This is a genomic window from Amycolatopsis sp. cmx-11-32, from assembly GCF_047608695.1.
GTDB lineage: Bacteria > Actinomycetota > Actinomycetes > Mycobacteriales > Pseudonocardiaceae > Amycolatopsis.
In genome coordinates, this window is the sequence record NZ_JADNQN010000004.1 from 1 (window position 1) to 115343 (window position 115343).

Annotated in this window: 102 protein-coding genes, 1 tRNA gene and 3 pseudogenes (1 of these 106 running past the window's edge); 64 read left to right on the top strand and 42 right to left on the bottom strand. The window is 67.6% G+C overall.

Annotation, left to right across the window (positions count from 1 at the left end; all coding sequences use genetic code 11):
* The first annotated feature begins 295 nt into the window (after nt 1-295).
* The 4 genes from ACM6LR_RS12450 (at nt 296) to ACM6LR_RS12465 (ending at nt 5067) form a co-directional block, all read left to right on the top strand.
* Complete coding sequence (locus tag ACM6LR_RS12450; protein WP_414943806.1) at nt 296-724, top strand: hypothetical protein; 429 nt, start codon at nt 296-298, stop codon at nt 722-724.
* Nucleotides 721-2712: a hypothetical protein gene (locus tag ACM6LR_RS12455; RefSeq protein ID WP_414943807.1), complete on the top strand. Its 1992-nt coding sequence runs from the start codon at nt 721-723 to the stop codon at nt 2710-2712. The genes ACM6LR_RS12450 and ACM6LR_RS12455 overlap by 4 nt, the downstream gene beginning before the upstream one ends.
* A gap of 89 nt (nt 2713-2801) precedes the next feature.
* The gene (locus tag ACM6LR_RS12460; RefSeq protein ID WP_414943808.1) at nt 2802-3386 is read left to right on the top strand and encodes a hypothetical protein; all 585 of its coding nucleotides are present in this window, start codon (nt 2802-2804) and stop codon (nt 3384-3386) included.
* A 1549-nt stretch (nt 3387-4935) separates the two neighbouring features.
* Complete coding sequence (locus ACM6LR_RS12465; protein ID WP_414943809.1) at nt 4936-5067, top strand: hypothetical protein; 132 nt, start codon at nt 4936-4938, stop codon at nt 5065-5067.
* Nucleotides 5068-5145: 78 nt separating this feature from the next.
* Here the strand turns inward: ACM6LR_RS12465 and ACM6LR_RS12470 are convergent, their stop codons facing one another.
* The 14 genes from ACM6LR_RS12470 to ACM6LR_RS12535 form a co-directional block, all read right to left on the bottom strand.
* Nucleotides 5146-5622 carry a GNAT family N-acetyltransferase gene (locus ACM6LR_RS12470; RefSeq protein ID WP_414943810.1) on the bottom strand — a complete coding sequence of 159 codons (477 nt, stop codon included), beginning with the start codon at nt 5620-5622 and terminating at the stop codon, nt 5146-5148.
* A gap of 8 nt (nt 5623-5630) precedes the next feature.
* Entirely contained in the window at nt 5631-6086 is a 456-nt protein-coding gene (locus tag ACM6LR_RS12475) for an orotidine 5'-phosphate decarboxylase / HUMPS family protein (RefSeq protein ID WP_414943811.1), read from the bottom strand.
* A 300-nt stretch (nt 6087-6386) separates the two neighbouring features.
* A complete protein-coding gene (locus tag ACM6LR_RS12480; RefSeq protein ID WP_414943812.1) occupies nt 6387-8507 on the bottom strand; it encodes a hypothetical protein in 2121 nt (706 codons plus the stop codon).
* 36 nt (nt 8508-8543) lie between these two features.
* On the bottom strand, nt 8544-10700 hold the full coding sequence (locus tag ACM6LR_RS12485) for an ATP-binding protein (protein WP_414943813.1): 2157 nt from the start codon (nt 10698-10700) through the stop codon (nt 8544-8546).
* Nucleotides 10697-11305, bottom strand: coding sequence for a hypothetical protein (locus tag ACM6LR_RS12490; protein WP_414943814.1), 609 nt, complete (start codon nt 11303-11305; stop codon nt 10697-10699). Before ACM6LR_RS12490 ends, ACM6LR_RS12485 begins: the two co-directional genes overlap by 4 nt.
* Before the next feature lie 438 nt (nt 11306-11743).
* Nucleotides 11744-12592: a hypothetical protein gene (locus ACM6LR_RS12495; protein ID WP_414943815.1), complete on the bottom strand. Its 849-nt coding sequence runs from the start codon at nt 12590-12592 to the stop codon at nt 11744-11746.
* Nucleotides 12589-13461, bottom strand: a complete 873-nt coding sequence (locus tag ACM6LR_RS12500) for a GNAT family N-acetyltransferase (RefSeq protein WP_414943816.1) — start codon at nt 13459-13461, stop codon at nt 12589-12591. Before ACM6LR_RS12500 ends, ACM6LR_RS12495 begins: the two co-directional genes overlap by 4 nt.
* Before the next feature lie 81 nt (nt 13462-13542).
* On the bottom strand, nt 13543-13680 hold the full coding sequence (locus ACM6LR_RS12505; protein WP_414943817.1) for a hypothetical protein: 138 nt from the start codon (nt 13678-13680) through the stop codon (nt 13543-13545).
* Between the two features lie 31 nt (nt 13681-13711).
* Complete coding sequence (locus tag ACM6LR_RS12510; RefSeq protein ID WP_414943818.1) at nt 13712-14827, bottom strand: radical SAM protein; 1116 nt, start codon at nt 14825-14827, stop codon at nt 13712-13714.
* A 424-nt stretch (nt 14828-15251) separates the two neighbouring features.
* On the bottom strand, nt 15252-16175 hold the full coding sequence (locus ACM6LR_RS12515; protein ID WP_414943819.1) for a helix-turn-helix domain-containing protein: 924 nt from the start codon (nt 16173-16175) through the stop codon (nt 15252-15254).
* 31 nt (nt 16176-16206) lie between these two features.
* The gene (locus ACM6LR_RS12520; RefSeq protein ID WP_414943820.1) at nt 16207-17169 is read right to left on the bottom strand and encodes a helix-turn-helix domain-containing protein; all 963 of its coding nucleotides are present in this window, start codon (nt 17167-17169) and stop codon (nt 16207-16209) included.
* Nucleotides 17114-17296: a hypothetical protein gene (locus tag ACM6LR_RS12525; RefSeq protein WP_414944042.1), complete on the bottom strand. Its 183-nt coding sequence runs from the start codon at nt 17294-17296 to the stop codon at nt 17114-17116. The genes ACM6LR_RS12520 and ACM6LR_RS12525 overlap by 56 nt, the downstream gene beginning before the upstream one ends.
* Before the next feature lie 46 nt (nt 17297-17342).
* Nucleotides 17343-18341 carry an SAM-dependent methyltransferase gene (locus ACM6LR_RS12530; RefSeq protein ID WP_414943821.1) on the bottom strand — a complete coding sequence of 333 codons (999 nt, stop codon included), beginning with the start codon at nt 18339-18341 and terminating at the stop codon, nt 17343-17345.
* A 270-nt stretch (nt 18342-18611) separates the two neighbouring features.
* The gene (locus ACM6LR_RS12535) at nt 18612-19301 is read right to left on the bottom strand and encodes an HAD hydrolase-like protein (RefSeq protein ID WP_414943822.1); all 690 of its coding nucleotides are present in this window, start codon (nt 19299-19301) and stop codon (nt 18612-18614) included.
* A gap of 84 nt (nt 19302-19385) precedes the next feature.
* On the opposite strand from ACM6LR_RS12535, the gene ACM6LR_RS12540 reads away from it, so the two are divergent.
* The 4 genes from ACM6LR_RS12540 to ACM6LR_RS12555 all read left to right on the top strand — a co-directional run bounded on the left by ACM6LR_RS12540 (nt 19386) and on the right by ACM6LR_RS12555 (nt 23450).
* On the top strand, nt 19386-20591 hold the full coding sequence (locus tag ACM6LR_RS12540; protein ID WP_414943823.1) for a helix-turn-helix domain-containing protein: 1206 nt from the start codon (nt 19386-19388) through the stop codon (nt 20589-20591).
* A gap of 184 nt (nt 20592-20775) precedes the next feature.
* Nucleotides 20776-21294, top strand: coding sequence for an MFS transporter (locus ACM6LR_RS12545; RefSeq protein WP_414943824.1), 519 nt, complete (start codon nt 20776-20778; stop codon nt 21292-21294).
* The gene (locus tag ACM6LR_RS12550) at nt 21264-21455 is read left to right on the top strand and encodes a hypothetical protein (RefSeq protein ID WP_414943825.1); all 192 of its coding nucleotides are present in this window, start codon (nt 21264-21266) and stop codon (nt 21453-21455) included. The genes ACM6LR_RS12545 and ACM6LR_RS12550 overlap by 31 nt, the downstream gene beginning before the upstream one ends.
* An 18-nt stretch (nt 21456-21473) precedes the next feature.
* Entirely contained in the window at nt 21474-23450 is a 1977-nt protein-coding gene (locus tag ACM6LR_RS12555) for an MFS transporter (protein WP_414943826.1), read from the top strand.
* 17 nt (nt 23451-23467) lie between these two features.
* Here ACM6LR_RS12555 and ACM6LR_RS12560 read toward each other — a convergent pair whose 3' ends face one another.
* Nucleotides 23468-23857, bottom strand: coding sequence for a winged helix-turn-helix transcriptional regulator (locus tag ACM6LR_RS12560; RefSeq protein WP_414943827.1), 390 nt, complete (start codon nt 23855-23857; stop codon nt 23468-23470).
* Nucleotides 23858-24089: 232 nt separating this feature from the next.
* On the opposite strand from ACM6LR_RS12560, the gene ACM6LR_RS12565 reads away from it, so the two are divergent.
* The 18 genes from ACM6LR_RS12565 to ACM6LR_RS12650 all read left to right on the top strand — a co-directional run bounded on the left by ACM6LR_RS12565 (nt 24090) and on the right by ACM6LR_RS12650 (nt 39482).
* Nucleotides 24090-24338, top strand: coding sequence for a hypothetical protein (locus ACM6LR_RS12565; protein WP_414943828.1), 249 nt, complete (start codon nt 24090-24092; stop codon nt 24336-24338).
* Entirely contained in the window at nt 24335-24895 is a 561-nt protein-coding gene (locus tag ACM6LR_RS12570; RefSeq protein WP_414943829.1) for an SAF domain-containing protein, read from the top strand. The genes ACM6LR_RS12565 and ACM6LR_RS12570 overlap by 4 nt, the downstream gene beginning before the upstream one ends.
* A 107-nt stretch (nt 24896-25002) precedes the next feature.
* The gene (locus ACM6LR_RS12575; RefSeq protein ID WP_414943830.1) at nt 25003-25644 is read left to right on the top strand and encodes a prepilin peptidase; all 642 of its coding nucleotides are present in this window, start codon (nt 25003-25005) and stop codon (nt 25642-25644) included.
* A 17-nt stretch (nt 25645-25661) separates the two neighbouring features.
* Entirely contained in the window at nt 25662-26219 is a 558-nt protein-coding gene (locus ACM6LR_RS12580) for a hypothetical protein (protein ID WP_414943831.1), read from the top strand.
* On the top strand, nt 26219-27139 hold the full coding sequence (locus tag ACM6LR_RS12585; RefSeq protein ID WP_414943832.1) for a hypothetical protein: 921 nt from the start codon (nt 26219-26221) through the stop codon (nt 27137-27139). The genes ACM6LR_RS12580 and ACM6LR_RS12585 overlap by 1 nt, the downstream gene beginning before the upstream one ends.
* A gap of 58 nt (nt 27140-27197) precedes the next feature.
* Nucleotides 27198-27857: a hypothetical protein gene (locus tag ACM6LR_RS12590; RefSeq protein ID WP_414943833.1), complete on the top strand. Its 660-nt coding sequence runs from the start codon at nt 27198-27200 to the stop codon at nt 27855-27857.
* A 21-nt stretch (nt 27858-27878) separates the two neighbouring features.
* Nucleotides 27879-28703: a hypothetical protein gene (locus ACM6LR_RS12595; protein ID WP_414943834.1), complete on the top strand. Its 825-nt coding sequence runs from the start codon at nt 27879-27881 to the stop codon at nt 28701-28703.
* A complete protein-coding gene (locus tag ACM6LR_RS12600) occupies nt 28700-30133 on the top strand; it encodes a CpaF family protein (protein ID WP_414943835.1) in 1434 nt (477 codons plus the stop codon). Before ACM6LR_RS12595 ends, ACM6LR_RS12600 begins: the two co-directional genes overlap by 4 nt.
* The gene (locus tag ACM6LR_RS12605) at nt 30130-30990 is read left to right on the top strand and encodes a type II secretion system F family protein (RefSeq protein WP_414943836.1); all 861 of its coding nucleotides are present in this window, start codon (nt 30130-30132) and stop codon (nt 30988-30990) included. Before ACM6LR_RS12600 ends, ACM6LR_RS12605 begins: the two co-directional genes overlap by 4 nt.
* Nucleotides 30987-31865, top strand: a complete 879-nt coding sequence (locus tag ACM6LR_RS12610; protein WP_414943837.1) for a type II secretion system F family protein — start codon at nt 30987-30989, stop codon at nt 31863-31865. Before ACM6LR_RS12605 ends, ACM6LR_RS12610 begins: the two co-directional genes overlap by 4 nt.
* Nucleotides 31866-31899: 34 nt before the next feature.
* The gene (locus ACM6LR_RS12615) at nt 31900-32142 is read left to right on the top strand and encodes a hypothetical protein (RefSeq protein ID WP_414943838.1); all 243 of its coding nucleotides are present in this window, start codon (nt 31900-31902) and stop codon (nt 32140-32142) included.
* A 16-nt stretch (nt 32143-32158) separates the two neighbouring features.
* Nucleotides 32159-32509: a hypothetical protein gene (locus tag ACM6LR_RS12620; RefSeq protein WP_414943839.1), complete on the top strand. Its 351-nt coding sequence runs from the start codon at nt 32159-32161 to the stop codon at nt 32507-32509.
* Nucleotides 32510-32559: 50 nt separating this feature from the next.
* The gene (locus tag ACM6LR_RS12625) at nt 32560-32946 is read left to right on the top strand and encodes a TadE/TadG family type IV pilus assembly protein (RefSeq protein ID WP_414943840.1); all 387 of its coding nucleotides are present in this window, start codon (nt 32560-32562) and stop codon (nt 32944-32946) included.
* A complete protein-coding gene (locus tag ACM6LR_RS12630; RefSeq protein WP_414943841.1) occupies nt 32943-33377 on the top strand; it encodes a TadE/TadG family type IV pilus assembly protein in 435 nt (144 codons plus the stop codon). Before ACM6LR_RS12625 ends, ACM6LR_RS12630 begins: the two co-directional genes overlap by 4 nt.
* Nucleotides 33374-33787, top strand: a complete 414-nt coding sequence (locus ACM6LR_RS12635; RefSeq protein ID WP_414943842.1) for a hypothetical protein — start codon at nt 33374-33376, stop codon at nt 33785-33787. The genes ACM6LR_RS12630 and ACM6LR_RS12635 overlap by 4 nt, the downstream gene beginning before the upstream one ends.
* Entirely contained in the window at nt 33784-36444 is a 2661-nt protein-coding gene (locus ACM6LR_RS12640) for a LysM peptidoglycan-binding domain-containing protein (protein WP_414943843.1), read from the top strand. Before ACM6LR_RS12635 ends, ACM6LR_RS12640 begins: the two co-directional genes overlap by 4 nt.
* A 1003-nt stretch (nt 36445-37447) precedes the next feature.
* Nucleotides 37448-38326, top strand: a complete 879-nt coding sequence (locus ACM6LR_RS12645) for a hypothetical protein (RefSeq protein ID WP_414943844.1) — start codon at nt 37448-37450, stop codon at nt 38324-38326.
* Nucleotides 38327-38642: 316 nt separating this feature from the next.
* Complete coding sequence (locus tag ACM6LR_RS12650) at nt 38643-39482, top strand: hypothetical protein (protein WP_414943845.1); 840 nt, start codon at nt 38643-38645, stop codon at nt 39480-39482.
* A 221-nt stretch (nt 39483-39703) separates the two neighbouring features.
* Here ACM6LR_RS12650 and ACM6LR_RS12655 read toward each other — a convergent pair whose 3' ends face one another.
* Both ACM6LR_RS12655 and ACM6LR_RS12660 read right to left on the bottom strand, forming a co-directional pair.
* Complete coding sequence (locus ACM6LR_RS12655) at nt 39704-40678, bottom strand: hypothetical protein (RefSeq protein WP_414943846.1); 975 nt, start codon at nt 40676-40678, stop codon at nt 39704-39706.
* A 7-nt stretch (nt 40679-40685) separates the two neighbouring features.
* Nucleotides 40686-41717, bottom strand: coding sequence for a replication-relaxation family protein (locus ACM6LR_RS12660; RefSeq protein ID WP_414943847.1), 1032 nt, complete (start codon nt 41715-41717; stop codon nt 40686-40688).
* A 154-nt stretch (nt 41718-41871) separates the two neighbouring features.
* Here ACM6LR_RS12660 and ACM6LR_RS12665 point away from each other — a divergent pair, with 154 nt between their 5' ends.
* The gene (locus tag ACM6LR_RS12665; RefSeq protein ID WP_414943848.1) at nt 41872-43599 is read left to right on the top strand and encodes a hypothetical protein; all 1728 of its coding nucleotides are present in this window, start codon (nt 41872-41874) and stop codon (nt 43597-43599) included.
* Between the two features lie 103 nt (nt 43600-43702).
* On the opposite strand, the gene ACM6LR_RS12670 is transcribed toward ACM6LR_RS12665, so the two are convergent.
* Nucleotides 43703-46204, bottom strand: a complete 2502-nt coding sequence (locus tag ACM6LR_RS12670) for a type IV secretory system conjugative DNA transfer family protein (RefSeq protein ID WP_414943849.1) — start codon at nt 46202-46204, stop codon at nt 43703-43705.
* A gap of 503 nt (nt 46205-46707) precedes the next feature.
* On the opposite strand from ACM6LR_RS12670, the gene ACM6LR_RS12675 reads away from it, so the two are divergent.
* Nucleotides 46708-47307, top strand: a complete 600-nt coding sequence (locus tag ACM6LR_RS12675) for a hypothetical protein (RefSeq protein WP_414943850.1) — start codon at nt 46708-46710, stop codon at nt 47305-47307.
* A 47-nt stretch (nt 47308-47354) separates the two neighbouring features.
* A complete protein-coding gene (locus tag ACM6LR_RS12680) occupies nt 47355-48077 on the top strand; it encodes a DUF3644 domain-containing protein (protein WP_414943851.1) in 723 nt (240 codons plus the stop codon).
* A 439-nt stretch (nt 48078-48516) separates the two neighbouring features.
* Here the strand turns inward: ACM6LR_RS12680 and ACM6LR_RS12685 are convergent, their stop codons facing one another.
* The 5 genes from ACM6LR_RS12685 to ACM6LR_RS12705 form a co-directional block, all read right to left on the bottom strand.
* The gene (locus ACM6LR_RS12685) at nt 48517-50349 is read right to left on the bottom strand and encodes a VirB4 family type IV secretion system protein (protein WP_414943852.1); all 1833 of its coding nucleotides are present in this window, start codon (nt 50347-50349) and stop codon (nt 48517-48519) included.
* Nucleotides 50346-51509 carry a PrgI family protein gene (locus ACM6LR_RS12690; RefSeq protein ID WP_414943853.1) on the bottom strand — a complete coding sequence of 388 codons (1164 nt, stop codon included), beginning with the start codon at nt 51507-51509 and terminating at the stop codon, nt 50346-50348. The genes ACM6LR_RS12685 and ACM6LR_RS12690 overlap by 4 nt, the downstream gene beginning before the upstream one ends.
* Nucleotides 51506-53509, bottom strand: a complete 2004-nt coding sequence (locus ACM6LR_RS12695) for a hypothetical protein (RefSeq protein ID WP_414943854.1) — start codon at nt 53507-53509, stop codon at nt 51506-51508. The genes ACM6LR_RS12690 and ACM6LR_RS12695 overlap by 4 nt, the downstream gene beginning before the upstream one ends.
* Nucleotides 53510-53657: 148 nt before the next feature.
* A complete protein-coding gene (locus ACM6LR_RS12700; RefSeq protein ID WP_414943855.1) occupies nt 53658-54170 on the bottom strand; it encodes a pilin in 513 nt (170 codons plus the stop codon).
* Nucleotides 54161-55183, bottom strand: coding sequence for a hypothetical protein (locus tag ACM6LR_RS12705; protein WP_414943856.1), 1023 nt, complete (start codon nt 55181-55183; stop codon nt 54161-54163). Before ACM6LR_RS12705 ends, ACM6LR_RS12700 begins: the two co-directional genes overlap by 10 nt.
* 532 nt (nt 55184-55715) lie before the next feature.
* Here ACM6LR_RS12705 and ACM6LR_RS12710 point away from each other — a divergent pair.
* From ACM6LR_RS12710 to ACM6LR_RS12725, 4 genes are all read left to right on the top strand, one after another.
* Nucleotides 55716-56708, top strand: a complete 993-nt coding sequence (locus tag ACM6LR_RS12710; protein WP_414943857.1) for a hypothetical protein — start codon at nt 55716-55718, stop codon at nt 56706-56708.
* Nucleotides 56709-56796: 88 nt separating this feature from the next.
* Entirely contained in the window at nt 56797-58485 is a 1689-nt protein-coding gene (locus ACM6LR_RS12715) for a recombinase family protein (protein WP_414943858.1), read from the top strand.
* Nucleotides 58482-60050 (top strand): DNA cytosine methyltransferase, encoded by a 1569-nt coding sequence (locus ACM6LR_RS12720; RefSeq protein ID WP_414943859.1) that lies wholly within the window; start codon nt 58482-58484, stop codon nt 60048-60050. Before ACM6LR_RS12715 ends, ACM6LR_RS12720 begins: the two co-directional genes overlap by 4 nt.
* Nucleotides 60051-60325: 275 nt before the next feature.
* On the top strand, nt 60326-62098 hold the full coding sequence (locus tag ACM6LR_RS12725; RefSeq protein WP_414943860.1) for a recombinase family protein: 1773 nt from the start codon (nt 60326-60328) through the stop codon (nt 62096-62098).
* Between the two features lie 147 nt (nt 62099-62245).
* On the opposite strand, the gene ACM6LR_RS12730 is transcribed toward ACM6LR_RS12725, so the two are convergent.
* Nucleotides 62246-62318: transfer RNA gene (locus ACM6LR_RS12730), tRNA-Arg, on the bottom strand.
* Between the two features lie 370 nt (nt 62319-62688).
* On the opposite strand from ACM6LR_RS12730, the gene ACM6LR_RS12735 reads away from it, so the two are divergent.
* From ACM6LR_RS12735 to lspA, 5 genes are all read left to right on the top strand, one after another.
* On the top strand, nt 62689-63342 hold the full coding sequence (locus ACM6LR_RS12735) for a response regulator (RefSeq protein ID WP_005155565.1): 654 nt from the start codon (nt 62689-62691) through the stop codon (nt 63340-63342).
* Complete coding sequence (locus tag ACM6LR_RS12740) at nt 63342-63956, top strand: trimeric intracellular cation channel family protein (protein ID WP_414939597.1); 615 nt, start codon at nt 63342-63344, stop codon at nt 63954-63956. Before ACM6LR_RS12735 ends, ACM6LR_RS12740 begins: the two co-directional genes overlap by 1 nt.
* Before the next feature lie 85 nt (nt 63957-64041).
* On the top strand, nt 64042-64734 hold the full coding sequence (locus ACM6LR_RS12745) for a response regulator transcription factor (protein ID WP_414939598.1): 693 nt from the start codon (nt 64042-64044) through the stop codon (nt 64732-64734).
* Nucleotides 64731-66155: an ATP-binding protein gene (locus tag ACM6LR_RS12750; protein WP_414939599.1), complete on the top strand. Its 1425-nt coding sequence runs from the start codon at nt 64731-64733 to the stop codon at nt 66153-66155. The genes ACM6LR_RS12745 and ACM6LR_RS12750 overlap by 4 nt, the downstream gene beginning before the upstream one ends.
* Before the next feature lie 22 nt (nt 66156-66177).
* Nucleotides 66178-66696: a signal peptidase II gene (lspA, locus tag ACM6LR_RS12755; protein WP_414943861.1), complete on the top strand. Its 519-nt coding sequence runs from the start codon at nt 66178-66180 to the stop codon at nt 66694-66696.
* Between the two features lie 21 nt (nt 66697-66717).
* Here lspA and ACM6LR_RS12760 read toward each other — a convergent pair.
* Nucleotides 66718-67161: pseudogene (locus ACM6LR_RS12760) on the bottom strand (VOC family protein); the annotation flags it as partial.
* Here ACM6LR_RS12760 and ACM6LR_RS12765 point away from each other — a divergent pair.
* The 7 genes and pseudogenes from ACM6LR_RS12765 (at nt 67061) to ACM6LR_RS12795 (ending at nt 74204) form a co-directional block, all read left to right on the top strand.
* The gene (locus ACM6LR_RS12765; RefSeq protein WP_414939899.1) at nt 67061-67861 is read left to right on the top strand and encodes a DeoR/GlpR family DNA-binding transcription regulator; all 801 of its coding nucleotides are present in this window, start codon (nt 67061-67063) and stop codon (nt 67859-67861) included. The pseudogene ACM6LR_RS12760 and the gene ACM6LR_RS12765 overlap by 101 nt on opposite strands.
* A complete protein-coding gene (gene galT / locus ACM6LR_RS12770; protein WP_414943862.1) occupies nt 67858-68940 on the top strand; it encodes a galactose-1-phosphate uridylyltransferase in 1083 nt (360 codons plus the stop codon). The genes ACM6LR_RS12765 and galT overlap by 4 nt, the downstream gene beginning before the upstream one ends.
* 72 nt (nt 68941-69012) lie before the next feature.
* Nucleotides 69013-70449: a S1C family serine protease gene (locus tag ACM6LR_RS12775; protein WP_414939602.1), complete on the top strand. Its 1437-nt coding sequence runs from the start codon at nt 69013-69015 to the stop codon at nt 70447-70449.
* 354 nt (nt 70450-70803) lie between these two features.
* Nucleotides 70804-71207 (top strand): annotated as a pseudogene (locus tag ACM6LR_RS12780) (hypothetical protein); the annotation flags it as partial.
* Nucleotides 71208-71217: 10 nt separating this feature from the next.
* A complete protein-coding gene (locus ACM6LR_RS12785; protein WP_414939603.1) occupies nt 71218-71916 on the top strand; it encodes a response regulator transcription factor in 699 nt (232 codons plus the stop codon).
* Entirely contained in the window at nt 71913-72962 is a 1050-nt protein-coding gene (locus ACM6LR_RS12790; RefSeq protein WP_414939604.1) for a sensor histidine kinase, read from the top strand. Before ACM6LR_RS12785 ends, ACM6LR_RS12790 begins: the two co-directional genes overlap by 4 nt.
* A 54-nt stretch (nt 72963-73016) precedes the next feature.
* Complete coding sequence (locus ACM6LR_RS12795; protein WP_414939605.1) at nt 73017-74204, top strand: serine hydrolase domain-containing protein; 1188 nt, start codon at nt 73017-73019, stop codon at nt 74202-74204.
* Between the two features lie 9 nt (nt 74205-74213).
* Here the strand turns inward: ACM6LR_RS12795 and ACM6LR_RS12800 are convergent, their stop codons facing one another.
* On the bottom strand, nt 74214-75017 hold the full coding sequence (locus tag ACM6LR_RS12800; RefSeq protein WP_414939606.1) for an MBL fold metallo-hydrolase: 804 nt from the start codon (nt 75015-75017) through the stop codon (nt 74214-74216).
* Nucleotides 75018-75153: 136 nt separating this feature from the next.
* A pseudogene (locus ACM6LR_RS12805) lies at nt 75154-75636 on the bottom strand (NAD-dependent epimerase/dehydratase family protein); the annotation flags it as partial.
* 128 nt (nt 75637-75764) lie between these two features.
* Between ACM6LR_RS12805 and ACM6LR_RS12810 the strand changes: the two are divergent.
* Entirely contained in the window at nt 75765-76265 is a 501-nt protein-coding gene (locus tag ACM6LR_RS12810) for a MogA/MoaB family molybdenum cofactor biosynthesis protein (protein WP_414939607.1), read from the top strand.
* A 161-nt stretch (nt 76266-76426) separates the two neighbouring features.
* Nucleotides 76427-76615: a hypothetical protein gene (locus ACM6LR_RS12815; protein ID WP_414939608.1), complete on the top strand. Its 189-nt coding sequence runs from the start codon at nt 76427-76429 to the stop codon at nt 76613-76615.
* Nucleotides 76616-76621: 6 nt separating this feature from the next.
* On the opposite strand, the gene mscL is transcribed toward ACM6LR_RS12815, so the two are convergent.
* From mscL to ACM6LR_RS12830, 3 genes are all read right to left on the bottom strand, one after another.
* Entirely contained in the window at nt 76622-77026 is a 405-nt protein-coding gene (mscL, locus tag ACM6LR_RS12820; RefSeq protein ID WP_414939609.1) for a large-conductance mechanosensitive channel protein MscL, read from the bottom strand.
* 91 nt (nt 77027-77117) lie between these two features.
* On the bottom strand, nt 77118-77759 hold the full coding sequence (locus tag ACM6LR_RS12825; RefSeq protein ID WP_414939610.1) for an SAF domain-containing protein: 642 nt from the start codon (nt 77757-77759) through the stop codon (nt 77118-77120).
* A gap of 114 nt (nt 77760-77873) precedes the next feature.
* A complete protein-coding gene (locus ACM6LR_RS12830) occupies nt 77874-78200 on the bottom strand; it encodes an FmdB family zinc ribbon protein (protein ID WP_414943863.1) in 327 nt (108 codons plus the stop codon).
* A 337-nt stretch (nt 78201-78537) separates the two neighbouring features.
* Here ACM6LR_RS12830 and ACM6LR_RS12835 point away from each other — a divergent pair, with 337 nt between their 5' ends.
* From ACM6LR_RS12835 to ACM6LR_RS12855, 5 genes are all read left to right on the top strand, one after another.
* Nucleotides 78538-78810: a hypothetical protein gene (locus tag ACM6LR_RS12835; RefSeq protein WP_414943864.1), complete on the top strand. Its 273-nt coding sequence runs from the start codon at nt 78538-78540 to the stop codon at nt 78808-78810.
* 39 nt (nt 78811-78849) lie between these two features.
* Complete coding sequence (locus ACM6LR_RS12840) at nt 78850-80079, top strand: sensor histidine kinase (protein ID WP_414943865.1); 1230 nt, start codon at nt 78850-78852, stop codon at nt 80077-80079.
* Nucleotides 80076-80720: a response regulator gene (locus ACM6LR_RS12845; RefSeq protein ID WP_414939614.1), complete on the top strand. Its 645-nt coding sequence runs from the start codon at nt 80076-80078 to the stop codon at nt 80718-80720. The genes ACM6LR_RS12840 and ACM6LR_RS12845 overlap by 4 nt, the downstream gene beginning before the upstream one ends.
* A gap of 185 nt (nt 80721-80905) precedes the next feature.
* Entirely contained in the window at nt 80906-81358 is a 453-nt protein-coding gene (locus tag ACM6LR_RS12850) for a DUF6463 family protein (protein WP_414939616.1), read from the top strand.
* A 55-nt stretch (nt 81359-81413) separates the two neighbouring features.
* Nucleotides 81414-82781, top strand: coding sequence for a pyridoxal phosphate-dependent decarboxylase family protein (locus ACM6LR_RS12855; RefSeq protein WP_414939617.1), 1368 nt, complete (start codon nt 81414-81416; stop codon nt 82779-82781).
* Here the strand turns inward: ACM6LR_RS12855 and ACM6LR_RS12860 are convergent.
* Nucleotides 82745-84007, bottom strand: a complete 1263-nt coding sequence (locus tag ACM6LR_RS12860; RefSeq protein WP_414943866.1) for an FAD-binding protein — start codon at nt 84005-84007, stop codon at nt 82745-82747. The genes ACM6LR_RS12855 and ACM6LR_RS12860 overlap by 37 nt on opposite strands.
* A 156-nt stretch (nt 84008-84163) precedes the next feature.
* Here ACM6LR_RS12860 and ACM6LR_RS12865 point away from each other — a divergent pair, with 156 nt between their 5' ends.
* Entirely contained in the window at nt 84164-85177 is a 1014-nt protein-coding gene (locus ACM6LR_RS12865) for a methyltransferase (RefSeq protein WP_414943867.1), read from the top strand.
* Nucleotides 85178-85239: 62 nt separating this feature from the next.
* Here the strand turns inward: ACM6LR_RS12865 and ACM6LR_RS12870 are convergent, their stop codons facing one another.
* Entirely contained in the window at nt 85240-86901 is a 1662-nt protein-coding gene (locus tag ACM6LR_RS12870) for a (2,3-dihydroxybenzoyl)adenylate synthase (RefSeq protein WP_414943868.1), read from the bottom strand.
* 225 nt (nt 86902-87126) lie between these two features.
* Between ACM6LR_RS12870 and ACM6LR_RS12875 the strand changes: the two genes are divergently transcribed.
* From ACM6LR_RS12875 to ACM6LR_RS12890, 4 genes are all read left to right on the top strand, one after another.
* Nucleotides 87127-92418 carry a beta-ketoacyl synthase N-terminal-like domain-containing protein gene (locus tag ACM6LR_RS12875; RefSeq protein ID WP_414939621.1) on the top strand — a complete coding sequence of 1764 codons (5292 nt, stop codon included), beginning with the start codon at nt 87127-87129 and terminating at the stop codon, nt 92416-92418.
* Nucleotides 92419-92500: 82 nt separating this feature from the next.
* Nucleotides 92501-93781: a cation:proton antiporter gene (locus ACM6LR_RS12880; protein ID WP_414943869.1), complete on the top strand. Its 1281-nt coding sequence runs from the start codon at nt 92501-92503 to the stop codon at nt 93779-93781.
* 75 nt (nt 93782-93856) lie between these two features.
* Nucleotides 93857-95101, top strand: coding sequence for a glycosyltransferase (locus tag ACM6LR_RS12885; protein WP_414939624.1), 1245 nt, complete (start codon nt 93857-93859; stop codon nt 95099-95101).
* The gene (locus ACM6LR_RS12890) at nt 95094-96347 is read left to right on the top strand and encodes an MFS transporter (protein WP_414939625.1); all 1254 of its coding nucleotides are present in this window, start codon (nt 95094-95096) and stop codon (nt 96345-96347) included. The genes ACM6LR_RS12885 and ACM6LR_RS12890 overlap by 8 nt, the downstream gene beginning before the upstream one ends.
* A 134-nt stretch (nt 96348-96481) precedes the next feature.
* On the opposite strand, the gene ACM6LR_RS12895 is transcribed toward ACM6LR_RS12890, so the two are convergent.
* The gene (locus ACM6LR_RS12895; protein ID WP_414939626.1) at nt 96482-97051 is read right to left on the bottom strand and encodes a carboxymuconolactone decarboxylase family protein; all 570 of its coding nucleotides are present in this window, start codon (nt 97049-97051) and stop codon (nt 96482-96484) included.
* A gap of 169 nt (nt 97052-97220) precedes the next feature.
* Here ACM6LR_RS12895 and ACM6LR_RS12900 point away from each other — a divergent pair, with 169 nt between their 5' ends.
* Genes ACM6LR_RS12900 through ACM6LR_RS12910 form a run of 3 tightly spaced genes read left to right on the top strand, consistent with a single transcriptional unit; the run spans nt 97221 to nt 100709 of the window.
* Entirely contained in the window at nt 97221-98183 is a 963-nt protein-coding gene (locus ACM6LR_RS12900) for a PDR/VanB family oxidoreductase (RefSeq protein WP_414939627.1), read from the top strand.
* Nucleotides 98184-98201: 18 nt separating this feature from the next.
* Nucleotides 98202-99407 (top strand): cytochrome P450, encoded by a 1206-nt coding sequence (locus tag ACM6LR_RS12905; RefSeq protein ID WP_414939628.1) that lies wholly within the window; start codon nt 98202-98204, stop codon nt 99405-99407.
* Between the two features lie 30 nt (nt 99408-99437).
* Entirely contained in the window at nt 99438-100709 is a 1272-nt protein-coding gene (locus ACM6LR_RS12910; RefSeq protein ID WP_414939629.1) for an aspartate aminotransferase family protein, read from the top strand.
* Between the two features lie 16 nt (nt 100710-100725).
* Here ACM6LR_RS12910 and ACM6LR_RS12915 read toward each other — a convergent pair whose 3' ends face one another.
* From ACM6LR_RS12915 to ACM6LR_RS12930, 4 genes are all read right to left on the bottom strand, one after another.
* Complete coding sequence (locus ACM6LR_RS12915) at nt 100726-101523, bottom strand: alpha/beta hydrolase (RefSeq protein WP_414939630.1); 798 nt, start codon at nt 101521-101523, stop codon at nt 100726-100728.
* 119 nt (nt 101524-101642) lie between these two features.
* The gene (locus tag ACM6LR_RS12920; protein WP_414939631.1) at nt 101643-102425 is read right to left on the bottom strand and encodes an SDR family NAD(P)-dependent oxidoreductase; all 783 of its coding nucleotides are present in this window, start codon (nt 102423-102425) and stop codon (nt 101643-101645) included.
* Nucleotides 102422-103660, bottom strand: coding sequence for a cytochrome P450 family protein (locus ACM6LR_RS12925; RefSeq protein WP_414939632.1), 1239 nt, complete (start codon nt 103658-103660; stop codon nt 102422-102424). Before ACM6LR_RS12925 ends, ACM6LR_RS12920 begins: the two co-directional genes overlap by 4 nt.
* Before the next feature lie 34 nt (nt 103661-103694).
* Nucleotides 103695-104534 carry an alpha/beta fold hydrolase gene (locus ACM6LR_RS12930; protein WP_414939633.1) on the bottom strand — a complete coding sequence of 280 codons (840 nt, stop codon included), beginning with the start codon at nt 104532-104534 and terminating at the stop codon, nt 103695-103697.
* Nucleotides 104535-104831: 297 nt separating this feature from the next.
* On the opposite strand from ACM6LR_RS12930, the gene ACM6LR_RS12935 reads away from it, so the two are divergent.
* On the top strand, nt 104832-105260 hold the full coding sequence (locus ACM6LR_RS12935; protein WP_414939634.1) for an enediyne antibiotic chromoprotein: 429 nt from the start codon (nt 104832-104834) through the stop codon (nt 105258-105260).
* Nucleotides 105261-105467: 207 nt separating this feature from the next.
* Nucleotides 105468-107039, top strand: coding sequence for a tryptophan halogenase family protein (locus ACM6LR_RS12940; protein ID WP_414939635.1), 1572 nt, complete (start codon nt 105468-105470; stop codon nt 107037-107039).
* Nucleotides 107040-107776: 737 nt separating this feature from the next.
* Here ACM6LR_RS12940 and ACM6LR_RS12945 read toward each other — a convergent pair.
* Together ACM6LR_RS12945 and ACM6LR_RS12950 are read right to left on the bottom strand one after the other, a co-directional pair.
* Entirely contained in the window at nt 107777-109243 is a 1467-nt protein-coding gene (locus ACM6LR_RS12945) for an MFS transporter (RefSeq protein WP_414943870.1), read from the bottom strand.
* Nucleotides 109244-109274: 31 nt separating this feature from the next.
* The gene (locus tag ACM6LR_RS12950; protein WP_414943871.1) at nt 109275-110678 is read right to left on the bottom strand and encodes an FAD-dependent oxidoreductase; all 1404 of its coding nucleotides are present in this window, start codon (nt 110676-110678) and stop codon (nt 109275-109277) included.
* 192 nt (nt 110679-110870) lie between these two features.
* Here ACM6LR_RS12950 and ACM6LR_RS12955 point away from each other — a divergent pair, with 192 nt between their 5' ends.
* Nucleotides 110871-111209, top strand: coding sequence for a hypothetical protein (locus tag ACM6LR_RS12955; RefSeq protein ID WP_414939638.1), 339 nt, complete (start codon nt 110871-110873; stop codon nt 111207-111209).
* Nucleotides 111206-111601 (top strand): SgcJ/EcaC family oxidoreductase, encoded by a 396-nt coding sequence (locus ACM6LR_RS12960; protein WP_414939639.1) that lies wholly within the window; start codon nt 111206-111208, stop codon nt 111599-111601. The genes ACM6LR_RS12955 and ACM6LR_RS12960 overlap by 4 nt, the downstream gene beginning before the upstream one ends.
* A 357-nt stretch (nt 111602-111958) precedes the next feature.
* Here the strand turns inward: ACM6LR_RS12960 and ACM6LR_RS12965 are convergent, their stop codons facing one another.
* The 3 genes in view from ACM6LR_RS12965 to ACM6LR_RS12975 are tightly spaced (each overlapping or abutting the next) and all read right to left on the bottom strand, a layout consistent with a single transcriptional unit that may run on beyond the window.
* On the bottom strand, nt 111959-112786 hold the full coding sequence (locus tag ACM6LR_RS12965; protein ID WP_414939640.1) for an alpha/beta fold hydrolase: 828 nt from the start codon (nt 112784-112786) through the stop codon (nt 111959-111961).
* Entirely contained in the window at nt 112779-113996 is a 1218-nt protein-coding gene (locus ACM6LR_RS12970) for an epoxide hydrolase family protein (protein ID WP_414939641.1), read from the bottom strand. The genes ACM6LR_RS12965 and ACM6LR_RS12970 overlap by 8 nt, the downstream gene beginning before the upstream one ends.
* Nucleotides 113993-115343, bottom strand: the 3' portion of a protein-coding gene (locus ACM6LR_RS12975) for an aspartate aminotransferase family protein (RefSeq protein ID WP_414939642.1). It continues 5 nt past the right edge of the window; only the last 1351 of its 1356 coding nucleotides appear in the window; its start codon lies off the right edge, out of view; it ends in the stop codon at nt 113993-113995. Before ACM6LR_RS12975 ends, ACM6LR_RS12970 begins: the two co-directional genes overlap by 4 nt.

Genomic DNA, 115343 nt, shown 5'->3' on the forward strand with positions numbered 1-115343 from the left:
TGCAGCCTTGCCGCACGACATCCCGGACTCTCTACCGGGGAGATATCTGGCCGTCTACGGGGAACCCGGTGGCCATCAGCGGGGCCTTATCTGGCCGCCTATGGGGAGTATTCACTGGCCACGGACATGTGGTCGTGGCCACCAAGATCTACTCCTATCAGGGCGGTCGCAGCGAGGATGACGAGTTCCTGGTGCGTCCTGCGGCTTGGTCTGTAGCGCACCGTCTCGACCAGGAGGCGCGGAGGCTGCCGCGTGGCATTCGTTCCTGCCCGACCACGCGGATGGCGGCGCACCAATGGTCTACTTCGAAGCCATCGCGGTGGGCGATGTCGTCCTCAACTCCCGTGTCTCCGAACTGGCCCAGAGGCTGCACAAGTCGTACAACGACGCCGTGGCCGTCGATATGGAGAGCTCCGGCTTCGCGCACGCGACTCATCTCGGCGACCAGGTCCGCGCCGTGGCGGTGCGTGGCATCAGCGACCTCGCGGACGGGGGCAAGGCCGCAGCGGATCGCAAAGGTGGACAGCTGCTCGCAGCTCGCAACGCGGCGGCATTCGCGATCGCGCTGATCACCGCCCTCGAGCCCGACGAGGACACTTCCGGAGGCGACGAGTCACCGCCATCCACGATCCCAGTCATCCGTAGCACGAACACAGCGCGGGACAACGCCCATGTCGGCCAGCAGATCGGCGTCAACCTCGGTTCTGTCCGGGGGTTCCGATGAGCGGGGACACAATCGTCGACGGCATCGAAAGCCAGAACATCGCGTCCGGCAACGCCCAGGTCGACCAGCAGATCGGTACGCAAGTCGTGGACAGCGTCTTCCACGACACGACGATCTACAACGTCACTGAGGGGGACACCGCCGAGCGCAGACACGAGGTCGCACCTGCCTATCTCACCGGCGATTTGCCGCGCCGTGCCGAAGAACTGTTCGCTGAGCTGGTCTTCAGCGGCCATCAGTCGACCGAGCGCATCTACTTCTACGTGCTCGCGGTACTCAGCGAACGTGGCTTCGGAGACCTCACCGCAGACCACGCCAGAAGGATCCGCGACGTGGGAAAACTCTGCGCCTCACTACCGGAAGATGAATGGTCACAAGCGCATCGAGTTATCCGGAGCCTCATCGAGCTCGTCCGATCGGACAGCGGTGATGGGTCCTTCACCGCCGTGACCGCATTTGGTGACCTTCCTGCCGAGCGGCAGGACGAGATCAGTCGACATCTGTCACTGTTGGTCACCGGCGTCCTGGATCAACAGCTCGATGCCGAGCGCAAACACGAGGTCAGTACCGAGCGCTTCTCTCGAAAACGTGACGAGCGGGCCCGGAAGTTCTTCGAACCCGATCCCACAAAGCCCGCCAGGTATCGGACCCGCACGTCCACTACGGACATCGATGACCGTCGGCCCGTGTTCATCGGAGGCACAGTCGCGGTACTGTCCGTCGCCGGCCTGTTCTTCGGCCCGATGAGCCTTCTCTTCTGGGGCGGGCTGGTCCTGCTGATCGCGGGCAGTGCCGTGACGACCCGCTACGGCATCGAGCACACCGGGCACGTATTGCACCTCGCCTCCCGGCGTGACGCGGCGCGGCCTGCGGACGCGCCGACCGAGCCGAGCCAGGTCGACAAGCTCATCGAGAGGTGTTTCCGCGAAGCGTGCCCGCTGGACGCCCAGGACTGGCCTGAATACGCAGCCGGATGCCGCTGGTATTTGCGGCGGAGGTTCAACGACTGGCTCAGGTACGACCAGGACTACAGCCAGACCGTCAAACGGCTGAAATGGCTTTTCGACTGGCACGCGCGACGAGCTGCCCAGCAGTGGCCGGGCCTTGACTCTCAGCTTCAACCAGAACCCGCTGCCCGAGGGGGTGCTCGTAACCGGCAGGTGGCAGGCGCCCTAGTGACCGTGGCGGGGTTGGCTCTGCTGGGTTTCGCTCATCGCTGGCAGATCGTGCCGATCGCGGCGGGTAGTTGGTTTGCGTTGCCCGCGGTGATCGAGTTTTTCGCTGCCCGCAGGGCGACTCGGTTCCTTTTGGCTGACGCGGACGCGCTGTTCGAGCAAGAGATGGCCGAGTACAAGCGATGGCGGGATGAGCTCTCCGATCGCCCGAACGACAGTGAAATAGCCCGCTGGCTGGCCCTGGACAAGGCTTACATCAAGGCGGAGGCGTTGCGCAGAGGCGATATTGCCGAACGGGACCTCATCTCGCACATCGTCCTCAACGAGCGAGCCCCCTACACCCGGCGTGGAGTAGTGCCGCATGGCCCGCCCCGGTACGAGGCGTACCAGGTCATGGTCATCTTGCTGACCCGGCATGGGGTCCGGGCTTCGCGTGTACATCTGGACCTCATCACCGGAGAGATCAAAAACGAGGCCTGGAATGTTTTCGGCTACGACCGCATCGCGTCCGCATCGCTCACGGTCCAGGAGAAGACGGTCAAGCGCCCCGAAGAGCCTGACCGCAAGGTGCGCAATCGGGATTTCCGGCTTCGCCTGCTGGACGGTATGGAGATCCTCGCGGTCAGCGATCATGTCGACGTCGAAAACGACACCGAAGCCGACGATGAGGCAGAGCTAAACCAACTCGCCGCGGCGACCTCCGGGATGGACGTGGCTCTCCCCATGCTGGAAGCCGTGGCTCATAAGGGGCGTGACTGGATCGAGTTCGAGAACGACCGTCGGGCCATGTGGTCGCGGAACTGGTCGGAGTGATGGGGGCGCCCTGGCCAGGCCCTCCGGGCATATGCGCCTAGAAGACCCTGGGATGCCTTGGACCGACACCGAAGAGGTGACGACAAGCTATGAGCGGAACTCAACTCGATAACTCCATGCGGGACGACTCGTCCAGAGCTGTCCTGCTTGCGGAGTATGAAGCCCTCAAAGCGGAACAGACATCACGGATCGTGTTGCGGGACCGATTGATGTACGCGGCACCAGCCGCGCTGGCGGCGACGCTGGCCTTGGTGATCCAACCGACCGGGCGCCCGTACCTACTGCTGTTGCTGCCATTGGTATGCGTGGTTCTGGGCTGGACCTACTTCGTCAACGACCAGAAGATCTCAGCGATCGGCACGTACCTGGGGCGGCACCTGGCGCCCTCGCTTGCGGCGTCCATCCATCGTGCGGATCAAGTGCTCACCTGGGAGTCTGTCCACCGCTGCGATCCGCTGAGACGACTCGACAAGTCCATGCAGCTGGCAGTGGACCTGCTGATATTCGCGGTCCCCGCCCTGTTGTCGGTCGTGCTCTACTGGACGGCCGACGGCGTGCGCGCGGACCTGCTAGTCGTATCGATCACGGAGGCGCTGGTCACTGTGGGGTTTGCAGGCCGTGTCATCGCCGCCGCCGATCTGTTGGCAAGAGGGCGGGGTCCTCTACGACCATGATCTGCGTGACTGTCCAACTTGAGTTCTTCCGGATCTGGTCGAACTTCCCGCATGCCGAAGTCGTCCAGGATCAGCGCTGCCGGCCGCGCCAGCTCACCTAACCGCCGACCCGACACAGTCAGCGTGGCCGCCGGCGACGTCAGCCAGGAGGGCGGGCTGGTCTTTCTCGAAACGGACGTTAGCGGCCTGTCGGATTGCTAACCGGTCGGCACCGGTTACTGCCTGAATTTAGGCACCGGACCAGCCCCGCTCGCGCGGGGAAAACCCGAGTCACGTCAAGCAGATGATGCAGGCCGCGGGGCCAGGCTCACTCGCGCGGGGACAACCCAGCTTCGTGGGAGCTGACTCCCTCACTTCACGGACCAGCCCCCTCGCGCGGGGACGACACACCGAACCGGGTCGCGCTGCGACTGGCCTTGGGACCAGCCCCGCTCGCGCGGGGAGAACGCCAGGACACAGCGACCGCCGTTCTCCTCATGGGGACCAGCTCCGCTCGTGCGGGGGGAGCTGCTGGAGGTAGTCGTGGACGCATGCCTGTAGCGGACCAGCCCCGCTTGCGCGGGGAGAAACCGACGTGCGGGCGAGCAAACTCAGGGGAAGGGAGGACCAGCCCCGCTTGCGCAGGGAGAAAATCATTCATATCGAGCAACTCGGCTCCAGTGCCGGACCAGCCCCGCTCGCGCGGGGAGAGCGCCGGCATCGGCGGCAACGTCGTCCTGTGGGCAGGACCAGCCCCGCTCGCTCGGGGAGAACTTGCGATCGAGGGCGGCTCCGTCGAGTCACGCCGGACCAGCTCCGCTCGCGCGGGGAGAACGTGCCCACCGCTCGCGGTGGCTACCTGCTCGACGGACCAGCCCCGCTCGCGCGGGGACGACGCGATGAAGGTTCGCAAGACCGGCGGCGTGTACGGGCCAGCCCCGCTCGCGCGGGGAGAACGCCGAACCGGTGTCACGGACCTCGATGCCGTAGGGACCAGCCCCGCTCGCGCAGGGAGAACGTGGTTGATCTACGCGCGAGCGGAACCACACCGGGACCAGCCCCGTTCGCGCGGGGAGAAAAGTAGCGCCGTGCCGGACGGGGTGGCGTTGGACGGACCAGCCCCGCTCGCGCGGGGAGAACAGCTAGGCGGTGGCCTTGCTGATCGTGTTCTTGGGACCAGCCCACTTTGCGCGGGGAGAACCCGCCGGCTTGCTGGGCGTAGATGTCGGCGATGGGACCAGCCCCGCTCGCGCGGGAGAACGTGTAGTCGCCTTCCCACACCTCGACAGTGAACGGACCAGCCCCGCTCGCGCGGGGAGAACACTTCTTGACGTGCGAATTTACGCCGCGGGTGATGGGTCTTGCCGCCGAGATCGTCGGCCAGTCGCGACCATAGTCTCACCGCCGACAACCTCTGGCGCGTGACCCTTACCGTAGCCATGTGCGAACATATGTTCTACTTCGTCGGTTCCGTGGCGGGTCGCGGCGTGAGGTTGAGGAGGTGGGCGGACTGAGTTGGCTGCTGCGGGAGCGTGCTACTGGGCGTGAGTGGCGCGTCGAGACAAGTGAGATGGCATGGGAAGCTGGCGGCTATGACCCGGGACGTTTCGAGGTCCACGTCCTTAGCGAGCGGGTCGTCGGCGCACCGGACGGTTATCCGAGCCCGACGCTTTCGACGGGTGCCGCCGAACAACGCGGCTGACAGCGGACTGCGGGTCGAGCTCGTCGACAGGTCGGCCTGTATCGGCGCTTGGGCGGCGCCAATGTCGCAGTAGTGCGGCTACGTTAAGTGCTGCTCGTAGACCGCGCGGTCCTTGCCAGGGCCTTTGAAATCGGAGGTGACCCAGATGTCGTTGACCTTGTAGTCGCTGGGTTGGTTGATGAATCCCATGGCTGGCCACGCGGCGTGTGCGGCGTCGTTTTCCGGCTCGGACGTGAGGTAGAGGCGCTTGGCGCCCCATGAGACGGCTTGGTCACGGACGGCGGCGATGAGGGACTTCGACACGCCCCGCTGTCGGTATGAGGGATGTGTCATGACGTCCTGGATGTAGACGTCGTCCGGGTTGTCTTGGCTGCGGAATGCCATGACGGCTCCGGCGAGCGCGTCGTCGATGGTGGCGACGGGGCAGGTTGAGGAGAACAGGGTGGCGTAGAGCCAGTAGTCCGAGTAGGTGCGTGGCCGAATGTAGGGTGCGCCGAGTTCCATCAGGTCGATCACCTGAGGAATGAGTTCCTGGCGAAGCGGCGAGATCTTCATGTGGCTCCTCAGTCGTTCGAGTGGACGAGTTCGGCAATGCGCTGAGCAGCGGTTGCGGGGTCTACGGCGTCGGCGACACTGCGGCCGACGATGAGGATGTCCCAGTCAGGGCTGGTGATGATCGCGTGGTCAGCCGGGCTGAAACCTCCGGATACCGCCACGGGAAGCTGGGTCCACGACCGTATCCTGCGGGCCGTGGTCAGGGAGGTCGTGCTGGCGATGCCGGTGTCGACGTTGGTGGTGATCGTGAAGCCATCGACCCCGGCGCGTTCCATGGCGCTGACCCACTGCTGTGATAACGACGTTGTCGGCGCGTCGAGCATGATGGGTATGCCGAGGCGGCGTCCGGCCTCGACCGCCGCCGAGACGCTGGCCGTGCTGGCTGGGCCGATGAGTAATACGACGTCGGCGCCGGCCTCGGCCGCGAGGACAACTTGGTCACGACCCCAGTCGGCCGACATCATCTCCGCGATCAGGGGGAGTCTCCGGTATGAGCATCTTGATCTGCTCGATCGCACGCTGGCCGACTTGCTTGACGAAAGGGTCCACCGCGCGATCGCATGAGGAGCCTGCCATGGTGCTGGTTCACCGTCTGCTACGTCAAGGACCACCTGCGTTGAGCTCCGTCGATCCCTGGCCGGAGTGAGTTTCGGAACTCCCTGTGGACTGAACACCTCGATCGTGCACCAAAACTGCACGACCCGCGCCGCCTGCTCATGATCCGTATCGGCCCGGGAATGGGCCTCGTCTCCGAACCGCGCGACCTACTTCATGTCCGACGGTTTGGTGCGGCTCCCGGGGACACCCACAGTGACGATGTGCCTTGGGATCGAATCGCCGGGCACGTCGAACACCGTGTGGTCGATGAGCGCGCTCAGGTGCGGCGGTGCCCCGGTGAGGTCGAATGCCTTGTGGCGCAGTGATACCAGGAATCCGATTCGGATGTCGGTGGTCTGGTATGTGACTGCCTGCTTGAGGTATGCCTGCTTGTCGCTCAAGGGTTGTTTCATCGAGTCGAACTTCATTTCGATACAGATGCTGAATCCGCTGAACTTGAGTCGAAGGTCGATCCGGCCGCCGCCGACGTGCTGGTTCTCGTATTCGGTGATCGCGCTGTGGCTACTGGCTTTCAAGAAGTCAAGGAGATCCTTGTGGATATGGTCTTCGACGGCCTTCGGGTCGAACAAGTAGGGGTACAGGTCCGATTGGGCATTGGTCCGTGAGCTGACGAACTGGATGATCAGCCGGAGGATGTCGTCGACGGCGAGCTTCGGCTCGCCCTGGTAATCGGGGCTGGCTTCCAGGTGGGTTTGGATTGTGCGGTATACCCCCTCTTCGATCAGGTTGAGGCTGTGCCGTCCGATGGTGGCGTCGCTGATCGCTTTGGCCAGTTCGGCGAGGGTCTCGGGAGATAGTTTCTCGGCGAGTTCGGCTGCCGCTGCGGATCCTGATGCGACGAGTTCGCTGAGTGGCTGCGGCAGCGACGCGGGCGCCGTGCCGCTACCGTCTTTTCCCGGCCCTGCACCGGCCAATGCTTGTGTCTTTGCCGCTTGAAGTACTGCCTGTGCGGCGGCGAGCTTCTCGGTGACCTCGCGTTCGCGGTCACCCGCCGCGGTCGCGACTTCCTGCGCCAAGGCGTGGGTGTGATCTTCAAGGTTGCTCAGCAGGCCGGCGGTCCTGGCGAATCCCGATTCGATGACCGGTTGGACGAGTCTGAGCAGGCCGTCGATGTCCTCTTCGTGGGAGACCACAGCGGTGGAGCGTGAGCCCAGGTAGATCTGGAGCAGGTCGTCGACGACGACTTCGGCCTTGTAGAAGCTACTCCGTTTGAACTCCTCCCGAAGCCTACCCAGGTCGTCTGCGAGTCGAGTCCATGCCAGCAGCGCCGCTCTTTTCGGATCTCCGTACCAGTGGTTCAGGCCCATGGACGTCACGTTGATGCGGCGGACCCGCTCGGCCAGGTCGGCCAACGCGCCTGGTTCGAGCTGAGATATCGACAGGGCCTCCACATCCGGCCTTGGCGAGGACTCGTCGAGGAGTGCGCACAGCACTTCGACCACGGTCAGGAGGACACTGGCGTCTTCGCGTTCATAGGTGTCCCACGCGACCTGCAAGTACCTCGCGGAGTCCTCCAGTTTGCGGAGCATGTGAGGGAGGTCTGCGGCGCGAAGCGCGCTGACCAGTTCGATCCCCGCCAGCACCCATGCGGCGTCGGAGGCGACGTCTTCGGGGTCGGCAGCTGGACGTGGCGCCCCCGTTGAGGGGTCGATTCCCGCGACGAGGCGTACGACACTGGTGAGGCTCGCGGCGTGTGGCCAATGGTCGACGGCGACACCGACGGCGCGGACCACCGCGATGCCGAGTGGCTTGGGCAGTGGTGCGTCGAAGCGCTCCAGAAGTGCCAGCAAGGCGTACGGCGATCCGATCCCGCACAGCGCCAGGCGGGTGCGGGCTTCCAGCGCGCTCGCCGCTCGCAGTGCGGCACGACTGTCCGGCTCCGGTGAATCTAGGAATTCCTGGACAGTTCTTTCCAGTGCCTTGGCCAGCGCCGCGCCGACCTCGTTCAGCACGGGACCACTGTTGAGCAGAGTGTCCAGACCGTCGATGAGGATGGCCGGGCTTCGGCTGGAGGTGACCGCAGCGGACACACGGAGCATGGCTTCCGGGTAGCGGTCGGTTCGGCCACCGGAGTTGGCGGCCTCCTGCGTGACCAGGTGGACCAGCGGCGGAAGCACCGGGCTGTCGGCGAGTTCAGCGGCGTCCTGAGCAAGCCGTTCCCAGCCGCCGAGTGTGTCGAAAGTACCTTCGGCCGGCTGGCCTCCCGAGCCGGCCGCGAGGAGCGCCGTGAAGTCTCCTTCCAATTCGACGGCCGCACCGCTGCTCATGGCGTTCCTCCTCGTTGCACTTTGTCGTGCAGCTTCTCACCACACGTAGGAATTGCCCTCCGCGACAACCCGGTTGGCCTCTGGAAGAAGCTCGACGAGTGGCGTGGCGCTGCGGGTCGCGACGAAGATCTGCATCTCGGCCTCACTCGCGACGTCCTGCAGTGCCTTGACCATGGTGGCGAGATCCTCTTCCGGCATTTCCTCGGCCGAGGGGGAATCGAGGACCAGAAATCCGGGGTGACGACCGATCCCCTCGACGTAACCGTGCTGAATCAGCGCGATGGCGGTCGCGATCTTGACCCGCAGCTTCTCCCCTGCAGTCAGCCCGGAGTACTTCTGCTTGACCCCGTTCTCACGGAGCGCCATGGAGGCAGAGCCGTTGAGCGCGAAACCGCTGAGGTTGTCGGCGCCGAAGCTCTGCGTGAGGCGTTCGATGTCGGCGGAGATCTTGACCAGCATCGGGTCCTGGTCTTTCTTCACCCACTTCTTCAGCACCTGCTCGGCCGTGTCGACGACGGCGAGCCGCACCGGGTCGACCGGGTCGACCGTCTTGGGATCGCTTGACCGGGTCAGGGCCCCCAGTGCGCCTTCGGCACGAGCCAAGTCCAGTTCGAGCACACGGCGAGCACTCGCGGCGGAAAGCAGTCCGCTCCCCGCTTCGACACGCGCCGCGGCCTCGTCCCGTTCCGTCGTCAGTGCCGCGATCTCGGCGGTCAGCTCCGCCACCGCGGCTTCGGCGGCGGTCACCGCGATCTGTGCCGCTTCGACCTCGTCCAGAGACTCTTCTTCGGCATCGGAGTCCCCGCCATCGCCGCTGGACGTCCTTGCGACCAAACCGGCGACGAGCTCGTCCGGGACGGACGCGGCCACGATGACATCGGCTTGGAGGGCTTCGAGGTTCAGCTCGCCGGTGCACACCGAACACTCGTGTTTGTCCGGTTCCGCGGCCTGTCGCTCCGGAGTGACCTGTGCAGCACAACGAGGGCACACCGAAGGACGCATGTGATGGAAGAATCTTGCAGCGAGCGCGTCCTCGTAGCCGGTGTGCGCACGAGCTTTCAGTGTCTTGAGCTGCTGACGTGCCGTTCCGGCGAGCGAAGTCTGCGCGATCAGTTTCGCCTCGAGTTTGTGCGTCTCGCGTGCGAGGTCTGAGGCGCGGGTCGCGGCGTTGAGCATCACTCGCACGTCCGGCGTTCCGGGGGGCAGATTCCTGATCTTCGCCTGGAGTTCCTGGACGTGCTTTTCTGCCGCGCGCCGGCTGACCTCCACCGCCTCACCCGCGGCATCAGCCTTGTCCTTCGCGGCGGCTTGCGCCTTGTCCAGGCCGCGTCGCGCTGTCATCGCGGCGGCCTGCACCGGTGCCCAGTCCGTACCGATGAACATCTGCATCATCCGCAGGCCGATGGTCTGCTCGTTGCCGACGATCGGATCGAGCTGGTTTGCGCGGACCACGAACGAACTGGAGTACGCGGGCCACGCGTGCACCCGCGCCGCCGTGTCCGTCCAGACGGGGATGTTCTCCAACCGCAACCGAGTCATCATCAGCGAACCCATGACGCCCTCGAAATCCGCGCCGTCGAACTGGCCGAGGACGGTGGACCTGGTGTCGGAGCCGACATCCGTGAAGCTGACGACTTGCCCGGTGGCCACCCCGTTCACCGCGTCGAAGTCCACCCGGAGTCGCTCGGCACCCACCTGCCAGTCGACCTCGACGTGCTCGATCCAGCTGCGGACGTCGTTCTGGAATTGCGGGCACCGGCCGGTGAGCGACCACATGAGAACGTTCAAGAGAGTCGATTTGCCACGCAGGTTCCGCCCGGAGCCGATCCCGTTGACGCCGGGCTGCGGCGACCACACGAAGTGAAAGGGAACTCGAGCCTTCGGCCCTGTGTGTTCGTCGACCTCCGGCGTAGCGCCGTCACCGGTCGAGCCGGTCGGTCGAATCCATTCGGGGAGGTCGGCCGGGTCCACCAGCGGGTGCCCTCGGGCATCAGGGTGATCCGGTTTGAGCCACTTCGTCCCCCTGAAGTGCATCCGGGTCGCGCGCAGTGGCACGGGGACCGCTTTGGTACCGCCCAGCGGGACGCCCAACCCGCTGAGGATCTCGTCGACCTCGTCCACCGTGAGGACGATCGCATCGCCCGTCCGCCGCTTGGCCAGGATGCCGGCGACTTCCTTGCCCAGAGCGCTCACGCTTGAATACCCTCCTGACCGCCGTCTTCGGCAGCCGATCCCGTGACGGCAGTGCTCAACCCGTCGAGTCGTTCACGTACCCGCGGCGCGATCGGCGCGATGTCCACCCCTAGCTCGGTTCCCGCGTAGGTGGCCTGCCGGTACTGCCGGTCCTTCAGCGCCTGCCCGCCGTCATCCCCGGCGACCAGCGCGACCAGCTTCACCTGCTCGGTGTACCACCCCAGCGTCGGATCCGTCGCGAGCTCGGCGACCGCGGTGGCCCCGGCTTGTGTCAGGAAGAACTGGTTGCGCTTGCTCTTCTTGCCCGGCTGCCCGGTTCGCCGCAGCGTGGCAAGACCGTACGTCTCCAGCAGGGAGAACGCGTCATCGAGCTGCTCGTACGCGCCGAAGAACCACCGCGGCATCGGGTACCAGCGCAGGTCAGGTTCCGGGTCGTCCAAGAGCGACTGCGCCGTGATCAGGAGGCCAGGGTCGGCCGCACCCGCTTCCACCATCGACACCAGCTCGTCGGCGAGGTAGTCCGGGTTCCGCAGCCAGAAGTCCATCGCTTGGAGCCGCAGCTCGCTCCGGACGGATTTGACGGTTCCCGGGGGATCTCCGTCCACGGTCGACGTACCGCACCCGTCCAAGAGCGCCAGCAACCGAATGGCGTGCTGGGTTCGCGTCGCGGCAGGACGCCCTTCCGTACCTGCGTTCTCTGCTGCGGTGGCCATCTTCTCCAACTTGGCATTCCCCCAGGTAGCACCGCTACCCGACCAGACGATCTTCACTGGAACGGCCGCCAGCGTGTTCACGGGCGGCAGCGCGGTGTCCCCATGGCACACGAGACGAGCACGCCACCCGATAAGTCGGACCGATGTAATCACTCGTTACTGTCGGACACTTGTCGTGACGGAGGCGGGATGTGGCTGGCTGCCGGAGCAAGACTGAGCCAACGCGGCGAGAACCCGACCAGCCGACGGCATTGTTCACGGGGACAAACACTTGGGCGATGACTCTTGCATGACCGATGGGCGGGTCTGCTTCGGCTAGCGACTACCGGTTCAGTGACCGGTCGCGTCCTGGCGGTGCTGGTGCCAGGTGAGGGCGGCTTGGTGAAGGCGTTGTTTCCAGGGTTGCGGGTCGTCGTGGGCGATCTGTTCCCAGAGCCGGGTGTTGACCGTGGTGAAGGTGTCGATCCCGGAGATGGGCGCGTTCTGCCAGGTGGGGATGGTCGCGGCCCAGATTTCCGCGGAGGTCGGGGTATGGCCTTCGGCGATGAGCCATAGGGCGGCGCAGGCGGGGTCGATCCAGGCGGCGCCGAGGGTGGGCCAGGCCCAGTCGACGATCCGCGCACCGGCTGGGGTGACGAGGATGTTGTGCGGGTTGAGGTCGGTGTGCAGGAGCCGGTCACCGGTCAGCAGCGCCAGATCCTGTTCGTCGGCATGTCCGGCCCACCGTTGCTCGATGCGTGCCAGCGGGATGTCGGGAGCAGGGATCCGTCCGAGCAGGGTTAGGGCGTCGGCGAGCGCCGTGAGGTCGAGGGAGCCGGGGCTGAGATCGGCAGGGGCACCGACGAGGTGTTCGAAGCCGAGAAGGTCCCAGCCACCGGCCTCGATGTGCCACCGCAGCGCGGGGGCGACGTCGGTCACGTGGGAGGCGAGGGCGGCTTCGCGGTGCTGGGTTGCGATACGGCGGTGGCGGGCGGGAAGCCCTTTGACGAACACCGAGGTGTCGCGGGTGTGCAGGATGGCTGCGATCCCGGAGTTCAGGCCGGCGCTGATCATGTCGATCTTGTGCGCGGGGCCGGTTTCGGCTTCCACCGCGGTCCTGGCGGCGGCGGGCAGATCGAACCAGGAGGTGCGGTCACGGACGTCCTGCAGCATGGCCTGTGCCGTCGAGGTGGTGTTCACGCGGGCACCGTGGTGGCGAAGCCGAGCGGGGTCAGGCCCTCGGAGCGGAACAGCCGGTCCGACGGACTGCCTGCGGTGGTTTGCAGCAGCTGGTAGGCGGCCCGGTGGTGTTCACCCCAGGCGGCGGCGTGCCGCCAGAGTGCCCGGCCATGTCCGCGGCCGCGGTGCTCGGGCAGGACGCCGAAGTACTGCGGCAGCATCACAGTTGCACCTTGGCGGTCGGTCATCGTGGCCAGCGGCCCGATCGCTCCGATGATCTTCTCGTCGGTGACGGCGGCCAGGATCGGGCCGTCGACCCGGAGTTCCCGCCAGCGGCGCCGCAAGAATCCGAAGCCGGCCTCGTCCAGCCGTTCGGCGAGGGCAGTGAAGGTGTCCTGGATCTGCGGCGATGCGACGTCCAGATCGGTGACCACGGTGTCGGCGGTGGGCGGAGGCGTCGGCGTGCTGAAGTCCTTGAGCAGGAGCCGGGTCGTCGAGGCGTGCTCGCTGGTGTCGGTGTGGAACCGGACGACGCGGCCGGTGTGTGCGCCGTGAGCGGTGCACCAGCGGCGGGTCGCCGCTCGTAACGCGGTGGTGTCCGGCTTCGCGGGGCTGTAGACGTAGGCCTTGATCGTGCCTCGGCCTCGTCGTGACACGGTCGGCACGATCGTGAGGTCAGGACGGTGCACGATGTCGTCGACCAGCACGGTCTCGGACTTCCTGGTCGACCAGCGGCGGTCCTTGTCGAAGGGCAGCATCACCCCGGTCGCCGTGGCGGTGATGACCTCGTCGAACACCCCGGGGTCGAGCGCGTCCGGGTGCACGGGGCCGAGCGTGGGGACGTAGGGGACGTGCAGCACGCGGCGCAGCCACTCCGGACGGAAGCGCATGGCGGCACGTTACCTGCAGGCCCGTGACCGTTCGGTGACCACCGGGGTGTGACACTCCGGTGGTCACCGAGACGTGTCGGGTCAGTACGGGTTGTCGTCGCCGGCGTTACAGCTGCACTTCGACGACTCGACCAGAACGTCCAGGTCGTCGACGAATTCGATCTCCTGGACCTGCTCGGCTGGGCGCCGCAGCTGGATTTCCACGGGAACAGCGGTCACGGTGTTCCACCTCCTTCCTGGTGTGCTGGGTTCAGTGCTGGCAGTAGGCCGACAGCGGGGCCTTTGCTTTGCGGTACAGGGTGACCAGTGGCATGCAGGTCCCGCAGGTGCTTTGCAATCCGCAGCCGGTGCAGCCGCCTTGGCGGAGCAGGAGCCCGTCGGCGATCCCGCCGAGCCGGGCCAAGCCCTTGACGCCTTCGTCCATCAGCGGGATCTGCGGATCGCGGCCGACCTTGCAGATGCTCGCCATCCCGTGCGGATCGACGTGGAAGAAGGTGTGCCCGGCCGAGCAGCCGGTGAACGGTTTGCGTTTGCGCAAATACTCCCGTGACTGCGCGGGCAGGCTCTCGGCGCCGCCGTAGATCGTCGGGGACATGTTGGAGAACACGTGATGCGGGAGCTCGTACCGCTCGGCCAGCGCCGTCATCGCGTCCAGTTCGTGCGCGTTGTGCTCGGTGACGATCAGGTTCAGGTTCAGTGGCAGCCCTGCCTCGTGCGCGGCGGCCAGGCCGCGGGAGAACTTCGCGAACGAACCGCGGCGTCGGGTCAGGCCGTCGTAGGACTCGGCGGTCGCGCCGTAGACGCTGATCGTGAGCCGGTACGGCCGATGCGTGGTGAGCAGGTCGAGGACGGCCGGATTGGCCAGGCGGGAGCCGTTGGACGAGATCGACAGCATCATGCCCCGCTCGAACGCGGCCGCGTAGACGTCCGGGAACAGCTTGTCGATCAGCGGTTCGCCGCCGGTGAGCTGAAGCCACAGCACCCCGGCCTCGACCATGATGTCCAGCAGCCGTTCCCGGTCGGGCCAGGACAGGCCTTCGAACTTTTTCAGCCCCAGGTAGCAGTGCTCGCAGTCGTAGTTGCAGCCCAGGTTCAGCTCGTAGGAGGCGCGTCCATAACCGAAGGGCGATTGTGGCCGGATCAGGACGGTGCCGGCCAGCGGACGGCCGGTCAAATCGAGGTCGGGCCAGCGGCGCCGTACGGCGCCGACCAGCCAGTCGGGGCAGAGCGTGGCTCGCTGAAGTTCGAGCCAGTGCCGGTGCGGGAGCTTGATACCGGACACGCTGCCCGGCCGTAGGATGAGGAAGTCGTCCAGGAATGGACTGGCGATCAAGCCGTGCATGAGCGGGCTCCCTCTGGTCGGCATGCGGACATGCGAAAACCCTCCGATCTTTGACGGTGCCGTGGCTGGGCTGTGCTGGTCAACGAGGCGAAGGACAACGCACCGAACGGCTGAGTGCTCCTCAGTCGATCGGGCGACCTGTAGAGGAGAATTACGGCCAGGTGGGGGCCCGGGCTGGCTGCTGGCTTCTGTCAGGTCGAGGCGTGTCGCGTTCTCGATGCACAAGCCGACGAGGGGATCGACGGTGTCGGCCGGTCCGCGCAAGACGGTCACGTCCACCCCGGCGGCGGAGCGTTCCACGGCTTCGGTGATGGCGGCGTCCAGCATGGCCGGGGCCGCCAGGGGCGCGGGTGCCCGTCCAGGTGCGGGTGCAGGCAACGCGATTCCAATCTGCTGGCTCGCACGGGGAGCGAAGAGCAGGACGGCGATGACGTGTCGCGGTGTGGGATCAGGCGGTCACCCGGTCTTGCAGGGCACCGTTCCCCCGCTGTGCTTTCTCGTGCCGGTCATGTTCGAGGCGCCGTTCCATGTCTGCCAGCTTCCGGCAGAGCAATTCCCGGGATTTCTGCCGGTCGAGCGCTCTCTTCGCCAGGCGTTCCAGATGGCTCTCGTAGTACGCGACGTCGTGCGCGTTTTCGAGAAAGACGCTGGCGGTGGGGTGCTGGTGGTGGACGACGGGTGGATGTTCGTCGTGCCGGTACACGGTGAACCCCGAGGAGAGATCGGCCACGACGGCGGCCGCGGGGACGAGATGGAGGTGACAACGGGGAAAGGAGGACAGGAGCACCAGGTGCACCAGTTGTTCGTGGATGACTGCCGGGTTCTCCGGCTTGCGTGGAAAGGCCGCTTCGGGAATGTAGAAGGTGAACGGACCAGGCTTGCGAGAGTCCGATGGTTGCCGGGTGAGTCGATCCTGTATCGCCGCGTCGAGCACCGGTCCGTCCATGTGGCCGTGGTGTGCGAGGGCGGCACGGATGTACGGCTCGACCTGAAGGTGCCGGGGGACGCCCGTAGCGTCGTAGGTGGTGAAGGAACTGCTTTCGGCATCGAGCATGGCAATAAGCAAGAGCGCGTCAGGGAAGCCGGTCGGGTGGGGCCTGACCTGGTAGCCGTCGTCGGGGGAGCGGTCCAGCGCGATTAGGCGATCAAGCTCGTCGGTGGTCGCTTTCGCCCGCGCCAGGTAGAGTGCTACCCGCCCGTCCTGGGCTTTGCACAGGCCGTTCTCCAGTCGTGAGATCGACGAGGCGTTCCAGCCCAGCATGGTGCTCATGTTGAACGCGAGGTACCCGGAGCGTTCCCGGATCCTCCGCAGTTCGAAACCCAGCTCCCTTCTTTTGACGGTGGAAAAGTACTTATCTTTTCTGGTGTTCACCGGATGCCTCGTTGTCGTGCGTGATGGGTGACTAGCGCTTGACCGTGGAGAGGTGGTCGAGACGGTCGCGGGTCTCTGCGCGGCTGAGGGCCAGGGCCGCGACGCGTTCGAGATATCTTTCGTAGAAGGCGATGTCGGCGTCGTTTTCGAGGAAAAGGCTCGTGGTCGGCTGTTGGTGGTGCAGGACGGGGCGGTGATCCTCGTGCCGGTAGAGGGTGAAACCAGCGCGGATGTCGTCCAACGCCGCGGTCTCGGGAACCAGGTGAAGACGGCAGCGGGGCAGCAAGGACACCGACGTCAGGTGTGCCATCTGGTCTCGCGCGACGGCGGGATGCTCGCCGCGCTGGTGAAGCGTGCTTTCGGGGATATAGAAAGTGAAGACACGGCTGGCCAGAGAGGATGGCGGGAGCCGGGAGAGGCGGGTCCTCACCGCGGCCCCGAGAGCTTGGTCGTCGTATCCGCGGTGGCCGAGGACCTCACGGATGTACGGCTTGATCTGGAGTGCGTGGGGTAGTTCTGCCGGATCGTAGCTGGTGATGGACGTGCTTTGCTGTTCCAGCATGCCGATGATCGGAAGGCCATCGGGGAAACCCGGCGGATGGGCGCTGACCAGATAGCCGTCGTCAGGACGGCGATCCAAAGAAACCAGCTCGTCGAGCTCAGCGGGCGTCGCTTTCGCTCGTGCCAGGTAGAGCGCGACCTCCCCCGCCGGAGCCCTGCTCAGACCGTTCTCCAGGCGCGACACGGTGGACGCGTTCCAGTTCAGCATGAGACCCATGTCCGATCCGGTAAGCCCGGCTCGTGTCCGAATTCGTAGAAGTTCGAGTCCTAGCAGCCTCGTCTTCGCTGTGGGCAAAAGTTTTTCTTTTCGATTCTTCAACGATTCCTCATGGGCTTCTAGGGTGTGACGTTCGTTCTGATTGCGCTTGCGGTCGGGTCTACGGCGAGAGTGGCAGTCCGAAGTAGAGCCTGGCGCCGAAATAGGCGACGACAAAAGCGCTGCCGATGATTGCTCCTCCCCCGAGCAGTAAGAAGAGAATGTTGATATAGCTGACGTTGCCCAGTTTTGAGCTGGTCGATGTGCGCCGCGTTGTCGTATGTGAATGGCGTCCGGCTGGCATTCGGTGTCCTCCTTGTTGCTAGGCGCGTGGCCGCTTATCTTTGCGGCTAACTGATGAGGCCGAATGGCTTGCCTTTCCTGGCTATCCCGCCCCAAAGTAGTGGTGTGATGGCTTTCGAAATCCCGTCTTGAGTGGGGCCATCCGGCCAGAAATATTCGACTGGAACGACTTCTCGGGCGTGGCCAGGTGAGGGTTGTACCAATTCGTGACCGCAGAAAAGTGCTGTGAACTGCGTGGGTTTCAGGAAGATTCCTGCGCCCAGGGGGCTTGCGGCGAAGATGTCCTCGGCCTGTGCGGCGATCGTGGCCAGTTGGCGATTCTGCTCCGGCAGGCAGAAATGAGTCAGTGCGAGGAAAGACCCCTCGGGGAGTATCGCGTTCCAGGATCGCATCAGCCCTGTCGTCGCGGACGGATCCTTATTGTCCGCGAGGTGAGGTAGGAGTCCGCAGTGGATCAACCCGATCGGCCGGTTGAAGTCGAGGTGGGCGCGGACGGTCGAGCGCCTCTGAGCAGGGTTCTCGTCGCCGTCGACGGAAGCCATCATGGCGGCGCGTGGATCACGGTGATCGACCAGCGCCACGTGGGTGAAGGTGTCCGCGGCTCCGAGGCTCGCGCGCGCGAGTGCGACGGACTCAGGATTGTCATCGAGATAGACCACCCGCGGCGTGTCTCTGCTCGGGCCGGTGCAGTGCCGCAGGAAGCCGTGCAGCGGCTCGGTCAAGGAGAGGTCCACGCCGCATACCAGAAACTGTTCCACCTTCGCGGCGATCATCATGCGGCCCGCCCGATATGTGAAAGCCTTTTGTATCGTGGCCAAAGCTTTGGCGCCCGCGCGTCCTCCGGGAAGATGCTTCGCTAGTTCGTCTGCGACGCGACAGTCTGCGGACGAGCAGTTCTTCCGCGGGCCGAGGGCGTCGTAGATGCCCCGATAGGTCGCTGCCGCTGGGGGCGGACCCGTTGCCAGGCTGTCGCTCAGGCTCGTGGGCGCGTCGAACCCGGTCGCCCCGTAGTGCCGGTGTGGGCTGGCTGTCGCTGGTCCGGACATTGTCGGCGCCTCGTCTGTTGCCTGCTGATGACAAGACCTCGGCCGTTCCCGAACCTGCTGCGCAGACGATCGCGCAGGAGGATCACGGGGATCCGAGACCTGTTCCGGCAAACTAGGACGATTACCGAAGGGTAACACCGACTGCTGGTCGTAGTGTGTTCTGCCACTGACTCCCGAGAGGTTGCGTTTGCCGACCAGAGGCGAAATGGGAGAGGTGCTTACTGCGGCCCTGTCATCGAGCTCACGGTGCCCGTCAGAGTTCGGTGGGAGTCACAGGACGAGATTTGCCAGTGAGGAGACCACTTGAGTCGCGCCTGCGTCGCGGAGGACTTCGGCGGACGCCTTGCCGGTCGTGACTCCGATGATCCGCACTCCCGCTGTCAGTGCGGCTTTGACGTCGTTTGGGGTATCTCCGATCAAGACGACGTCTTCGGCCGCGAAGCGAATTCCAGTACGGTTCTCGGCGCGTTGCCGGGCGATGTGGACTAAGTGAGCGCGGTCGGCGTGGTCTTCGCCGAACGCGCTGCTGTCGAAATCGAGGTAGCCCGCGAGGTCGAACACTTCGAGTTTGACGCGTGCCACGTCGCGGAGATTGCCGGTCAGGATCGCTTGATGGACGGTGGCGTCGGCGTCGAAGCGTTCAAGGGTGGTGTGAGCCGCGGGTAGCGCGCGTCCGACGGTCGCGAGTTCGTGCCTGGCCTGCTCGTAGTGCTCCGTCAAGGTGTCCGCCAACCGTTTTACCAGGGCGTCCGTCGGCTTCAGGCCGTTGATGCGGAGCGATTCGGCCATGATGTCGAGTTCGGTTCTGCCCGCGATCTTGGCCAGGTTCGTCAGAGGAATACCTGTCGCCTCTGGGAAAGCCCGGTCGTAGATCGCCCGGCCGACCCCGCGCGTCTCGATGAGCGTGTGGTCGACGTCCCAGAGCACGAGTGTCCGGACGGTCCCGGCGGCTGCGGTCATGGTCGCAGTGTGGCATTTCCAGTGCGCAATCATGTCGGGCTAGAATGCTTGAAGGCGGATAAGACCTGGTAGGGGTGGGCCTGGATGGTGGACGACGAGCTGGCGAAAGCTGTGGGAAGCCGGGTACTCCACCACCGAACGCTGGCGCGCAAGTCCAGGCCTGTCATAGCCGGTCTCGCGGGGATTTCGATCAGCTACTTGGACTACATCGAGCATGGTCGGAAGCTGCCCGCGTTACCCGATCTCCTGGCGATTGCCGAGGCGCTCGAGGTCGAGCCGGGGGAGCTGCTGCAGGCGCGGCCGGCGAAGCCGCTCCAACGGGCGGCGGTACTGGAGACCGGCGATCTCCATCGCGCGGTGACGATGCCGACGATGAGCGAGCCCATGGAGGTCGCCGAGCTGAGTCGGCACGTTCGAACTCTGTGGAAAACCTGGCAGACCTCCCCGAACCGCTATACCGAACTGACGGCGGCCTTGCCCGGGATCATCGAAGCCACGACGGCGACGGTTCGCGGTGATGCCAGCGGTCGGCAACGCCAGGCGAACGCCGTGGCCGCCGACCTTTACGGCCTGCTGCGGACCGTCGCCAAACGGGTCGGACTGCCCGATCTTTCGCTGCTGGCCGTCGATCGTGCGATCACCGCGGCTGAACAGGCGGACGATCCCGTCCGGCTGGCCGGAGCCCACTGGAACCTCGCCCAGGTGCACTTGGCCGACCGGCGACCTGCGGAAGCCGAGGACGCCGCGATGACGGCGCTGGATGCGCTTCGGGCCGCTGTCGGCCCTGAACGCGATGATGTGACGGCGATGTCCGGCGCCCTGTTGCTCATCGCGGCCATCGCGGCCATCGCGGCGGTCCGCAAGCGGAAACCGTGGGTCGGCCGGGAACAGTTGCGTCAGGCCGCGCCACTGGCGGATCGCGTCGGTGACTCCAACATCTGCTGGACCGCGTTCGGACCCGCCAACTTGGCGATGTACAGCGTGGCGATCGAAGTGGAGACCGGCGAAGCCGCAGAAGGACTACGGCTCGCGTCCAAAGTGGACTCGGGCCGGGTCCCGTCTATCGAACGCCGCGTGGCTTTCCTGCTCGACAGCGCCAAAGGCTTCACTCAACGACGAGATTTCTCGCAGGCGATGACGCTCTTGGAGACTGCCCATGCCGAGGCGCCCGAGGACATCACCTTCCGACCTGCGGCACATGCTCTCGTTCGAATGGTCTTGCAGCGTGGACGGCGAGACGTCTCACGGAAGGCTGCGCATCTCGCAGGCACCGCAGGGCTGGCGCTGTAGTCGGTTCGAGCCTGAATGCATATCGGTTGCAACGCTGTGTAACTAACGGTCGCCGACTTGCTACTTACGAGTGAACATCGTTTGTGAGAGGCGACCTCCTGCCTGTTCGAACCTAACGTAGTTGGCGGGATACTCGCTGTGGCAGAGGTTCGGGGACCGCTGCCGTGCGTAGGCGGGGGAGGGAATGGCTGAGCAGGCTAAGGCCGGTTTCGCGGCGCCATTGCGCGTTCGCGAGTTTCGCTGGCTATGGAGCGCGGAGCTGGTGTCGATCGCCGGTGACCAGGTCGCTCGCGTGGCACTGTCGCTGATGGTATTCGCCCAGACCTCGTCGGCGATGCTGACAGCGTTGACGTATGGCCTGACTTTTGTGCCTTCCGTACTGGGCGGTTTCCTGCTCTCCGGGCTGGCCGATCGTTTTCCGCGGCGGACGGTGATCGTCGTCGCGGATTTCGTACGCGCGATGCTCGCGGCGCTCATGGCGATTCCGGCAATGCCGCTTCCGGCGTTGTGGGTGTGCGTGGGATTGCTGAGCGTCGTGGCGGGCCCTTTCAAAGCGGCTCATATGTCTTTGCTCCGCAGATCCTCGAACGTGACGGTGAGTACGCGGCAGGCGTGGCCCTGCGGCAGTTCACGACCCAGGCCGCCCAGTTGGCCGGATTCGCAGGCGGCGGCATGCTGTTCGTGGTCGTCGAACCGCATATAGGCATGCTCGTGAACGCCTCGACGTTCGTTGCCGCCGCGATCCTGGTTCTGGTCGGAGTTCGCTCACGACCGGCTGCCTCGAGCCGATCGACGTCCGGCGACGGTGACCCAGGCGCGGTCGGGCAACGGGGCAAGCTCTTCGTGCTGTACGGACTGGTGTGACTGCTCGGTTTGTACATCGTGCCGGAGGGACTCGCCGTGCCCTACGCCGGTGAGCTGGGGGCGGCCGTCTGGGGCGTCGGTTTGCTGCTCGCCGCCGATCCCGCCGGCAGCGCGATCGGCGCGTGGCTCACGACCCGTGTCCGGATTCCCGCTTCGCCGGTCGCTGCGGCCTCGCTCGCCGCCGCGGCTGGCCTTGTTCTTGTAGTTTGCGGCTTCGGCCCGGGGCTCGCCGTATCGGTGGCGCTCTGGGCCATCTCGGGTGCGTTGTCCACCGCGTACCTCATCCAGACGCAGACGATGGTCGTCGACGTCGTGCCGGACCGGAGCCTTGGCAGGGTGATGGGCAGGATGGCGACCTGCATGTATTGCTCGCAGGGCATCGCCGTGGTTCTGGGCGGGCTCGCCGCAGAGTCGATCGGCTCCGCCAGGGCGGTGGCGGGCGCGGGGCTGATCGCCACCGGCCTGGCGCTGGTACTGCTGTGCTCGTGGAACTGGACCGGCTCCCGGCGTCGGCGCGGGAACCGGTCCGATCTGGTCGCGGATTCACCTCACCACTCCTTTCCGGCCACGACGAGCACCTCCTCCCAGGGAGCGGACCGTGTGGACGGATCGACAGCGGAGGCGGGAGCAACGCCGGCCGCGGTCAGGCCGTCCGAGGACGCAAGCGCAGCCAGTATGCAGGGTGAGGATCACAGGACGGGCAGCCGGGAGCGCAGGGTGTTCGGGCGTACTCGAAGAGCGACGAGACAGCGGCTCTTCGCGCTGAGACCGCGTGTGATCACCTTCGTGACCGGTGTCGTGACGGCCGCGGTCGTCACGACAGGCGTGGTGGCGGTGAACACCTCCGTCACGAAGACAGGCTGGATCGAATTCGGGGTGCTGCTCGGCTCCGGCCTTCTGGTCGCGGAAGCGACGCGGTACATCGAACGCCTTCGTCGGCAGCTTTCGGACACTCCGCACGTCAATATGAGCTCGGTTTCGATCCTGGCCGTCACGCTGTCGGTCGGGCCCGGCCTCGGCGCGGCAACGGCCATCGTCCTCTATCTCCATCTGTGGTGGAGGACGTGGCGCTGGACGTCCGGCGTCCCGGTCTATCGAGCGGTCTTCAACGCCGCCATGATGATCCTGTCGGTCTACGCCGCGTCGCTGGTCGTTCGCCTCGGTCCCGGCGGTCGGATCCTCGACTTCGTCAAGCCTCACGACCTGATCGCCCCGATGTTGGTCATCGCGGCCTTCTGGACGGTCAACTCCGTACTTGTCGGCGCGGTGATCGCGCTCGAGACCGGAGACCGATCCGCCGCCCGGTTGCTGGGCAGCTGGAGTGACAACGCGTTGGAAATCGTCACCCTCTGCATCGGCCTGCTGATGGCGGTCTTGATGGCCTGGCGACCCTGGCTGATCGCGTTCGTGTTGCCCACCGTCTACGTCCTGCATCGCAGCGTGCTCGTCAAACACCTCGAACAGGTGGCGACCACGGATCGGAAAACCGGTTTGCTCAACGCGACCAGCTGGCGAAGCCTGTCGGAGCGCGCGTTCGGCAAGGCCGAGCGCTACCGGACGTCGGTCGCGGTGCTGATGATCGACCTCGACAACTTCAAGGGGATCAACGACACCCATGGTCACCTCGTCGGTGATCGTGTGCTCAAAGCTGTCGCTGACACCGTCCGTCATCAGGTTCGTTCCTACGACCTCACCGGGCGTTTCGGCGGAGAGGAATTCGTAATTCTCCTGCCGGACGTGACGGCTGACGCCGCCGTCAGCGCCGCCGAGCGGATCCGCGCCGCCGTCGGAGCGCTCGAATTCGGCGACGAAGACGATCAAGCGGCAGGGCTCCGGGTCAGCGTGTCGATCGGCGTCGCGCACTATCCCGGTGTGGGACAGGATCTCGAAGACCTTCTTCTCGCCGCGGACAACGCGATGTTCGCCGCCAAGCAGTCGGGACGCGACCGCGTCTGTGCCGTCAAGGGAAACCTGGCCGCGCCCCCGATTCCGTAGGCTGGGGCCAGGTGATCTCAGCCCGCGCGGACGGCATTGTCGCTGTCGTGATCCTGGGCCCATCCCACGAGTGGACGTACCGCTCGTAGCAGGGCACGCCCCTTGGGGGTCAGTTCGTACGACTGCGGATCCCCGTGTTTGGTCATCAAGCCGTGCTTCACCCCGCGCTCCAGCGTGTCCGTGAAGACCCGGTCGGACAACGGGTCGTGCCGGCTCCCCGGCCGCCGTTCGGCGGTGTTGACCGTCGCCAGCAACTCCGTGTACGGCAGCTTGCCGAGCGCGAGCGCGGCGAGGACGGAGATGACCCATTTCCCGCGGAGAACGTGACCGCGTAGTTCACCCTCTGCTGATACGAGATGTTCTCCCCACCCATACCCGCCAGCTAACACGATCTTGCTTCCACGCAAGGGGCGAACTTCGGCTCCGGGCGTCCACGTGCCCCGAACGGGTGAAAGACGGCCTACTGAGCCCACACTCACCTGCTACTTACCTTGCGCTCAGTCGGGCCTGCGGGTGTACGAGTTGATCTCGACCAGGAAGCGGACCGCCTGGTGACGCAAGAGAAGCGCGGTCGGTCAACCGGTCCGGTGAGCTGGCAGGGAGCACTACGCATCGGGGTCGCCCGACCGGTTGGCCACCGTGATCACCGCGTGGACGACGGTGCGGCGAAAGCGGAGAAAGATGATCGCCGACAAGACGGAAGGAGCCGACTACATCCTGGCCTGCGGGTCGGTGAAGTCCCTGCCGGTGACGGCGGACGTGCTGCGAGACGATCGTCCGCCGGACTTCGGAACGGTCGCCTGCGGCGTGTGCCAGGTGGACTGCCAGGTCATCGAGCGCGTCAATGCCGAGGATCTGGGCCATGACGCCAACGAGGTGACGTCATGACCACCCGCGAGGCGGCCGTGAAGCCGTCCGGTACCGGGGCGGATCAGCTCCATCGGAGCAAGCGCGATCGATCCGAGCGCCTGCTGAATCTGGCCGCCGCCCTCATCGCCGCGGTGATCGCCCTCGTCATCCTTCACGGCGTCGACCTTCTGCGGGACAAAACCGTGCCTGTCCTGGTGCTCGCTTCCGACAAGGCGTGGTCGGCGACGCTCCTCGAGACCGACTTCGCCACCGTCGAGATGGAGCCCGCGCACAACGCGCAGATGATCCCCGCGAGCGAGATGGCCGAGGTGATCGGGACGCGGCTAGCCGCCAGCCTGCCCGCCGGGACCGTCCTCACCCGGCGGGCGCTGGCTACGGGCCAGCGCGCGTTCAGCGGGGAGTATCTGGTCGGTCTCCGAGCCGAGCGAGGGCACCGTCCGGAGCTGGGCCTGGATCCGGGAACGATCGTCTGCGTCGTTCCTGTGGGGCGTACCTGCGAAACCGTGAATCGTTCCTCGCCAGGGTCGCTCACGTCGGACAGCCCGATGCGCATGACGCCGTCGTCGTGGACGTGATCGTGAGCGCTTCCGAGCACCACCGTGCGGTAGCGGCCGCGGCGAGCTCGCTGGTCATCTCCGTGACGGGAGCATGACGATGCTCGAATCCAGCCCTGGAGGTCCTGATGGTCTCGGTAGCGATGCTCGCGGCCGGAGCGGGAAGTCTCGCCTCGGGACCGGTACTGCTCGCGGCGGTGGAGCGGACGACGAGCACGGTGGTAGCGAGCGGGGCATGGCGTCGCCGAGCGGTCGCCGCGGCGTTGTCGGCGACCACGGCCGCGCTGTCCTGGGCAGGCTGGGTGCGGCTGGGTGCGACACCGATCTGGCCGGCATGGTGCTGGGCCTGCGCGCTGGGCTGTGGTCTCGCGCTCACGGACCTGCGGTGCCGGCGGCTTCCGTTTTCGCTGGTGGCGACGCTGGCAGGTGGGGGAGCGACGCTCTTGTTCGCCGTCACGGTGGTCGACGGAAGCTGGTCCCGGTACGGCCTCGCCTGCCTGGCGGCCGTGGCCGTGTACTGCCTTGCGTCGCTGGTTCAGTTCTGGGCGCCGGAACACACCGGCGGTGGCGACACCGCGCTTTATGCCGCTCTCGCCCTGTTTCTCGGCTGGTTCGGGTGGGACGGTCTGGTACAGGGGCTGGTGATCGCCAGCGGGCTCACTGCGGTGGTGGCGCTCGTGGTCCTCGTGACGTCCAAGAGCGTGAATTCGCGGTTTCCCGCCGGACCATCGCTGATCGCCGGGGCGTTGCTCGGCATTCTCTGGGGATAGACACCGAGGAGGAACTTGTGAACGACTTCGCGACTCGACGTCCGCGGCGGTACGGCATCCTGGTCGTCGCCATGCTGTCAGCAGGCTGCGTGACCGGCGAAGCGCCGACACCCGCTGCTTCGCCTGACCTGTCGGCTCCATCGCCGGGATCCTCGGCGCCGAGTTCGCCCGGCCCGGAACCGCGGCAGGCCGTCGAAGCCGCCTATACCCAGTTCTGGCCGCGGTCTCTGGCCATTCCGAATACACCGGAAGACACCTGGCGGGCTGCGATGGCCGCGCTCGCGGCGGACCCGCAGCTGTCGACGGCCCTGGAAGCGATGCGCCGCAACAAGGAGGTCGGCGTGAAGCCCTACGGGGACGTCACGACCCGGATCACCGGCGTCGACGTCCAGGGTGATCGGGCGACCGTGACCGACTGCCAAGACGGTTCCCGTTCGGGACAGGCGGACGCGGCGACCGGCGATCGGAAGACCGTGGGATCCCCGCGAATTCCGATCCACGCCCAAATGGTCCGCGACGCGGCGGACGGCCGATGGCGGGTATCCCAACTCGCGTATCCAGGAGGGCAGTGCTGATGAGCATCAGGAACGTCCTCGTCTGCTCGACCTGCGCGCTCGCTGTCTGGGCGACCGGACCGCCCGAAGCGGAGGCCGTGCCCGGCCCCCAGGACGACGGCCAGGTCATCGTCGTCCCGAACAACGTCGACCAGTTCGGGCAGTACGCCCCGCCGAGTATCGACCTGCGAGCCTTGGACCAGCGTGGTCAAGCGCCCGTCCGGCCTGGCGAGCCCGGAGCGAAACCGGGAGGCCAAGCCCGGCAGGCGGCGGATCCGGACGGACTACCGCCAGACTGTTCCCTCGGTGGGTTCGGTGTCGGCGGTTCCCCGGGAATCGGACGGCCGGGCGGCAGCGCGTTCGGGATACGTTGCCTGCCGCCGGTGCCCGCCGACAGTGACCCGGCGCCCGTGGCTCCTCCTCTCCCGTCACCAGCGGAGCTGGCGGCTGAGGCGTTCGAGCAATTGCGGTTGCCACTGCCGGTTCCCCGGCATTCGCCCGACGTGCGGCTGCCTGATGGGCGGGAAGCCACGATCGTCGGGGAGAACACCTGGATCTGGACTGAACGCGGAGTCTGGAAACCTGCCGTGGAACGGGTTCAGGCCGGCCCTGTATGGGCCGAGGTGACCGCGACACCGGTGGGCATGACATTCGATTCCGGCAGTGGCGGTTCGTTGACCTGCTCGGGACCGGGGACGCCATATCACCGCTCCTACGGATTGCATACCGCCAGCCCGGATTGCGGCTTTATGTACACCCGCGGCTCGGCCGGGCAGCCGAACGATCAGACCAGCGCGGAGTGGGCGATCCAGTGGTCGGTGAGCTGGGTCGGTTCGGACGGTTCCGCTTCCGTGGGCGGTGACTTCCCGCAAATGCGATCACAGGCGAGAGCGACGTTCGCGGTCGCCGAAGTGCAGGCCCTGCGCGCGAACCGGAACTGATTCGCATTCCGCGGGCACAAAAGAATTGTTCTTTCGAAAAGGGGAAGGAATAACCCCGATGGGTACCGCTTTGTCTTTTTCCCGGCCGTCGCCCACCGACGACGGCCCGCGCGTGCCACGGCGACGGCGCTGGTGGCTGCTGGGGATCGCGGTGGTACTGGCCGCGGTGGCCGCCGTCGGCAACTACATCCTGATCACGGGCCAGGACGAACGGGTCGACGTCGTAATCCTGCTCCGTGACGTGGGCTGGGGCCAGCCGATCGGCGAAGAGGATCTCGGAGTGGCCAAAGCCGTCCCGGAACAGCCGCTGGCCTCCATCCCCGCCGGTGACCGCGCCCGGATCATCGGCCAGGTCGCGCGCTCGATCCTGCCCGCCGGAACGGTGCTGGCGCCTGGACAGCTGTCCGCGCAGCCGATCCCGGGGCCAGGGGAACGGCTGGCAGGACTTCCGGTGAAGCCGGGCCACCTGCCCGCGCGGGGCTTCTCGCCCGGAGATCTGGTGCAGGTCAGCCCGGTGATGAGCAGCGCCGGGACCGACACCGGACAGGTTCCGGCGAGCACGATCGGACCGTTTCGCGCGCGAGTGCTCGGCGTCGGCCCGCCGGACTCCTCTGGCGTGGTCACCGTCGATGTCGTCGTCGGCGCGGACGCCGCACAAGCCGCGACCAGCGCCGCCGCGGGTCAGGTCGTCATGGTCCAGCTCGGACCTGGCGCGTGAGGAAAGGACGAGGTGAGGGCAATGGCCATGATCACGATCGTTTCGGGGAAAGGGGCGCCCGGCGCGACCACGACGCTGGCCGCGCTGGCGGCGGTCTGGCCCGCGCCGGCGTTGCTGGCCGACTGCGATCCGGCCGGGGGAGACCTCGCGCCGGGCTGGCTGGGCCAATGGATCGTCGATGGCACGATCCGAGCCGAAGTCGGTCTCTTGTCGCACGCCACCGCGACCCGGCACGCCGTGGCGGGGGACCCGGCGACGCTGGCCGAGCACGTGCAGGCGGTTCCCCCGGCGAGACATGTCGGGCTGCTCGCCGGATTGACCGCGCCCGGCCAGCACTGCGCGGTCAGTGCCCGGGGATGGACGCGGCTGACTGTGGGGTTGGCCGCGTTCAAGACCACGACCGGATGCCCGGCCGACGCGCTCGTCGATCTCGGCCGCTACGGCGCGGACACGCCCTGGCCGTTGCTGCTGGCCGCCGACGTGGTGCTCGTGGCGGTACGCCCGACCCAGCGGCACGTACTGGCCGCGCGTCCCGTTCTGGCCGAGCTCGCCGAGCGGATCGTGCCGCGGCGGCTGGGACTGGTCGTCTGCGCGACGACGCCCGCCGGCACCCGCGAGGTCCGCGCGGCGCTGAGCCGGGACGTCGCGGTCGAAGTACCGGAGGACGGGCGGGCGGCGGCGGTGTTCTCCGACGGAATCGACGGCGGGACGCTCCCGCGCCGGTCGCCGTTGCTGCGTGGCATGCGCCGCGCGGCACGACGTCTCCACGGTACCTACCACAGCTACGCGCCTGCCGGAATGCGCGCCCCGGCATCGACGCTCCTGCTCCACGGAGGTATCCGATGACGTTGCCAGCCAACGGATACCGCTTCTCGGTGACGCCGCCGTCACAGCGAGATGGCGCGAACGGCAGGCCCGACCCCCGGGTCGTTCGGGAGATCCGGGAGGCGGTCGCCGCCCGGCTGGAGCGAGTCGCGGCGGGCGAGTCCCCAGTGGACAGTCTCTTGTCCGCCGAGGAACAGCAGGCGCGGATGCGTGCTTACGCGGCGGAAGAGGTCGCTGCTTGGGTGGAACGCCGTGCCGTCGCCGGGCACTCGCCCTTGCCGGTCGAGGAAGAACGGCGGCTGACGCGCGCGGTGGCGGCCGCGTTGTTCGGGCTGGGTGCGTTGGAGGAGTTGTTGGAGCGCAACGATGTCGAGAACATCCATGTGCACGGTTGTGATCGGATTTTGCTGGAACTGGCGGACGGTTCGGTCGAGCAATGGCCGTATCCGGTGGCCGACACCGACGCCGATCTGGTGGAGATGCTCGCGGCGATGTTCGCCCGCCAGGGCCAGACCTCCCGGGAGTTCAACGCAGGTCGCCCACTGGGGAACCTGCGGATCGGCGCTGGTGGTCCGCTGGGGGCGAGGGTGGCCGCGGTGATGGAGGTGTCCGACCGGCCACGGGTGGCGATCCGGCGCCACCGCCTGGTCGATGTCGGCCTGGACGATCTCATAGCGAACGGGACGCTCGACCCGCTGCTCGCGTCGTTCCTGCGGTCGGCGGTGCGGGCGGGCTGCAACATGGTCGTCTCCGGAGGACCGGCCGCGGGCAAGACGACGTTGCTGCGCGCGTTGTGCGCGGAGATCGCGGAGTACGAGCATGTGGTCACGGTCGAGGAGGAGTACGAACTCGGGCTGCATATCGGTGCCCGGCCGTTGGTTACTCCGCTGGAGGCGCGTCCGGCGAACTCGGAGGGGATCGGGGAGATCTCCTTGGACGACCTGCTGAAGCAGACGTTGCGGCACTCGCCGAGCCGGGTGATCGTCGGGGAGGTCCGGGCGGGGGAAGTGACCGCGATGCTGCGCGCGCTCGGGAACGGGGCGACAGGCGGAATGTGCACCTTGCACGCCACGAGCGCGTCGGCGGTGTTCGACCGGATCGGCGCGCTCGGGCAGCTCGCCGATCCACCGCTGGCGATCGACGCCGCCCACCAGTGGACCGCTTCCGCGATCGACCTCGTCGTGCATGTCACCCGCGCCGACCACCACTCTCCCGCCGGGCGGCGCAGGGAACGGTTCGTGGCCGAAGTGATCGAAGTCGGGCTGGTCGGCGATTCCGGCCGCCCGGACGTCACCCAGATCTTCGCCCCGCGTCCGGTCGACGGTCGCGCGGTTCCGGCGTTCGCGCCGAGCCGTGAACTCCTCGAACGCCTGGAGCGACACGGGTTCGACCGATCCCTATTCGACATGCCCTTGTCCGGCAACGGTTTCTCGAACGGAGGAAGGCGGTGACGGGCGTGTGGCCGGGCGTCCTCGGTGTGACCGCGGCGCTGGCGATCGTTTGCGCGGTCGCGGCTTTCCTGCCGCCCTTCTCGCGAACAGACCGACCGCGGCAGGGGGCACATCTCCTGGCGCGGGTTCCGGTTCGGCGAGTCGCCGTGGCGGTCGCCGCGGGCACGGTGGTGTGGTGGGGCACCGGCTGGCCGGTCGCCGCGATCCTGGTCACCGCCGCCGTGGTGACCGTGCCGAACCTGGTCCGCGGTCATGACGCCCGGCGGGTGATCGCGCGCTTGGACGCGCTCGCGAGCTGGGTGCGGCGCCTCGCCGATGTGCTGGCGTCCGGCGCCGGCGGGCTGGAACAGGCGATCGCCGGATCGGCTCGCACCGCTCCCGAGGCGCTGGCCACGGAGATCCAGACCCTGGCGGCGCGGTTGCGTACTCGCGGTCTTGAACCCGCCCTTCGCGCCTTCGCCGAGGACGTGGGCGACGAAGCCGCCGACGAAGTGGTGCTCACCTTGATCCTCCGCGCCCGCGCGGGCGGACGCGGCCTCGTCGACATCCTCGACGGCAAAGCCACCGCCCTCGAACGCGAGGTGGTCGCTCGCCGCGACATCGAAGCCGATCGCGCGAAACCTCACACCGACGTCCGCGCCATTCTCGGTATCGCCGTGCTCCTGACTACCGGTCTGGTGTGCTTCGCCAGCGAGTTCCTCGCCCCGTTCGGCAGTGTGCTCGGCCAGCTCGTCCTGGCCGGGATCGGGGGTCTGCTGGGCGCGGCGGGCTGGTGGATGCATTTCCTGATCCGGACTCGCCGTCCCGCCCGGCTGCTCGGCACGGACTCCCGTCTTGTCGCCGAGGTGTCCTCGTGAGCTCCGGAATCGCCGCCGCTCTGTTCGGCGCGCTGGCAGCGCTCACTGTCGTCTGCGCGCTTCTCGCTCTGCTGCGACCGGCACCGGTCGACGTCGCCGCGGCGGTGGCGGAACTGGACCAACGCGCCGACGGCGTTCCGCCGCCGGGCCGCTGGCTCGCCCGGATCAGGTGGCTGACCGGGTACTCGGCGCGGTCGTCGGGCCGCTGGTGGGGAATCCCCGCCGCCGATCTCGACGTGCTCGGCCAGACCGCCGAACGGTATGTCGCTCGCCGTCTGGTGTGGGCCGGTGCCGCCGCCGCGGCGGTTCTCGTGGTCGCCGGGCTGGCGTGGTCCGGCGGATTCCCCGGCACGGTGGTCGTGCCTGCCGTGGTCGTCGCGGCCGTGGCGGGGTCCCTGGTGCCGGTCTTGGCCGTCCGGGAGGACGCAGCCAGGGCACGGGAGGAATTCCGCCGGGCTACCGCCGCTTATCTCGACCTCGTTGCCCAGGAACGCGCGATCGGCCGCGCTCCCAGCCAAGCCCTGGGTGAAGCCGCCGCGGTCGGAGACTCGTGGGTGTTCGCCCGGATCAGCCGCACTCTCGGCCGGGCCGCACGGGCCGGGTACACCCCATGGGAAGCCTTGTCCCGTCTGGGAAAGCGAATGGGTGTGGTCGAACTCGCCGACCTGGCCCACATTCTCGCCACCGCGGCCGACGGCGCGGCCGTCTACACCACGTTGATCGCCAAAGCGAGCGCGCTGCGTGCGGCCTCATTGGCCGCGGACAAGGCCGACGCCAACTCCCGGTCCCAGCGGCTCGCCTTGCCGGTGGCGTTGCTGCTGGTCGCGTTCCTGCTGATGGTGATGTACCCGGCCATGATCCGCCTGATCACGTAGCCGGACCGGAAAACAAGTGAGGGAGTGGGAAACCATGTCGGAGAACCTTGTCGCCGCGCGGCGCCGATGCGCGGATGTCTCGCTGATGCTGAGCGGGATGGTGCTGGCTCTGGTGGCCACCGTGGAGAACCGCTGGGCGCGGGTGCGCGCTTCCGGTGACCGCGGATCGGAATCCGTGGAGAAGGCCGTCCTCGTCGCCATCGGGCTCGTCGTGGCGATCGGGCTCGGGGTCGCCATCCGTGCCGCTGTGACGAACTACCAAAGCCAGATCAGGTGAAGGAGGCTGATCACGGATGGCCACCACCGAGGAGATCGAACGCCGTGTCGGACTGGCGGATGCCGCCCGCAGTGAGAGAAGGACAGAGGCGGCCCGCACTGTCGGCGAACTCGCGGCACGCCACGCCGACATCGCCGCACAACTTGGTGACATCGAACGAGAACTGAAAGAAGTACTAGCGGAGTCCAGCAGCGTGATTGGACTCGACGAGCTGGCGGCGTTCACCGATGTGCCCGCCGCCGACCTCGCCCGATGGGCCAACGACCCGAAAGGCAACCGGACCAAACGAAAGAAACCCGCGGCCGCCGGCCCCTCCGCCGCGAAGAGTGTGCGCGGAGTCGCCGTGCCCGCAGAAGTGAGCCGATGATGCCGAAGCGTCCACTAGGGACAATCATCCAGGATTTCCGCCGGACTCGGGTGATCGACGACAGCGGGGCGGAATCCATCGGTCTAGCGGTACTGTTCCCCGTCGTCCTGGTGCTGATTCTCGCCGCTGTGCAATGCGGTTTGTGGTGGCATGCGCACGCGGTCGCCGCCCAGGCGGCCCAAGCCGGGGCCGACGCCGGTCGTCCCGTCGGCACCACGATCGCCACAGCCTCCGACGCGGCACGCTCGTTCGCGGACCGCGCCGGACGAGGCGTCCTCACCGCCTCCGAGATCCGCGCCACGGCCACGGCGGAAGACAATCAGGTCACCGTTTCCGGCACCGCGATCCGCGTGCTGCCGATCCCCGGCCTGGATTTCGGGGTCGAGGTGCACGCGCGGGCGGTGAAGGAGCGGTTCACGACCGGAGGTCGCTCGTGAGTGGCACATCCGCAAGACGCTGGAACGACGCCGGTTCGGTCAGCGTCGAGGCCGCTGTGCTGATTCCCGCCGTGCTCTTCACCGGGCTGCTGATCATCGCTGGTGCCCGCGTCAGCTCAGCCCAGCAAGCGGTCGACAACGCCGCGACCGCTGCCGCACGAGCCGCCTCGATCGCTCGCAATCCGGTGGCGGCAGAGCAGGCCGGAACGACGGTCGCCCGCGAGCGTCTCGAGCGTGAAGGCATCACCTGCCGGGAGACCAGCGTTTCGGTCGACGCCGGCCAGATTGCCCTCGGCCGCGCCGGTCAGGTCAGGGCCAGCGTGCTGTGCCGTGTCGCGCTCAGTGATCTGGCCCTTCCCGTGCCCGGTGGGACGCGGACGATCACCAGCACCTTCACCAGCCCGGCCGACCCGTATCGGGGCATTCGATGACCACGTCTGGGCAGCGACGCGATGCCGGGTCGGTCAGCGTGATGATCGCTGTCCTGGTGCCCGCGCTCTTGCTCGTCCTGGCGCTGGTGGTCGACGGCTCCGCGCGGCTGCGGGCGATCGCCCGCGCGGACGCCCTGGCCGCCGAAGCCGCCCGCGCGGCGAACACAGCCGTGGACACCCGCGGCCCGACCGTCGGTATCGACACCGCCACTGCCGCCCGTGCCGCGTCCGACTACCTGGCGCGGGCCGGACACCCCGGCCAGGTCACGATCCTCGGGCCCCGCGCGGTGCGCGTGACGGTCACTCTCACCGAACCCGCCCCCATCGGCTTGCTCGGCGGCAGCGTCCAATCCACCGGCACCGCTCTGGCCGAACTCGGTGTCGGCACCCGCGACGGCGGGCTACCGTGACTTCCCGCGCGGCACAGGTGATCCGAGGCGTGCTCGCCGCGCTCGCCCTGCTCGCTTTCGTCGCCGGAGTCCCGAGCGGACTTGTCGCTCTTGGCGCCGGGCCCACCCGCCTGATTCCCGATCGCTGGCCAGATCCGGCGCCGATCAGCCGCTGGCCCGAGCGGATCTGGCACACGTTGCGGTGGGCGTGGCTCACCGGCGATCTCGTGATCTGGTTGGTCCTGGCCGTGGCGTGGGTGGGCTGGCTGATGATCACCGTCTCGGTGGCCGCAGAACTGATCCGCCAGACCGGGCACGGTCTGAGCCGGGTCCCGTGCGGCCGGTGGATCGCCGGGCTTGTCGCCGCAGTGCTCATCGTCACCTCGACGAGCACCGCTGCCGCTTCCGGTGTTCCCGCCGCGCCGGTCGTGGCCACCGCGCCGCCGCGGCCGCAGACTCAACCCCTCACACCGCTTCGTGCCGTTCCGTACACGGTCGTGCACGGCGACACCCTGTGGGACGTAGCCGAACGCTGTCTCGGCAACGGCACCCGCTATCACGAGGTCGTGCGGCTCAATCGCTCGCTGCTCGCGGACAACCCGGACGACCTCGAACCCGGATGGACGCTGCTGCTCCCAGCGGACGCGGTCGGGCTTCCGCGTCCCGTGGACACCGCCGCCGCGACCATCGACGTGCGGCCTGGCGACACGCTCTCGGGCATCGCCGAACGCGAACTCGGAGACCCGGACGCCTGGCCTGAGCTCTTCGACCTGAACGTGGGCCGCGCTCAACCCGACGGCCGTGCGCTCCGCCACCCCGACCGGCTGTTGCCCGGCTGGAACCTCGTCCTGCCGGTCGCGGTGACACCGCCACCAGAGCGTGCACCCGAACCGGTACCGCCGTCTCCGGAGAGCCGTCCGCAGGCACCTCCCGACGACGAGCGGCACTTCGATGACAGCGGGATCTCGCTGCCGGGCGGCGTGTTCGTCAGTCTCGGGCTGGCGGCCCTGGTCACTCTCGCGATGGTCACTGTGCGGCTGCGACGTCGCCGCTGGTACCAACCCGGTTCCCCGGAGCATGCTGACCCCGCTGGGCTGCCGGTCGTGCGCGCGCTGCGGATCGCTCACGACTCCGCAACGTGGGCCCCCGATGGTGCCGTACCTGAGTCGCGGCCGGCCGGGATGGACGTCCGCGATCGTGCACAGGCCACGGTCCGGGCCGTGCTGCCGGACTCACCGGACACCGTGCTCGGCGTTCGTGCCGGACAGGCCGTCGCCCTGGACCTCGCGCGTAAGCAGGGTTTGGGACTCGTCGGTTCCGGTGCCCACGCCGCCGCGAGGGCCCTGATCGTGACGCTACTCGCGCGGGCCGCCGGCGACGGTCTGGACGCCACGGTCCTGATCCCTGCCAGTGACGCTCGCTCGCTCTTCGGACACGACCTCCCCGACCGCGTACCGGAGCGGCTGCGCCTCATCGACGACCTGCCCGCGGCCCTCGACGTCCTGGAAGCCGAACTGCTCGCGCGCGGACACGAGTACAACGACAACGGGCCCTTCCTGGTCGTGGCGGCACCGGCCGCCGACACGGAGCGGCGTGCCCACGCCGTCCTCGAGAGCGGTTCGCGCCTCGGGCTGGCCGGGCTGTTCCTCGGCCGGTGGCGACCCGGCGGCACCGTGCGCGTGAGCGACGACGGTGCCGTGGAGGCGACGAGCCCCGCCCTGAGTGATGACCTGTCCGGTGCCAGGCTGTTCACCCTGCCCGCCGCCGACGCCCTCGACCTGCTCTCGCTCCTGCGGGCGGCAGGCCCCGGCAGCGACGAGCCGCCCCGGGAACACATCGACGCCGTGCCGGACGCCGTTGATCACAACCAGAAGCCCGTTCTGCGCGACGAAGACCGGACGGCCGCGCCACTGCGCCTGGACGTCCTCGGCCGTCTCCATCTGACGCACACGAACTCCGAGCCCCGCGACCTCATCGAATCCTTCGCGCCGCGGCAGCGCGAGATCCTGGCCTACCTGGCGCAGCACCGCGAGGGCTGCCGACGCGAAACCTTGAGCGCCGCGCTCTGGCCGGACGCTCCGGGCACGCGTCCGTACAACAGCTTCCACGCGACCCTCTCGCAACTCCGGCGCGGCCTTCGCCGAGCGACCGAAGACGACGACCTCGACGTCATCGTCAGCCAGGACAGCCATTACGGGCTCGACCCGGCGATCGTGACCGTCGACCTGTGGCAGCTGCGGGACGCGCTCGCCGCGAGCCGGACTCTGAGTCCGGTGGCCGACGCGGTCGCGGCACTCGACCGGGTCGCCGCGCTGTACCACGGAGATCTCGCCGAAGGCATGACCGCGGAATGGATCGAAGGCCCCCGGGAGGCATTGCGCCGTGAAATACTCAACGCGTTCGCCCTCGTGATCCGCACGGTCAGGAACGACGACCCCGAGCAGGCCCTCGCTCTGCTGGAGCAAGCCCGCCGGCTTGACGCCTACAATGAGGCGATCTACCGCGACCTCATGCGCATGCAAGCTCGGCTCGGCCAGTACGACGGCATTCCGCGGACACTGCACCTGCTCACCACGTCGCTGAAAGAACTCGACCAGTGTCCCGCCCAGGACACCTCGCGCCTCGCTCATGCACTTTCCCAGTCGGACAACCACCAGCGGGACCGGCAAGCCGGTTGAGCTGTATTCGTCCTTAGCGGGAATTGCGGTTAAGATGGAAACCGGCAGCCAAGTTTTTCGCATCTTGCGTCGTGGACCTGTAAATCAGGTTGCCTGAACCCGGGCGCTGTGTTGTTTTGATAGGGATTCATGTGCCGAGCGATAGGCGCCCCCTTCCTTTCCTGTTTCCTCTCTTCCTGCTTGTCCGACTTCCTTTACGGGGACCCCCTAGAGAAGAAGGGGCCTTGCTCCTCTTTGTTGCAGGCAGGGGTCGCGCTGGGCCCTCCGCTGTGTCCCCCGACTTCGGTGCCGGCAGGCATCAACAGTCGGCTTGGGTGGTATTTTGCTATCTGATAGGTGTCTCGTCACTTCCCCGCGTCTTTAGGTTCTAGTCCGCTTCCTATCGGCAATTTCGCTCGCTGCTCGCGTGATTCTCGCTTGGTCACCGGCGGTGTCAGCGGTAGGCTTTCGTGCTGGCTTGGGCCGGACGAGCAGGGGCGCGTCGCTGGTCCCCGGATTCGTTCTGATCTACCTCGGCCCGGGTCTGGTGACGGCGCCAAGGACGCTCACCGAGATAGGTGCTGCGCCACCCGAGCGGGCTGGTGCGGAGACCAGCGTGAAGTTCGGCTGGGTGCAAGAAGAGGCAGTGGTGGTGGTTGTGGAGTTGCGACGGAAGCGGGCTCAAACCCGTTGCGCGTACATGCTTTGCAGAAGCTCAGCGAGGGTGCTACTGTCTGGCCTGATGGCTCCGACGGAGCCCGGTCAGATCAGCACCCGGACCGCTGATCACTATGACCGCAAGGTCCTCAGGGCCTACCGTCGTTTACGAGGCAACTTGGTAGCACGCCAGGTCTACTTTATGTCGATGTGTTCGCCGAACCGGGGCGGCGAGGACAGGACTGACCTGATGACGCACACTACCTCTGCTATTAGGTGCGCAACTCGGTTACGCAGGAGATACACCTGCGAGGCTCACCAACTCGCCCTCCAGGCCATCAGTGAGCTGCAGGGCACACAACAGGTCGTGCCCGATGCGACCAGCCTCCATCAGCGCATGCTCGAAACAGCGCTACTGCTGGCAATCCGTGACGCGCAGCCGACGTTCTCCTCCCTCAAGGGCGCCCCCTTCAACGGCCATCAGGTCTTCCGCTTGGTGAATCCCCGGCCGAACGGACTGATGATCGAGTTGTTCGAGGATGTCATCGTGCGGTTCATCCGCGCACTGATTCCGCCAGTTAACCCGAGCGATAGTGCCTACGGGGTGCCGGGTCTGCGAGTCGTCCCGACAGGGCGACACCTGCGCGTCCACCTCCTCAATGCGGAGAATCGCTTGACCGATGCGTGTGTGATCATTCGGAACATCAGTGGTCGGACCTGGGAGGACATCTGGCAGGAGGCTCGGGTCACCGAATACGAGGACGGCAGTGTGGACCTGCTGCTTAAGAGTTCGCCTCTGCTGAGTCCCGGCGAGCGAGACATGGCCGACTTTTATCGGCGTCACTCCGGGCCGATCGCGTTGGGCAGCGCGATGTTGCGTCGTGTCGGTCTGCTTGCCGGCGCCTTTTCGCTGGACGTGTGGACTGGCAATGGCGGCAACTACTTGCACGTCGAGATCGACGACGATCCCTCGATTTACGACATTTTGAACGCTCTCCGGCATCCGCTGGCCGGGGTCACTCGTGGCCAGTTCATGGTGGACACGACGATCGGCCCGATCCACGAGCACATCACCTACGCGCGCATCATCGACACCGATCCAACGCCGACTACCCTCGCTGGGAGATCGCGACCGTCGGACTCACCACCAGGCTTGGTCTTGCGGATGTTGCCCCGCTGGGAAAATGAACGTCAGTTGGCCGCATCGACGGCCACCGCACCGGCGGCAAGGAAGGGTGGAGCATGAGCGTCCATCCATCACGCCGAAACGACCAGCCGCCCACGCCAACAGGCCTGCTCGACAGTTTGCTCGACTGCGACGAGCGAACTCGCAGGGCGAGGTCGCTGATCGTTACCGCATCCGCCTGCGCGGCACTTCTAGCGCTAGTAATCACTCTGCCGCTGGTTATCGTCTTCGGGGCTACGGGCGCGGTCGGTGGCGGTTTGTTCACCGCCCTGACCGCGGTGCTGGCGGGCAGGGCGTACTGCCGTCGACAGCGCGATGGAAATGGATCCTGATGCCGCACACATCAGCTGCTAAGACACGTGCGTTGCGGGCACGCATGGACTGCACCGGCGAGCCCTATCAGCTCGTCAAGACCGGCCTGAGCGGTTCCCGACAGGCGATACCAGCGGCTGCCACAGCCGCTCAGCAGGAGCTAGAAGCACATATCCTCCTGGCACTCCGGGACATCCGCCAGTTGCGTAACCACGATCTGCCCTTCTACCCATTCCGCTACGCCACCCCGAAGCGTCAATCGCTAGAACTGTCAGTCCTGCCACATACTCTCGGAGCATTCATATTCGGCCTGGCGCCGCGCAGTAAAGACTACGAGATCGCAGGCGTTCCGGGTCTTCGAGTCACTTCCAGCCGCCGAGGAGTCACTCTCCGCCTGCTCGGCAACGACGGACACCCAACTGAAGCCAACGTCCTCATCAAGGGCGTCACGCCAAAGCAATGGTCAAAGGCGATGTCATGGGCGAATGACGAGTACCTTGAAACCACGAAAGACTTCTTCGTGCATGAGCCTGTGCTTACGACCGCAGAGAGTCGGTTCATGAGTCGATATAGGCGTCTCCGAGCGCACCCGATGCTGGCCAGCCGCGTGCTGCGGCGCCTTCATCTGCTTAGCACCGCCCACTGGATTGATGCGTGGACGGCTGACTCGACAGTCAAGATCGAATGGTCTGGGGGGCCGCAGCTTCGCGAGGTGGCCCGCCGCCTGATCGATCCTGACGTTGGTTTGCTTGGCGAAGAAGTCAGGCTGCGCCAACGCAAGTTGCTCGACAGTGACCGGGAGCTCTACTCGCTCGACTTCCAAGGTCCGGCACCGCAGGCGGATGACGCCGGCGGCGATCGTAGCTACCCGGAGGTCACATTGGTCATGCGACGAATAGACTGACATCCTGACTCGTACGGTAGCCCGCACTTTTGCTGCTCAGGCGCAGGGCATTCTCGCCGACATGACTCGGTGTCTATAGTGGACACAGGAGTGGATCGCGGGCGAACAAGTGTGTCGCGATCACGCCATCGGGATCGGCGTTGGCAACTTAATCCGCATGTCGACCGAAATTGCTTACTATCTTAACGGTGCCATATCACATCAAATGCGATATGGCACCTTCAATACATTGATACGTGAACGTGGTCGTAGTGGCAACCTGTGATATTTTTCGGATTGGGACAGCCGTAAGCGCTGGATTGGTATGTGTTCCAAGTCGGGCTTTCGGCTGACCAGTACCGGTCTTGCCAAATGAGGTAGTGGACGCCGAGGTTCGCCTGGTGGGTGATGAGCCAGTTCGCGACCTGCCAGCCATGGGTCACCGATGGCTGGTTGTGGGGGTTGAACATGATGTCGCAGGCACGGCCTTGTGGATGATCGGAGCTCGGGTTGGCTGGCCGGTGCGCGAAGCAGCCGAGACCGTTCCCGGTCATTCCGTTGGCGCGCAGTGTTTGCACGAGGTTCAGGGTGCGCGGGGTTATTCGCCCGCCGCTGGTGGGGTCGGGCATGGTGGCTTGTTCGGATGGCCAGTCGGTGCGTAGCTGGCCCGGCGTGCTGGTTGCGCATGTGGCGCCCTGCGTGGCGGCCACGATTTGCCGGGCCGCATCTTCGAACTGGGAGTATCGGTCTGGAAATCCTGAGCGCTGGACTAGTTGGGCGGCTTCGGTGACGGGAATGCTTTGCCAGTTCGGTATAGCCAGGAGATGGCGGTAGAACTGCTCGCTGCTGTAGCTGGGATCCATGATCTTGTCCGAGGTTCCCCAACCCATAGACGGGCGTTGCTGAAATAGGCCGAGACTGTCGCGGTCGCCGTGGTCGAGGTTCTGCAGGCGTGACTCGGTGAGCGCGGTGGTGATCGCGACGACCCAGCCGTGTTCGGGGACGTGCATGCGTTTACCGACGGCTACGATCGTTGCCGCATGCGTCATCTCCTGCGGCCCGTATCCCGCAGCCGTGCCAGTGACGCCTCCGGGAGCACAGTCCGGGCCACTGCCAGTGGTCCCGAACACGGCCTGCACGCCGGCGATCGCTCCGCCGCCGATGAGGAGTATGAGCACCAGGACCAGCGCCACGCCCGTCCCGAGGATCTTGCCCATGTCTGCTTCACCTCCACCGGCTGCTGGGGTCGGGTGGGGGCATCGGCGGCGGTGGTGTCAGTTCTGGGCGGAGGCTCGCGGGCGTACTGCTCGGCAGGAGGGCTGTGGTGGGTGTCGGTGCGTGGAGACAGGGCCAGAGGGCAGGCAAGTCGGCTAGCGCGACTCGACCGGTGTTGTCGAGGTCGTCGACTCGTCGCCAGCGGGGTGCGGCCATATCGAGTGGGTCAGCGGCAGCTTCGCCGCTGCTGGTCGCCACCGGCACTCGTGCGGGCCGATCGAGGGTGCGCAGCGCCTCGGCCAGAGCCTTGCGCGCGTTGGCCTCACGCGCTGCGCTGGGCATCCACACCAGCACCGGAGTGATGATGCCCGTAGTGTCGGCCAGGCGCTCGTACCGGGCGAGCTTGCCCGCCAGCCGGGATAGTTGCTCGGTGCCGAAGTCGAACTCGACGAACCATTCGACCTCCCGGCCGTTCTCCTGCCAGCGTCCGTAGCCGTCCGGGGTGACGATGTCGCCCCAGTGCCTGCCACAGCGTGCGGCGGACCACCACGCGGAGAGCGTGCCAGTGGCCCCGGGCTTGCGGGCCCGGCGAATCAGAACGGTGAACAGACCGTTGCAGCCCACGGTGTGCGCCAGCTGTAAGGAGAAGGCGCGCCCGATCTCGCGCTCACGGCTGAAGCCCAGTTGCTTGGGGTCGATGCCCTCTTCCCGGGCGAGGGTGACTGCCCCGGCGGTGTCGAGGACGTAGTACATCGGGTGCGAGCCGCGGTCGCGGTGCGGCTGGAACCGGTGCACGACGCCCCACTTGTAGAGGTTGCGCAGACGCAGTTTCGCGGCGCGGCGCCCGGCGAAGGCGATGTCGATGATCTGCGTGCTGGTGAGCACGTGGTGCTCGAACAGCATTCGGCACAGCCACCGATCGCGGTCGGTGAGATGCCGGACCAGCCACGCGTGATGCTCGGCGGAGTTGAGCACCCGCGCAACGGGTCGTTCCGGCCGGTGCGAACGCAATTGTCGCTGCGGAGTGGGATTGCTGATCATGGTGATCTGCACCTCCAAAAATGAGTGGAACCGTTCACGGGAAGCAGGCAATGGCAAGGTGTGGCATTTTCCGGAACGTCTGCTTTGCGGTTTCTGTTGGTGACGATGTCATTAGCCTTGACAGGGTGAGGCTGAGGCGTGAGATAATTTGGGCATGTCGAGCCCTGAACCGGATCTGCAGCAGCGCATCATTGAGAGGTTAGGACGAGGCGAGAAAGAACTAGCCGATCATGGGCAACTTCTCGACCCGTTTCAATACGTCGCGTCGGCAAATTATGTTGTTCCAATGCTGTTGGACTTGGCTATCAAGCGCGGAGATGAGATCGTTGACCACGTTCCCCGATATAATTCCCTTGATCACGCTGTAAATTGGCAGGTGCTCGCGGCATCTATTGGTCGATTCGACGATTTCATCGCTCCCTACTTTGATCGTGCAATACTGTCCGATCCGTTCGCGGAGGAGCTCCTCGCTTATGAGGGGCGAAAGCATGAGCGTCGACACGCAATTGCATCCTTCCGGCAAGGTCTGTGGAGACTCGTCTCTGACGACGATGGGTTGCGGGTGGTGCTGGCAAAACCTGTGCGTCGTTCGGCTCTGCATTTGGTCAGCGAACTCGCTAGCCGTGCTCAATATCCAGCGGAAGTGATTGAGCAGCTCGATCAAAAGTCTGGAGAATTAGATCTTGGTGCGTTGGCACTCAAAATGGGTTTGCGTGAGCTGGACGTGTTCTCGCAGAGTGCGCCCGATGGCTGGGAAGCGTTCTGCGTGGGAGTTGGATTTCCAATGGGTATGGTTCCGCAATTTCGCTCGTGGGTGATCGATCTGTGGAAGACGCATCCTCGGCGATGGTTCTCACCAGATGAGCTGTGGGCTGACTGGTGTTCATTTGCAACTGAGAAAGAATTTGAAGTTCGAGAACCTGGACAGTTTGACGCCTTGCTGAGCCTGCACACCGTCACACCGCAAGAGGCGGTTACTTGGGGGGTTCAAGCTCCGTTTCTTCGATGCGGGGAGTTCCTTGCATCATGGCCCTTCGCGTTCCATGTTCTTTACCCAGATCTTGGCTTCATCAGCTTGCTGGTTCGACGCCACGAACGACTATGGAGTACCACGGTTGGTAGTTCTCTAGCTCTGGCGGCCGACTGGCTCGGAGCGCAACTTCCGCAGCATTCGCGTTTGGCATGGGCTGCGCGTCGTGCTCGCCGTGGCGTCGGTGACGCCGACCTGGTGCTGTGGGATCGACAAACGGATGACGTTGTCGTTGTGGAGCTGAAGACAACTTATGACAAGTTTCGCAGCCATGCACAGTTGCAGAACTTTGTAGACCAACGAGTCAATTTCCCAAAGGCGATTAAGCAAGCTAATCGCACCGCTGCAGCGATCAGGGACGGCTCGTGGCCCTTGCGAGACATTTTTGGCAAGGCGGCGCCCGCGCTTCCGCGATCTGTCACCCCGTGCGTCCTGACTTGGTGGGATACGTACAACCCAACGCTCGGCAGCGAGGATGAGATCGTAAGCTGCAATTTTGCCACCTTTATATATGTGATCAGTCTGGCGAAGGGGGACGTCTCGGCAAGCATTACAACCCTGCGCGAGTTGGCAAGAATTTACTGTCCCGGCGTCCTTAAACCCGTTCACGTAACTCTGGATGAAAGTGAGTTGTCAATCCGACGCGAGGTACAGGGAGCTGATCTACCACCGCAGGCAACATGGCCACCGACGAGCCAATTGACGGACGAGTTGCTCCGGGCGTGGCGGCCGTGGCCGCCCGACTGGCACGAGGGAGACGGCGATGGGTCTCGCCCGCGCCTCTTCGTCTACAACGATAAAGAGGATGATCATGAGACGTCCCCGAGACCCGCAGCGCGCGAGCAACCATGATCCACGTGTCAAGGAATACTGCATGATGCGAATAGCGCACGTTCACCAGTACTCGCAGGACGCAAAAGAACGCCCTGCGGGTAGACGGAAAAGCTGAGTGGGGTCAGGCCGCGCGGCGCGGATCGAACGCCGCCGGCTCGACGTTCTCGGCGGGCTCGGGCGTGTTTGGAGGCTCGGTGTTCACGAGCGCGAGGCGACGGATCTCCTTAGCGCGTCCGGGAATCGCGGGCGGAAGCTTCTTGGTGACCGCGGTGAACGGGGGAGCTTCCTCGCTGTCGAGCACCAGCCGCGCGGCGATGTGGAATCGCCCGAGATTGGCGAGATCGTGTTCGGAGAGCCGGGGCGCGGTGTGTCGGGCCAAGTGGCGAGCGTCTTCGGGCGACGCCGAGAAAATGATCTTCGAGCGGGCGTTGGTGCTGATGCCTTCTTCCAGTTCGCGCGGCAGCTGCCGCAGGTACTGGTGCGCGAGCGTCATCGACATCCGGTAACCCCGGGCTTCGGCGAGCATGTCTTCCATCGGGTACGCCAGATTGAGGAAGTTGTGGCACTCGTCGATGTAGAGCGAGGCATCGTGCCGGTCGCGCTGCGGAATCCGGGCACGACGGGTCGCGGCTTGCCATGTCCGAGCCACGACGATCGAGCCGATCAGCCGCGCGGTGTCCATCCCGAGTGCGTCCTTGCCCAGGCGCACCAGGCAGATTCCGCCGTCGAGTACCGCGTCCATGTCCACGGTGGATTCGCCACCGGCGAGGGATGCCCGCACGAACGGGCGCAGCAGCAGGCCGCGGAGCTTGTTCATCAGTGGCGCGACGACCTGTGCCCGGCTGGCGTCGGACAGATCGTCGTACCAGTGCCAGAAGCCGGTCAGGACGTCGTCAGAGATCTGTTCGAGCGCACGCTGCCGGAACGCGGGCACCGTCAACAATTTCGGCAGGTCCGTCAGCGTGGGCGTTCCGGGCAGCTCGCGCAGGGTCAGCAGCCCCGAGCGCAGGATGTCCTCGGTGCGCGGTCCCCAGCTGGAGGCGTAAACGTGGGAGAAGATCGAGACCAGGTTGTCCACCGTGCGGGCGGTGTCGTCGCCTTCGAGCGGGTTGAGCACCGGCGGGCGGGAGTGGCTGTCGGCGTCGAAGAGCACGACCTTGTCCCCGAGCCGTGCGGGCAGCCGCATGAGGGTGTCGGCGACCAGGTCTCCCTTGGGATCGATGACGACCAGTCCACGGCCGGCGTCGGCGTCGTCGAGGATCATCCGGGCCATCAGCTCGGACTTGCCTGACCCGGTCGCGCCCAGGATGTGCAGATGATGGCGAGCGTCGGCGACGCGCAGCCCCACCGGCCGGGAGTGGCCGGAGTCGGTGATCCCGATCGGTTTCACTCCAGGGCCCTCGGTGGCGATCCCCGGTGGCGGCGGCACCGCTTTGGCTCCGGCACGCTGCAAGCCGGGCACGGCCTCGTCGGTCGGGACGTGCGCGAGCGCGGCCAGCTCGGCGATCGAGAGCAGATCACCGGAGGTGAGGCGTCGTTCGGCCACGGCCCGGATGGAGTTGGTGAGCCGGACGCGGCGGTAGTAGTTGTGTTCGCTGTAGGCCGCGAACGCGCTGGCGATGGCATGCCCGCGTCCCCGTAAGTGTTCACGCACCGGGACCCGCTCCGTGCTGGTCGCGTGCTCGTCGACCAGGGTGGCCACGGCATACCGGATCCGGGTCTCGTACTGGGAGCTGCGCTGCTTAGCCACGATGACCCGGTCCTGTGCGGAGTTCTCCAGCGAGGTCTGGTGGTCGACGACCGACTGTTTCGCGGTCGTGCTGGACTTGCGCGATCCGGTGTGCGGGGTGAGCAGGTCCAGGAGGCGTCCGGCCAGCCGGACCGAGCTGCCCGTGCGGACCCGGCGGGCGGCTCGGCGGGCTTTGCGGACACGCGCGCCGGTGACCGGGCGCGCGAGGACCTGCACCACGGCACGTTCGTGGGTGGCCATGCCGACCGGGGCACCCAGCAAAGCGCGGACGGGATCAGTGGGGAAGTCCGACCGGATGGGCAGTGCCTCGCTGCGGGCCAGGCGCAGTTCGCCGCCCACGGTCTCGACCGCTTTGCCCGGCGGATTGGACAAGGGGATCGGCGGCTTGGCCGGTGTGGTCCGGGTGTGCGCGCCGGGCCAGGCGGCCTCGATGGCGCGTTCGGCCATGCCGGGCGGCACGACGCCCGGCAGCCACAGCCGCAGAGCGACCCCGACATGGGAAAACACATACTCCCACACAATGTGCGGCTGGCCGCGCATCCGCCGTTTCCAGCCGGACCGCAACAACCCGACCAGATTGGAGTACAAGGCCGCCGCGCCGTCCGGATCGACCGTGGGCGGAGCCAGCACCGTGACCACCCGGGCGTCGGCGGCCATCCGGTCATGGCACCGGCGCGCCCACCACCGTCGCCCGACCGCGACGCCAGCCACCGCAAGCGCAACGGCCGGCCCGACGAGTGGCCCCCAGGACAGTGCGAAGTCCCGCAATGCCGCGACGACAGCACGCACTGCGGCACCGGGATCGCGGAGGTAGTCCTGCAATGGTGACGCAAGCAACCTCGCCGAAGCGACAACAGACTGAGTGGATGACATCAGAAATCCTCTCTCGCAAGGAAAAGTCAAAAGGACACGGATTCAGGCCGTGTATCGCTCGGCGTCTTCCGTGCTCGGTTGGCCTTCCGGCATCGGGGCAGGAGCGGACGGGTCGTTGGGCACGAGTCGCAGGTGACGGCGCCGCTTGTGTGCCCGTCCGGCGTCGATCTCGGCCTGCCACTGCGACAGCCGCCGTCTGCCCATAGCCCGGCGGTGGTGCGGTGGTTCACTGTCCAGATCAGTACATTGCCCGCCGAGATGCGCCGCGAGCTGACCGTCTGGTTCGACATCGCCCGCCACGCCAGTTCGAAACCGCCCCGTTCCGGCCCCGCTCCGACCGCACCGTCCGATCGCAACTGGCCTTTGCTCTGCCAGCCCTCCGGCTTTGGGCACGGGAGCACACCTCGCTGCGCGAGATCAGCCATGACGACGTCCTCAACGCACTCCCGCCGAGCGGTTCCCCGCGCTCCTGCACCCTGCAGGGCCTGCGGTCGATCCTCCGCGTGCTCAAGGCTCGCCAGCTCACCTTCGTCAACCCGACTGCCCGCATCAGCGTCCCCGTGCCCCACCAGGAGGTCTCGGCGCCGATCGACCTGTCCGCCGTTCGTGCCGCGCTGAACTCTGCCGAGCCAACCCGCGCCGCGTTGGCGGCGTTGCTGGCCTTCCATGCCATCCGCATCTGGCAACTGTGTGCCCTGCAGCTGGCCGACCTGCGGGACGGCCGACTGCAGGTCGACGATCGTGTTATTCCGCTGGCGGTCCCCGTCCGGCTGCGACTGACCGCCTACCTGACCTGCAGACAACGATCGTGGCCAAATACCGCCAACCCGCACCTGTTCATCCACTACCGCAACGCCAACACCACTCGACCGGTCACCCCGTACCGGATTCGCAAACGCCTCGGTATGAACGCCCAAGCCATCCGCCAGGACCGCATCCTCGACGAAGCCCACGCCAGCCGCGGCGACGTCCGCCGCATCTGCGGCCTGTTCGGCCTCTCCGTCGCCGGTGCCTACCGCTACACCGCCACCGTCGATCACCCGGTGTCGCCCGTTACGAAACGATGCCGCAATGATCTCGCCGTGAAACGCCTTCGCTCATAATCCCGACTGCATCCACAACGGACGCGACACGCGGGCCAGGAGGAGCGATGAAGCTCAAGCAACAGAGCCGGGTGCTGAAGGGTAAAGCCGTTGCCTCGCTGACCTGCGCGGTCGAAGCGTTCAACTCGCCTCACGACACCGGCCGGGTGACTCGCGTTCTGCTGCACCTGCAACACGCGTTCGAGATGCTGCTCAAGGCGGCTCTTGTGCAGACCGGCGAGAAGAATGTGCTCGATAGAGGAACTGGTCGGTCCATTGGTTTCGACAAATGTGTCCGCCTCGCCATGGGGAACAACATCATCAAACTTGAGGACGCTGACGCTGGCGCCCTCCGTGCGATTGACGCGATACGCGACGACGAACAGCACTGGTTCAACGTTGTTCCGGAACAGATCCTTTATCTGCACGCGAGGGCTGGGGTGACGCTGTTCGACGATGTCCTCCAGCGCGTGTTCGCTGATCGATTGGCTACGTATCTGCCCACGAGAGTGCTGCCGGTGTCGGTCGATCCGCCTCGCGATCTGGCACTAGTGCTCGATGCGGAGTACAGCCAGATCAGAGCGCTGTTGCAGCCGGGGCGGCGCGCAGGGCACGAAGCGCGAGCGCGCATACGAACTTTGCTGGCGATGGAAGCTCACGTCGAACCCGACACCAGAGTATCCAATAAGGACGTAACCCGGGTCGAGCGCGGTGTCCGCAGCGGCGACTCCCGTGAACACGTCTTCCCGCGACTGGAGGATATCGCAACGACCGTTGACGGGCAGGACTGACGCTCACGGTCCATTTCGCCCAGAAACAAGGCGCGCCGGTCAGGTATGTCGCAGACGAATCTGTTCCAGCTGCAGCGATTCGCGAGGTGGACCTTCTGAAGAAGTATCACAGGTCGCCTAGCAAACTCGCCTCGGCGGTGGGGCTCAGCGGGCCCCGCAGCGCGGCACTGCGTCAACACCTTGGGCTTGACGAAGACGGCCCATATAGCCACCTTGTTGAGCTCGATTCATTTCGTCAGCGCCGGTATTCCGACAACGCCTTTACAGCGATGCGGGATGCGATCGGCGCCATCGACATGGAAGCCATTTGGCAGGCGCACCGTCCACGGAGGCGTTCGACGAGTCAGGCACTCTGCCCGGTGGGGGATTGCCGTGCCAGCTGATTGAGGCTGAGCGGTCGTTCGCCGAGTTCGCGAACTCCAGGGCTCAGTTACTGTCGTCACAGCTCAACCCACCCTGAGTTCGTTCCGGAATCCTGAAGAGTTGCGAGGAACTTCGGGTCTGTTGTAATGAGCGCGTTTTCCTGCGGAGACGCCAGCGACTGGAACGCGACTCTCTGTGTCCCGGTCGAGAGCAGACCTTGTCCCTTGTCCGCGGAAATAAGGAACTGCTTCTCGCCTTCGGACAGGTTGAAGGTTGCCACGATCTCGTCGATCGCTTGCGGCGCTTGGCGTAGGAGGATCTGCGTAGCCGCGTTCGCGATGATCGCCTTACCCAGCTCGGTGCCGAGGACGTCGCCGACATCTTGGGTCGCGATCGTCAAGCCCGCCCAGTGTTTCCGGGCTGCTTTGGCCATGCGGTGAAGAAAACGCGCCCCGGCAGGGTCCTGCATGAGCAGCCATGCCTCGTCGACCGTGATCAGCCGCGGTCGTCGGATGGCCGGGTTGGACACCCGCCGCCACACCGTGTCCAGCGTGAGCAGCGTGCCGATCGGCCGGAGTTCGTCGGGCAGGTCACGCAGGCTGAACACGGTCAGGTGGCCCTCGGCCCTGGTGGTGGTCGGTCCGGAGAACATGGTGGAGAACGCGCCCTCGGCGAACGGGTGCAGCCGGGCGCCCAAGTCCGCCGCGACCGGGTCCGCGGTGCCGGTGAGGATCGCGGCGAGATCGGCCAGCAGTGGCGCCTGCCGGCCCCAGGTCCGCGGGTCGCTGGTGATCCCGGCCTGCTGGTAGATGGCCATGATCGCCCGGTCGAGAACGGCGCGTTGCTGTGCGGACAGCTCGGTGCCGAGCAGCACTCCGATGACGGTGTGCAGGAACAGAGCCCGGCGCGTCAGGGCGTCCTTGGGTGCGGTGCGACGCCCGTCCGGCCTGATAGCGATCGGTAGGTCGAGCGGGTTGATGCGGACATCCGGGTCGCCGAGACGGAGGTAGGTGCCGCCGATGGCCTCGCAGAGCCGCCGGTACTCGTCCTCGGGGTCGATGATGGACACCTCGCCCCCGCGGTAGAGGCTGCGCAGGGTTTCCAGCTTCACCAGGTAGGACTTGCCCGCGCCGGACCGCCGGAGTGCCACCGCGTTGTAGTTGTCTGCGGAAAAGCGGTCCCAGTGCACCAAACCCTGGCTACCGACGTTGAACCCGTACAGCACACCGGCCGGTGCGGCGACACTGGTCGGGTCGGCTGGTGGAAGGTCCGGTGAGGTGAAGGGGAACGCGGCTGCCAGAGCGCTGGTGTCGAAGGTGCGGCGCATGCCGATGAGATCCAGGGCCAGCGGCAGGGTGGACACCCAGCCCTGTAACGACCGGTAGGCGGTCGGCTGAGCGTTCATCAGCAACGACGCCGCGAGCGCCCGCACTGCGGCGACCTGTTCGGTGAGATCCGCTTCGCTGCTGGCGTGCACGGTCAGATACAAGCCGAGCCGGTACAACTTTCCTTCGCCTCTCGCGACGCGGGCCGAGAGGTCGTAGGCGTCCTCGGTGGCGGCCTCGACCATCGGGTCAAGCAACCGTCCCTTCTCCGAGGTGTGTCGCCGCCCCGACTCCAATTTGGACAGCTGGCGCTTGAGCCGGTTGGCGGCGGTGACGGGATCGATCGGTTCGATGTGCAGCGACACATCGACACGGCCGGGATAGGACAGCAGCGGCTGTAACCATCCTGCGTGGACTTCGCGCGGATAGCCGGTGATCGCGAAGGACGCGACCCATTCGCCACCGATCTCAAGGTGCCGGGGCGCGACCGACAGCGAGTCCGGGGTGAACGCACTAGCCCTGCCCAATGGTGCTTTCGCGTGCCGCGTCCCGCGGTCTCGAGTACGGCCGAGGTTCCTGCTCATAGGTCGCCGCCCTCCCATTCATCCAGGGCCGACGACTCCGGCGACACGCTGTCGCGCCCGCCCCGGGTGCCCGTGCTTCGGTGATGGACTGGCGGCCCGTCGTAGGGGGCGGTGGCAGCGGTGGTGATCACTTCGTCCGCGCCGGCCAGCCCCGTCGAGGGCGGGATCAGGCTGTCGGGGTTACACGCGGTGGCTAGCACGGCGGTGGCCTGGCCCGCGTCCAACGGAGTGACCGTGATCCCCGCGGGGGCGAGCAGTTCGGTCGCCTCCCCCAACCGCCGCACGAGCCGGGTTTCCGCCGAGCGCCGCGCGGTGTCGGTGACCTCGTCGTCCCGGCTGCGGGCGCGCCGAGCCCGCAGCGCGGCAAACGGGGACGCGCCGCCGAGCCCGTCGGTCGGCCCGCTCGCGCGGACCGGCTCGCGGAGCACCAGCAGAACCTGGCGGCGCAACAGATCCGTGGAGCGGCGCAACTGGTCGAGATAGGTCGCGTGCTCCCGGGCCGCCGCTTCGAGCATGGGGTGCGGCAGGCCGGGTGCGGCTTCGCGCAGGTCGTTGATCTGCCTGCTCAGGTCCAGCCGTTCGGCTCGGATGAGCACTTGCACCGGTGCGGAGATCGAGTGCAGATATCGGCCGAAGGACGCGACTAACGCCTCCTGCTCGCCTGGGGTGCGGAGCGCGAAATTCACCGTGCTGGCCACCGCGACCATGGCGACCCCGTCAGTGCCGAGGTCGATGACACCGGCCTCGGTGACCCCTTCCGCGGGTAGCCGCAGCGCCGCCGGAGATACGTCCGACTCGCCCGCCACACCGGTGGCATCGGTCGTGGTGATGCGGCTGGTCAGCCACTCCGGGGCGGCCTGGATGCCCTCGGGTGCGGCGACTCGATGGCGGGGTTGCAGCCGCTGGCGGATGGCCGCGTACAGGAGCCGGTCGAGGCTCATGCCGTCGCGCTGCCCCAAGGCCAGCACCGCCGCGGTGACTCCGATCGGGATCGCGACGATCAGGAAGATCGGTAGGGGTACTGCGTTGCGGGCTAGGGTCCAGGCGCCGTAGAGCACGATCCCGGTCACCGCGAGGATCGCCAGCTGTCGGGCGGTGAGATTGGCCAGAACGCGATCTTCGCGATCGACATCAGACGGTATGCGCACAGGCTGGGTCATGACTTTTCACCTCGACGGGGCGGGGAGTTCGGTGGCGGGGTCGGCGCCCGGAACGCGAGTGGCGGTACGGACGGGGTACGCGGGCGGGCGTCCCCGATGCGCGGCTCCGGTCGCGCAGCCCGGAACACCGGTGCTGCGGGTGGCGCGGGCGTTGGCGTGACCGGTCGGGACACGTGGGACAGTTCCGGAGTTGGCGGCTGGAACCGCAAGTGCGGCGGAACCGCGGCCACCGCGACCGGTCGAGCCGGGGGCGCGATATCACCGGCTCGGCGTGGTGCACCAGCAGCTTGGAACCGGGGCGCCGTCGCGGCCTGCCCGCGGCGGCGCCCGGCGGGCGGCGGGACCGGAGTAGCGGGCTTGGATGCGTAACTGAATTCGGGCATAACGGGTCCTTGGTTGGCCGGGGTGACGGCCGGGTCGTGGGTGGTCTCCTGCGGACCGGGCTGCAGAAACTCCGGGCGCTGCGAGGGCGGGCGCGTCTGCCGGGCCGCGCGGGCACGGTCGGTGTCGTAGGCCGCCTGCAGCCGCCGGTTAACCGCATGCGGCGTCGGCGCGATCCGCGGCTGGGGAGGCCATGGCGGATCGGCGGCAGCACCGCCACTGCCCCTGCCGCCTGTGCCGCCCTTCCCGGCACCGGCGCCGGCTTTGCTGAACCCGCCGGTCTTGCCGGTGACCATCCCGAACGTTTTTGCCGCGATGTATGCCTGCGCCAGCCCGCCGAGGAAGGAGCGGCCGGTGCCGAGCTTGGTGGTGGAGAGGAACCAGAACGGGATCTTGAACAGGATGTAGAGGAGCCCGAGGACGGCGAAGAGCATCATCAGCCCGCCACCGACCGAGCTGAACAGCTTCGTGCTGCCGTTGACGAAGGTGTTGACCGCGACGAGCAGTGCGAGGGACTGGGCGATCTGAATGCCGAGCGTGGCGCCCGTTGCTCGCCAGCCCCAGCGGGCGATGCCGTCGGTGTGGGGGAGCGCGTGGCAGGCGACCCACAGCGGGGCGGAAGCGGTCAGCAGCAGCGTGAGGATGACCCGCACTACGTAGACCAGCAGCAGCGCGATGACCGCGATGACCAGGACGACTTGCAGCAGGATGACGAACAGCCCGCCGGAGGCCATCGCGGAGTAGGTGCCGTTGATCGACTGGGTGAGGTTGTCGCCGAGCTTGGGCGGATCGGCCCCGCCGGACAGGACCGCGGCCGACAGCGCGTTCGCGAGCCGGATCGCCTTGTCGATGACGAACAGCGACAGCATCGAGGCGAAGAAGGAGACGATGAGCCGGGGCGCGATCTCCTTCATCGAGTAGCGGCTCTGGACCGACTCGTGCGACATCACGATGATCCCGCCGATCATGATCAGCCCGCTGTAGCAGGCCAGCACGATCAGCCAGGAGTTGTTCCACAGGTTCGTCACTCCGGGCAGCGAATCCAGCGTCGGCGTCGTGAACGCGGTGTCGCCCAGCAGCTTCAGAAGCGGGTCGAGCGCGGACTTGACCAGCTCGCGAAACACCGCGTTGATGGCCTTGTTGATGCAGCCTTCAATGCTGGTGATCCCGCATTCCGGGTCGTCACCGTCACCTCCCGGACCGGGCTGCACCGGAGCTGTGGCAGGCGGGGGAGTGCTGGGTTGCGGGATGCAGCCTTCTCCGGTGCACGGCGTGGTGGTGTTCGTGTGCGGTGCAGTGCTCGGGCCGCTGGGTGTGCACCCGATCTGGCCGGGGAAACAACTTGTCGGTGCTGGTAGTTCGGTGATTGGCGGCAAGGGGGTCGTCGGCGCTGGCGGACGCGGTGACCCGGTCGGGAAGTGACACGTCGGGTCCGGTGACTCCGGTGCGCACGTGGTTCCCGGCGGGTTGGTCGGCAGGGGCAAGGGCGGTGGTTGCTGCGCGACGGCGACCGCGGCTTGCTGCGCGTCGTGTGGCGCGAGCTTCTCGGGCGAGGCCCACGCACCGACCGTCAGCAGGCAGCCGAGCACCACGGCCACGCCGAGAGGCAGCAGCTGCACCAACCGACGCAGGGGACCGCGAGCGTGACCTTCCGGGATGGGTGGGGCGAGCAGGACCCGCTCCTGGTGCTCCCGGGTCGCTGAGCGCACGCCAGGCCCGTCGCGATCGGGTGCGAGCACACGGGGACGTCGGGTCTTGGCCATGACCTCAGGCCCCGACAATCCCGCGCAGGATCTCCACGGCGAGCGGCGCCAGTGCCGCCAATCCGTAGCCCCATGCTGCGTTCCTGAAGCACCCCTTTGCCTTCTCTGTTTCGCCGGGGTTGCCTCCGGCCAGCAGGTACCGGACCCCGCCGACGGTCAGGAACACCGTCGCCAGGCCGGCCAGGATCCCGACCAGCCAGTCGCGGATGTTGGTGAAGACCTGATCGACACTGGTCGCGAGCGCGAGAACCTGCGTTGATGCCTGCGCCACATCCGCGGTGAGCGCGCTGAGCACGACCGCGCTGAGGACCACCACGGCGATTGACCGGGACATCATGCGGCGCGCGGACGGCGGTTGAGAGGTCCGACGACCTGGTCGTGCGCCACTCGTGCGTGCCACCGGCCGCGAGCATTCGATGATGTCCGCGCGGCGCTGTGTCTGATCAGGTGCGTTCGCCGCGCGTAGGCGTGAGGGCACGGTGGTCTGCTGGGTCTCGGGATGGGGTGTCACGCGCATCGGCGCACCTCCGAAGTCGGCTCGTGCTCGGCGGTCCGCGGAGAACCGGATGGGGTCTCCCCGCACCCCAAGAGGCCGGATTTCGGGTCGTTTTTGGACACCAAGCGTGAAGATTTCTTCGAACCGGCCGGTCGCCCGTTGCGACGACGGCCGCTTACCGCCCGTGACACGACGCCCTCGGCGTCGGTATGCGGGTTGTTCTCGCCGAGGGCGAGTGAGGACAGTGCGGCCCCGGAGACGGTGTCCTCGGAGTCCTGGTCCCCGGTGCGGTCGGCCAGCCACGACACGAGTCGGTGTTCGGCTCGCTGGCGGACTTTGTAGGTCGCCCAGAACTCGCTCCGGTGCTCCGCTCCCCAGGCGGTCAGGGACACCTCGCCCAGCCGGGTCGCCGAGATCAGGTCCGCCTCGGTCGGGGTCAGGACTCCCTCGCTGACCGCGCGGGCGAGCACCAGGTCGGGGTGCCCGTACGGCGGCCGGGGAGCAGTGGAGTGATAGTCCGTGTCCACGGGCGGCGGCGCGTCGAGGGACTCCTCCAGCGCCGCCTGCCCGGCGCGGCGCGCGGCGAAGTGCAGCCGGACGACGATGCCGGGATCGGTCAGGTCCACGGTGGCCAGCGCATGAACGAACCCGGTAAGCACGGCCGCGTGAGCGTCGGCCCGATCGCCCCGGTACCGCGCGCCCAGCCACCGCGCGCTGGCGGCCAGCGAGGGCAGCGCCATGCCGACGCAGGCGACCGTCCAGGCGCCTCCGTGAGCACGCGAGCGCAGCACCAGATGCGCCCACACGTCGTCGCGGGTGCGCGGCGGGCACTGCTTGCTCATCACCCGGTCCCGCAGCTCGTCCAGCGGCACCGGCCGCCGCGGCAACCCGGCGAACTTGGAGCCGTGCACGGCCATCGGTTTCGGCCCGGTCACCAGCCAGCCGAAGGCATCGCGCGCCGTGTCCAGAGGCAGCCAGTCGTGCCCTTCGTGATCGTGGCGAATCACGCCGGACACGCTCTCATCGTCAGCCATTTCCTTGCTCCTATCCGAGTCACTTGCATCGACCACGTCAGGACGCCAGAACGGCAACAAGAAAAGGACAAGAAAAGAACAAGGATGATCTTCTTAGTAGCTGAGATTCGCTACTAAAACAGGCTTCTGGAAGGATTCAGGGCAGGTGGTGCGAGCCAGGCTCCACCGGTCGCTTGAGATCGGCCTTAGTAGCCGTTGAACTGCGCTTTTAAGTGCTTCGTAGTAGCGTCAAGCTCGACGATCGCGGCGCGATCGAGTCGCGGCGGCTCAAGGTCGCGGCATCCAAAGATTCTGTCGAGCCCGTCGCCGGTGACGGAGTTGCGAGTGGCAACTCGCGCCGTTCTTGCCCCGTTGCCTCGCAGGAGCAGGCGACCTTTTGCGTGGAAGGCGTGGCTCAATTTGGTGAATTTTGGGGCGTGCTGAGAATTTGTCGGAAAATTTGGATTCTTGGTGTCCAAAATCGGCCCCGAAACCGGCCTCTTGGGGTGACTTGGCAGACCACGCCACCACACCACCGCGAGGAAGGCCACCGATGACCTCAACGCCTCACCACGAGCCCGGCCGCCGTCCTCACCAGAGGCCGCATCACCGGATGCCTGCCCCGGCGCGCATCGACCAGGGCCGGTGCCGCGCGCCCTCCCGGACAGCCATCGCCGGACGGATCCGCTCGGCGCGCCCGAGCACTCTGTGGCCTTTCGCCGATGCCGAGGCGCTGCCCGGTACCGCGCTGCTTGCCGGCTGGCTCGGCCGCGCGATTCTCACCCTCGTCAGGACGTACACCCGTCCCGGTGACCGTGTCCTTCTCCTCACCCCGCCGGCGTCCCCGCACCTGTCGCCGCGCGCGCCCGGCCGAACCGACGACGGCGACCCGTACACCGGACTCGCCGAAGCAGTCTGGACCGTCGCCCGCCTCGGCCGCGGCGTCGATACCGCGACCGCGGCACCCGCGCCGGACTACCCGAGTGGTCACACCGACCCGTTCCGGCACGCCGGCGCTGGGTCGGGGTCGCGACCCCGACCCAGTCGACCCGGCCCGTGTCCGATGGCGGACCCGGACACCGACTCCGCACACCTTCGTCACCGCGTCGGAGACCGGCCCCGTGGCGGGTTCGATCTGATCATCACCGCGCTCGACCCGCACGCCACCGACTGGCTCGGTCACACCGACTGGAGCGCCCTGCTCACCCCACGCGGCCTCACCGCAGTAGTCACGCACAGTGACCTACTCGGTGGGCGGCTGCTTGACCCGTGCCCCGTCTTGGTGGACACACTGGGTAGTCACGGTTTGCGGTGTCTCGACCACATCGCCGTGCTCACCGCGCCGACACCGGATCCGCTGGCCAGCCCCGCCGCTACCAAGCGGACGGTAGCCGCCACGGCCCCGTGTAGTCGATCGCCGCGGACAGACGGCCCCGGGGCGCTGCCGCTGCGCCGTGTGCACCACGACCTCGTGCTGTTCCGGCGGCCGCCTCTCGCCGCCCCGGAGGGCGACGTCGCCGACAGGACGGAGACCTCGGATGTCTGAGCGTGCTGACAAGCGGTTTCTGCGGCCGGTAGGGGAGCAACCGGAGGTGCCGGTTGTGGCCTCGGTGTGGCCAACCGGAGCAGACAGCGTGGCGGCCCAGTTGGACGAGGGCGGCTACCACGACGCGACCGGCACGGACCCGGCACTGATGGCTCCGGCGATCGCCCGCCACGCCATCACGGCCTTCACCCGGCCCGGCGACGTGGTGCTCGACCCGGACTGCGGAGCGGGGACCACCATCGTCGAAGCGCTGCGCTCCGGGCGGCACGCGATCGGGCTGACCGGGCAGCGCCGATGGTGGCGGCTGGCCCGGACGAACGTGACCGCCACGAAGGCAGGCGGCGTGTTCGTCGACGGCATGGTCCTCGTACTCGACCGACGCCCCGGCACAGCCGTAGCCGCGGCGACAGCGGGACTGACCGGGCGCGTCGACCTCCTGCTGACCACCCTGCGCCCCGCCGGCTCGAACGGCGATGTCGATGGTGCGCTGGACCGGCTGCGGAGCCTGTTGTCGCAGTACCGGCCGCTGGTGCGCCCCGGCGGGCACGTGGTCATCACCTGTGCCCCGCAGCGCCATTCCATCCGGCATGACCTGCTCGACGTTCCCAGCCAGATCGCCGAGATCGGCAGCGCCTCCGAGCTGGCACCGATCGCCCGCTGTCTGGCCCTCACCGCCGCCGTGCGGCGACGACGTGCGTACACCCGCGCGACCCTCGCTCAGCGGCGCGCCGCCGGTCGAGCGGAACGCGCTCTCGGACATCCGATCGCGCTGCCTGCGCACCACACCGTGCTGGTGTTCCGGGCCGACCCCGAGGCCAGTGATCCGGCTTTGACCCAGCTCACCCCGGCGCTGCCTGTGCCGCAGCGACCAAATCGGAGGCTCGCGAAACACGGCTGGCATCGGCCGCCGCCTGAGCACACATTCACTCACTCGTCAGGCGCACAGCCCGCGATTGCGGCGACGCGAGCCGGGATGCACAAGCCGCAGCCAGCGTCCGCCGCGTGTCGACCTCCACCCACTCGCTGCAAGGAGAGGACCGTCATGACCACCACCCCCGAGCGGAGCGACAGCCCGCGCCGGACCTCACGCCGAGACGATCCCGCGCTGTACCCCTTCCTGAAGAACCGTGCGAGGGAACCGGAAACACCGCGCCTGTGGCGGCGGATGCGTGAAGGCCTGGCCGATTTCCTGACGGCCCCGTACGAAGACGACGACTGGCACATGAACGGCTATCTGGCCGTCCGCGGGTACCAGCGTGAGCTGGTTCGGCGGTCGCGTTCCGCGCTCCGGCAGCGCACCCGAGATGGCTGGTGGCTGGGACCCGCGCCGTACGGCTACACCCTGGAACACCACTGGGTCGAAGCCGAAACCGGCCGCGGCGGCTGGCGGCACCGGCTGATCGTCGATGAGCTGCGCGCCCCGGTCGTAGCGCTCATCTTCGCCTGGTACCTGTACGACAAACTCAGCGAGCGCGACATGGTCCGGCTTCTGACCGAGCAGGAGCATCCGCGGCCAGCCGATCCGGTCTCTGGCCGGCTGCGGGCGTGGAGTCCTGGGGCTGTGCGCACCATTCTGAACAATCCCGTCTACCTGGGATACGTCGTGCGGGGTCGCACGCTGCGTGGAGTGGATCAGCCACCGGAATGCTGGACCTGGTCACAACAGCGACGGCACCAGGTTCTGGTCGAGCCGGCCGTGTACTGGGCGGTCTACAACAGCCGGTTCCGGTGGGGGCCAGTGCAACCGGAAACCGACGTCGGCAGGGAGGCCGCATGAGCCGGCACCCGGCCGGGCGCCGGGCCGGCTCGAGCACGGCACGCCCCAGAGATCGCAGGGAGCATCGGATCCTTGACCGTGAACTGGTGATCGGCTCGTTGTGTACTGGCTACGGTGGTCTCGACCTCGGTGTCATCGCCGCGTTCGGGCGAGCCCGCACCGCGTGGGTGGCCGACCCGGACCGGCACGTCAGCGCGATTCTCGCTGCCCGGATGCCGGGCGTGCGCAACCTCGGCGACATCACCACCACCGACTGGACAGAGGTCGAGCCGGTCGACGTTATCGTCGTCGGCTTTCCCTGCCAGGACATCAGTTCCGCCGGCCGTGGTGCCGGCATCAGGAAGGGAACACGCAGTGGACTGTGGCACCAGGTCGTCGCAGCCGTTCGCCATCTACGACCGGCGCTCCTCGTCGTGGAAAACGTGGCCGCGCTCCGCTGGCGCAAGGGCGGCCTCGACGTCGTACTCGGCGACCTGGCCGAAATCGGGTATGACGCGTGTTGGACGAGCGTTCGTGCGTCCGACATCGGAGCGCCGCATCGACGCGACAGGGTCTTTCTCGTCGCTTACCCTGCCGGAAGCACCTTCACCACGGGGGTTGCCGACCCCGACCGTCGGGGACGCCCGTTCATCAGCGAGCAAGACGGTCATGCGAACGATGAAGCCGGCGCAGCAGGCCAACACGACGCTGACCGATGCCGTCCGGCTGCTACCGACTCCACAAGCGAGCGACGACAGCCGGGCCGGTTGCTCACCGGAATTCCGCAGGGCAGGCGGGCATCAGGTGACCTTGCCCGATGCGGTGACGACGTTCCTGCCGACTCCGACGAACAGCAATCCCAACGACGGAGAGGACCCTGTCGGCTGGTTGCGGCGGCAGGCCCGACACCGGAACAGGAAGATCAACGGCAACGGCATGGGCATGCCGCTGTCAATCGCGGTGAGGCTGCTGCCGACCACACGAGCCGGCCATACCGGTCGCGCTCAGAAGGTGGTGCCCCTGTTCCCGACTCCACACACGCCGGAAGGAACGAAGGGCAGCCCCAGCCAGCGCCGATCGAAAGACGATTCGACCTCGTTGCCGGCGGTCGTACACCTCTTGCCGACACCACGTGCGGGTGGCAACCGCAACAGCCGGACCGCGGTGGCGGTGTACAGATCTGGCCCCGGGCTGGAACAGGCTGTCGAGATCGCTCTGGGGATCCTGCCGACCGAACTCGAGACCTGGAGCGAAGCGCCGTCAGCGTGGCGCCACAGGTCGACTGGGGAATCTACGGGCCGGCCATCCGACGTTGGGAGGCCACCTGCGGACTAGCCGCCCCACATCCCACCGAGCCCGGCAAGAGCGGCCGCGCCCGGCTGTCCCCGGCGTTCGTCGAATGGATGATGGGCCTCGATGCCGGTTGGGTCACCGACCTCGACATACCGCGCACCGCGCAACTACGGGCGCTGGGCAACGGAGTTGTTCCTCAACAAGCTGCTTACGCACTCAGACTGATCCTGGCGGATCTGGTTGCCATTCATGCGGCGGACGACTTCCAAGAAGCTTCCAGTCGTGCAGCATGAGGATCGGAAAGTTTGCCACGCAGGCTCTTCAAGGTAGCGGCCTGAGAGCTGGCAATGCGGTGGTCCCCAATACGGGAGCTCCCTTCCTCTCGCATCGACGCTACTGTGCTTGAAAGGACACGAGGTATGGCGGGCGAACTCGAGCGGCGTGATACCGCCGGGCGCCTGACTCCTGACGAGCCACCGGAACTGATTGTCGAGCTCCTTACCGTAGAAGGCATCGAGGCCCGACGTTTGGCTGGAGAGCAGGCGCGAGTGCTGTGGGAGGTGACGGAATGGCAGGTCCGGAACAGGTCCGTACCTGGGCTGGGCAACGCGGCGTAGGGTGTGCCCGAAGCCCCTACAGCCAAGCCGCGGCAGGTGGTGAATCGATCGACGTTGCCGCACAGCAGCATTTTCTACGCTTCGCTTGGCTGGGACGCGTGTCCACTCGGGACATGCAGGACCCTACTCTCTCGTTGCCGCGTCAGCTGGGCTCGTCTCAACGAGCCCTTCCCGAAGGCGGTCTGATCGTCGCGCACTTCTACGACGTCGAATCCGGCCGCATGGACCTCGACATACGTGGGAGTGGACGCGCGCACGAACAGTTCGATATCCCCATCCCGCGTGACGGCGGCATTCAAGACTTGCTCGCCGAGGCCGAACGCTCCGATCGGCGATTCGACTACGTCATCTGCGAGTCGATCGAACGTGCAGCTCAGCATATGTACCACGGCACCACCATCGAGCATCGCTTGGAGCGTGCCGGGGTGCGCTTGCTGGCCGCGGACGAACCGTTTCAACTGACCACAATAGACGGTCGTAGACCTAAGATCGCCACGCAGTTGCTCACCCGCCGAGTCAAGCAGAGCATCTCCGAGTTCTACGTCATTGACATGTTGGAGAAGTCGTGGGACGGAACCGCTATCCACACCGAAGCGGGATACAACATCGGGAAACCGTGCTACGGCTACCGCGCCCGCCATGTCCCGCATCCGGTTCCAGCCAAGCGAGCGAAGGGTGTCAAGAAGACCTTTCTCGAACCAGACCCCGCCCAAGCATCGGCCGTGCGGAAGGTGTACCAGTGGCGGATCGCCGAGCGCCTGGGTTACCAGGCCATCGCGGACGGACTCAACCGTGACCCTGCCGCCTATCCGCCGCCCGTGCCGGTGGATCCGAGTCGCACTGTCGGCCGGTGGACCTACTTTAATGTCCGCGACGTCCTCACCAATCCCAAGTACACCGGACACATGGTGTGGAACCGGCGCGGACGCAAAACGCATGGCAACCGCATGAATCCCATTGAGGAGTGGATTTGGTCCGCGCGACCCGTTCATGAACACCTCGTCACCCTGGAGGACTGGCTGCTGGCCCAGAACGTCAGCGGACACCGATTCGGCTCCCGTAGTACCGACAACACCAACGTCAAGCACCCGCAGACCAAACGCTCCTACCTGCTGCGCACCTATCTGTTCTGCGGCGCCTGCGGTCGGCGGATGTACGGCAAGACCCGCCGCGGCCTGGCCTACTACGTCTGCGCACCAAAAAAGGGATATGTCCCCGACGGTCACCCCGCTGCGGGGAGCTTCTGGATTCGCGAAGACACGATTGTCGACAAGCTCAACGAGTTTCTGTCCGCCTACGTCTTCGGCGCCTACCGTCGTAGCCTGCTCGAAGACACGGTCCGAGATCTCGGCCTCGCCGCCCAACGAGAACGAGACCACCGCCTCGCCGCGCTGCGCCGCGAGATCGACGACACCGCCCGCATGATCAAGAACCTCGTCCGGAACTTCTCCCGTATCGACAAACCGACTGATGACCTCGTTCGCGACATCAACGACGAACGCGCTGAGCTTCACAATCGCAAACCCAACTCGAAGCTCAGCTCGCCGAAGCCGAGGAGGAGAACGAGCAGGTGCCCAACCCCGACCTGCTCGACGCCCTGCCCATGGGCGAGGTTCGAGTTGAAGAACTACCCGAAGGCACCGCTCGGCGACTATTCGAAGCTGTCCGGCTTGAACTTCACTACGACAAGAACACCAACCAGCTCAAGTGCACGGCAACTCTGATCGGGTCGACGGTCCTAGCGGCACGTCAGGCCGCTCATGAGGCGATCATCTTGTCATTTGACCGTGACACGAAGCTTGATCAACGCAAACGCGACAACAACAAGGAGGATGCCATGCCCTACATCTCTCTCGTTCCCATCCTTGGAGTGCCCCCGGCAGGATTCGAACCTGCGACACCCGCTTTAGGAGAGCGGTGCTCTATCCCCTGAGCTACGAGGGCATGTACTGCCAGGCACAGCCTACCGGGTGATCGGAGCCGCCCGGGCGTGAGGTCGAAGTCATCCCCGAGCGGACCAAGCGGCCAGCTCGGTGAACCGCGGGGATGCCCCGAACGGCGGTTGCGCCGCAGCAGCCAGAGGAGCATGGCGCGCAACCCAGCCACTGGCCGTCTAGTGACACTCGACCTGCGGATCCGCCCAGAACCACCCACACTCGACCCAGCAAACCAGGGTCTGAATCGAAAGCTAGATCGACACAGATGACCCGTACGGGTCACTCGTACGTGTCTGGTTTCGAAACCCTGAACAACAGTAGGTAATCTTCGTTAACGGGACGCGAGACGCCGCTCCCCCGGCTGCCGGAGGGCTTCGTTGATCAAGCTCATGTTCGCCGACGACGAGGAACTGGTCCGTTCGGGCCTGCGTGCCATGATGTCCGGCGCCGCCGACATCGAGATCGTGGGCGAGGCGAGCGACGGGAGATCAGCGGTCGAGGTCGCCCGGCGGTACCACCCTGATGTCGCCCTGCTCGACATCAAGATGCGGGCTCCTGACGACGGCATTCGCGCGCTCAGGGCCATTCTCGCGTTGCCGGATCCGCCGACCGTGGCCATGTTGACCACGTTCGACATCGACGACTACGTCAGTCTGGCGCTCCGGCTCGGGGCCAACGGCTTCCTGCTGAAGGACATCGACCCGGCGGCGCTGCTGCGTGCCGTGCGGGACCTCGCCAGGGGTGGCGCGGTGCTGGACCCGGGGGTCGCGGCGCGCATGGTGCAGTCGCATCGGGACGAGCAGCGGGCCGCGCAGCCGGCGCGCAAGTTGCTCGCGTCGCTGTCCGAGCGGGAGCGTGAGGTCGTCGGGCTGATCGGGCAGGGGTTGTCCAACGCGGAGATCGGCGGACGTCTTCACCTGTCCGAGGCCACGGTCAAGGGTTACGTCTCGGCTGTCCTGTCCAAGATCGGTGCGGCGAACCGGGTGCAGGCCGCGCTGCTGGCCTACCGCGGTGGCCTTCTCGACCAGTAATGATCCTCACCGCGCTCGAGTTCCTCGGCTTGATCGCGTTCGCGGCTTCGGGCGCGCTCGCGGCGGTGCGGTCCAGGTTGGACGTCTTCGGGGTGGTCGTCGTCGGGCTCACCACGGCGCTCGGCGGCGGGATCATCCGTGACGTCCTGCTCGGGATCACCCCGCCCACGACGCTGCGGACCTGGCCTTACCTCGCGGTCTGTGGCGGGACGGCGCTGGTCGTGTTCGTGTTCCATCCGCAGATCGCGAAGCTGCGGCGTGGCGTCCTCCTCGCCGACGCGCTCGGGCTCGGGGTGTTCGCGACGGCGGGTACCACTATCGCGTTGAACGCGGGCGCCACTCCCTACGCGGCGTGCTTGATCGGGATGACGACGGGTATCGGTGGCGGCGCGGTGCGTGATCTTCTGCTCCGCGAAATCCCGCTCGTGCTGCGGAAGGAGATCTACGCGGTCGCGGCGCTCGCGGGGGCCGTGCTCGTCGTGATCGGTCACGCTCTGCGACTGCCGCCGGGGCCGGTGACGGCCGTATCAGCCGCCGCGGTGGTCGGGGTCCGGATGCTCGCTTTGTGGCGTAGATGGAACGCACCTGTTGCGAAGGGTCCCGAGACCGGCTGAAACGCCTTGTGGACCGTTCGATTTCCTTTGTTTGTTCGGTGTGTGTTCTTAGGCGAGTCTCAGCACTCTGCGTAAGACTGTCGTCATGCGCATCCTCGTGGTGGACGACGACAGGGCCGTCCGTGAATCACTCAGGCGATCCCTTGAGTTCAACGGCTACCAGGTGGAACTGGCCGGGGACGGCGCACAGGCCCTGGAAGCGATCATCGCCAACAGACCCGACGCTATGGTCCTCGACGTGATGATGCCGCGGCTCGACGGCCTGGAGGTCGCCCGACGGCTGCGAAGCACCGGTGACGACCTGCCGATTCTCGTCCTCACGGCGCGGGACACCGTGTCCGATCGTGTGTCCGGTCTCGACGCCGGCGCCGATGACTACCTCCCGAAGCCCTTCGCGCTCGAAGAGCTTCTTGCTCGTCTTCGCGCGCTGCTGCGCCGCGCCATCCCGGATCCGCAGGCGGGGCAGAACGCCGAGATCCTGTCGTTCGCGGACCTCACCTTGGACCCTGGCACGCGGGAGGTGCGCCGGGCCGGGCGGGAGATCAGTCTCACGAGGACCGAATTCGCGCTGCTGGAGCTGTTCCTCTCCTACCCGAAACACGTCCTGACCCGCAGCCGGATCCTGGAGGAAGTATGGGGATACGACTTCCCGACGTCGGGCAACGCGCTGGAGGTCTACGTCGGCTATTTGCGCAGAAAGACCGAGGCTGGGAGCGAAGCGAGACTGATCCACACGGTCAGGGGAGTGGGCTACGTGCTGAGGGAAACCCCGCCGTGACCGACCCGGTCCAGGTCGTCGGCGTGGCCGAAAAGGATCCGCGCGGCGACCGCTGGAGCACGCGGCGCTTCTCGCTCCGAGGCCGGGTGACACTACTCGCGGCCGCTTCGGTGGCGGGCGCGGTGGCGCTCGTGTCCCTCGGCGCGTACCTCGTCGTGCGCGACAACCTCTACCAGCAGGTGGACGACAACCTGCTCGCCCGCGCACAGGCCGCGGTCGACTCGCCGCAGGTGCAGACCGAACTGCAGCAGGTGCCCGGCGCCTTCCTTGCCAGCGCGGACCTGCAGATCGGCCAGCTGACGGTCGGGGAGAAGATCCGGCTGACCTATCCGCAGTCCGGGAGCCGCCCGCCGTACGGCGAGGACGAGATCGCGGTCGCCACCGGCGACAAGGGGTTCTCCCTGCGCACCGACCCGAAGACCGACAGCCGCGTCGTCGCCCTCCCGCAGAGCGCGGGGCAGGCGATGGTGCTCGCCCAGTCGCTGGGCCCGACCAAACGCACCCTGAACGAGCTTTCGGTGGTCCTGTTCCTGATCGGCGGCGCCGGGATCCTGGTCGCCGCGGCGGCGGGAACGGCCGTCGCGAGAGCGGGACTGAGGCCGGTCGACAGGCTGACGTCGGCGGCGGAACGCGTCGCCACCACGGGTGACCTGCGGCCGATCCCGGTCAGCGGCGACGACGAACTCGCCCGCCTCACCCAGAGTTTCAACACGATGCTCGGCACGGTCGCCGAATCGCAGGAGCGGCAACGGCAGCTCGTCGCCGACGCCGGTCACGAGCTGAGAACCCCGCTGACCTCGCTGCGCACGAACCTCGAACTCCTCCTGTCCGCGAGCAGGCCGGGTGCGCGCACGCTGTCCGACGAGGACCGCAGCGACATCGAGGCCGACATCCGCGGCCAGCTCGACGAGCTGACCCAGCTGATCGGCGACCTCGTCGAACTCGCGCGGCAGGACGAGCCGCGGATCGAGCACGAACGCGTCGAGATGGCCGACGTCGTCGAGCGCGCGCTCGACAGGGCACGCCGCCGCGCGGGCGAGATCGAGTTCGACGTCACGCTCCAGCCGTGGGTGCTCACCGGCGACTCCAGCGCGCTGGAGCGCGCGGTACTGAACCTCTTGGACAACGCGGTGAAGTTCTCGCCCGAAGGTTCGACGGTCGGGGTCCGGCTGTACCCGGTCGGCGACGGCACCGCCGTGCTCGAAGTCGAGGACGCCGGGCCGGGGATCGCCGACGAGGACCTGCCGAAGGTGTTCGACCGCTTCTACCGCTCTTCCGAAGCGCGGACGCTGCCCGGTTCGGGGCTCGGCCTCGCCATCGTCCAGCACGCGGCGCAGCGGCACGGCGGCGACGTCTACGCGGGACGCGCTTCCGGTGGCGGCGCGCTGATGACCCTGCGGCTTCCGGGAGCCCCTGCTTGAGGGGTGATTACTCTGACGGGTGATGAGCACCGAGAACGCGCCTGAGATGCCGCCCCGTCGTCTGCTGTGGACAGTGCTGGTGGCCGTGGTGCTGCTGGCGGCCGACCAGCTGACCAAATGGTGGGCCGTCGACGCCCTGACCGGCCGGGAGCCGGTCCCGGTGATCGGCGACTTCATCCGCTTCCGGCTGCTCTACAACCCGGGTGCGGCGTTCTCCCTCGGCGCCGGCTCGACCTGGATCTTCGCGATCCTGGCCGCGGTCGCGGTGGTCGCGCTGCTGTGGATCTCGCGCAAGGTCCGCTCGGCGGGCTGGGCGATCTCGCTCGGGCTTTTGCTCGGCGGCGCGACGACGCACCTGGGCGACCGCTTGTTCCGTGACCCCGGCTTCGCGCGCGGTCACGTCGTCGACTTCATCGACTACCACGGCTGGTTCGTCGGGAACGTCGCCGACATCGCGCTGTTCTTCGGCGCGGTCTCTCTTTTCGTGCTGAGTTTTCGCGGCGTCCCGATCGACGGCATCAAGCAGGCGGACGCGAAGTAAAGCGTCGAGCCGTTCGACATCGTCGCCTGTCAGATCCAGGTGTACGCGGCTCTCGATGACCTTCGACTCCGGAACCAGATTGAAGAAGAGTCGCGGACCCGAAGCTGCTTCGACGAGTACCGAAGGATCGTCTTCGGGGCCGCTGAACCCCAGAGAACGAAGTCGCTCACGCTCTTCTTCGTCGTAGGGCGCCACTTCGTAGCCGTCGAGCGCGGCCGCCCAGAAGCGGGCCAGCGAGGCCGGGTGGCGGCAGTCGAAGACGACGTCGCGAAGCGTGGCCATGGCCTCATGCTGGCAGCCCATTCGGCTCGTCGCGCCATGTTTGATCGTGTAGGATTTTGTGTAGTTGATCCAGGGAGGCTTCGTGCTCGCGCGGCAACGACAGGCGGTGATCCTCGAAGAGGCGCGCCGGACCGGGGCGGTCCGGGTCAGCGACCTCGTCACGAGGCTCGGCGTCTCCGACATGACGGTGCGCCGAGACCTCGACGTGCTCGCCGGCCGAGGGCTTGTCGAGAAGGTCTACGGCGGCGCCACCTCCATCGTCGGCAAGAGCACCGACGAGCCGGGCTTCGAGGCCAAATCCGTGCGTCAGCGCGCTCAAAAAGAGGCCATCGCCGCCGTCGCGGCCGGACTGGTCCGGCCGGGTACCGCGATCGGCATCTCCGCGGGCACCACCACGTGGACGCTGGCCAGGGCGCTCGACGAGATCGCCGGCCTGACGATCGTCACGAACTCCATCCAGGTCGCCGACGTGCTGCGCGGCGCCAACCAGCCGGATCGCACGGTGGTCCTCACCGGTGGCGTCCGCACCCCGTCGGACGCGCTGGTCGGGCCGGTCGCCGTGCAGAGCCTGCGTTCGCTGCACCTGGACGTCGTTTTCCTGGGGGTGCACGGGATGGCCGACGGCCCCGGGTTCACCACGCCGAACCTCACCGAATCCGAGACCGACCGGGCGCTGGTCGAAGCGGGTCGCAAGCTGGTCGTGCTGGCCGACCACACCAAGTGGGGCATCGTCGGCATCTCCACCATCGCCGGGCTCGAAGAGGCCGACGTCGTCGTCTCGGACGACGGTTTGTCCGACAACGCAAGGGAAACGCTCACCGAGCAGGCAGGTGCGCTGATGATCGCCGAAACGGCGGAGACGGCTGAGGCTGAAGAAGCGTGAAGCGCACGGTAAGGCACCTGGCCGACGGCCGGGAGATCATCTATTTCGACTCGCCCGGCGCACCCGAGCGCACCGCCGAGGACACCCGTGACCTGCCTCAGGTCGCGGCGGCGTCGGAGATCCGGCGTGATCCGCTGACCGGCGAGTGGGTGGCGATGGCCGCCCACCGGCAGACGCGGACCTACAAGCCGCCCGCCGACCTGTGCCCGCTGTGTCCCACCAAACCCGGGAAGCCCAGCGAGATCCCGGAGCAGGACTACGACGTCGTGGTATTCGAGAACCGCTTCCCTTCCTTCGCGCGCAACGTCGTCGGCGGATCGTCCACAGTGGATGACGCGGGGCTGGTGCCGGTCGCGCCGGGCGTCGGCCGCTGTGAGGTCGTCTGTTTCACCAGCGACCACGACGGTTCTTTCGCCGGGCTGACGGCCAAGCAGGTCCGCGCGGTCGTCGACGCCTGGGCCGACCGCACCGCCGAACTGTCCGCGATGGACGGTGTCGAGCAGGTCTTCCCGTTCGAGAACCGCGGTGAAGAGATCGGCGTGACACTGCATCACCCGCACGGCCAGATCTACGCCTACCCGTTCGTCACGCCGAAGACCGAGCGGATGCTGGCCCTCGCCCGCGCCTACGAGGCCGAACGCGGCCGTCCGGTGATGGGTGACGTCCTGGCCGCCGAGCGGGAATCCGGGGCGAGGGTCGTGGTCGCGGGCGAGCACTGGACGGCTTTCGTGCCGCCCGCCGCCCGCTGGCCGGTGCAGGTCCAGATCGTGCCGCACCGCCAGGTGCCGGACATCCCCGCGCTCTCGGACGCCGAACGTGACGAGTTCTCCGACATCTACCTCGAAGTCCTTCGCCGCTGTGACGGGCTCTACGACCGGCCCCTGCCCTACATCGCGGCCTGGAACCAGGCGCCCGCCCAACGCGATCGCGAGCTCGGCTGGCTGTATCTGGAGGTGTTCTCGGTCCTGCGGTCCGAGGACAAGCTGAAGTACCTGGCGGGGTCGGAGTCCGGGATGGCCGTGTGGATCAACGACGCCACCCCCGAGCAGATCGCGGAAAGGCTGCGCGCCACCCGCTGAGGAGGCCATACTCATGTGCGATGCACAGCTTTGGCTCAGGAACTTCTCAGGACCATCCCGCAAGGTAGAGACATGACCGAGAACGACTCCAGCGCCCAGAACGCCGAGCAGGCGCGGCCCGCCGGCGCTCAGCCGGACGCGGAGCAGAGCGCGAGCTGGGCCGCACAGCCTGCCCCGCGGCAGCCTGACGCGACCGGCCTCGGCGGCCATGCCACCCCGCACAGCGGTACACAGCAGGCCTATACCTCCGATCAGCAGTACAACCCGTGGTCACCCCAGGCCCAGACGCAGACCCAGCAGCCACCCGCTCAGGAGCAGCCGGCGCCGGATCCGTACACCCAGGGGCACCAGATCCCTGGCCAGCAGACGCCGTACACCCAGCCGGGCCCGTCGGTGTACGCGGTCCCGCAGCAGCGGCAGGCCTCGAAGTCCACTTCGGGCAAGCTGCTCGCCGGTGTCGCGGCCATCGCGCTGGTCGTCGGCGGGGTCGCGGGCGGCACGGTCGGTTTCCTGACCGCGGATTCCACCGGTGGCGGCTCCGTGAACGCGCTCGACGCGCCGAAGCCCGCCCAGCAGACGGGCAACCTGCCCGCCGGTTCGGTCGAGTCGGTGGCGCAGAAGCTCTCGCCGAGCGTCGTCGAGCTGCAGGTGTCCGGCCGTTCCGGTGCGGGCGAAGGGTCCGGCTTCGTGCTGAGCACCGACGGCTACGTACTCACCAACAACCACGTCGTCGAGGTCGCCGCCACTGGCGGGCAGATCCAGGCGGTTTTCCAGGACGGCAAGAAGGGTACGGCGACCGTCGTCGGCCGCGACCCCACGACGGACATCGCCGTGGTGAAGGTCAGCGGCGTCAGCGGGCTGACCCCGGTGGAACTGGGCCGGTCCGACGACCTGCGGGTCGGGCAGCCGGTGGTCGCCATCGGTTCGCCGTTCGAACTGGCTGGCACGGTCACCTCCGGCATCGTCAGCGCGCTGAACCGGCCGGTGAGCGCCGGTGGCGGCGGCGACCAGACCACGGTGATGTCGGCGGTGCAGACCGACGCGGCGATCAACCCCGGCAACTCGGGCGGACCGCTCGCGAACATGGCGGGCCAGGTCATCGGCATCAACTCGGCGATCTACAGCCCGAAGTCCAGCCAGGGCCAGGGCGGCGAGAGCGGCGGCAACGTCGGCATCGGCTTCGCGATCCCGATCGACCAGGCACGCCGCACGGCCGACGACATCATCAACACCGGTCAGGCGACGCAGACGTTCATCGGCGCGCGAGTGCAGACAGCGCCGACAGGCGGAGCGCAGCTCGGTGAGATTTCGCCGGGCAGCCCCGCCGAGAAGGCGGGCCTCAAATCCGGCGACGTCGTGACGAAGCTGGACGACCGGTCGATCCCCGACGCGGACGCGCTCGTCGCCGAGATCCGCACCAGGGCGCCGAACGACAAGGTCAAGTTCACCCTCAGCGGTGACAAGGTGGTCGAGGTGACCCTCGGCGGCCAGCCCGTCACCCCGAATTAGTCCTTCCAGACGCTCGGCCGCAGTGCGCGGCCGAGACCAAACCCCGGCTCGAACCCCCAGCGGGCCGGAACCAGAGGTCACGCGCGACCGGCTGCCAATCCCGGTCGCGCGTGGCCCTTTTATGCGGGGTAGCTACCCCGCTCTCGTTAGGCCCCCACGACCAGACACGCCACCTTTGCCTTACCCCTCGATAACGTGCTTTTCGGAGAAGCGCGGCCAGGACTACGCCGAGCCAGACGACGGCGAGGGTGAGCAGCAGGCCGGTCAGCGTGTCGGCGTCGTGCAGGACCGGGTTCGTGGCGCCGCCGAAGGGCCGCCATAGCAACGGGAACGCGAGGAATGTCAGCACTCCGGTGGTGGCTCGACGGGTATCACCTGGTCGTCGAGCGCTACTACCGGGGGATCGCGACGCTGCGCCCGTACTCCTACCAGGTGTGGGCGGATATCGCGGCGGTGCTGATCGCGGCCGGTCCGGCGGTGATCGCCGGGACGAGGCGGCCGGGGCGGCGTTCCTCGCTGAAGCACAGAGGTCGTTCCGTGACCCGGTCACGGTCATCGTGCCGGCCGCGGTGCTGGCGATCGTGTTCGCCGACCTGCCCGGCCTGTCGAACGCGGAGGTCGAACGCATCTGGTTACCGTTCGAGGTGTGGCTGCTGCCCGCGGTGGCGCCGCTGCCGTCACTCCGGCGGCGGTGGTGGCTCGCCGCGTCGGCGGCCACGGCGCTGATGGTGAACCATCTGATGCTGACGAGCTGGTGAGGTGGGTTCGATGACAGAGCAGGGCCGTGTGCTCGTGGTCGACGACGACGAGACCGTCCGTGACGTAGTCCGGCGGTACCTGGAGGTCGCGGGTTTCGACGTCGACGTCGCCGGGGACGGCACGGAGGGGCTGCGCCTGTTCTCCGCGACCGGCCCTGACCTCGTGGTCCTCGACGTCATGATGCCAGGGCTCAACGGGCTCGAGGTGTGCCGTCGGCTGCGGCAGGTGAGCCAGGTGCCGGTCGTGATGCTGACCGCGCTCGGCGAGGAGGAGAACCGGATCGCCGGGCTCCAGCTCGGCGCCGACGACTATGTCACGAAACCCTTCAGCCCCAAGGAACTCGCGTTGCGGGTGGCGTCGGTGCTGCGGCGCGCGCGGATGCCTCGGCCGGAACCGGCGGCGCGTCAGCTCACCGACGGGGATCTTTCGCTGCAGATGACCGCGCGGCAGGCGACCCTCCGTGGCACCGAACTTCCCCTGACCAGCCGCGAATTCGACCTGCTCGCGTTCTTCCTCGCCCACCCCGGCGTGGCGTTCTCACGCGCCGATCTGCTGGAGAAGGTCTGGGGCTGGGACTTCGGCGACCAGTCCACCGTGACCGTCCACGTGAGACGGTTGCGGGAGAAGATCGAGCGGGAACCGGCGAAACCCGTCCGCGTCGCCACCGTCTGGGGCGTCGGCTACCGGTACGACCCGGTGCGACCGTGATCGGCTCCGGTGAGTCGTTCGGCGAGATGCTGGCGCACGCCTGGCACATCCTGCCGTTCGCGCTGCTGTTCGCGCTGCCGGTGGTGCTGCTCGGCGTCCTGGCGTTGTACCTGCTCAGACGGGGTTCGCTCGCCAGCACGATGACGATCCTCGTGCTGATCCCGGTGCTCGCGACGCTGACCGCGGTGCTCGGGATCAGCGGGTTCATGTTCACCCCCGCGCTGACCACGATGACGCTGGTCTGCCTGCTGGTCGCGCTGGTGACCGTGCCGCCCGCCCTCGCGCTCGGCCGCGCGATCGCCCGCCGCAGTGTGTGGGAGCGGGAGGCGCGGGACCGTGAGCGCGCGGCCGAGGCGTCGCGGCGCGAACTGGTCGCGTGGATCAGCCACGACCTGCGAAGCCCCCTGTCCGGGATCCAGGCGATGGCCGAGGCGGTCGCGGACGGTGTCGTCGCGGAGCCGATCGAGGTCACCGACTACGCGCGGCGGATCAGCGGCGAGACCACCCGGCTGTCCGGCATGGTCGGCGACCTGTTCGAACTGTCGAGGATCACCGCGGGCGCGCTCCGGCTGACCATGGCCTCCGTGCCGCTGCGCGACGTCGTGAGCGACGCCGTCGCCGCGCAGGCGCCGCTCGCCGGGCGGAAGCGGGTGCGGATGATCGAGTACGCCGACGTGTGGCCGGTCGTCTCCGGCAGCGACCCCGAGCTGGCGCGGATCGTGCGCAACCTGGTGTCCAACGCCGTCCGGCACACCCCGCCGGACGGGACGGTCGCGGTCCAGATCGGCATCGAAGGCGGCGAGGCGCTGCTGGCCGTCGACGACGGCTGCGGCGGGATCCCCGACGACGAGATCGGGCGCGTCTTCGACGTCGCGTTCCGCGGGACGCGGGCGCGGACACCCGAGCGTGGCGGCCTGGCGAGCGGCGGCGGACTCGGGCTGGCGATCGCGAAGGGGCTCGTGGAGGCCCATCGCGGCCGGATCGGTGTCCGCAACCATGGCCGGGGATGCCGCTTCGAGGTCCGCCTGCCGCTCGCCATGCCGTGACCTGTGTCAGTGCCGTGTCACCGTGGTGTCAGCGCCGACGGCGATCGTCGCCGCATGACGAATTCAGGGAGCACAGCCAAGAAGGACAGGGGCCGGGTCTTCCGGCGGGTGGGAGCCACGGCGGTCGCGGCGGCGCTGCTGGCCGGAGTGACCATGCCAGGGGTGGCCACGGCCGCCATGGGACAGGATCGCCCCGACCTGCGGGCGATGGTCCAGGAGATCGCCGACTCCGGATTCGCCGGGGCGCAGCTGCGGGTGCATGACCAGCGGGGTGACTGGACCGGCAGCGCCGGGGTGCGCAAGCTGGGCGAGACCGCGAAACCGCCGACGAACGGGCGGTTCCGGATCGGCAGCAACACCAAGACCTTCGTGTCCACCCTCGTGCTGCAACTGGTCGGGGAAGGCGAGGTCGGCCTGGACGCACCGGTGGCCGGTTACCTTCCCGAGTTCGGCCTTGACCGGCGGATCACCGTGCGGATGCTGTTGCAGCACACCAGCGGACTGCTCGACTACACCGGCGCGCTGCGGCCCGACGGAACGGTGGTGCCGGGAATCCCCCTGCAGGGCAAGGAGTTCCTCAACAACCGATACCACAATTACCAGCCGGAGGAGCTGGTGCGGTTCGGCCTGTCCAAGGCGCCGCTGTTCGAACCGGGAACGGACTGGAACTACACGAACATCAACTACGTGCTCGCCGGGCTGCTGATCGAGAAGGTCACCGGCAAGCACTACGGCGACGAACTCCGAAAGCGGATCCTGCGGCCGCTCGGCCTGCGGGACACCGTGGTGCCGGGCACGTGGCCCGGGATCCCCGGGCCGCACGCCCACGGCTACTACCGGTACGAGGAGGCCGGGAAGTGGAAGACGGTCGACATCACCACCCAGAACCCGTCCTGGGCGTCCAGCGCCGGTGAGCTGATCTCGACCACCAAGGACCTCCACAAGTTCTTCTCCGCGCTGCTGGGCGGAAAGCTGCTGCCCGCCCCGTTGCTCGCCGAGATGCGCGAACCGCACCCCACGGGCGGCTACGGGCTCGGGCTGTACGTCCAGGAGGCGAGCTGCGGCACCGTCCTCAAGGGCATGGGCGGTTTCCACGGCTTCGGGACGATCATGGCCAGCACACCCGATGGCAGCAGGACTTTCGAGCTGTCCATGACCTACGGGGACTCCGCGGCCGACCTCGGCCAGGCTTACAACAACGCGGACCGCGTGCTCACCGACAAGGTGCTCTGCGGCAAGTAGACCGGGGGATCAGAGACGCAGGAACCCCAGGTCCGGGAAGTGGGCGGGTGCGATGATCGCGCCCGTCTCTTCGGCTTCGGCGAGGAACCGCTGCCGGGTGCGAAGCGCCAGGTCCGGGTCGACGTCGCTGAGGAAGCTGACCCGCGTGTCCGTCAGCTGCGCGGGCGTGTGCAGGACGTCGCCCAGCAGCAGTAGGCGCTCGTCGTCCGCGGTGATGTCGAGGACGTAGTGACCCGGTGTGTGGCCGGGGGCGTGCCGCGCCACGACGCCGGGCGCGATCGGGACGTCGTCGCCGGTGATCGCCTCGGTCAGACCGGCGCCGCGAGCGGTCTCCATGCCGACGCGGCCCCATTCGCCCGCCCCGGCGGGCTCGATCAGGGCCTCCCAGTCGAGTCGTCCGAAGACGACCTGAGCGCTGGGGAAGGTCAGCTCGCCTTCGGGGGCGATCCAGCCGGTGTGGTCGTTGTGCAGGTGGGTGAGGAAGACGGTGTCGATCTCGCCGACCGGGCAGCCGGCCTTGTCCAGCGCGGCCGCGAGGTCGCCGCCGGTGCCCATCGGCGGGGTGGGATCGCCCTTGGCGGGCGTCATCCCCTTGGGGAAGGCGAACTCGCGCGGGCCGAGGCCGGTGTCGACGAGGATCGTGCGGCCGCCGCCGCGGATCAGGTACGCGCCGGTCGGGACGTGCACGGTGCCGTCCTCGTCGAGGACGTCCGGGTGGGCTTCGGGGTCGAGACCGGGGAAGAACGCGAGCGGCAGCCTGATCAGGCCGTCCCCGAGCGCCTCGATCTCGATGTCTCCGACGGTGATGCCCACTCGAACCCCCAAATAAAGTCGCTTCCGTTGCCGGGAACGACAACCGGCCGGTGGCGCGGTCTGTTCCCGGTTTCAGGAACCGACTGGTTCCCGCAGTTCAGCGGTGGCGAAACCGGCGATGCCTTCGGCGAAACCGGTCTCGGCGGTGAAGCCGAGCAGCCGTCCGGCACGGGCAGGGTCGGCAAGTGGGCTCGAAGCGTCCGGCGTCCACATCGGACTGTTTCCGCGGCGACGGCGGCACGATCCCGTGAATGGTGCATTCGTAGCGGCCTTCGCCGTAGACGACCATCGACGAGGCGAGCACCAGTTTCCGGACTCCGGCCCGGTGCATCGCCGCGAGCAGCACGGCGGTCCCGTAGTCGTTGTTCAGCGCGTACGACGGCCGCCTGATGGCAGACCGCGTCGACGCCGTCCAGCAGCTCGGCGACCAGCTCCGCGTCGGTGACGTCGCGACGCGAGAACCGGTGACGGCCGGTGTAGCCGGGCGGACGAGAGGAGCCGTGGGCGGTCCGCAAGCAGGTTGTTGTCGAGGACGACCACTTCGTCGCCCTGATCGGACAGCAGATCGGCGGTTGGGGGAGCCGATGAACCCGGCCCCGCCGGTTACCACTGTTCGCACCTTCCCGACGCTAGGGGCGATCTTCGACGGCGGCCCTGGATCCGCCGCTCACGTCAGGGAATCATCACAACTCGTGGCCCGTGACACCGCGGCGGCGAAGATCAGCCGAAACCGGATACGGTGTGCGTATGGAACGGAGCGCACAACGGCTGGGCCGCGCACTGGTGGTCATCGTGGACGACCGTGTCGCCCATGGCGAACACGAGGACAACACGGGACCGCTGGTCACGGAGCTGCTCGAAGAAGCGGGCTTCATCGTCGACGGTGTCGTGGTGGTCGAGGCCGAGACGGCCGCGATCCGCAACGCGCTCAACACCGCGGTGATCGGCGGCGCCGACCTGGTGATCACAGTCGGCGGCACCGGGGTCTCCCCGCGCGACAGCACCCCCGACGCGACGGCCGGTGTGCTCGACCGCCCGATTCCGGGCATCGGCGAGGCACTGCGCGCGTCCGGTCTGGCCGCCGGAGCGGTGGACGCCGGTATCTCCCGCGGGCTCGTCGGCGTCTCCGGCAGCACGCTGGTGGTCAACCTCGCGGGTTCGCGCGCGGCCGTCCGCGACGGCATGGCGACGCTCTCGTCGCTGGTGCCGTACGTGATCGACGAGCTTTCCGGGCTCGAAGAGGCCTAGTTTTCGGGGGCGGGTCCTGGCTCAGTCCCGGGCTCGCCCTTTTGTCGTGGTGCAACACCCCTTCCACCTTCTCGGCCTGCCCCTTCGCCTTGTCGACAATGTTCAAGCGCTGATGGTCCCACCGGTCAGTGGACTCCACGACCGGTGCGAAAATGGACGTCATGCCAGGTGAAGACGAGGACGAGCGCCCTTCCGCGGCGGGATCCTGCACAGAGAGACAGCGCCGGGTCGATGAGATCTTCGGCGATGTCCTGCCCGACACGACCTCCGACGAGCGAGAGCCGGGGCAGCGCACCCCGGACTCCGACTCGTGGTATCTGGAGAACCGGCCGCCTCACCACGACCGGTGAACCGGCTCAGCCCTGGCGGTTCTGCTGCGCGCGCAGCAGGTCGCGGATCTCGGTGAGCAGCTCGACGTCGGTCGGCTCCGACGGGCCCGCCTCCTCGCCGCGCTTGCGCCGCTCCTGGAGGTGCTTGACCGGCAGCACGATCACGAAGTAGACGACCGCGGCCACCAGCACGAAGTTGATCGCCGCGTTGATCACGCCGCCGAAGTCGAGGAACGTGGCGTCGTTCGCGCTGAGGACGTTGAAACCGAGCCCCTTGGCGGCGTCCGACCCGCCGATCGTGTTGATCAACGGCTTGACCAGGCCGGTCGTGAACGCCGTGACAATCGACGTGAACGCGGCGCCGATGACCACCGCGACCGCGAGGTCGACGACGTTCCCGCGCATCAGGAAGTCCTTGAAACCCTTGAGCAAGACGCTCTCTCCTCTTCAGCTGGGACGGTTGGCCGACCGTCCCTTTCTTCCATACCGGGGGACGCGGGCGCCCGCCGCCGGCGGGCGCGAGCTAGCGGAGGGTAACCGTTATGGACCGTTCCAGCGAGGTGGCCGCCACTCGTGTCGCGGTCGCGGAGGGCAAGGAGAGCAGCACCAAAGGTCCCTTGCTCCCGGCGCCGGAGGCTTTCGGCCCGCCGGTGCCCTGGTCGCCGACGGCCGCCACGACGGCCATACCGGCCAGCACAGACGCCTCCCGCCCGTGCTCGGCGGCCGCGACGACGTCGACCCGCTGACCCGGCCTGAGTAACTCCGCGACACCGGCGTCGGCGAGCCTCACCGGGACAGTCGAACTTTCCGGATCACCCGTTCCGGGGATGGCCGCGCTCAGCAGGCGGACGTCGGTCAGCGGTTCGTTCACCCGCGCCGCTCCGACGAGCATCCGCCCCTCGACCGAGGCCGCCCGACCGGTGGCACCCTGTGGACGGACGTCCTCGGGGAGATCGACGAGTTTGAGGTCCTCGGCGCGCAGCAGTGTCCCCGCCGGGAGGTCACGGGCGGAGACCACGGTCGCGGCGCCGGGCGTGCCGCGCGCGGAGGCCGGAAGGAAGAGCGCGACCAGGCCGCTGAGCAGCAGGGACAGGGCGAGCCAGCGGCGGAGCAGCCGTGCGGGCCTGCCTCGAAGTCTTCGCAGGGCGGGCAGATCTTGGAACACGGGATTCCCCTCGTCGATCGGTGATGATCTCGACGCTAGGGGGCGGTGCCGGGGCCGGAAAGAACGAAAACCCCCGGCTGTGGACAACCGGGGGCCTGTGGACAACTCGGGACGTCAGGAAGCGGCGGCGGCCGTTTTCGTCGTACCCGTGGAGGAGGATGACTCGCTTTTGGTCTTCGGCTTCGACTCGGTCTTCGACTCCGGCTTGCTCTCGGTCTTGGCCTCGCCCTTGGCCGGGGTGCCCGAGGTCGTGCCTGCCTTCGAATCGCGCGAATCGTTGCGGTAGAACCCGCTGCCCTTGAAGACCACGCCGACCGAGCTGAAGACCTTGCGAAGCGGCCCCGAGCACTGCGGGCACACGGTCAAGCTCGCGTCGGAGAACGACTGCACGGCCTCGAAAGCGTGTTCGCATTCCTTGCAGGCGTACTGGTAGGTGGGCACTGCTGCTCCTTCGTGCATTGGCACTCAGCCGACAAGAGTGCTAACGCCACACGGTACCGGGGCATTCCAACGCTGGTCAAACAAGGTTTCCCAAGGTCACACGACGCCCTGGTCACACCCCTTGTCCACGGGCGGGATCCGAATCGGCTCCCGTTCACATCCAGTCCCCCTGGATCTGCGTGGTCATCGACTCGGGGGGAGTCATGAGAAGTGGAGAAGCTCGCGTGCCCACCGAAGGGATCGCTGCGATGGCCGACACCTACGTTGTCTTGGCCAGGCGCTGGAAGCGTGGTGGGGACTTCAGGTCGATGGCGTCGGTGTCTCGCAGGCGGGCACCTTGTCCAAGGCGGAGGCTGTCGCCAGGGAGTACATCGCGCTCGCTCTCGACCTAGAAGAGGCAGAGCCGCCGCGAAAACAGCGTGAAGTGGCGAAAAACCTGGGAACATCCGGGTTGTCCGGGCGGGAGCTCGCCGCGGAACTCGGTTTGACACCACAGCGTGTGAGCCAGCTGATCGGCGGCTCCGGCGGAACGGTTTCCGCGAAGAGTGGCGTCTCCGCCGACAAGGTGAACCGCGTGGTCAAGGGAAAGAGAGCGACCGCTGGCGGCTGAGTCTCCGATGAGTGGACATCGGTGTCTACGATCGTGGCCGTGACGTGGACCGACCGTGTGGACCGGTGGACGCGGAGACACCCCCTCGTTTCGGACGCCCTTCTCGCCCTGGGCATCGCCGTGATGCTCGGGCCGCCTTCGCTCGACATCCTGCTGGTGGCCGAGTCTCCGGCCTGGGCGTTGTGGGGGGCGGGTCTTTGCGGGGCCGCCGTACTCGCCACCGTCGCGCTGCGGCGGGTCGCCGCTGAAGCCGCGTTCGTCGTCGCCAGTCTCGCGATGGCGGTGACCGTCACCCTGCCGAACACGATGGTCTCCCCAGCGCCGCTGGGGCTGGCCGGTGCGAGCGACGGTATGGAGATCCCCCTGTTCTTTCTGCCGTCGTCGGCGGTCTACCTGGTGCACCTCTACGCCGTCGCCGCGTGGCGGCCCCTGCCCAAGAGCCTGCTCGCCCTCGGGATCAGCGTGACCGGGGCGTTGCTGTGCACCGCGAGGACGGCGACCGCGTACGGCGCGTTGCCCGCGGGATGGCTCACGCTCCTGCTGGCCCTTCTCGCGCTGGTCGCGGCTGTGGCCGGTACCTGGGCCGCGGGCCGGTTTCGTTTCGAACGGCGGCAGCGTCTCGGCGAAGAGGCCGAGGAAGCCGTCGAGCGTGCCGCGGCCGACGAACGCCGTCGCATCGCTCGCGACATGCACGACATCGTCGCCCATTCACTGGCGGTCATCGTGCGTCAGGCCGAAGGCGGCTCCGCCATCGCCGCCAAGTCACCGGACCGCGCGGCCGAGGCGCTGTCCGTCATCGCCGGCACCGCCCGGGAGGCCTTGGCCGACATGCGGGGCACGCTGCGGGTGTTGCGGGAGGCCGGGCGGCCCTCGCTCGCCGGGATCCCGGCCTTGGTGGAACGGGTACGCGCGACGGGTGTCGATGTCCGCCTGACCGAGCGGGGTTCGGCCGACGCGCTGACGGCGGGCGCGGCCATGGCGGCCTACCGGCTGATCCAGGAGGCGTTGACCAACAGCGTCAAGCACGCGGGCCCGCACGTGTGCGTCACCGTCACGGTCACGCACATACCGGGGGCGTCGGTGTTCGCCGTCGAGGACGACGGAGGGGACGACGAGGAGCGGGCGTCGCTGCCCGGCGCCGGTGCCGGCCTGCGTGGTGTCCGGGAGCGGGTGCGAGCCGCGGGCGGTACGTTCGAGGCTGGTCCCGTCGACGGCGGTTTCGAGGTGCGTGCGGAGTTTCGTGCCGGAGAACGGGGAGCGGTGAAATGACGATCGACGTCGCCCTTGTCGACGACCAGGAACTGGTCCGGGTCGGCCTGGCCATGGTGGTCGACGCGACCGACGACATCCGGATCGTCGTGCAGGCCGCCGACGGGGTGGAGGCCGTCGCGAAGCTCGCCGAGACGCGGGTCGACGTCGTGCTGATGGATGTACAGATGCCGAGGATGAACGGCGTCGAGGCCACCGGGTTGGTCACCGCCCGTCGGAACGCGCCCAAAGTGATCCTGCTGACGACGTTCGATCTCGACGAGTACGCCATCGCCGGGCTACGCGCCGGCGCGAGCGGGTTCCTGCTCAAGGACGCGTCGGCCGACGAGGTGCTCCACGCGATCCGCGCCGTCCATGCCGGCGATGCCGTGCTCGCGCGCTCCACGACCCGCCGCATGCTGGACCAGCTCGCGGTCGCACGCGAAACTTCCCCGCTGCTGGAGCGGCTCACCGCGCGCGAACGCGATGTGTTGCTGGAGATCGCCCAGGGGCGCTCCAACGCCGAGACCGCGCAGCACCTCTTCCTCTCCGAAGCCACGGTGAAAACGCATGTCGGCCACCTCCTCGCCAAACTCGGAGTCCGCGACCGGGTGCAAGCGGTGATCTTCGCGTACGAGAACGGGCTCGTTCGTCCGAGCTAGACTGGTGTCTCCCAAAGCGCGCTTCCGGATCTCCGCGGCCCGCGCCGCGGCATCATCAGGTCCCTCACCCACCTGCCAGCCGCGTTCCCAACCTCTCAGGGCACTAGCTGATCTCATCATTTCGGTGGAGCGGTCAGCGACCTCCAGCCGAGGATTTCCGCCGGGGCGGCGCGCAGCCTGGGCACATGACGACAACCGACACATATCCCGCGGCCACCACGTCCCGAGCCTGGTGGCGAAACCTCTCCGCGTGGGGCGGGCTTCTCGCGCTCTGCGGCGGTCTCTTCCACACCGTGGTCGCCGCTCTCATGCGCGACGAAGTCTGGGCGCGGATCTTCGACGAAGGATTCTTCAACACGGTCACACTGGACCCGTCGCCCGACCGGCTTCCCATGGCCGAGGCGTTCTGGCTCGGTCCGGGGAGTTTCGGCGTGCCGTTGTTTCTGCTCGGCGCTCTCGTGGTCCGGCTGACCCGGCGCGGCGAACGCGTGCCCGGCTGGCTGGGCGGAGGCCTCGCCGCGTGGGCTGTCCTGCTCGGACTGCTGGGTGGTTTCGACGCTGGAACACTCATCCTGTTGCTCATCGGTGTGCTGTTCGTGGCCGGCGCCTTGCTCGCGAAGCAACCTTCACGGCCGTGATCGTGAAATCATGAGCGGGTAACGGGCCGCGCGACGATCGGAAGAGGGCCGCCGGATGAGTGAGCTGCGAGGTTTGCTGGCCGACGTCGCCGCCCGCGTGGCCGGCTACCGCGAAAGCGTGGCCGACGGCCCGGTCTTCCCGGACGACACGGCAGGCGTCCGGGAAAAGCTCGGCGAACTGCCCGAGAAACCCGCCCCGCCCGCCGAGGTGATCCGGCGGCTCGCGGACGCCGTCGAACCCGCGCTGGTGGCGACCACCGGGCCGAGGTATTTCGGGTTCGTCACCGGTGGCGCGCTCGACGCCGCGACGGCCGCCGACATGCTGGCGACCGGCTGGGATCAGCCCGCTTTCAACACGGTCACGTCACCGGCCGCCGCGATCGTCGAGGAGGTGGCGGGTGAGTGGCTGAAGGACGTTCTCGGCCTGCCGTCCACCACCTCCTTCGGGTTCGTGACCGGCGGCCAGGGCGCGAACACGGTCTGCCTGGCCGCCGCTCGTCATCACGTGCTGGCGCAGGCCGGGTGGGACGTGGAGCGCCGCGGCCTGAACGGGGCACCGCCGCTGAAAGTGATCGCGAGCGAGGAGCGTCACGCGACGATCGACCGGTCTTTGCGTCTTCTCGGCTTGGGGACCGACGCCGTCACGCCCGTCGGTGCCGATGCCAAGGGCGCGATCGACATCGCCGGCCTCGAGAAGACGCTCGACGGGCCCGCAATCGTTTGCCTTCAGGCCGGGAACGTGAACAGCGGTGCCTTCGACGACTTCGCCGCCGCGACGGAGATCGCCCACCGGCACGGTGCCTGGGTCCACGTCGACGGCGCCTTCGGCCTTTGGGCGGCCGCCAACCCCGCAACCAGTCCTCTAGTTGCGGGGGTCGAGCGAGCGGATTCGTGGGCGGTCGACGGGCACAAGTGGCTCAATGTCCCCTACGACAGCGGTTACGCCTTCTGCGCCCATCCCGGGTCGCACGCGGCCGCGATGTCGCTCACGGCCGCGTATCTGACCGGCCAGGGTGAGGGTGGCGTGAGAGCGCCGAGCAATTTCGTGCCGGAGTCCTCCCGCCGCGCGCGGGGGTTCGCGACATGGGCGGCGCTCAGCGAGCTGGGCCGCGAGGGGGTCGCCGAGATGGTCGAGCGCTGCTGTGCGCTGGCGCGGCGGTTCGCCGAACGACTTACGGCGGAGGGCATCACCGTCGTCAACGACGTGGTGCTGAACCAGGTTCTCGTCGGCTTCGGCGACGAAACGGACCGAGTCGTCGAAGCCGTGCAGCGTTCCGGCGAGTGCTGGATGGGTGCGACCACCTGGCACGGCCAGCGCCTGATGCGCATTTCCGTGTCCAACTGGAGTACGACCGAGGCCGACGTCGACCGCGCGGTCGTCGCGATTCAGGCGGCCCGGGCGTCCGTGTCGCCCAGGGGATAGGCGTAGCTCGCCCCGCCGAGACGGCGCGCGGTCGCGTGCAGAGCGGCGTTGGCCTCGCGCATGCGTTGCAGCGTCACGGAATCTCCGGGCGGCGCGGTCCGCTGGACGCCGAACAGCACGGTGTACGGATCCCGCGCGGTCGGGACCATGGGAGCGGACACCCGCGCGGTCGGGAAGAGATACAGCAGGACACTGCCGCCGTCGCCGAGCATCTCAGGCGTCAGGTCCGCCAAGACATCACCGAGAATCTTTTCGGCGTGAGCGCCGGGCAGCAGGACGTTCGCCCTCGGATGCGGGTGGTACCACGAACCGGTCGACCGCAGGTGCGCCTCGATCGGCTGGATCCGGTCGAGGAACTCCCGATAGGTCGCGTCGATGATCTCGGCGGAATCGTGCCGGAGATCGTCGATCGACGGCGACAGCGCGGAGACCGCTTCCAGGACGAAACGCCAGCGACCGTCCACATACTGTGCCTGACCGTCCACATGGTCGAAGCGGAGTCCGTCCACCAGCCGTCGCTGATCGCCGAGGTACGCGCCGAGGTCGTGATACATCAGGCGATGCCGCCGGACCTTCGCGGGCGCGCGGGTCAGCGCGACGGTGGCGCGTGTGATGATCCCGTGCCGTCCCTGCGTTCCGCGCACAGCGCCGAAGAGCGCCGCGTTGCCGCTGGGTGAGCAGGTCACCAGTTCGCCGTCGGGGGTGACGACGTCGAGGTCGTGGACGTTGTCGGCCTGCGAGCCGTACCGGTGGCTCGCACCGCCGAAACCGCCGGTGGACAGCAACCCGCCGACGGAAAGTTCCAGGTAGTCGGGGAGTACCGGTGGGACGGTGCCGGTGCGCAGGGTCGCGTCGACGACCGCGCGCCAGCGTGCGCCCGCGTCCACGCTGATCCGGTCCGGCCCGAACGGGCGGACCCCGCCGAGTGTCGACATGTCGATGACGATGCCGGTGGTGGTCAGTGCCTGCCCGTCGACGGAATGCCCGGCACCGCGTGCCACGACAGGGATTCCATGTGCCCGGCCGAACCGCACGAGCGTCGCCACGTCGACCGCGGTGGCCGGGAAGGCGACGGCGAGCGGGCGGCGGTGGACGTGGCCGCCGAAGTCCCGCTCAGCGTCCGCGAGGTCACGTTCGCGGACGCTGAGCGTTCCGGCGAGTTCGGGCAGTGCCACGGCTCCGCGTCCGGGAATCGCCAGCCGTGGTTCGAATTCGTGGTGTGCCACGGGATGCGACCTCCGGTCCGGGGAACTGCCCTCCCCTCGGTGAACGACGCTATCGGTCGCGGGCGGCGGAGCGCCTCTCCCCGATTGCGAGCAGTCGTGGATAAGCCTCGCCGTACCTTCCGCCCCTAGCCTGACCGAAGGGCGAAGGGAGCAAAAATGTCGGTCGACGACGCGGGACGGCTCGGGCTGAGGGCGTTGGCGGATCTGGCGACACCGATGGCGGTACGCGTGGCGGCCACGTTACGGGTCGCCGACCACATCGCCGGTGGGGCACGTACCCCGGCCGAACTCGCCGCGGTCACCGGTACGCACGCGGGGGCGCTGGACCGCCTGCTGCTGCACCTGGTCTCCGTCGGCCTGTTCACCAAGGACGACTCGGGCGCCTACGCGGCGACCGAACTGGGCGAGCAACTCCGGGACGGCCACCCGCGCAGCAAGCGGAAGTGGCTCGACATGAACGGTGCCATCGGCAAGGGTGACTTGAGTTTCGTCGACCTCGGCCACGCGGTCAAGACCGGCGAGGAGTCTTATTCGGTGCGCCACGGCGTCCCGTTCTGGGACGACCTCAGCGGCGACGCGGAACTTTCGGCGTCGTTCGACGCGTTGATGGGGCACCACATCGCGCTGGACAACTCGGGCATCGTCGACGCCTACGACTGGGCGAGCCTCGGTCACGTCGCCGACGTCGCCGGTGGCAGCGGCGCTCTGCTGGAAGCGTTGCTGCTCAAGCATTCCGGGCTGCGCGGCACCCTGATCGACCTGCCGGGCCCAGCCGCGAACGCGCGGGAGCGGTTCGCCGAAAACGGTCTGGCCGAACGGGTCGACGTCGTGCCGGGAAGCTTCTTCGACCCGCTGCCCGCCGGCGCGGACGCGTACGTGCTGTCGGCGATCATCCACGACTGGGACGACGAACCGTCCGTCGCGATCCTGAAGCGCTGCGCGGAGGCGGCCGGGGACGACGGTGTCGTGTTGCTCGTCGAGGCGATCGGTTCCGACGGCGAGACCCCGAACACCGGGATGGACCTGCGCATGCTCATCTACAACGGCGGTAAGGAACGCGGTCTCTCCGAACTGGCGGAGCTGGCGCGGCAGGCCGGGCTAGAGGTGCGCGGGACGCACAAGGTCGGCCAGAAGTCGTACATGTCCATTGTGGAATTTGCTAAGGCGTAGCCGAGGTCCGTGAAGGCCTCCTTGAGGGACTCTGGGTCCCTTAAGGAGGCCTTCACGGACTTTCAGGCGGCGTGGGGGACTTGGGTCAGGCGCGCGGCGATGTCGGCCCGCAGTGCCTTCTTGTCCACCTTGCCGATTCCCGTGACGGGCAGGGCATCGACGACGACCAGCCGCTCCGGAAGCTTGAACCTGGCAGCGCCCGCACCGAGCATCAGCGCATGGAGAGCCTGCAGGGAAACAGCTTTCGTGGCGACCACGTAGAGACAGACGACCTCGCCGAGTTCCGCGTCCGGCATCGCGACGGCGGCCGCGTGCTCGACGCCGTCCAGTTCGAGGGCGAACGTCTCGATCTCCTCGGCGTTGATCTTCTCCCCGCCGCGGTTGACGACGTCCTTCTCCCGTCCGGAAACCACCAGGTAACCCTCGGGTGTCATCCGGACGATGTCGCCGGTGTTGTACCAGCCGTCGACGAACGACCGCGCGTTCAACTCCGGCGAGCGGTAGTAGCCGCGCGTCGTATAAGGCCCGCGGACCAGCAGGATCCCCGGCTCGCCTGGAGGGACTGGCGTGCCTTCTTCGTCCACCAAAAGGATTTCGTCGTGCGGTGAGATCGGCTTGCCTTGGGTATGCAGGATCAGCTCGTCCGGGTCGTCGAGCCGGGTCAGGCACAGGAGTCCTTCGCCCATCCCGAAAACCTGCTGCAACGTGCACCCGAGCTTCGGCCGGACCCGCGCCGCCAAAGCGGGGTCGAGTTTGGCGGCGCCGATCTGGATCATCTCCAAAGTGGACAGATCCAGACCGGGATCGGAGTCCAGGTACTCGATCCACCGGTGCAGGATCGCCGGCACCGCGGACGTCGCGGTGATCCGCTCGCTTTCGATCAGCGGCAACGCCTGTCGCGGCGCGGGCGACGGCGCGATGACGATCCGTCCGCCGGACATCAGCGCGCCGAGGATCCCCGGCCCGGTGTTGGCGAACCCGTGTCCCAGTGGCAGCACGACGAGATACGAGGTGTCCGGCCCGAACCGGCAGATCTCCGACGCCGTCTTGATCATGTAGCTCAAGTCGTCGCCGCTGCGCGGAATCAGTTTCGGCAGCCCGGTCGTCCCACCCGAAAGCAGGAAAGTCGCGACGGCGCTGCCGTTCGGCGCGGCGGCGTCGAGCGCCTGCGAGACCTCGACGGGCTCGTCCGCGACGAACAGCGCGCGAAGGTCGATGTTGCCGGGATGGACGTCCTCGCCCACCACGAAGACGAGCCCGTCCGGAAGGACCTCGCGGGCCAGCGTCTGGTGGTCGAATCCTTTGTGGACGTCCGGAACGACGATCGCCCCGGCTTCGGCGTTGGCGAGGATGCCGCCGATCTCGTGTTCGCGGAACTGCGGCATCGTCCACACCGGAACGGCGCCGAGTCTCAAACAGGCGACGGTGGTGACGACGAATTCCCAGCAGTTCGGCAGCTGGATGACGATCCGGTCGTCGGCGCCGATCCCGGCCGCGCTCATCCGGATCGCCGCGCCGTCGGCCTTCGCCAGCAGTTCACGGAACGTCAGCCGCACGTCCCCGTCGACGAGGCAGACCTCGTCCGGGTACTTGCGCGCGGCCTCGGCCAGATGCGTCCCCAGCGACCGGCCTTCCCAGTAGCCCTCGGCGACATAGCGGTCCGCGACGTTCCTCGGCCACGGCACGACTCCCGTCCCGGTCGACCGCCCCGCTGATCCCGGCATGGCTGTTCCTCCTCGATATGGGTCCCGATCGGACTCTAGGGACGTGCTGTGCGCGCGGGCGTCTCGAACCTTGCGCACGCACTCGGAGATCGCTCGAGGATCCCGCGCAAGCAGTCGAGGAGATGCCGGAGCGAGGCGCCAGGGCAGACGCTGTCCGTACAACGAGACGCCGGAATTTTGTGTTGTCTCCGCCTCAGGCGACCTATTACTTCGAGGAGCGAGGACTTGAGCGAGTACAAAGCACCCGACGAAGCCATTGCGATCATCGGTATGAGTTGCAGGTTCGCTCCAGACCTCGACTCCCCGGAGAAGTTCTGGGAGTTCCTGGCCGATGGTAAGAGCACCGTCAGTGACATGCCCGAAAAGCGGTGGAAGTCCTACGCGGCGAGCAGTCCGCAGGCCACCGCGATCCTGAGGGGGACCACGATCCGCGGCTCCTTCCTCGACGACATCGAGGGATTCGACGCCGACTTCTTCGGCATTTCCCCGCGTGAGGCGGACTTCCTCGACCCGCAGCAGCGGTTCATCCTCGAACTGGCCTGGGAGGCGCTGGCGGACGCGGGTGTCCCGCCGCTGTCGCTGCGCAACTCCGACGCCGGTGTGTTCGTCGCCGCGAACTCGAACGACTACGGCCGCCGCCTGCTGGAGGACATCCCCCTCACCGGCGCGTACGCCGTCAACGGTACGACGTTCTACGGGATCGCGAACCGCGTTTCCTACTTCCTCGACGTCCGCGGCCCGAGCATGGCCGTCGACACCGCCTGTGCCGGATCGCTGACGGCGCTGCACATCGCCGCGCAGAGCCTGCGCACCGGTGAGACGTCGATCGCGCTCGTCGGTGGCGTCAACATCATGGCCACCCCGGCGCTGAACGTGGCGCTGGAGGGCGCCGGCGCGATGTCGCCGGACGGCACCAGCAAGGCCTTCGACAAGAACGCCGACGGGTACGGCCGCGGCGAGGGCGCCGGTGTCATCGTGCTGAAGCTGCTTTCGGACGCGATCCGCGACGGCGACCCGGTCCAGGCCGTCATCCGGGGCAGCGGAGTCTTCCAGGACGGCCGGTCCGAGGGCATGATGGCGCCGAACGCCGAGGCGCAGGCCCACATGCTGCGCGAGGTGTACGAGCGCGCGGGCGTCGATCCGTCCACTGTGGACTACGTCGAGGCGCACGGCACCGGGACCCCGACCGGTGACGGTGAAGAAGTCGAGGCGCTGGCCGCCGTGATCGGTGCCGTGCGATCCGCGGAGAACCCTTGTCTCGTCGGTTCGGTGAAGCCGAACATCGGGCACGTCGAGGGTGGTTCGGGCATCACCGGTGTGATCAAGACCGTGCTGGCGCTGCGCAACGAGCAGATCCCGCCGAGCCTGCACACCGAACCCAACGACGCGATCTCCGACCCGAGCTCGGGACTGAAACTGGTCGGCGAGACCACCCCGTGGCCCGCCGGTGAGAACGCCCGCCGCGCCGGTGTGTCCAGCTACGGCGTCGGCGGCACGATCGCCCACGTCGTCCTCGAAGAGGGGCCCGCGCAGCCGGAACGCAAGTCCGGTAAGGAATCCAGCGACGGTACGCGGAAGGTCTTCCCGATCTCCGCGATGTCCGAGGCCGGTCTGCGCGCGCTCGCCGGTTCCGTCGCGGACTGGATCGATGCCAACCCCCAGGCGACCCTTTCTTCGATCGGGTACACACTTTCGCGGCGGCGTTCGCACCTTCCCCAGCGTGGCACGGTCATCGCCGCCTCCACCGAGCAGCTGACCGAGCGGCTCCGCGCGCTCGCGGTCGACGAGCCCGCGTCCGGCATCCTGCTGGCCCGCGCGGGGCAGCAGAGCGACGGCGCGGTGTGGGTCTTCTCCGGGCACGGTTCGCAGTGGTCCGGCATGGGCCGTCAACTGCTCGCCGAGCACGCCGGGTTCGCCGCCACGATCGACTCGCTGGCCGGTGTCTACCGTGAGGAACTGGGCTGGACGCCGCGTGAGGCGATCCTCGACGGCGGTCCGTGGACCGCGGCGCACGTCCAGGCGCTGACCTTCGCCATGCAGGTCGGCCTTGCCGAGGTGTGGGGCAGCCGCGGCGTCAAGCCGGGCGCGATCATCGGGCACTCCGTCGGCGAGATCGCCGCCGCGGTGGCCGCGGGTTCGCTCGACCTGCTCGAAGCCGCCCGGTTCGCTTGCCGCCGCGCGGCCGCGTTGCAACGGCTGGAGGGCGACGGCGGCATGGTGCTGGCGAGCCTTGCGTTCGCCGAGGTCCAGGCCAAGCTCGGTGACCGCGCCGACCTCGTCGCGGCGATCTCCGCGAGCCCGACGTCGACCGTCGTCTCCGGTGACAAGGGCGCGATCGCGGAACTCGTCACGCGGTGGCGTGAAGAGGGCATCGACATGCGGGTCGTCGACACCGACATCGCCTTCCACAGCACGCATGTGGACGCGGTGCTCGAAGAGGTCGAGGCCGCGGCACGGCAGCTCAACCCGCGGCCGCCGTCGGTCAGCCTCTACAGCACCGCGCTGACCGACCCGCGTTCCGGCGTCGCCCGCGGGGCGAACTACTGGGCGGGCAACCTGCGCAACCCGGTCCGCTTCGCCGAAGCCGTCGAGGCCGCGTTCGAGGACGGACACCGCGTCTTCGTCGAGATCTCGTCGCATCCGGTCGTCTCGCACTCGATCATCGAGACCGCCGAGAGCCTCGGCATCGAAGACCTGGCGGGCTGCGCCACCTTGCGCCGCAACACCGACGAGGTCGGCACGCTGCTGCACAACCTGGCCAAGCTGCACGTCCAGGGGGTCGAGATCGACTGGACGCGGGACTTCCCCGAGGGTGACCTGCTGGGCATCCCGGCGGCCGCGTGGCAGCACCGGCCGTACTGGATCTTCCCGGAGACCGGCGCGGACACCGGCCTCGGCAGCGGGCACGACCCGGAGAGCCACAGCCTGCTGGGGGGTCGGATGACCGTGTCCGGCGCGCCGTCGCGGCAGGTCTGGCAGACCCGGCTCGACATGGACAGCCGTCCGTATCCGCAGAGCCACGGCCTGGTCGGGGTCGAGGTCACCCCGGCGGCGTCGATCATCAACACCTTCGCCCTCGCGGCGGAGGAAGAGGTCGCGCCGGCGCTGACCGACATCGTGCTGCGCACCCCGCTCGCCGTGCAGCCCGCCCGTATCGTCCAGATCGTCAAGGAAGGCCGGTCGCTCGCGCTCGCCACCCGTGTCGCGGACGAGACCAGCGCCGACAGCGACGAGTGGATCACGCACACCACTGCCTCCATCGACACGAGCGCGAAGGTGCCGGAGGGGCGGATCGAGTTCGCCACGATCCGCGACCGCCTGCCCAGCGGGTCGCTCACGAAGGCCGACGAGATGTTCGGCCGCATGGGTGTCGAGGGCTACGCGTTCCCGTGGGACATGAGCGAGCTGTACTACGACGACGTCGAGCAGCTCGCGCTGATGGACTGCGTCGCGCCGCCCGCGAAGCTGGCGACGAGCTGGGCGCACGTGATCGACGCCGCGCTGACGATCAGCGCGATGGTGGTCTCGCCCGGCCACGCCACCGTGCTGTGGATGTCGCGCGGCATCGAGAAGGTGGCCTGGAAGGGTGAGCCGCCCGCGCGGATCATCGTGCACGCCATGCGCTCGCCGAAGTCGCCGGAAGACACCGTCGACGTGCTCGTCGCCAACGAGGACGGCGACATCGTCAGCGAGGTCATCGGCCTGAAGTTCGCGGCGGTCGAGCACCTGGGCACCGCGGTCCTGCCGCGTGACCTGGTGCACGAGGTCAGCTGGCACGAACTGCCCGAGGCCACGATCCGTTCGGACCTCGACCAGATCGTCGTGATCGGCCCGCCCGCCACCACCGGCACCCTGGTGGAGCAGTTCACCGCGGCGGGGGTCACCGCCACCGCGGTCGAGGTGGCCATCGACGGCGAACCGCTCGACCTCACCGCCGAACTGTTCGCGAACCCGGGCGCGGTCGTCGTCGCGCCTTCGCGGGCGGCGGAAGGCGAGCGGCTGGAGGACGCGACCGAGCGCGCGACCTGGTCGCTCATCCGCACTTCGCAGCGGATCGCGGAACTGCAGGCGACGACGAAGGGCAAGGTCGCGACCCAGCGGATCTGGGCGGTGACCAGCGGCGTCCGCCAGGGCACCGACGAGCGTTCGGTCGCGCACGGCCCGCTGTGGGGCGTCGGCCGCATCATCGCCGGTGAGCACCCGGAACTGTGGGGCGGCACGATCGACGTCGAGCACTGCACGGCGTCGGACCTCGGTGCGCGGCTGATCGACGTCTTCCACGGCCCGGCCGGGGACGAGGACGTCATCTCGCTGACCGGCGAGGGCGCCGAAGTGGCCCGGTTGAGCCCGATCACCCGCAGCGCCGACGGTTCCCCGCTGCACTGCTCGCCTTCGGGCACGGTGCTGATCACCGGTGGTCTCGGCGGGCTGGGTCTCGAGGTCGCCCGCTGGCTGGTCGATCGCGGCGCCCGCCGCCTGCTGCTGGCCGGCCGTCGTGGCCTGCCGCCGCGTGCGGACTGGCCTTCGGTGACCGACCCGGACGTGCGGCACCAGATCGACAGCGTCCTCGGCCTCGAAGCGCTGGGTGTCACGGTCGGCGTGCTGGCGCTGGACATCACCGACGAGGACGCGGTCGCGTCGGCGCTCGCGCCGGGCGCGCTGGGTCTCCCGCCGGTGACGGGCGTCATCCACGCGGCCGGTGTCGTCAACGACGCGCTGGTGGACAAGGTCGACCAGGACGCGCTGCGCGACGTGTTCGCGCCGAAGGTGGGCGGGGCGCTGGTGCTGCACCGGCTTTTCCCGGCGGGCTCGCTCGACTTCTTCGTCCTGTTCTCCTCGTGCGGCCAGTTCGCCCGACTCTCCGGGCAGGCGAGCTACGCGGCGGCCAACTCGTTCCTCGACGCGCTGGCCACGCACCGCAACGCGGGCGGCGCGGGCGACACCATCAGCCTCGGCTGGACGGCGTGGCGCGGTGTCGGTCTGTCGCAGGACATCGCGACGACCATGCTCGAGGCGAACTCCCGTGGCCTGGAGGCCGTTTCCGCTTCGGAGGCGTTCCGGGCCTGGGCGTTCGGTGACCGGTTCTCCTCGGACTACCAGGCGGTGCTGCGGGTCCTCCCGACCCCGCCGCACCAGCGGAAACTGCCGATGTTCCGCGAGCTCACGGTGGTCGACGAAAGCGCCGAGGCCAACGCCGGCAACGGGTTCACCGTCGACTTCGCGAACCTGTCCGAATCCGACGCTCGCGAGAAGGTCACCGGCGACGTCCGCGAGCAGGTGGCGGCGGAGCTGAACCTGGAGGCCGGTGACATCGAGCTGAAGCGGCCGCTGGTCGAACTCGGGGTCGACTCGGTGATGACGGTGGCGCTGCGGGTGCGGTTGCAGCGGCGCTACGGGATGGACCTCCCGCCGACCATCCTGTGGGCCAAGCCCACCGTGGCCGCGGTGTCCGACCACATCTACACCAGCCTCGCCGAACTGGCGGCGGGCGACGAAACCCAGGCCGACGCGGCCTGATCGTCGGAGTCGAAGGGCGTGGGTGGGCCTCGATGGCCGCCCGCGCCCTTCGGCGTCCGTGCACCCGAGGAAGGGTGGACTCATGGCCATCGAACCGATCACGCGGTTCCTGCTCGCCGTCGGCGCGATCCTGCTGGTCAGCCATTTCTGCGGGGAGGTACTGAGAAGGGTCGGACAGCCGGCGGTGCTCGGCGAGATCGTCGGCGGGCTCCTGCTGGGGCCTTCGGTACTGGGCCTGATCTGGCCCGCGGGCGGCGCCTGGCTGTTCTCGTCCGAGGTTCTGTCCCATTTGGACAGAGCGGCGCAGCTGGGGCTCGTCGTGTTCATGTTCCTGCTCGGTTGCGAACTGCGGACCGACCGGATCGAACGGAAGTCACTGGTCGGCGCGGTGGTGGTGGGCGGAATGGGGTTGCCGTTCGTCGCCGGGATCGGCGTCGCGTTCGCGTCGTCGTCCGTGCTCGCCGGAGCCGGAGCGCCGAAAGCGGGTTTCGTCCTGTTCTTCGCGCTCGCGCTGGCCATCACCGCCATGCCCGTACTGGCACGGATCCTGGTCGATCTCAAGATCGAGCGGACCGGCCTCGGCGCGCTTTCCCTGACCAGCGCGGCGATCGGCGACGGCATCGCCTGGCTGACCCTGACGCTGATCCTGGTGGGCACCGGCGTCCACGGCGGCGGAAGCGTCCTCACCACGGCGATACTGGCCGTGACGCTGGTCGTCGTCACCCAGCTGGTCGTGCGCCGGGTGCTGGCCAAGCTGGTCACGCGGATCGAATCCGACAAGGTGATGACCGTGGTGTTGCTCGTGGGCGCGATCGGGTTCGCCGTGCTGACCCAGATGCTCGGCCTGCACGCTTTGCTCGGCGCGTTCCTGTTCGGCACCGCCGTTCCTCGCGACTGTCTCGTCGTGGAACGGATCAGCGAGCAACTGCGCGGCTTCACCGTCGTCGTCCTGTTGCCGTTGTTCTTCGCGCTGGTCGGGTTGAGCACGTCGATCGGTCTCCTCGGCGCCGACGTCTCGCATTGGCTGTTGTTCGCCGGGGTGCTGGTGGTCGCGCAGCTGACCAAGTTGCTCGGTGCCGGCGGCGCGGCCAGGCTGGCGGGACTACCTGGGAGACAGGCGATCCAGCTCGGCACGCTGATGAACTGCCGCGGCGTCACCGAACTCGTCGTCGCCACGATCGGGCTGAAACACGGGCTCGTCAATCAATTGGGGTTCACCATCCTCGTGCTGGTCGCGGTCGTCACGACGGCGATCACGGGACCGGTGATGCGGGTTCTCATCCGGCGGGAAAATACCGAGACCGTCGGCAATCAAGAAGACGTTCCACCCCGAGACAGACTGTCACGCTCGGTATCCGAGTAAACGAGGAACGGAGGAGCAGTGCAACCGCACCCCTGTGACTGCAGCCCGATGTGCGTGTTACGGGCGACCAATCCGATGCAGATCCGGCCGACCCGCACGGGCGGCAAGACTTTCGCTTCGGCGTCGGCTTATTGGAAGGCCGAGCCGGGGAGCGCGGATCTCGCGGGGCGGATCGTCCGGTACGTCGTCCTGGCCCATGATCCCGCCGTGCCGGACGTCGCCGCCGACTACTGGATGCACAGCGAACGCTTCTACCGTGCCGTGGTCGACCCGCTCGAAGCCGAGATCGGTCACGACCTGGCGTACCGCCGGCTGGTCGCGCAGCCGACCGACACGTTCGCCGAACGGCGGCTCGAAGAGCGCGTCGTCGCGCTGCTCGACGAAAACCCCGGTCTGGCCGGGAAGCTGGGGCAGGAGGCCGACGCCGCGGACGACAACGTCTACATCAACTATTTCCGTGGCAGGCTCTACGAACCGGAGTCCGAGCCCGCCGGGCTCGACAGGCTGACGGAACTCGCTCGCGGCGTACGCTCGCGGCCCTCCGGTACCGGCGACGAGATCCTCGTCGTCGTTCCACTGTCCGATCGGGACGGCGCGGGCCGGATCCGGAACCTGACCGCGTGCCTGCTCGCGCTGCGCGACCAGACGTTCCCGTCGGACCGATACCGCGTCACCGTCGTCGAGTTCGACGAGAAGCCGAGATGGAAGCACGTCGTCGAGCCGCTGGTCGACCACTACGTGCACATCGAGGGCGAAGGGCTGTTCAACAAGTCCTGGACGCTGAACGTGGGTGTGCGCGAGACCCTCGGCGCGGCACGGACCTTGTGCCTGCTCGACGCGGATATCCTCGTGGACCGGGAATTCCTGGAGCGCAACCACGCGCGGTTCGCCGACCAGCGTGCCGACGCACATCTGCCGCATACCGAAATGCTGTCGCTGGACGGCCCTTCGAGCGACTGGCTGATCGAACGACGTTGCGGCGAGAACACGCCGGAAGCGCCGTTGGCCGGAGCTCGCGGATTGTTGCTGCGCGACGTCCCTGGCGCGTGCCTGTGGACGCGGCCGGAGATCTTCCAGCGCATCGGCGGCTTCGACGAGCGCTACAAGGGCTGGGGCGGCGAGGACGAGGACATGCTCTACCGCATTTCCGCGGCGGGTGACGTCACGCAGTACGACGACGTCTTCCTGCACCTCGCGCACCGGCGGCCGCCGATGCGCGACGCCGAGGGGAAGCCGTTCAACGCGCACGTCGAGGTGGGCAGTTGGACCGGCGAGTCCGGCTTCGGGGACACGTCCGGTGTGGCGAGCGGCGATGAGTAGCGGGCTGGAGATCCATCCGGTGAAGGACGTGCGGCGGCAGCGGATCGCGATCTCGGGGATCTTCCTGATGGTCGGGATCATGCTCGGCTCGTGGTTCGCGCGAGTGCCGCAGCTGCGGATCGAACTCGGGTTGAACTTCGCCGAACTCGGCATGGTGCTGCTGGCCCAGACCGTCGGCGTGCTGCTGGCGATGCAGCTTGCGGGTCATCTGTCGAACCATCTCGACAGCCGGGCGGTCATCCGCGTCACTTCCCTTGTGTTGCCTTGGTTCCTGCCACTGATGGCGGCGATGCCCGGTGCGATCACCGCCGGTCTCGGCATGCTGATCTGGGGTATCATCGCGGGTCTTCTCGACGTGTCCATGAACGCGCAGGGCGTCGAGGTGGAACGGCGGGCGCGGCGGCCGGTACTCAGCAGCCTCCACGCGGTGTGGGGGATCGGCGCGCTGCTCGGCTCGGGCGGCACGGTGCTGGCGGTGCGCGCCGAATGGGCGCTGAGCGCCCATTTCTGGGTCGTTTCGGTGGTCCTCATCGCGATCGCGCTGTTCAGCGGTCGTTGGCTGCTGACGGAATCCCGCGCTTCTTCGCCCGCGGCGGAAAAGGCGCCGAAGGTCGGCTTCTTCTCCGGCTGGACCCGTGCGGTGATCGTCCTCGGTGGTCTCGGCGCGGCGGTCGCGCTGTGCGAAGGCGCGGTTTCCAGCTGGGGCGGCGTGTTCCTGAGCGAGCAACGCGGGGCGGCGGCGAACATCGCGTCGCTGGGCTACTTCGCGTTCATCGTGGCGCAGACCGGGACCCGGCTGATCGGTGACCGGCTGCACCGGCGATTCGGCGCGGTGGCGCTGGTGCGCTGGAGCATGGCGATGACCGCGGCCGGCGTACTGCTCGCCGTCCTGGTGCGGAGCGTCTGGTTCGGCCTGGCGGGACTCGCGATGGCGGGCGTCGGGCTCGCGGTGGCGATCCCGATCATTTCCAGCGCCGTCGGGCACGGCACGAAATCCAACACCAGCCTGGCGATCGCGCGGTACAGCACCCTGCACAACGCCGGTGTACTCGCCGGCCCGGCGATCTTCGGGTGGCTCGCGCAGACGTTCGGGATCAGTACGGCGCTGACGTTGCTGTTGGTGCCGCTCGTGATCATCGGCGTCTTCGCCGCGGCCACTGCTCCTGCTTCGGTTGCTTCGAGGACTTCGTCTACTCCGGACTCTTCGGATTCTTCGCCGGAGCCGGTGGTTCCTCGGGCCGCTTGAGCGCTGCCCGCAAGTCCGTGAAGGCCTCCTTGAGGGACTCTGGGTCCCTCAAGGAGGCCTTCACGGATCTGGGACCTAAGTACATGATGGCCCCCTTCCCTGCGCCTAGCGCGAGGAAGGGGCCATCATGTACCTCAGGCGGCCTGGGCCTCAGTCTGCGCCGCACCCGAGATCGCGGCGTAGCCGCCCGCCACCAGTGCCTGCGCGGCACCGGCGTACCACTCGGCCTGGTCGGGGGCGTCGGTGGCGAGCCCGTCCACGTATCGGTTGAACAGCGAGAACAGCGAAGCGATCAGGACGGTGTCGTGGATGTCGGCCTCGGAGGCGCCGGCGGCCTTGGCGTTCTCGACCAGGGCACCGGTGACCGAGTGGCCGCTCTCGCGGGCGGCCAGCGCGACCTTCAGCAGGGCGCGCAGCTTGTCGGAGATGGGCGCGGTGGTGATGTCCTTCTTGGCGGCCGCGACGGTCTCGGCGCCGCCTTCGATCTGGGCGGCGGAGAACGCGCCGTGCGCTTCGGCGCAGAAGTGGCAATCGTTCTCCTTGGAAACGACGGCACCGATGAGCTCGCGCTCGCCGGTGGTGAGCGAGCTCGGGCCGCGCAGCAGGGTCTCGACCAGTTCGCCGAGCGGTTTCGCGGTCTCAGGGCGGAAAGCGAACAGGCCGATGATTCCGGGCTTGGTGGGATCCACCGTGATATGCGACATGCGTCCTCCAGGGATCGACGTAGACACCCGATGGTCTGCCCCGCGCACCCCCGGAAACAATATTCCCGATTGCTCAGCCCCTCGCGAGAGAGCCAGCATTCAGGGAGACGTACACATCCGTCCGCCGTGGAACCGTGGAGAGCACGAACCGAGCGGAGGGCGGGTCAAGATGCAGGACGCCGGAGCGGCGCAGGTGCAGACGACGTTGCGCGTCGCGGCCAAGGACGTCGTCGCCGAAGGCGTCGTCTCGCTGGTCCTCAAGGCCGCGGACGGCGCGCGTCTGCCCGACTGGACGCCTGGGTCCCACATCGATCTGGTGCTGCCCGGCGGGCTGACCCGCCAGTATTCCCTGTGCGGAGACCGGTGGAACGCCCACGAATACCGCGTCGGAGTCCTCCGTGAGACCGACAGCCGCGGCGGTTCCGCCTACGTACACGACGAACTCCGCGCAGGCGACACCGTCGGAGTGAGCCGCCCTCGCAACAACTTCCCGTTGGTGCCCTCGAAGAACTACCTCTTCATCGCGGGCGGGATCGGGATCACGCCGCTGCTTCCCATGATCCACCAGGCGGAGCTCACCAACGCGGACTGGAACCTCGTCTACGGTGGCCGATCGCGAAACTCCATGGCGTTCCGGGACGAACTCGAGGTGTATGACGAGAAAGTCCACATCGTCCCCGAGGACGAACAGGGCCGCCCGGATCTCCAATCCTGGCTCGGCGACGTCCGTGACGGCCTCCGCGTCTACTGCTGCGGCCCGGCCGGGTTGCTCGACGCCGTCGAGAACGCCTGCGCCCCGTGGCCGGCGCCCACCTTGTGGACCGAACGTTTCTCGGCGCCGGAGCAGGGTGCCCCGGTGCGCGACGAGCCGTTCGACATCGTGCTGGCGCGGCGCGGGGCGACCGTGACCGTCACCCAGGACATGACGGTCATCGACGCGATGCGCACGGTCGGCGTCGACCTGCTTTCGTCCTGTATGGAGGGTGTCTGCGGCACCTGCGAGACCACGGTCCTCGACGGCGTCGTCGACCACCGCGACGCGTTGCTCACCGCCGAGGACCGCGCGGCAGGCGACTGCATGTTCCCCTGCGTCTCACGTTCGTGCACCGACCGGCTCGTACTGGATCTGTAAGCCCCGGAGGCCGTGATCATGACGTCGTTGCCCGTCATCGACATCGACCCGTTCGGCACCGAGGTGCTGACGGATCCGTACCCGCTCGAGCACGCGCTGCTCGACGCCGGGCCGCTGTCCTATTTGAGCGCGCACGACATCTACGCCGTCGCCCGGTACGACGCGGTGTACGCGGCTTTGCGTAACTGGCAGGGGTTCCAATCCGGCGCCGGGGTCGGCCTGTCGAACTTCCGGACCCGGAAACCGTGGCGTCAGCTGAGCATCGTCGTCGAGGCGGACCCGCCCCATCACGACGCGCCGAGACGGGTCCTCGCGAACCTGCTCGGCCCGCGCGTGCAGCGCAGGCTCCGCGCCGAATGGATGGCCAAGGCGCACAAGATGGTCGGCGAAGTCCTCGACGGAACGCCGGGCAGCACGATCGAATTCGACGCCGTGACGGCGATCGCGGAGAAGTTCCCGCCACGCGCGGTCGGCGACGCGCTCGGACTGCCCGAAGAAGGCCGCGAGAACCTGTTGCCGTTCAGCGACTTCCTCCTCAACGCGTTCGGCCCGCGCAACGAACTCGTGGCGGCCGGCGCGCCGCACGCGAAGTTCCTGACGACGTGGGTCATGGAGCACTGCCAGCGTGACAAGCTGACCGAAGACGGTCTCGGCGGGCAGATCTGGGCGGCCGCCGACCGCGGCGAGATCACCCACGAGCAGGCCCCGGGGGTCGTGCGGTCGTTGTTCGCCGCCGGGTTCAACACCACCGTGCACGCGCTCGCCGCGGTCATGCACGCGCTGGTCACGCATCCCGAGCAGTGGGCCCGGCTTCGCGTGGAGCCGACGCTGGCGCGTATCGCGTTCGACGAGGCCGTGCGGTGGGCGTCCCCGGTGCAGACGTTCTTCCGTACCGCGGTGGGCGATGTCGGAGTCGGCGACCACGTGGTGCCCGACGGCGCCAAGGTGCTGATGTTCCTGGGTGCGGCCAACCGCGACCCCCGGCGGTGGACCGACCCGGAGAAGTTCGACCTCTCCCGCGACCCCTCCGGGCACGTGGGCTTCGGGTTCGGCCTGCACCAGTGCGTGGGACAGAACCTGGCGCGGCTCGAAGCCGAATGCCTCATCACCGCGCTCGCGGAGCGCGTGGAGACGCTGGAACCGGCGGCCCCTGGGAAGCGCCGCCTCAACAACACCCTGCGAGCCTGGCACTCCCTCCCGGTCCGGGCCCGGCTCGCCCGCTAGAAGAAGCCCACTAGTGAAAGGCTGCGCGGAATGAGCGAAACCGAGGGGCAGGCGGATCTGCTCGCCGTCGACGCCGAGTACCTGTGGCACCCGTGGTCACCGAGCCGGGTCAGCCCGGACACGCTGGTCGCGGTGTCCGGTAAGGGCTGCGAGGTCACCGACGCCGACGGCCGCACCTACCTCGACGCGAAGTCGTCCGGATTCAACGCCACGCTGGGCTACGCCTGCCGGCCGGTCGTGGACGCGATCGCCACGCAGGTCGCGAACCTGATGACCTACGACATGGGCGAGGGCGCCAACATCCCGGCGATCCGCCTGGCGCAACGGATCGGCGAACTCGCCGGCCCGGCGCTGACCCGGACCTTCTTCTGCAACAGCGGTTCCGAGGCGATGGAGGCGGCGATCCGGATCGCGCGTTTCTACCAGGCCGTACTCGGTTCGCCCGAGCGCGGACTCGTCGTCTCGCTGCACAACGGCTATCACGGCGCCACGATGGCCGGTGCCGCGACCGCCGGGGCACCGTCGCCGATCTCCGACGAATTCACGCCGAACGGGTTCGTCACCGTCCCCGGCCCGGAGGAAGGCATCGGCGCGATGAAAGGCTTCCTCGCCGAGCATGGAAAGCGCACGGCGGCCGTTCTCGTCGAGCCGGTCCAATCGCGTGGCGCCTACGTCATGCCGGAGGACTACCTGCGCGGCGTGCGGGAACTGTGCGACGAACACGGGATCCTGCTGGTCCTCGACGAGGTGACGACCGGCTTCGGCCGGACCGGGCTGATGTTCGGCCACCAGCACGCCGGCGTCCAGCCGGACATCCTGGCCACCAGCAAGGGATTGGCGGCGGGGTACATCTCACTCGGCGCCGTCACCACCACCCAGCACGTCTTCGAAGTCTTCGACAGCAACAAGAAGATGGCCGGTTTCGTGCACGGGCACACGCATTCCGGGCACGCCACCGCGTGCGCCGCCGGGCTCGCGGTGATCGCCCACATCGAGTCCGAACAGCTCCTCGCGAACACCCGGGCCCGGGGTGAGCAGCTGCTGACCGCGCTGGAACCGTTGCGGGAACTCGCCTGTGTGACCGACATCCGTGGCCGCGGCCTGATGATCGCGGTCGAGATGGACCGGTCCCGCCGGGCCGCGCAGGTACGGAAACTGATGCGGGACAACGGAGTGCTGGTCCGGCGTACCGGCAAGAACGTCGTGCTCGCGCCGCCGCTGATCCTCACCGCCGACGAGGCGGACCGGATCTCGAGGGAGCTTTTGTCCGCCGCCGAGAAGGCCGCCCTCATCGAGTACTGAGGGCGGCCCCCCGGAGTCACAGCAGGATGTCGCCCAGCTGCTTGGCGAAGCCTTCCGGGTCCCAAATGAACCCGCCGTGGTCGCCGGGGAACTCCACCACTCCGACACCGAGTTCGTCGGCGAGCGCGGCGCACGTCCGCCGGGTGAGCAGCCCGCCGGAGTCCGCGCCGAGGCCGACCACGACCCGGAACGGCCCGTCGCGCAGCGCGTCGAGCCGGGGCTCGTAACGCGTGGTCGTACGGAGTTCGTGGACGAAGAACCGGCGACCGTCCTCCAGGTCCTGCTCGGGGGAGTCGCTCGGCGGCGGGCCCGCCTCGTCCTCCTCGAAGCCCGAAGTGCCGAGGAACTTCGTCCATGCCGCTTCGAGACCGTCGGTTTCGAACGCCTTCACGATCTCGTCGACCTCGGCGTGCTGCTCGGCCGCGTCGGGAAGCAGGGTCAGCGCGGGCGGCTCGTGCGCGACGAGCGTCCGGATCCGGCCGGGGTGGCGGGCGGCCAGCGCGAGCGTGGTCATCGCGCCGCCGCTGGAACCGAACACGTCGGCCGTTTCGGCGCCCAGGTGGTCCAGGATCGCGACGACGTCCTCGGCGCGCTTCTCCGGGCTCGAGTCCTCGTTCGGGTCGTCCAGTGGGCTCTGTGAGATGCCCCGGGGGTCATGGGTCACGACGGTGAACCGGCTCGCCAGCGCGTCGGCCAGCGGTGCGAAGGCGTCCGCGGCCATCGGCGAGCCCATGGCCAGCAGCAGCGGTCCGTCGCCGCGGACCTCGTAGTGCAGCCGGCCGCCGGAAATGGTGATCTCGTTCGTGCTGGTCATCTCGGTCGTCCTTCCTCGATCTTCCGCCCGTCGGGTGGCGGCGTCACAGGTTGGACCCCGTGCCGGGCGCGAACTCATCGCTCGCGCCCGGCAATTCGCCGACATTCACCCGATAGCGGTTATCCGGCGGTGAAGATCTTGCCCATGATCCGGCGTGAAACGGTCCGTGGCGAGTACGCCAGGAACGCCGTGAGCAGGCGTGCGACGGTCCCGGGCACGGTGATCGTGCGCCCGGCGTCCCACGCCTTCAAACCGCCGCGGACGACCTCTTCGGCGGTGGTGAAGCCAGGCGTCTTCTCGACCGTGTCGCCCAGCCCGGCGACGTCGCCGAACTCGGTGGAGGTCGCCCCGGGGCACAGCGCCATGGCCCGCACACCGGTCCCCGCCAGCTCCGCCGACAACGACTCCGTGAAGGACAGCAAAAAGGCCTTCGTGGCGCCGTACACGGCCATGTTCGGGGTGGCGAAGAAGCCCAGGTTCGACGCGACGACGATGATTCCGCCCGACCCGCGCGCGACCATCTTGGGAACGGCCTGCGAGACGAGGTCGACGTTCGCCGTCACGTTGAGCCGGATCATGCCGAGGGCGTCGGACGGCTCGCTCTCGTGAAAGCGGCCACGCGAGCCCCGGCCGGCGTTGCAGACGACGAGGTCCGCGCCGCCGAGTTGCTCAGCGCGCCCGAGGATCGCCTCGGCCGCGCCCTCGGAGGTGACGTCACGGACGAAGGGGACGATGAAGCCACCGGAGCCCTTGGCCAGCTCGTCGAGCCGGTCGGCGCGGCGGGCCACGGCGAGCACGCGGTAACCGCGGTCCCGCAGCACTCGCGTGAACTCGGCACCGATGCCCGAAGACGCGCCGGTGACCACCGCCAGTGGCGCGTCGTGGACGGGTCCGCCGGTCATGACCGCACCAGCGAGGGTTCGCCCAGGCGCACCGGGACCTCCTTGTGGCCGTTCATGATGAACGTCCCCTGGCCCTCGAGCTCGTCGACGCCGACCGCGAGCTTCAGGTCCGGGTAGCGGGCGAACAGCGCCGGAAGCGCGAGCCGCAGTTCCAGCCGCGCCAGCGGTGCGCCGAGGCAGAAGTGCGCGCCGTGCCCGAACGACAGGTGGGTTTTGTCGGCGCGGGTGGCGTCGAACTCGCCCGCGGTCTCGCCGTGGTTCTCCGGGTCGCGGCCGATGGCGGTGAAGCCCATCAGCACCGGGTCGCCCTTGCGGATGGTGACCCCGGCGACCTCGACGTCCTCGGTCGCGTATCGCAGCGGGAGCTGCGCGACCGGGGCGTTGACCCGCAGGGCCTCTTCGATGACGTCGTCCCAGGAAACCTGGCCGCTGTCCAGGAGTTCCTTCTGCTCGGGCTGGCTCAGCAGCGCGACGACGGCGGCGCTGAGCGCGTTCATGAGGGTTTCGGAACCCGCGCCGAGCATGAGGTGCAGGGTGCCGACCATCTCCTCGTCGGTGAGCCTGCTGCCGTCCTCTTCGCGCGCGGCGAGCAGGAGGCTGGTCAGGTCGTCGCCGGGGTTCTCGCGTTTGAACTCGGCGAGGTCGGTCAGCTCCTGGTGCCACAGCTCGACGTTGGCCTCGGCCTCGTCACCGGAGGTGGTCGTGGTGACGTTGACGCCGGCGCCGCGCAGGGCGGACGCGCGGGCCGACTCCGGCACCCCGAACATGTCGCAGATGACGCGCGCGGGCAGCGGGGTGGCGAAGCGGCCCTTGAGGTCGATGACCTCGTCCGGACCCGCGCTGGAGAGACCGTCCAGCAGGTCGTCGACGATCTTCTGGATCAGCGGGCGGGTCAGCTCGACCTGCTTCGGCGTGAAACCACGGGAAACCAGCTTGCGCAGGCGCTGGTGGTCTTCACCGTCGTTCGTGGTCATGTTGTCCATCAGGAGCCAGCCGATCAGCGGCCAGTTCGAGGGGATCTCGCCCTCGGTGTACTTGGTCCACTTCTGCGGGTCCTTGGCGAACCGGTTGTCGGACAGCACCTGGCGCGCCGCCTGGTATCCGGTCACGGACCACCCGATCACCCCGCCGGGCAGTTCGACCTGGGTGATCGGCCCTTGTGCGCGGAGAGCCTCGCTCTCCGCGTGAATGTCCGTACCCGCGATGTCCAGGGTGTAAGGGCAGCGGCTTTCCATCGAATCTTCTCCTCAACGATCGAAAAAGGTGGAGTCAGGAGCGGAAGAACACCGTGAGCAGCGGGGCACCCGCCTTCTGGTTGAACAGATGCCCCTCGTTCATGCACACGTACTGGCCGTTGGGGAGCCCGTCGGCGAGGGCGTGGCAGTTGTCTATCAGCCAGGAAGGGCTTTCCCGGCCGCCGATGACCAGGGTCGGCACCCTGATCCCCGGCAGTTGGTCGAACGGGACGGACTCGTGGTTCGCGTCGAGGATGGAGTCGTAGAGCGTCGTCGGGGCCATGGCCTCGAACGACGGCCAGATGGGAAGGGACTTGAATCCTTCGATGGTCTCCGAGCTGAACCGGACGTTCTCCTTGAGGAACAACGCGACGGCGTCGGAGCGGTGATCGGCGGCGACCATCCGCTCCAGATCGTCCATATAGGACTCGGGAGGCTGATGGCCGCCGTAAGTGGGTTCGTACAGCGCCATCTTGCCCATCGAGACGCCTTTCGCCGCCGCCCGCATGGCGATCAGGCCACCGGTGCAGTTGGCGAAGATCGCCGCTTCGGAGCCCGCCACCGCGAGTACCGCCGTCAGGTCTTCGACCTCCCGGTCGATCGTGTATCCCGACAGGCCGCCGTTGTCCTCGCTGTTCCCGCGGCCGCGGCGGTCGTAGTTGTAGACGGTGAAATCCTCCGACAGCAGTTCGGCGAGGTCGGCGAACATGGCCTTCTCGTTGAGCCCGCCGCCGAGGATGATCACCGGCGGGCCTTCCCCGGATTTCTCGAAGGCGATCCGGGTGCCGTCCGCCGATGTCACGTGTTCGAGCACGAGACCGCGCGCCCCGAACCCGATGTTGCCGAGACTGGCCGCGGTTTCCTGGTTCGCCATCACGAATCTCCCGCCTGTCGAAACCCGCTTCCCACGCTAGGTCGCGCGAACCTCCGTGCCATCTCCCTGCTTGCCCGCATGCTTCGCCACCAGGGGCGCCCGGTGGGAGGCGAACCCGAAACAGTGCGCAAAGGTTATCGGGGCTCAGTGCCTCCGGCTTCTTCCAAACTGCGAACAGAATTCGTTGACAAGCAACGACGAAGATCCGTAACTTTATCACCGGAAGCGCTGGGGAATACCTCGAAAACACCCATCGCAAATCATTTCCGGTCAAACCCGATAAAGGAGAAAACAGTCATGCGCAAAAGCGTTTTCGCGAAGACCGTCGCCGGTACCGCCGCCGCTCTCGGCATGCTGGTCGCCTTCCAGGTGCCCGCGTCGGCCGACGCACCGTCGGCGACGGTGACGCCGTCGTCCGGGTTGGCCGACAACGCCGTGGTCCAGGTGGGCGCGTCGGGGCTGACGGCGGGCACGGCCTACACCGTCGGCGAGTGTGCCGAGGTGCCCTCCGGAGAGCTCGCCTGCAACGCCGCGGCACGGGTGGACGTGACCGCCGCGGGCGACGGCACCCTTTCCACTCCGCTGACCGTGAAGAAGAGCTTCGAAGGAATTCTTTTCGACGGCACTTCGTACGGCACCGTCGATTGTGCGGTGGTCACCTGTGTGATCGGCCTCGCCGACGGCGCGGGTAATGGCCCGGCCGGAGTCGCCATTTCCTTCCAGTAAGAGCGACCGCACGACGGAATAACATAAGGGCACGGATCGCCTCGCGGCGATCCGTGCCCTTATGTCCGCTTGAGGCGAACTTCATGGTCACCGACGTCGTAACTCATCGGTGACAGGTGAGGTGGGCCCTGCCCGATCGTGTGATCGGAACCTACGCTCGTTTGCGCAGCTTGGTGGGGGTTTCTGGACCGCAAAGGAGCACTTGTCGTGGCACGTCCAATCGAAAAGATCGTGATAGTCGGCGGCGGGACGGCAGGCTGGATGTCCGCCGCCTACCTGAATCGCGCCTTCGGCAGGAAGGTCGACATCACCCTGATCGAATCACCGCGGATCCCGCGGATCGGGGTGGGTGAGGCCACCGTTCCGACCCTGCGGACCACCTTCTCCTTCCTTGGCATGAAGGAAGAGGACTGGATGCCGAAGACCAACGCGGTCTTCAAGTCCGCCGTCCGGTTCAACGACTGGCGCAAACCGCACGAGGGCCGCGACAGCCACACCTACTACCACCCGTTCTTCGACGTTCCCGAACCCGCGGTGCAGAACTACGAGAAGCCGTTCCACAAGCGGTTCGGCCGCGGTGTCTCGCTCGCGCACTTCTGGCTGAAGCAGCGCTTGGCCGGCGACACGCGGGTGCGTGAGACCTTCGGTGACGCGGGAATGGCGCTGCAGCGCCTCTGCGAGCTCGACAAGGCCCCGAAACCGTTGCCCGGCACCGACGCCCCGGACCCCGGCTACCGCTACGCCTACCACTTCGACGCCGCGCTGATCGCCAAGTACCTTCGCGAGCTGGCGACCGGCCGTGGCGTGAAGTTCGTTTCGGCGGACGTGACATCGGTGACCGTCGACCCGCGCGGCACGATCGAGAAGGTCGTCACCGACACCGCCGGCGAGATCGAAGCCGATCTTTTCTTGGACTGCACGGGATTCCGGGGCCTGCTGATCAACAAGACGCTGAACGAGCCGTTCGTCAGCGCCAACGACGTCCTGCTGTGCGACTCCGCCGTCGCGCTTCCCGCGAAGCACCAGGAGGGTGGCCTGCGGCCGTACACCTCCGCGACCGCGAAGCCGGACGGCTGGATCTGGGAGATCCCCCTCGCCGACCGCGACGGCACCGGCTTCGTCTACTCCAGCGCGTTCACCACGCCGGAGAAGGCCGAACAGCGACTGCGTCAGCACCTGGGCGGCCGGGACTACGACACCGCGGGCAACCACATCAAGATGCGGGTCGGGCACAACCGCCGCTCGTGGGTGAACAACTGCGTCGCCGTCGGACTGTCGAGCTGCTTCGTCGAACCGCTGGAATCCACCACGATCGCGCTCATCGAGTACCAGCTCGCGTTGCTGGTGCTGCACTTCCCGGACTCGGACTTCGACGAGCGCCGCAAGGCCCGCTACAACGAACTCATGGTCGGCGCGTTCGAGGACCTGCGCGACTTCATCGTCATGCACTACACGCTCACCGACCGCGACGACACCGAGTTCTGGAACGCCGTGCGGGAAGCGCCGATCCCGGCGAGCCTGGAGGAGAAACTCACCGAGTACGCGGAGAGCGTCATCATCCCGGACGGCAGCCAGTTGCGACTGTTCGAGACCCGCAGCCTCTGGGCGATCCTGTCCGGAATGGACTTCGGCTTCAAGAAGGCCCCGCCGTCGGTCGACCTGATGAACGACGCCGCCGCGTGGGAGATGCTCGAGAAGATCGACAAGGAACGCGAGATCTACTCCGCCGGTCTGCCCGGCCACCGCGAGTACATCGAGGCCCTGCACCGAGGTCTCTAGTGTCGCGTGGTCCTGCAGGTCTTACCCGTGATCAGACGGCGATCTCCGGAGATCGCCGTCCAATCACGCGTAACCGCCGTCTGATCACGCGAGATCGCCGTCCGAGGAACGAAACCCAACGTCAAGCAAGCAGGATCACGCGACACTAGCAGTACATGAAGGCCCCTTCCTTGCTTTGAGCGCGAGGTACTGGCGAAGTCGCGGGGGCTGTCATTCAGCGCCGCTCTTGGCGATTCGGGCCTGGTCTTGTCAAGTGCCCGGAATGGGGTGGGTCGGGGTGGTCGTGGGTGGCGGGTCGTGTCAGAGCCATGGGTGTCTTGGTTAGCTACTGTCGGTAGGCCGGGTGTCGCGAAAGCCACTTTCGGGACATGTGATGTCGCGAAAGTGGCTTTCGCGACACCCGGGGGTGGCCATGCTTGATGTCTGAGCGACGCTTCGGTCGGGGTGGTCGTGAGTGGGTAAGTCGGGTCAGGGCGGCCCGGTATTTTGCTTACCCACGAGTGGTCAGCCCGACGGCGCAGGGTCCCGGACCTTGATCAACGGAGGATCGGGGACATTCAACGTCCCCGATCCTCCCCACTCGACGTCATCGCCACGTCGAGGACGACACCGTTTCCGCGGGCAGGCAAACACAGACCGGTCAGAACCCGAATCGCCACGCACGACCCGTTCGGCCAACATCTCGACTTCGCCGGAACCTTTCGTCTAGGTCCAGGAAGGGGGCCTTCACGTACTCGTCAGCCCGCGAGCGGGAGGTCGTCCGGGTCACCGCGGTCCTGGCCGTCGATGCTGTGCAGGTGACGCTTCTTGTTCCCCTTCAGCAGGGTCACGGTCACCCCCAGGCCGATGACGGCGAAGACCACGCAAGCGATGAACGCGGCTCGCAGTCCGGCGGTGAACTCGGCGGGCCCACCCGGCGCGGCGGTGAACGACGTCGACACCGAGGTGACCACGGCGACCCCGAGCGCGCCGCCGATCTGGAACGAAGCGACGTTGATCCCCGACGCCGCACCGCTGTCGGCCTGCGGCACCTTGGACAGCGCGGCCACCGAAGCGGCGGCCATACCCGCGCCGAGACCCGGGCCGAAGACGACCAGGCCCCAGAGGATGTCGGCCCCGTAGCTGCCGTTGACCGGTACTTGCGACAGCAGCAGGCAACCGGCGCCGAGCAATACGAGACAGGCCGCGACGACCGGCCGGACACCCATCCGCGTGACCACGGCCTGTCCGACGTAAGCACCGAAGAACGCCAACGTCGGCATGACGGACTGCAGCACGCCGAACTCCAGCGGGCTGTAGCCGAGGACGACCTGGCCGTACATCGAGATGGTGACCGAAAGGCCGAACGCCGCCATGCCCATCGCCACCGTGACGAGGTTGCCGCCCGCGAGCGCCGGACGCCGGAGCAGCGCCAGCGGCACCAGCGGCGACGCCGAACGCTTTTCCACGGCCACGAACAGCGCGAGCAGCGCGGCGGCGACCGCGAACAGGATGAGCGTCGGCGCGCTCGTCCAGCCCCAGACCGGTGCCTGGACGACGGCGAGGATGATCGCGACGAGTGCGAGTGTACTGATCACGGCCCCCGCGACGTCCTGGCTGCGGCGGTTGCCGGAATCGCGGCTCTCCCGCAGCAACACCGGAGCGAGCAGCATGACGAGTACCGCGATCGGCACGTTGACGTAGAACACCCACTGCCAGCCCAGGGTCTGGGTGAGCAGCCCGCCGACGAGCAGACCCGCCGTCGCGCCGATCCCGCCGATACCGGACCAGCCGGCGAGCGCGGTGTTACGGCTCTTGCCCTCGGGGAAGGTGTTCATGAGGATCGACAACGCCGTCGGCACCATCAGCGCCGCCGCGATCCCGCTGAGCGCCCGCGCGGCGATGATCACCGCCGGGTTCCACGCCAGCCCGCAGAGCACCGAGCCGACGAGGAACAACGCCGTGCCGAGCACGAACACCCGGCGCCTGCCGAAGTGGTCGGCCGCCCGGCCGCCGAGGATGAGCAGCCCGCCGAAGGTGATGAGCTTCGCGCTCAGCACCCATTGCGCGTCGGTGGGTGCCATCCCGAGGTCGGGCGCCAGCGAAGGCAACGCCAGGATGACGCTCTGCGAATCCAGCAGGACCGCGAAGTTGGCCGCGCACAACAGGACCAGCGCGGCCCAGCGGAATCTGACGGCGTCGCCCGCCGCTTGGAGATGACTCACCGGAACTCCTTGTTCTTGGGCGAAAAGCGGATCAAGCCGCGGAACGCTCGGCGTCGCCGGTGTCGGTCCGGGGCGTCGGAAGGGTGGTGACGGTGGCGTTCTTCTTGTCACCGCCGGAGAACAGGACCCGGCGCATCATCGACGGCTTCATCAGCGCCTGCGGCGGGTCGATCAGCGAGATGGTGCGCATGAACCCGCGTGCCACCACCGGGTCGTTCGCGGCGGCCGCCATCACCTTCGACATGTAGGCGTTGCCGATCTTGGTGGCGAGGGTGCGCTTGCCGCGCACCGACTCGTAGCCGAGGTCGGCGGAAGCGGACATCATCCACGGCGAGTCGGTCGCCTTGGCCAGGTCGCGGAAGTAGCCGCGGAAGTCCGGCTCGACGCCCTTTTCCAGATGCTTGCGCAGTACGTTCGCGCCCATCGCGGCGACCGTCATGCCCTGGGCGTAGACGGGGTTGAAGATGCAGGCGGCGTCGCCGAGGATCAGGTATCCGGCGGGGAAGCGGCTCAGCTTCTCGTAGTGGCGGCGGACGCTGGCCGGGAACCGGAACGATCCGGCGGGCGCGCGCTGCTCCGCGTTCTCGATGGCGTTGTAGACCTCCTTGACCGGCAACGTCTTGGCGTAGGCCAGGAAACCGTCGCGGTCGGTCGGAGCCCGGTCGCCCGCGATGCCGGTGAGGGTGAGGGCGTACCGGTCGGCGAGGCGCGCGAAGATGCCGCCGCGCGGGAAGTCCGGGGTCGCGGTCGGAACCAGCGCGATGTCCTCACCGAGCGGGTCGACCGGCAGCGGGCCGACGAAGTCCATCGTCGTGTAGGTCAGGTCCATCTGGACCTTCTCCTCCGGCGCCTTCTCGTAGCCGAGTTCCTCGAGCCAGCGCGGGGACCGCGAGCCGCGGCCGGAGGCGTCGACGATCAGGTCCGCGCTGATGACCTCCTCGCCACCGCCGTCACGGCTCTGCACGCGGACACCGGTGATGCGTTCGTTGCCGTCGTTCGCGACCAGGCCGACGATGTCCGTGCGCTCACGCAGGACGACGCCGGGGCGGGGCAGTGTGCGGGAGCGGAGGAAGTGCTCGATCACCGGGCGGTTCGCGGCCACACAGGCCATCCCGGTGTCGGTGACGGCGAACATCTCGCCGTTGAAGTAGTAGTGGCAGGTCGAGCCGTAGTCGCCGACCGGGACGCCCGCCGCGATCATGTCGTCGACGAACCCGGGGAAGAGGTCTTCGATGATGATCCGTCCGCGTTCGAGCAGGGCGTGGATGTGGATCGCCCACGAGATCGCCGGGCGCGGGTCCGTCCCGGCCGCGGTGAGGTCGTCGCGTTCGATGACGGTCACCTGGCGGTAGGCGTCGGAAAGCACGCGGGCGGCGAGCATCCCGGCGATGCTGCCCCCGAGCACGACGGCGTGATCGCCGATTTTCGTTCCCATTGGCGTATGCCTTTCGGTGATCAGGTGAGTGGGCGGACACGAAAAACGCTATGCCGCTCCCCAGGTGTCCTCTTCTCCCGCTTTGCGAGGCGCTTCTCCGCGGTTGCGAGCTTGGTCCGAGGCGGTACTCCGGCGCCCGGCGAACGCGTAGTTTCCGATGTGGACCTCCGTGCCACGAGGAAGGAGAACGGAATGGGTTCGGCGTTCGTCGTCCGTTACCAGACGACCCCGGAAACCGCCGGTGAGAACAAGGAATTGGTGGAAGCCGTCTTCGCGGAATTGGCGCGGGAACAGCCCGACGGGCTGAGCTACGCGTCATTCAGGCTCGACGACGGGGTGAGTTTCGTCCACGTCGGTGTCGTCGAGGGCGATGGGAACCCTCTAGCCGCTTCGACCGCCTTCCACGAGTTCCAACGGGGCATTCGCGAGCGGGCCCCGGAAGGACCGGTACCCAGTGGGGCCACGCTCATCGGCTCCTATGGCTTCTCCAGTGATCACAACGGAAACGAACGACAGGAGACAGACCGATGACCGCAACCGCCGACACCGCCACCGGAGTGGCCGCCCTGCCTGGCCAGATCGTCGCCGCCTGGGCCCGCCACGACGCGGAGGCGTTCGCCGACGTGTTCGTCGAGGACGGCACGATGATCCTGCCCGGCGTCCACGTCAAAGGCCGCGACAACATCGCGAAGTTCATGGCCGGCGCGTTCGCCACGGCTTACCAGGGCTCCCAGGTCACCGGCACCCCGTTCGACGCCCGGGAGATCGCGCCCGGCGTCGTCGTGCTGTACACCGAAGGCGGTGTGATCCAGGCAGGCGACACCGAGGTCGCCGAGAACGCCAAGGTGCGCGCCTCGTGGACCGCTGTCCTGCGGGACGGCGAGTGGAAGCTGGCCGCCTACCAGAACACGCCGCGCGACTGAGTTCCTGCGAGACCGCCCGAGGTCTTGAGGGGTAAGGCAGAGGGGTGTGTGGAAATAGTGAGTGTCTCTTTCCGCACACCCCCTTCCGGGCCTGGTGATCACGGGGACCGCCGTGCGGGACTGTGTGGATTTCGGGTCATCCAACGTCCCGAAATCCACCCGTTGAGGGACGCGGTCCAGTAGCGGACCGGTCACCGCCACCCATGCCTCATCGGAGACGCTCAGTGTCCCCAATGAGGCATGGGTGGCCTCGGCCGCGATGGTCCAGCGGGGGCGTGAGTGGTGTTTCGTGTTCTAACCTGAATCACCACTCACGATCAACTCGGCCCACCACTCACCCGCGGCCTTGCGCTTGCCTCAGCGGAAGAACTTCGTCAGCAGTTCAGCGCCCAGCGTGTCGTCCATCAGGTGTCCTGCGGTGTCCATGGTGACGTACTCACCCCGCGGGATCCCGTCGGCGACGGCCTGGCACATGTCCTTCATCCACTGTGGACTCTTGTTCCCGCCGAGCACCAGGCTGGGCACGGTGATCACGCTCAGTTCTTCGGCCGGGACGCGGTCCGCGTCGTCGGACAGGATCGAGTCGTACGGCATCGAATGCGCCATCGCCTCGAACGCCGGCCAGATCGGATGCGTCGAGAAGAAGTCGATCTCGTCCTCGGTGAAGAGCGCGTCCCATTTCAGGAACAGCGACACGGCCTCCTTGGTCCTGTCCTGTTCGAGCAACTCCATGAGTTGTTCGGTATAACCGGGCGGGACCTTCGGGCCGCTGTACGGGGGTTCGTACATGGCCAGCTTGATCATGGGGACCCCGCGCGCGGCCGCCGGGACGGCGATCATCGAGCCGGTGCAGTTCGCGAAGACGTGGGCGGTGCCGCCCGCGGCCTCGATCACCGCGGCCAGGTCTTCGATCTCGATGTCCACCGTGTACGGTCCGACGCGCTTGTCGTCGCTGTCGCCGCGGGCACGGCGGTCGTAGTTGTACACCGTGAAGTTCTCGGACAGGCCCTCGGCGAGTTCGGCGTGCATCGCCTTCTCGTTCAGGCCCCCGCCGACGATGATCACCGGCGGCCCGGTGCCCGACTTCTCGTAGGCGATGGTGGTCCCGTCCGCGGACTTCACCGTCTCGATCGGGAGGTCGCGGTTGCCGTAGTCGAGGTTCTCGATGTTGGCTTGGTCAGTCACGGTCCGAACTCCTCGCTCGCAAGGCCTGCTTGAACTTCCGGAGGTCGTCGAGGAAGAGGTCGGGTGCCTCCAGTCCGGGGAAGTGACCGCCCCGGTCGAGCCGCCGCCACTGCACGATGTCGGAGAAGGCCCGGTCCGCGTAGGTGCGGATCGGCTCCATGATGTCGTACTTGTACGCCGCCACACCGATCGGCGTCGAGATCGGCGGCAGGGGAGCCACGAACGTCTTGTATTCCTCGAACCGCGGGTGCGCGACGGCCAGTTCGGGGTGCGGTGTCGCCGAAGTCCGGGTGAACTGGGCGTTGTCGCAATAGAAGTGCGCCGCGTTGCCCGCCGAACCCGTGAGCCAGTACAGCGTCACGTTGGCGAGCAGGTCATCGCGATTGAAGACCTCCTCCGGCGAATCGACGGCACCCGACCAGCCGTGGAACTTCTCGATGTACCAAGCGAGTTGCCCGACCGGCGAATCGGCGAGACTGTAGCTCAGCGTCTGCGGCCGGGTCGCGTGCTCGACCATGTACCCCGGCGCGGGGAACATGTACGGGTCTAGCAGTTCGAGTTCCTCTTCGTCCAGGCCTTCGAGATCGCTCGCGTCGGCCGGCGGGGTCACCAGGAAGTTGACGTGCGCGGCGAGCACGTTCTCCGGCTTCATCGCGGCCAGGATGATCGAGATGAACGAACCCCAGTCCGCGCCCTGGACGATGTAGCGGTCATAGCCGATCTCGGCCATCAGCTTGCCCCAGATCTCCGACATCTTGGGGACGGTCCAGCCGTGCTGGGTCAGCGGAGTGGAGAAACCGAAGCCCGGCAACGTCGGGATGACGAGGTGGTAGGCGTCCTTCGGGTCGCCGCCGTGGGACCGCGGGTCGGTCAGCGGCCCGATGAGGTCCAGGTACTCGATGATCGAACTCGGCCAGCCGGTCGTCATCACCATCGGCGTCGCGTCCGGTTCCGGCGAACGGACGTGCAGGTAGTGGATGTTCGCGCCGTCGATGTTCGTGATCGACTGCGGGAACTGGTTGATCTTCGCTTCGGTGGCACGCCAGTCGTACTCGGTGCGCCAGTACTCGACGAGCTCCTTCAGGTAGGACTGCGGCACGCCGCGGGTCCAGCCGACGTCGGGGGTCTCGGCGGGCCAACGGGTGTCGTCGAGCCGTCTGCGCAGGTCGTCGATGGCTTCCTGCGGAATGTCCACTTTGAACGGAGTCATGACCGGGTCCTCAGTACGTCGGTGATGGCGGCGGAGATCTCCGCCGCCTGTTCTTCTTCGAGCACGAGCGGCGGGCCGACGACGAGGGTGGGACCGTAGTCGCGGGCCAGGACGCGGTGCTTGCCGCGCAGGTCGTCGATGATCGCGACCATGCGGTCGAACGGCATCGGCTCGCCGGTGTTCGGGTCGGCGGTCAGTTCGATGCCGACCATGGCGCCGTGCACACGGACGTCGTGGACGTTCGGGAGGTCACGGATGCCGTCGAGGCCCTCGGTGAACCAGCTCTCGATCTTCTTGGCCTGGCCGAGGATGTTCTCCCGTTCGATGATGTCGAGGTTCACCAGCGCCAGCGCGCACGCGACCGGATGCCCCGAGTAGGTCAGCCCGTGGAAGAAGAACTTCTCGGGGTTGCCGACCATGACCTCGCCGATGTCGTCGCGCATGAGGACGGCGCCGAGTGGCGCGTACCCGCTGGAGATCCCCTTGGCGGTGACGATGATGTCCGGGCTGTAATGCGCCGAAGCGAACCAGTCGCCCGTGCGGCCGAAGCCGGTGATGACCTCGTCGGCGATCAGCAGGATGCCGTACTTCGTCAGCAGGGTGCGGATCCGCGGCCAGTAGTCCTCCGGGGCCACGATGACACCGCCACCACCCATCACCGGTTCGCCGATCATCGCGGCGATCTTCTCCGGTCCGATCCGGAGGATCTCGGTTTCCAGTTCTTGCACCAGAAAGTCCGTGGGGTCCTGTCCACCGAACATCTCCGGGTGCGACAGCATGGGCGGGCTCACCAAGGTGGCGTGCGGCATCGTCGGCCCGGCGCCGAAGTGCATGTCGTCCATGCCGCTGACGGAACCGCCGGCGAGAGTCGTTCCGTGGTAACCGAACTGCCGTCCGATGATCCAGGTCCGCTCGGTGTCACCGCGTTCGAAGTGGTACCGGCGCGCGATCTTGAGTGCCGCCTCGGTCCCGTCCGAACCACCGCTGGTGAAGTGGATCTTGTTCATCCCCGCCGGGGCGAGTTCGGCGAGGCGGGCGCCGAGCCGGATCGCGGGCTCGTTCGAATATTCGCGCCACAGCGAAAAATACTCCAGCTTTTCCGCCTGTGCCGCCGCGGCTTCCGCGAGTTCGGCGCGCCCGTGGCCGACGGCGACCACCCAGTTGCCACCCGCCATCCCGTCGATGAACGGGACGTCCGCGGCGTCCCACACCACGGATCCCTTGCCCCGGACGAAGATGTTGCGTTCGGTCCGCGTCGGGTTCTGGTGTGGATGGATGAGGTGCTTCCGGTCCAGAGCCTGAAGCGTGGCCGCGTACTCCGCGTGCCCCTGCGCCTGGCTAGCGATG

Excerpts from the sequence above, each read along its gene's own strand:
- ACM6LR_RS12595 (WP_414943834.1), top strand. The coding sequence starts at position 27,879 with ATGGCCATGATCACGATCGTTTCGGGGAAAGGGGCGCCCGGCGCGACC.
- ACM6LR_RS12720 (WP_414943859.1), top strand. The coding sequence starts at position 58,482 with ATGAGCCGGCACCCGGCCGGGCGCCGGGCCGGCTCGAGCACGGCACGC.
- ACM6LR_RS12745 (WP_414939598.1), top strand. The coding sequence starts at position 64,042 with ATGCGCATCCTCGTGGTGGACGACGACAGGGCCGTCCGTGAATCACTC.
- ACM6LR_RS12650 (WP_414943845.1), top strand. The coding sequence starts at position 38,643 with ATGGACTGCACCGGCGAGCCCTATCAGCTCGTCAAGACCGGCCTGAGC.
- ACM6LR_RS12700 (WP_414943855.1), bottom strand. The coding sequence starts at position 54,170 with ATGCGCGTGACACCCCATCCCGAGACCCAGCAGACCACCGTGCCCTCA.
- ACM6LR_RS12620 (WP_414943839.1), top strand. The coding sequence starts at position 32,159 with ATGGCCACCACCGAGGAGATCGAACGCCGTGTCGGACTGGCGGATGCC.
- ACM6LR_RS12705 (WP_414943856.1), bottom strand. The coding sequence starts at position 55,183 with ATGGCTGACGATGAGAGCGTGTCCGGCGTGATTCGCCACGATCACGAA.
- ACM6LR_RS12815 (WP_414939608.1), top strand. The coding sequence starts at position 76,427 with ATGCCAGGTGAAGACGAGGACGAGCGCCCTTCCGCGGCGGGATCCTGC.
- ACM6LR_RS12655 (WP_414943846.1), bottom strand. The coding sequence starts at position 40,678 with ATGGGCAAGATCCTCGGGACGGGCGTGGCGCTGGTCCTGGTGCTCATA.
- ACM6LR_RS12585 (WP_414943832.1), top strand. The coding sequence starts at position 26,219 with ATGAGCATCAGGAACGTCCTCGTCTGCTCGACCTGCGCGCTCGCTGTC.
- ACM6LR_RS12895 (WP_414939626.1), bottom strand. The coding sequence starts at position 97,051 with ATGTCGCATATCACGGTGGATCCCACCAAGCCCGGAATCATCGGCCTG.
- ACM6LR_RS12470 (WP_414943810.1), bottom strand. The coding sequence starts at position 5,622 with ATGAAGATCTCGCCGCTTCGCCAGGAACTCATTCCTCAGGTGATCGAC.
- ACM6LR_RS12500 (WP_414943816.1), bottom strand. The coding sequence starts at position 13,461 with ATGCGCTTCCGTCCGGAGTGGCTGCGCCGCGTGCTGCACGTCCCCTAC.
- ACM6LR_RS12925 (WP_414939632.1), bottom strand. The coding sequence starts at position 103,660 with ATGGAAAGCCGCTGCCCTTACACCCTGGACATCGCGGGTACGGACATT.
- ACM6LR_RS12480 (WP_414943812.1), bottom strand. The coding sequence starts at position 8,507 with ATGAGCAGCGGTGCGGCCGTCGAATTGGAAGGAGACTTCACGGCGCTC.
- ACM6LR_RS12865 (WP_414943867.1), top strand. The coding sequence starts at position 84,164 with ATGTCGGTCGACGACGCGGGACGGCTCGGGCTGAGGGCGTTGGCGGAT.
- ACM6LR_RS12475 (WP_414943811.1), bottom strand. The coding sequence starts at position 6,086 with ATGATGTCGGCCGACTGGGGTCGTGACCAAGTTGTCCTCGCGGCCGAG.
- ACM6LR_RS12510 (WP_414943818.1), bottom strand. The coding sequence starts at position 14,827 with ATGCCGACCAGAGGGAGCCCGCTCATGCACGGCTTGATCGCCAGTCCA.
- ACM6LR_RS12775 (WP_414939602.1), top strand. The coding sequence starts at position 69,013 with ATGACCGAGAACGACTCCAGCGCCCAGAACGCCGAGCAGGCGCGGCCC.
- ACM6LR_RS12920 (WP_414939631.1), bottom strand. The coding sequence starts at position 102,425 with ATGACCGGCGGACCCGTCCACGACGCGCCACTGGCGGTGGTCACCGGC.
- ACM6LR_RS12910 (WP_414939629.1), top strand. The coding sequence starts at position 99,438 with ATGAGCGAAACCGAGGGGCAGGCGGATCTGCTCGCCGTCGACGCCGAG.
- ACM6LR_RS12685 (WP_414943852.1), bottom strand. The coding sequence starts at position 50,349 with ATGAGCAGGAACCTCGGCCGTACTCGAGACCGCGGGACGCGGCACGCG.
- lspA (WP_414943861.1), top strand. The coding sequence starts at position 66,178 with ATGAGCACCGAGAACGCGCCTGAGATGCCGCCCCGTCGTCTGCTGTGG.
- ACM6LR_RS12545 (WP_414943824.1), top strand. The coding sequence starts at position 20,776 with ATGGCTGAGCAGGCTAAGGCCGGTTTCGCGGCGCCATTGCGCGTTCGC.
- ACM6LR_RS12725 (WP_414943860.1), top strand. The coding sequence starts at position 60,326 with ATGGCAGGTCCGGAACAGGTCCGTACCTGGGCTGGGCAACGCGGCGTA.
- ACM6LR_RS12850 (WP_414939616.1), top strand. The coding sequence starts at position 80,906 with ATGACGACAACCGACACATATCCCGCGGCCACCACGTCCCGAGCCTGG.
- ACM6LR_RS12540 (WP_414943823.1), top strand. The coding sequence starts at position 19,386 with ATGGTGGACGACGAGCTGGCGAAAGCTGTGGGAAGCCGGGTACTCCAC.
- ACM6LR_RS12810 (WP_414939607.1), top strand. The coding sequence starts at position 75,765 with ATGGAACGGAGCGCACAACGGCTGGGCCGCGCACTGGTGGTCATCGTG.
- ACM6LR_RS12855 (WP_414939617.1), top strand. The coding sequence starts at position 81,414 with ATGAGTGAGCTGCGAGGTTTGCTGGCCGACGTCGCCGCCCGCGTGGCC.
- ACM6LR_RS12530 (WP_414943821.1), bottom strand. The coding sequence starts at position 18,341 with ATGTCCGGACCAGCGACAGCCAGCCCACACCGGCACTACGGGGCGACC.
- ACM6LR_RS12450 (WP_414943806.1), top strand. The coding sequence starts at position 296 with ATGGTCTACTTCGAAGCCATCGCGGTGGGCGATGTCGTCCTCAACTCC.
- ACM6LR_RS12915 (WP_414939630.1), bottom strand. The coding sequence starts at position 101,523 with ATGACCAGCACGAACGAGATCACCATTTCCGGCGGCCGGCTGCACTAC.
- ACM6LR_RS12955 (WP_414939638.1), top strand. The coding sequence starts at position 110,871 with ATGGGTTCGGCGTTCGTCGTCCGTTACCAGACGACCCCGGAAACCGCC.
- ACM6LR_RS12525 (WP_414944042.1), bottom strand. The coding sequence starts at position 17,296 with ATGCCAGCCGGACGCCATTCACATACGACAACGCGGCGCACATCGACC.
- ACM6LR_RS12960 (WP_414939639.1), top strand. The coding sequence starts at position 111,206 with ATGACCGCAACCGCCGACACCGCCACCGGAGTGGCCGCCCTGCCTGGC.
- ACM6LR_RS12550 (WP_414943825.1), top strand. The coding sequence starts at position 21,264 with ATGCTGTTCGTGGTCGTCGAACCGCATATAGGCATGCTCGTGAACGCC.
- ACM6LR_RS12665 (WP_414943848.1), top strand. The coding sequence starts at position 41,872 with ATGTCGAGCCCTGAACCGGATCTGCAGCAGCGCATCATTGAGAGGTTA.
- ACM6LR_RS12570 (WP_414943829.1), top strand. The coding sequence starts at position 24,335 with ATGACCACCCGCGAGGCGGCCGTGAAGCCGTCCGGTACCGGGGCGGAT.
- ACM6LR_RS12880 (WP_414943869.1), top strand. The coding sequence starts at position 92,501 with ATGGCCATCGAACCGATCACGCGGTTCCTGCTCGCCGTCGGCGCGATC.
- ACM6LR_RS12890 (WP_414939625.1), top strand. The coding sequence starts at position 95,094 with ATGAGTAGCGGGCTGGAGATCCATCCGGTGAAGGACGTGCGGCGGCAG.
- ACM6LR_RS12590 (WP_414943833.1), top strand. The coding sequence starts at position 27,198 with ATGGGTACCGCTTTGTCTTTTTCCCGGCCGTCGCCCACCGACGACGGC.
- ACM6LR_RS12845 (WP_414939614.1), top strand. The coding sequence starts at position 80,076 with ATGACGATCGACGTCGCCCTTGTCGACGACCAGGAACTGGTCCGGGTC.
- ACM6LR_RS12460 (WP_414943808.1), top strand. The coding sequence starts at position 2,802 with ATGAGCGGAACTCAACTCGATAACTCCATGCGGGACGACTCGTCCAGA.
- ACM6LR_RS12795 (WP_414939605.1), top strand. The coding sequence starts at position 73,017 with ATGACGAATTCAGGGAGCACAGCCAAGAAGGACAGGGGCCGGGTCTTC.
- ACM6LR_RS12600 (WP_414943835.1), top strand. The coding sequence starts at position 28,700 with ATGACGTTGCCAGCCAACGGATACCGCTTCTCGGTGACGCCGCCGTCA.
- ACM6LR_RS12690 (WP_414943853.1), bottom strand. The coding sequence starts at position 51,509 with ATGACCCAGCCTGTGCGCATACCGTCTGATGTCGATCGCGAAGATCGC.
- ACM6LR_RS12900 (WP_414939627.1), top strand. The coding sequence starts at position 97,221 with ATGCAGGACGCCGGAGCGGCGCAGGTGCAGACGACGTTGCGCGTCGCG.
- ACM6LR_RS12970 (WP_414939641.1), bottom strand. The coding sequence starts at position 113,996 with ATGACTCCGTTCAAAGTGGACATTCCGCAGGAAGCCATCGACGACCTG.
- ACM6LR_RS12575 (WP_414943830.1), top strand. The coding sequence starts at position 25,003 with ATGGTCTCGGTAGCGATGCTCGCGGCCGGAGCGGGAAGTCTCGCCTCG.
- ACM6LR_RS12905 (WP_414939628.1), top strand. The coding sequence starts at position 98,202 with ATGACGTCGTTGCCCGTCATCGACATCGACCCGTTCGGCACCGAGGTG.
- ACM6LR_RS12535 (WP_414943822.1), bottom strand. The coding sequence starts at position 19,301 with ATGACCGCAGCCGCCGGGACCGTCCGGACACTCGTGCTCTGGGACGTC.
- ACM6LR_RS12680 (WP_414943851.1), top strand. The coding sequence starts at position 47,355 with ATGAAGCTCAAGCAACAGAGCCGGGTGCTGAAGGGTAAAGCCGTTGCC.
- ACM6LR_RS12615 (WP_414943838.1), top strand. The coding sequence starts at position 31,900 with ATGTCGGAGAACCTTGTCGCCGCGCGGCGCCGATGCGCGGATGTCTCG.
- ACM6LR_RS12885 (WP_414939624.1), top strand. The coding sequence starts at position 93,857 with ATGCAGATCCGGCCGACCCGCACGGGCGGCAAGACTTTCGCTTCGGCG.
- ACM6LR_RS12660 (WP_414943847.1), bottom strand. The coding sequence starts at position 41,717 with ATGATCAGCAATCCCACTCCGCAGCGACAATTGCGTTCGCACCGGCCG.
- ACM6LR_RS12710 (WP_414943857.1), top strand. The coding sequence starts at position 55,716 with ATGACCTCAACGCCTCACCACGAGCCCGGCCGCCGTCCTCACCAGAGG.
- ACM6LR_RS12455 (WP_414943807.1), top strand. The coding sequence starts at position 721 with ATGAGCGGGGACACAATCGTCGACGGCATCGAAAGCCAGAACATCGCG.
- ACM6LR_RS12870 (WP_414943868.1), bottom strand. The coding sequence starts at position 86,901 with ATGCCGGGATCAGCGGGGCGGTCGACCGGGACGGGAGTCGTGCCGTGG.
- ACM6LR_RS12740 (WP_414939597.1), top strand. The coding sequence starts at position 63,342 with ATGATCCTCACCGCGCTCGAGTTCCTCGGCTTGATCGCGTTCGCGGCT.
- ACM6LR_RS12465 (WP_414943809.1), top strand. The coding sequence starts at position 4,936 with ATGGCATGGGAAGCTGGCGGCTATGACCCGGGACGTTTCGAGGTCCAC.
- ACM6LR_RS12635 (WP_414943842.1), top strand. The coding sequence starts at position 33,374 with ATGACCACGTCTGGGCAGCGACGCGATGCCGGGTCGGTCAGCGTGATG.
- ACM6LR_RS12950 (WP_414943871.1), bottom strand. The coding sequence starts at position 110,678 with ATGGGAACGAAAATCGGCGATCACGCCGTCGTGCTCGGGGGCAGCATC.
- ACM6LR_RS12785 (WP_414939603.1), top strand. The coding sequence starts at position 71,218 with ATGACAGAGCAGGGCCGTGTGCTCGTGGTCGACGACGACGAGACCGTC.
- ACM6LR_RS12930 (WP_414939633.1), bottom strand. The coding sequence starts at position 104,534 with ATGGCGAACCAGGAAACCGCGGCCAGTCTCGGCAACATCGGGTTCGGG.
- ACM6LR_RS12670 (WP_414943849.1), bottom strand. The coding sequence starts at position 46,204 with ATGTCATCCACTCAGTCTGTTGTCGCTTCGGCGAGGTTGCTTGCGTCA.
- ACM6LR_RS12935 (WP_414939634.1), top strand. The coding sequence starts at position 104,832 with ATGCGCAAAAGCGTTTTCGCGAAGACCGTCGCCGGTACCGCCGCCGCT.